Below are 115,343 nucleotides of genomic sequence, written 5' to 3'. Positions count from 1 at the left end.
GCAAGTATAACGCGTCCAAATAATCCTTACTGTTAAAAGGCTGTCACCCATGGATCTTCTTCCGATCCTGGTGGCAGCCTTCTGTATTTATACTATGCAAACTATTCAAAAACACCAAATCTTCAGAGTCCGGTTTTATTGGAAATGGATTTAAAGTACATACGCTGTACAGCAGGCATCCAGGTTACGATCTGGATAAGTTACGTTTGTGAGACCATTTTCTCACAAACGCAACACTCTTCCTGTGCTCCATTTCACGAATTGAAATTCGCTGATCATGAGAAGGTAAAACTTGATAAAAGAACGTATGTTCGGTATAATGTTTATATACACTAAATGAGCGAGGCACAATGCGATGGATGACAAATTTATTAAAGAATTGCGTAGAATTAGCCGCGACGACAGACGCCGATCCGAGTTCATGATTCAAGGCTTGAAGGAAACATTGCAGGAACGCAAAGAAGAAGGGGTATTTAAACGCTGGTTGCGACGGCGAAAGATCAGGAAGAGTATTTCTGAACGATTTAGCCCGGATTCCTCATCAAGTCACAAGCAATAGATTATAAACAAATAGGAGGCTCGATAAGCCTCCCCGGATTTACTACATATATTTAAGTATATATAGATGATTAGGGCAAAATGGCAAATGAACGCACTGGAAACCCGGATGCTTTCTCCGCTTTGGGTACAATGTTAAAGATGACAGCACCTTTGGCAGGGACCTGATCCAGATTCGTTAACAGTTCTACCTGATATGTATCCTGAGCAAGCACATAATACTCGGCCAGAAGAGCCCCATTCTTTTGATAATCTACAGCAGCGTCCGTATCAAACGTTTCGTGTCCGATTGCTTTAATGTTCCGTTCTTCAAACAGGAAAGTCAGTGCAGCAACAGACCATCCCGGTGCATGGCAGTTCCCGTCAGCATCCTTATTGTCAAAGTCTTCATGGCTCGGCCAGCGCTTGCTCCAGTCCGTCCGCAGGGCTACGAAGCTGCCTGCTTCAATCTTGCCGTGTTCTCTTTCGAATTCAATGATATGATCGACTTCCAAGGTAAAATCAGGGTTGCTCTTCACGGCAGCAGACTGATCAATCACCACCAGCGGCAGCACAAGTTCTTTGAGTCCCAGCTCATCCAGATAACGCGTATCACGTACAAAATGAATCGGGGCATCCATATGAGTGCCGTACTGACCAGGGAACTTGAAGCTCTGAGCGAAGAAGCCTTGATCATGGTTAAACAGCGTATCAAACTGCGCAGCATCAAACGCCGAGAAGTGCGGAGATGCCGGACCGAAGGTATGGGTCAAGTCTACCCACTTCTTTTCTTTTAACAGCTGAATGGCTTGAATGAGTTCATTAGTCATCCGTTTCACCTCATATGCAGAATGGAAACAATTTCCCCAATTATATCGCAATGTTACACATTGGTGAACCTTCATCATGTTGCAATAACAAAAATCCTCATCACGTTGCAATAACAAAAATCAAAGCCTGATACTGCTTCGAATACAAGTGTGTTGTCTGATATGATGGCAAACGCTTCCTCATGGTTATTCTCCGTTTCCTTACACTCACCCAAATCAATGATATCACACATAAAAAAAAGCCGTACCATGTACGACTTTGTGTTACGGCGAGTCTATGACATGCTTCTTTTTATAACATATATCAATTAATCCGGGAACTGCACGTTCCCCGGTACGATGTATGCACCGCCTGATCCATCGTTTGGCAGGGCCGGAATGGTATCATACAGAACTTGACCCCGAATATCGGTGATCTGAATGCTCAATGCCTCCTTACCCAGCCCGGTACCAAGGAAATGGTTATAATCCTGTTTTTCGAGATTAAGCCATGTGCCATCCTTCTGCTTCACTTCAAACTTCAGCACTGGATACTTATGATGGCGAACCTGAATGGCTGCCCACCACTGACTGCTACCTTCCTTGATCCGATAAGACACATTCCCTTCAATCGGAGCTTTGACTACCTTCCAGCTAATATCAATTTTACCTGCCTGGGGATCACCGATCTGGTTAAACGCATTAGGCGAAAGGTCTAATGCCCCGCTGGCTCCTTCCGGGTAAAGATCCGTTACATAGACTACGGTTTTCCCTTTGGGTCCCTGCACTTCCAGGTAAGCTCCAGCCAAAGCAGCTTTGACCCCATTATAATTGAGTTGGTATGGATTGAGTGCGGTAATCTTCATGTTCGCCGGAATCGGGTCAAGCAGCACAGCACCACCTGAGTACCCGGAGCCTGTGTACGTGGCATATCCTTGATATGTATCATTCCAGGCAGCAGATGCGGGGAGAGCAAAAAAGACGAGACCGAGCAGCAGACCTGTGGCTGACCATCTGAGGCGTTGGAATTTACTTTTCTTGCTCATGGTCATTCCTCCTTATTCCTTCGAATTCTGTTAGCAAAAGACATCTGATAGCATAATTTTACATATATTTTAAAATTTTTAAATCCCTTTCTGCAAAATCACATCGAAAGTCCCGCTTTCAAGCACAATAAAAAAAGCGCCACACTTGGAAGATATCTATCTTTCCAGTCAAGTGTGACGCCGATCTTACTTATCCTGCTTCCTTTTGTTTGGTGCGATTTCTCATTCGTTCATAACGCGCGTAGAGCTTAGGAGATTCTTTGGTCAGAATTGGCCCAAGTACAGCGAGAATAAGCACATATAATACCGCAAAGGATTGAATGGAAGCCATGAGCCCTCCAGCTTTACCGATGTTAGCCATGATGATCGAGAACTCTCCGCGGGATACCAGTGTGAAGCCGACATTTAATGATGCCTTGGTCGAGACTCCAGCCATTTTCCCTGCAATCATGCCTGCACCAAAGTTGCTCACAATGGTCAGAACAACCGCAATCAAGGTCATGCCTACTGCTCCACCAAGGGAGGATGGATCAATTGTGAGGCCAAAACTGAAGAAAAACAGGGCACCAAAAAAGTCTTTAAACGGCATAATCTGCTGCTCAATCCGGCTGACATGTCTGGATTCACCAAGCACAAGTCCAATCATTAGCGCCCCGATGGCCTCAGCTACATGTAGAGTCTCCGAGAAACCAGCCACCAGGAAAAGCAGTGTCATGATGGTCAGCAGAAATAACTCCGATGACTTGATATTCAGCGCCTTATCTATATATTTAATACTCTTCCTGCCGATAATCAGGAACAGCACAATAAACAGCAAAGCAGACAGCGATACCAGCAGCACACTTCCCAGTGAAGTCGCCCCGCTAAGCACAAGTCCAGTCAGAATGGAGATGTGAATCGCAATGAACAAGTCATCAAACATAATCATACCCATAATAATTTCAGTCTCGGGATTAGCCGTTCGTTTCAGATCTACGAGCACCTTGGCTACGATAGCGGTTGAAGAACTCGTCATAATACCGCACACAACCATCGTTTCCTGAAGGGGCAGATTCATAAACCAGCCCAGCAGCAGTCCTGATACAAAATTCAAGCCGACATAGAATATGCCACCCGTGAGAATCGCCTTCCCCGATTTTAACAACCGGGAGACCGAGAACTCCAGGCCCAAATAGAATAATAAAAATAAAATACCCAGCCTGCCCATAAATTCAATAAAAGACGAGCTTTCGATAAATCGTAAATCCACAATGCCAAACTGTGGTGCATGCGGTCCAACGGCCATACCAACCAGAATGTAAAATGGAATAACCGAAAATCGTAGTCGTGCAGATATTAATCCCGTAAGTGTAATCAGCGCAACGGCAACCCCCACTTCGAATATGAGCATATCCATACGCTACATCCGCCCATCGGTCAACCATTGTTTGAGCTGCTTGAGCTGTTCACGTTCACCTGCGACAACAATTGTTGCGCCACTCGTAAAAACGTACTCCGGCCCTGGATTAAATTGTTTTTCCTTCTCCTTGTCAACCGCAGCCAGAATAGCCACACCCGTCACCTGCCGAATATTCAGCTCCCCAATGGTCTTCCCCACACAAGCAGCATGAGGTTCGATGCGAAGCCACTCAATGAGCAGTCCTTCCAGCATGACTTCCCGTTCATTCTGGAACTGGGGTTTATACGTCATACCACCAACAATAGCCGCCACTGCTCTCGCTTCATCATCGTCAAGAGTTACAAGAGATACCATATCTCCAAGCTCTTCCGCATGCTCTCCTGACTCCATGTGGAACAGATCGCGACGCTCATCATTATGCACCACAATGACAAGATGCTCCCCGCTGCGGGTATGAAGCCAGTACTTGCGCCCAATACCTGGCAGATCCGTTTCTTTAAAATGCATGGTCTGCACCTCCCCGGGATGAGCCATGCAGAGAGTTGGCATCCGGTTCATCCAGTTGCTCAGGATGCTGCACCTGCTCCGAGTTTTGTTCCGAAGCCCATCCAATATTGGCAACACGTATCCTCATGGAACCCGAAGGGGTATAAATGGAGCGAATTTCGCCCTTCTCTCCGAGCAGCAGTTGACGCCCCACAGGAGAAAGAAATGAAATATGCCCCTCATCCGGGTCTGCTTCCTCTGGCATAACGATCATTAACGTATCTGATGTATGAAAATCAACATATTCGAGTTCAATTCGGCTGCCAATCAGCACAACAGAACCCAACCGTTCATCCGGCCCGGCAAGCAGCTGCTCCACCCGCTCTGTATATGCCATCAGTTGCTTATCCAACTGCACACGCTCAGGATTATGCACGTCAAAATAAGCGTCAAGAAATGTCCTTTTCTCTTCGCCCAGGGTCAACAGCTGACTTACCAGCTTTTCTCTGCGGTTGTCAAGTGGATTTCTACGGTTCATAGTAGATTTCACCTCCTATGCACGCCTTGTTCTCCACGTTGATTCGCTTGTTGTTACTCTTCATCATCCTGTTGTCCTCCTTCTTATAATAAAAGGGCCCCACTTGTGAGCCCTCCTTACCATCTTACCAAAATGAAATTATTAATCCAATCTATTCCGCTAACTTGGCGTTTTATTCTATAACCTGGGACTATTATCCACCTTTTCACGATATTCATTACATACTATGATAGATCCATAGAACATTTTAATTGGCTCATAAAAAACATTTTATGGATTTTCATCTCGTATTTTTATTTTCTTTCCTGTATATTTAACTACAAACTTTTATGCAATTTATACAAATAGGTATCTGCTGACTTTAACACGATAAAGGAGTGCATTGAAAAAGTGTCCACGATTACAAAAGAAACTTCAACTTCTCAAGCTACTACTGCCGCAGCGTATGTTCATTCCGTTTATGAATCGGTCATCGCAAGAAATCCGAACGAGAGCGAATTTCATCAGGCTGTCAAAGAAATCCTGGATTCACTGATCCCCGTCATTGAGGCACATCCCAAATACAGAAATCATAGTCTGTTAGAGCAGCTTGTTGAGCCAGAACGGGTAATCACGTTCCGTGTACCATGGGTAGATGACCAGGGCAAGGTACAGGTGAATCGCGGATTCCGGGTACAATTTAACAGCGCCATTGGCCCATACAAAGGCGGGCTTCGTTTCCACCCTTCGGTATACTCTGGCATTATTAAATTTTTGGGCTTTGAACAAATTTTCAAAAACGCATTGACTGGTCTGCCGATCGGTGGGGGCAAAGGCGGTTCTGACTTCGATCCCAAAGGTAAATCGGATCAGGAAGTGATGCGTTTCACGCAAAGTTTCATGACAGAGCTGTACAAATACATCGGTCCCGACGCAGACGTACCAGCAGGCGATATTGGTGTAGGCGCACGGGAAATCGGTTACATGTTCGGTCAATACAAACGTATTCGCGGAGGGCATGAAGCCGGTGTACTTACAGGCAAAGGCCTGCTCTATGGCGGAAGTCTCGCACGTAAAGAAGCAACGGGCTATGGCTGTGTATACTTCGTTAACGAAATGCTCGCCTCCAAGGGGCTCAGCTTCAAGGACAGCACCGTGGTTGTCTCCGGTTCCGGCAACGTATCCATCTATGCCATTCAGAAGGCACAGGAGCTTGGTGCTCGCGTCGTAGCATGCAGCGATTCCGGTGGTTACATTCATGATCCGCAAGGTATCAATCTGGATACAGTGAAACGCCTGAAAGAAGTGGAGCGTCTGCGGATTAGCGAATACGTCAAAGAACACCCGCACGCTACATATACTGAAGGCTTTGAAGGCATCTGGTCCATTCCTTGTGACATCGCTCTTCCATGTGCCACTCAGAACGAAATTGATGAACACGCTGCGGCCCTTTTGGTCAAAGGCGGCGTTAAAGCGATTGGTGAAGGTGCCAACATGCCTTCTACTCTGGCTGCGATTGATGTATTCCTTGGTGCTGGCGTACTGTTTGGTCCTGCCAAAGCGGCAAATGCAGGTGGCGTTGCCGTGTCTGCTCTTGAAATGTCACAGAACAGCATGCGGTTGTCCTGGACATTTGAAGAAGTTGACGCCAAGCTTCACGACATTATGAAAAACATCTACAAGAGCTGTGTCGAAGCTGCCGAAGAATACGGCTGCGAGGGCAACCTTTTGGCTGGTGCAAATATTGCAGGCTTCCTCAAGGTCGCTGATTCAATGATCGCTCAGGGTGTCGTGTAAGTTACTCTGCTGCGCATTGTTACGAAATAAATCCAAAAAAGCCTTTCCTTCGTTCCGTAGCTTCTCCAGGCTATCGTTTAAAGGGAAGGCTTTTTTATCTTAGCCAGTACTCCAATATGCAATGAACTCTGATCATTCAGTTATTTCGGGTCATGAACACATCTACTTCATCCTCATGATCTACGATAAATCCGAAACGTTCATACAAGCGCTGTGCAGGACTTCCTTGTAGCACATTCAGCGTTATACCCTTTCCCCTGACCTCTTCCTGTTCCAGCAGCAGATTAAGCACCTTCGTACCCAAGGACTTGCCCTGATACTTCGGATGAATATAGAAGTGCTCTAGCAAAAGCCCCCCTTCTACCGGTTTTAACGCCACACAGCCCATCAAGATGCCTTCCTGTTCCAAAATGTGTGTATGCTCCGGGTGGAACGTGTTGCGAAAACGCTCCCTGACCCTGATCTCGTCATATCGGCCCAAACGTGTCAAATCCTCACGCAGCACCAAAGCTCGTAAATCCGCCAGTTGCTCCGTGTCCGCTTGAACAGCCTGACGCACTTTTATTCTGTCCACCTTCTAACACCTCCATATGCAGTTCGTATTCTATCATAGTTACGCTTCGCATTGTCATTAGAAATGGGAGAAGATTAATCTCTCTTTTCAATTGAAGTGAATATCTGACAATGGTAAAGTGTTAGTGACCTTATGATATTCCTGAATATGAATTAAATTTGCTTTTATTCTGATAAGGAAGTGTGTATTTTGTCTAACGTATCATTCATTGGCAGCGAGAACCCTCATCTGCAAGCAGACTGTGAGCAGTGTTTCGGGCTCTGCTGTGTCGCCTTGCCTTATGGAAAATCTTCCGATTTTGCTTTTGACAAGGCCAGTGGCACGCCCTGTCCCAATCTGCGTGAGGATGATCGCTGCGGTATCCATACCCAGCTTCGCCAGAAAGGCTTCAAGGGCTGTACCGTCTATGATTGCTTTGGTGCGGGCCAGAAGCTGTCACAGGTGACGTATGCAGGCAGAAGCTGGCGAACCCACCCTCAATCGGCGCGGGAGATGTTTGACTGTCTGCCTGTTCTGCGTCAGATTCATGAGCTGATCAGTTATATGAGAGAGGTCTTGATGCGGCCAGATACGTCTTCGCTGCATACTGCTCTGGATGAAATCTATCCAGACGTAGCACGCTTGAGTGAGCTTGAGCCAGCAGCCTTGCTGCAGTTAGATATTACAAGTCATCGCGCAAACGTGAACGCCCTGTTGATTCAGGCGAGTGAGCGGGTACGGGGAAGCGCTCCGGCAGCTACGTCTGCTTCCAAGAAGTCCAAGACCAAAAAACACAGGGGTATGGACTTCCTAGGAGCCAATCTTCAGGGTGCCGATCTGCGAGGTGCCAGCTTCCGGGGCGCGCTTATGATCGCCGCTAACCTGCGTCATGCCGATGCTCGGAACGCGGATTGGATTGGAGCAGACCTGCGGGATACAGAGCTCGGTGGAGCCGATCTTCGCGGCGCAATCTTCCTGACACAGGCTCAGCTCAATGCAGCGAAGGGAGACACTGCTACACGGCTGCCTGAACATCTGCAGACACCCTCCCACTGGCGTTAAACAAATAGAGTGCCAAAAAGCTCGCCCTCTCGTAGAAGGGCGAGCTTTTTTTCAATAATAAGAATACTATACATGAATACTACAGCAGGTCACGGCGAAGGTCTGCAGCCGATTTTGGAGACAAATGGCCCAGTGGAATATCAAATACGGTCTTGGCCCCTTTATGTCCTTCCTGGCTCAAACGCTGTGCTGCCCGGGCATAGGCCACAAGTACACTGGCTGTGAATTCCGGGTTGCTATCCAGCTTCAGGCCGAATTCAATAATTTGTTTCTGCCCGTTGCCTGTAACTCCGCTACGAATAACAAAGCCACCGTGCGGCATGCCTGCATGCTCGGATTTCAGTTCTTCTTCACTGATGAAGGTAACGGTCGTATCGTAGTCTGAGAAATAGTTCGGCATATTCACAATCGTTGCACGAATTTCATCCTGGTTCGCACCTTCCTCCGCCACCACATAACATTGACGCAGATGTTTCTCGCGTGTGGACAGCTCTGGTGTTTCTCCTGAACGGATACGGTCAATTACTTCTTCTACGGGTACCGTGTATTGTACGCCCGCTTTTACACCCGGAACACGACGAATCGCATCCGAGTGGCCTTGGCTTACGCCTTTTCCCCAAAATGTATATTCTTTGCCTTCAGGCAGAATGGATTGGGCCAGCAGACGATTCATGGAGAACAACCCTGGGTCCCAGCCTGTGGAGATCACGCTTACATGTCCACCTTGCTCAGCTGCTGTGTTAACGACTTCGTAGAACTCAGGAATTTTCGCGTGAGTATCAAAGCTGTCTACAGTGTTGAACAATTTAGCGATAACAGGCGTCTGCTCCGGCAAATCCGTTGCAGAACCCCCGCACAGAATCATGACATCAATTTTGCCTATGTACTGCTCCGCCGCAGAGATGTGCTCAAAGCGGGCTTCTGTACCTTCAGCCACCATTTGCTCGGGATTACGACGTGTAAATATAGCAACCAGTTCCAGATCATCATTCTGGGTAATCGCTTTTTCCACACCTTTTCCCAGATTCCCGTAACCTACGATACCAACTTTAATCATGTTTAATCCTCTCCCTGTCTGAATCTTTTGTCTATAAGTCTATCTAAGGATATAACATACCATGTAACTTGTCAGGTTTCCAGATGTAAATAAAAAATACCTTGCAGCGGTGCCGCGTTAAAGCCGCCCCATGCAAGGTGTGGATAAAAAAACAATAGCCTGTATAAAGATTCTGTCTGGATTTATGTTCGAATCACACTTATAACATTTTCTTACTCTTAACGACGCGGTATCTTACGACTCCGACCATGTCAAGGTCAGTTCGATAACTCCTTGCTTACTTGCCATCGCACCGCCAATTAGAGACCAGCTATGCTTCTGATCGGGCTCAGTGCCCTGAATAATGATATTTTTTTCATCTATTATTTGTCCTGAATCTGTCAGTTTCTTGCTTGTAAAATAATCCTTATAGAGCTTGGATATCGTCTTCATGTCCTGCTCAGTGGTAAAGATCAGAATCGCGGATTTCTTTCCATCATTCTCTGTAGAAGTAGCTGTCGTAACCTTGGCATCTTCTGGTAAAGGGAAATCCTTAGGCAAGTGCTCCGGCATATCTTCCGCCGCAACGGTTTGACCTGCATCCGTTGAAGCTTCTGAAGCAGCAGGAGTAGATGCAGCTTCCGTATCCGTCGCCGTTTCATCTGTATTATCTGTGACAGCTGGCTCCGCTGTTCCAGATGTGGCCTCCGTATTCACCTTTTCGGATTCAGTTTTAGGCTGATCAGCAGAACTGCTGCAAGCACTTAATGCCACCATCATAACCAGCGCAGCGCAAGCCAATACATATGTTTTCTTTTTCACCATTAAATATCACTCCTTCTCGTTGTTTCAGGTTGTCATTTCACAAGTCAAGTGGTTACATCAGAAGCTTGCTTCTGTATGCAGCTTACACATCCCTCCTTTGTTTAGTCGAGTCCCAATGTCTGCCTTACTGCAGGTACAGCATCTACGGTATGTTGAATCCAAAGGGCTGATACGGATAACACAGTTAAGGATAACAGGCAGCTTATCGCAAGGATAGACAGGAATCGGGTGATGACTCTGATGTTTTTCATACCCCTCCTCCTTCTTCCAGCGAATTGTTTCTCTTTTGTCCGTTAACGTGTACATTAATCGTTCTACCTGTGTGGATGAATCGCTCAATATATAAATATTATGTATGCTTCAATCGTACCCAAGAAATGGCGAATTTGAAACAATCCCGAGTCCAGTTCTATCCCCAACCAAAGTCTAGTTCCCTTCCCCTACCTCTGATGACAAAAACCGTCTGTTTCCTTCACAGAAACACCAAAGGAAAACAGACGGTTATACTGGTTTGCACTACATAATTCTTGCTTACATTTACCCTTGCAGCTGCACGCCTACCGGGCAATGATCACTGCCCATCACATGGCAGTCAATATATGCGTCAGTCACCTTGGATGCGAGCTGTTGGGATACGAGAAAATAATCAATACGCCAGCCTACGTTCCGCTCTCTGACCTTTGGCATGTATGACCACCAGCTGTATACATCCGTTTGATCCGGGTGCAGGTGGCGAAAGCTATCAACATAACCTGACGCAAGCAGGTCTGTCATCTTGCCACGCTCTTCATCTGTAAACCCAGAGTTGCCCATATTGGGCTTCGGATTTTTCAAATCAATCTCCTGATGGGCCACATTCAAGTCACCACAGATGATGACTGGCTTTGTTTTCTCCAATTGCAGCACATATGATCGGAACCGGTCCTCCCACTCCAGACGATAAGGCAGCCGGGTCAGATCACGCTTGGCATTGGGCGTATATACATTAATCAGATAAAATGCATCATACTCCAGCGTAAGCATTCGTCCTTCCGGCTCGCTGTCCTCTTCCATACCATAGCGAACCGACAACGGCTTGATGCGGCTGAACACAGCTGTGCCGGAGTATCCTTTTTTGATCGCATAATTCCAGTATTGGTAGACGTCTTCGCCCAGCTCCATCTCGATCTGCCCTGCCTGCAGCTTCGTCTCCTGAAGACAGAAAATATCGGCCTCGCTCTGATGATAATAATCCATAAATCCTTTATTCACACACGCTCGCAGTCCGTTCACGTTCCAGGACACCAGCTTCATATTCTCATCTCCTCACATCTCTCCAATATAACATGAGCCCAATTCGCGGGACAAGACATCACATTATGGTGAGGGGAGATAGTCATGAGTGCCCTATATTGAGTATCAGCGCATCATTTTTACACCATGGACATTTGAAGAGAACTCTGCGGATTTTCGTGTATTTCGTGTTGACCGGATTAGCGGAATTCAACGTGAGGTCGATCAAAGCCAGAAATTGGACCTGGATGAAGAGAATATTCAGGGGTGGATCATGCGTAAGGATGAGGAAACTCCTTTGGAGCTTAAAGTGTTATTGTCACCAGATGGTGTGCGAAGATGTCAATCCGATGTATGGTTATCTTCATTCATGCAGGTTAATGAAGACGGTTCAGGAATAATTCATGCTCAGATGAGCACAAGTTACATCCCCTGGGTGGTCAGTTTTTTTCTGGGTTTAGGCACAGATGCACATGTGACACATCCCCCTCAGATCCGTGACCAGATCCGCACCACCTTGCAAGCAATCTGCTGCACAATATGCGGATTAAATCTTCAATTAAGGGAAAAGCAGCCTGCCGATTGGCAGACTGCTCTTTATTGATTTCCTTCAATTCATTTATTTCTGACTCATAACCCATAACTTATAACTTTTCATTTGAACATCGTCATCGTCGTTTATCGTTTGACGGTCTGTCCTGTCCTGCACATTCTAGTTTACTTTGACAAGACGCCATTGCTGATTCGCTCCACCGTTATCCTCCCACTGAATGGTAGACGCACCTGCCGTCATGGAGCCCTGATTGATATCTACCGTCAGGCCGCTGTTGCGATTGGCCAGCACCAGATATCCCCCGACATCAATAGGCAGCCACTGCTGGTTGTACCCTCCGTTAGCCTGCCATTGAATTAGCGCTGCTCCGCCCTGGGTTGAGCCTGAATTGACATCAAGCAGCAGCCCGCTGCCTACGTTACGAAGGCTGTAATATCCGTTACCCGCAGGCTCCAGCTTCCATTGCTGATTCACTGCTCCATTGTCATTCCACTGGATGATGGTTGCTCCACCAGCGGTTGAAGCACCATTCACATCCAGTACAAGACCGCTGTTGCGGTTGACAAGCTTATAAATCGCTCCTGCTTCATACCCAGTGCTGCCACTGTAGGATGCACCAGAGATGACATAAGTAGTTACCGATCCTGCTTTGGCTGTCGTGGTGAATGTTTTGTTCTGAACCGGGATATTCGTTAGCTGCTGCAATTTCTCCGTCACAGACGTGCGATAGACCTGCACAGACGAGCCTACACTTGAGAAACGGCTCAGATCATAGGTTACAGAGGTATCCGTTGCTTCAGAATTCGTTGTAACCAGCACGATTTTGCCGGAAGCTGCATCGTAAGCCGCCAGAGTATTGGCATCACTCATGCCGATAATTTTGTAGCCTGGGCGAATAAATTTACTGTAATTGCCCATGACATAATATTTCTGATTCACCGTGTAGCTGGTCGTTTGCGTATTGTTCAGTACGTTTTTGAAAAATCCCCAGCCATCTGCACTGTCCACCGCTTGCCAGTACACCCATGCACTTGTACCCATATTGCGCATATCCTTAAGAATCGTACGTGACATCGTCAGGCCACTTGCATCTCCATCCCCGTATTCGGATGTCCATAGATGTTTGCCGGCAGACGTTGCCGTATTTCGCAAGGCTGTACGGTTGCTGCCCCCATACGTATGTGTGTTAATCTGGCTGATCGCCGATTGCACGGAGCTGCTGTAGCTTTTAAAGGAAGCGTTCGTATCATCCAGACTATATTCTTCCGGTGCGCTCAGCTTCGTTGTCAGCCCTTTGGCATTCAGGGACGCCTGAACCTGACTCAGAATGGTGTTCTGCTCTGCCCGGTCGAAGTGCATGCCCTCCTGATCATTGCCCTGCTTCCACCAGGTTGAGACAGGTTCATTCAGCGGGGTCACCGTGTCGAACGCAATGCCCCACTGATCGCGGAAATGCTTCACCACCTCGGTCAGATAATCGGCAAAATCATCATAATAATCTGGCTTGAGGTTATTACCGCCATTCGCTGCACCTGAGACGCTGCCACTAATAGTCATCCAATATGGCGCCGAGTTAGCAAAAGCTTCAATGATGTTCACACCCTGCGCCTTGGCGGCTTGCAGCATATATCGCTGATTCCCATCCGCAGTCCAGTCGTATACGCCCGGAGAAGGCTGATAACCGGGTACAGCTTTGCGATATTCAAGAACGTTGGACGACGGGTTATCTCCGCCTCCAATGTTGTATCTCAGAATATTCAGACCAAGCCCTGTCGTTGGATTAAACATTTTTTCGACATACTCATCCCGGTTCGAATATTCACCTACCACCTTGCCCCACCAGGCCAGTGATGTGCCCCAGCCTTCAACGGTCTGATATTGTTTCGATGGGTCAGCAGCAGCAGTATATGCTCCCGCAGCCGACACTTCTGTTCCTGAACCCAAACTGCCAGCCAGCAATGTTCCACTCAGCAGCACGGCACTCATTCGTTTCAACCACTTCATACGTTCATCTCCTTATCATTTGGATATAAACCTTGAGGCAGACGCTACTGGGCAATTTCCCGGAAAGTGGCATCCTGTTTATCCAGCGTTGTAACGACAGGCTGCAATCGCAGGATGTTATCGTAATGACGCAGATACAAGTTCGGATTGGTAAAAGAGGCGTAAGAGCTCCAGCTTGCATTCGCCAAACCATTGACACGTTTGAATGTAGCATCATCCCGGAAGGCAGCACTGCCATCATTTTTCACCAGCAGGATGTTACCATTATTATTGCGCAGGAAATAACCGGGATAATTCATCGCTTCAAATGAAATGCCAGCAGTGTTAGACAGTCCAGGTACAATTCGAAACTGGGCATCCTCTGCGGGACTAACACTCGAATCAATACGGGCCTGATAATTGTAGTGACGAACAAAGCTGCCCGGTACGTTAAACGATTCCAGCTTGCGTATATCACCCGGTTGTCCGGCTTCCCTTAGCACTGTCATATGGCGAACCATGCCGGACAGACCTGCAATCTCCTGTTTGGCACTCCAGCTCTGGAAGTTATCTGCAGAATCGCTGTAGTAATATTTGTGATCTGCGTATCCGTCAAAATACATGCGCCAGGAGCCGTTATCCAGCTGTACCAGCGCCGGTCCCTCTACCCACGAGCCCCAGCCGGCCCAGTCTCCTGTGCCTTTGAACGTATACGGTCCTGTCAGGGAATTGGCTGTGGCATATTCGATGTATTTGGTGGTTTCGTTCTTGGTAAATGCATGATAGGTGGACCCTGTTTTCACGACAAAGGTGTCAATATAATTGGGAGCAATGCCTGCAAGCACCGTCGGTGCTGACCATGATGTGGATGCCAGATTGCTACTGGATGCGGTAATCACGTATGGCTTAAAGTTTTCATAGTTGCCGGGAGAGAGCGAAACGATGATGTTCACACTGCCATTTGTGTCCTTGAACCATTCTGGTGCCCATGTATGTGCGATCGGGGTTGGGGTGGACAGTGTGATGTTGCGGACAAAAGTCCAGTTCATCTTGTCTGGACTGGACGCGATGCCAATGGTATTGCCTGACCAGTTTGTAGTGTACACCACATAATATAGGCCATCGGTGTGTTTCATGATGCTGGGATCGCGAATAAGATCGGATGCAGGCGGTGTGTACGCCGGACCTTTCAGCAAGCCGTAGTGAGTCGCATTATACGATTCATAGATGTACATGTTGGACTCGCTTGTGTTCGTAAAAGCTGTCATCGTATAGACACTGGTGGTTGCTTTAACTGTATTCGGGAATACGGCAGTGAATATGAGCAATAATCCAAGCGTTAGCATAAAGGTAATTTTATAACTACCCCATCGCTGTACCTTGTGTTTCTTTTTGGCTAACATGAATTCAACTCCTTATCTGAACAATCATATTGGACTGCCTTCTGACTGAACGAAGCGTGTGTTTAAACCTACTTTCCATTCGCCAAGCAGCACCTTGCGGTATCCGCCCCTGCCCCCATTTACATGAAACATCACCCCCTTGAATGATCAACCGTTGATCCAACTTCATGTATACGCTTACAAAAATAACTCGCATCATCTCTTTTCGATTGCATGGGACGAACGGATACGTTTCTATTCCCCCTATTGAAGCGCTCTATGATTCCCCAATGAAGGCTCTATCACCTCATCAATGAAAAACAAATCCTCCGCATTCCGATGTAAAGCCCGTTTATTACAAGATTCAAGATTCGTATCAAGTTCTCCTGTGATTCAGGCTTACAATAGAATGCGGGGATTTCATTTTCACTATCTAGATTCATACTTCTACATGCTATCGGTCTTGCTATTGGTGTCGCTGCGTGTACATCTAGTTCTAGTTCTAGTTCTTGCTTCAAACGCTATTTTTTACTTTTCTTCTCCTACGGTAACCCATGGATACTTCGACATCGCATCCAGCATCAAGCGCACACGTTCAGGAGTTCTTCCTTCTTCATCAAAAATAAGCAGTTCATTCTCTTCCTTCAGCCATGCCATCGGAATTTTATAATCCTCCTGTGGGCCAATCTGCCAATATCGGCCGAGATGATGCCCGTTCACATGGATCGTGCCTTTGCTCATACCCGTAAGCCGAAGCATTAGATTGACTTTATGCTGTTCGCCCGTGACAGGCTTGGCAAAACGCCAGCGGTACCAGACCGGCTGATGATACGAATCGCTGCTGGCTGCAAAATTGGAAATTGAATTGCCAGTAATAGCGCTGTTTGATGGCTTCCCATCCAGGTTGGACCGCGTTGCTGCATCATACACTTCCCACTGCTGCGGAAGCAGGGCATCCGTGCCCGCCATTCTCCAATCCTGAAGCTCACCGTCATTCGTGTAGGTCATGAGTTCCAGTCGGTTAAGCGGTGAACGGCTATATGGCATCTCCAGCGTATTCACCTCTCCTGGCTTCACATAACCAGACAGGTCCAGGGTCTGGAAGGCAAACCAGTCCTGATAGGCAGGCATCTGGATTTCGACGCCGTTAATTCTCAAGCCTTTGCTCAGCGCACCTACAAGCACTGCCCGATCCATGCCCTCCAGCGTAAAGCTGCGACGAAGCACGGTTCCTCCGGGAGCATCATTTACCTCATCCAGATGCAGGACGCCGGTATCTGTCAACCAATCCCGTCGCAGATCCTGAACGTGTCCTCCAAGGTACAGCGGTCCTGCCACACCTTTGCTTTCACCCAGATAAGGGGAGAAGTTCAGTCTGCCCATATGCTGGACAAGCAGCTGCAATGTATTCCTGCCCTGAACTACACGAATCGGGACAGCGGCCGCACCGACCTGACGCACCAGCGCTTGCTCGGCACCGTTCACGATAATTCTCGCGGTATCCTGAATATCCGGCAGAATCAAATTTGTCGTTTCATCGGCTACACTGTCAAAATGACATTCATATAACAGGTATCCAAAGTCCTGACCATACCGGGAAAAATCCATCGGCTGCCCGCTTGCAGTGCGCTGCTTCGCCGTTAAGGTGATTCGGGAGTAGTCAGGAGAACCAGACAACACCGGAACGGAAGGAGCAGCAGGGGTTACATCAGCAAAATGCTCGGAATCGGATTCCAATATCGAATCTTCCTGTACCCCGGCCTTGTTGATGAAAAATGCTCGTGCGGTCCGTGTCTGTTCGCCCTCTTGCCAATCGCCAAGCAGCATTATCGTGCGCTCAGGATCAGCAATCATGCCTTTCACTTGACCGGATGGTGTAACATGCACATCGTCAAAGCCGATGGCATAACACAGGCTCTGGCGATCTGGCGATTCTACGCGCCATGTACGATTCATCGTTTCCTTGTCCAGAAGCATGAAACGAATAAGAGTACCGTTTGCTTCAACACGCATCACACCTGGCTCCTGAAAGTGAAACAGGTCAAAGCGGTATGCATTTCTCACCGTATCCTGTTCAACCAGCACTTGCATCGTGCTGTCCTTCAGAACAAGTCCTCCCGCGCCCAGCGCAGGTGTCGATTCTGAACCAAGCTCCAACTCGATTACCGAGCGCTGTCCCCTGTCCGCTGCGATGAATAAGGTCAACTCGCCGTTAACCATCTCATTACCTGCAATTAAAGCACCGGCAGTCAAGTAGACTTGCTCCGCAATCTGTACACGATCCAGCAACGGAACAATCTGACCCGGATGTATAGATACTGGCAGCGTACGACCTTCCTCCAGCGTAAGGTGCACAGTCTCACGTTCATCCTTGTTACTGTCTATGAACCAGATTTTCTCCTGCCCCGACTGCCTTCCGCGCACGGAAATACCACCCGGATGACGCACCTGAATCTCTTCAGTCGGAATGTCCTCGGACTCCATCAATAGTGAGCCAAATGCACGTATAAAATAAGACAGGTTCTTGGTCACTGCATATTTTGGAGTTACGCGCCCATATTCGTTCAGCGGTGCATCGTAATCATAGGAGGTGATCATGAAAATATCACTGCTGCCTAATGTTCTGCCACCATACCCGCCGAAGTTCGTGCCACCATAGAACATGTAATGACTGATGCCCGTATATCCGGCCCGCAGCACTTCCATAATTCTTCTGTCCAGCAACGGTGCTGTCTTCTGAATCGCAGAAGGTCCTCCCCAATTCTCGAACCAACCGGTCCAGAATTCCGTCACGATCTTCGGTGTATCTGGCTGCTTGGCGCGCAGGTTCGCATAATGACCGTCTGCTCCCGACCAAAAATTGGCCCCTTCAATCGTGCCCTCTGCTCCGCCAACACATGTGATGAGCGGAACGTCGATGCCACGCTCCAATATGCCGTCTCTCAGCGTTGTCATATGTGCGCTTGCCGCCTCATCCTGCATCAGATATCCGTATTCGTTCTCAACCTGCACCAGAATGACCGTACCTCCGGCAGATAGCTGACGCTTCCGAATGATCGGAATGAGCTGATCAAAATACAGCTGTACATAGTGCAAATATATTTCGTTATTCTCACGGAACTTCACACCTGGCTTGGTACCCAGCCAGTACGGAAAACCACCGAAGTCCCACTCTGCACAGATAAATGGTCCTGGACGTGCAATAACCCACATGCCCAGCTCTGCACACAGATCAAGAAAAGCACCACAGTCGTGATCTCCCTCAAAGGACCACTGCCCCTCCTCAGGCTCATGCACATTCCATGCAAAATAGGTGTCGATGCAGTTCATGCCTGCCAGCTTTGCCTTCAGGAGAACATCACGCCATTCCTCCTTCGGCATGCGGAAATAATGGATCGTTGCACTGTTCAGAAAGATACGTTCACCGTTCAGATAAAAACTACGTGCATCATATGTCAGTTCAGAATGAGCCTCATGCTCACGCCTGAACTCGTTATTTTTGGGTTCCTGAAATAAAAGGGACGTTTGCTCTGTCAACGTACTCCCCTCCTTCTCATTTTATGGATAAGAGCGATCTATAGATAATACATATTCACACTGAAAACCACGTTGTTCTAGCATAATGCTCCAATCGCTGTTACATTGTGTAGTTACTTCTTTACCGTTGGTACAACACCTTCCAGCACCACGGTAGTGATGGAGTTGTCTGCGACGGGCACTTCAATGCCATTCGCATACACCGAAATATCCTCCAGCTTCTCCATATTGTGTTCTGGTGATGTCTGATACACCTGGGCAGACGTTGTTTTGTGGTAATCCCAGCCGCTCAGGTCAAACGCCTTGCTTGCCGCAGACAGCTCATTACGAATAACCAGCACCAGCCGGTGGGCTTTTGCATCATAAGCAGCAAGCGTTCTTCCTTCATCTGTCGGGATAATGACCGCGCCTGGACGAATGTACTTGGTAAACTGAGCCATGCCATAATATTGCTTGGTCATCTCATACTGCTCATCCCCGTTAAAATTCGCATGGATGAAGCCCCAGTTATTATTTGCTCCTTCATCCTCGATAGCCTGCCAGTATACCCAGGCAGACGGCTGCATGATTTTCAGATCAAACATGATGCGCTCGGCCAGCTCCTGTACCGAGGTCATATCCTCATGGTTATGCGACTCGCTGCCGCCAGTACCGTATTCGGACATCCACAGCTTTTTTCCCAGCTTGCCTGCCAGCTCGCGCAGCTCTTCCATTTTGCTGCCGTTATACGAATGGGTATTGATCTGCTGCACTGCATCAATCGTCTCCTGATCATACAGGCTGAAGTTAAACACGGTCTCATCAATGCTGTTATCATCCGCGGCACTGATTACGGTACCATTCAGTCCTTTGCTTTGGAGAGAAGCGGCCGTTTTCTTAATAATCTCGGCCTGTTTCTCGTTGCTGAAATGGCTGCCCTCCTGCATGTTGCCCTTCTTCCACCAATCGGAGGAGGGCTCGTTCAGCGGATCGAGCGTACGGAAAGTGATCCCCCACGTATCCCGGTAATGCTTCACCACTTCGGTCAAATAATCGGCAAACGCATCATACTGGTCGTCACGCAGATTGTTGCCGCCATCCTCCGCACCAGTGACCGAGCCGCTGATGGTCATCCAGTAGGGCGGCGAGTTGGAGAACGCCTCGGTAATGTTTACCCCGCGTTTCATCGAACCCTGAAGAATGGAGCGCTGACCTGCATCCGCATCCCAATCCCACTTCCCCGGCTCAGGCTGGAAACCCGGAACGTCACCGCCTGGACGAAGCGCCTTCATCTCCGGGTTCTCTTCACCGCCGATGTTGTAACGCACAATGTTAAGCCCAAGCCCTTTGACCGGGTCAAATACCAGATCCATAACCTCATCGACCTTGGCCTGATCCTTCCAGTTGCCCAGATCATTGGCCCACCAGGCCAGCGATGTGCCCCAGCCTTCAAAATGATCATACGACTGCTCCAGCTTCAGATGCACCGGCTCTTCCTGAAATACTAATGTTTTGGGTGCTTGATTCATATAATGATTGATAACAATTCCTCCTATAGCCGCCAGCGCAAGCAAGGCTGTTCCTGCGAAAATCATGCTTTTGTTGCGCCTGCGGCGATGCTCGTTATGCGCCATGCTCTAAACACATTCCTTTCCCATGCACGATAGTTGACACCCGTTATAGCTCATAGCCTATAGCTAAAATGCTGATCCTTCCTGATACTTACTCTGCAAGGCAAAATGGCTTCATGCTGCATACCTCTTTACTTAATACCGCTGCTGCCTCCGCTAATATTGGCCTCGTATACATAACGCTGTCCAAACAGATATACCAGCACCATCGGAATGGTAAGGAACAAGGAAGCGACCATCACCAGATTCCATGGCGGCATTTGTCCTCCACCAACCGTTGTCAGCAATTGAACCCCTAACGCCAGCGGCATTTTCTCTGGATCATTGATATAGATGAGCGGTCCCATGAAGTTCCCCCAGTTATAGGAGAACGAAAAGATCGCAATCGCTGCCAGAATCGGATAGGTGAGCGGCATAATAATTTTCCAATAGATGCCTGGATGCCCCATGCCGTCAATCATCGCTGCCTCATCCAACGACTTGGGTATACTCATTACAAATTGACGAATCAGGAACACGTTAAACGCTCCGGCAAAAAAGCTTGGTACAATCAGCGGGTAAAATGTATTAATCCAATCCAGGTGACGGAAGATGATAAACTGCGGTACCATCGTCACTTCCCCCGGAATCATCATCGTGCTCAGCAGAACGACAAACAGGAAACGGCTGCCCTTGGCCTTGATACGAGCGAACCCGTAGGATACGACCGATGCGGACAAGACAGAACCGATAATCGTAAATACGGTGATAATGACTGAGTTTTTCAGATATGTGCCCAGATTGTTATGCGTAAAAATGGTATAGAAATTGGACCACTGGAATTCCTTCGGAACAAATGTAAATGCTGATTTGACGGTTGTCGCGTCACTTGCAAGCGCAATTGAGACCATGTACAGGAAAGGCGAAGCAAGCAGCACCCCGACCAAAATCAGAAAAATATAAGATATCGTCTTCTCTACAGCCGATGGATTACTCATTTGCTTTTCCCTCCTCGTAATGCACCCATAGCGCCGATGAACGGAATACAACTAATGTGAGCGCCATGATGATGATAAACAGCACCCAGGCAATGGCCGATGCGTATCCCATCTTGTAGAACTGGAAGGCGTTCTGGAACAGGTATGGCACCACCATCTGACTGGCATTGTCGGGTCCCCCGGCTGTAACGATAAATACCTGCGCGAAGGTCTGTAACGCCCCGATCATACCGGTTACGAGATTAAAGAAAATGACGGGTGTGAGCATCGGGAACGTAATATGGAAAAAGGACTGACTGCTCTTCGCTCCATCAATGGCTGCAGCCTCATACAGCTCCTGCGGAATGCCCTTCATCCCGGCAAGCAGCAGGACAACTCCGCCACCGACTCCCCACAGGGACATCAGGATCAGAGCCGGCTTCACCCAATTCGGATCCAGTAGCCAGGATGGCCCCTGAATACCAAAGAGAGCCAGAGTCTGGTTAATCAGACCTTCTGTCGGTGCAAGCAGGTGGATAAACAGCAAGGAGCTTGCAACGACCGGTACGACGGACGGCAGGTAGAACAGAATACGGAAGAACGTTATTCCCTTGAGCTTTTTGTTCAGATAATATGCGATCCAGAGCGAGATCGACATGCCCAGTGGAATGGATATCAGGGCATAGAAGAACGTATTTCCTACCGATTTCCAGAAGATCGGGTCATCTGTCAGCAACGTTTTGTAGTTGTCGATACCGATAAATTCAGGGGACTGGAACAGATCCCAGTTCGTAAAGCTCATGTAGATGGAAAACAGGATCGGCCCCAGGGTCAATCCCAGAAATCCGACCAGCCAAGGCGAGATGAAGAGATAAAACCATTTCCCGTCCTTTTTTTTCACGTTAAGCCCTCCCATGACGCAGAGAGCAGATGAAATCCGCCTTGGTGCCGAATTCCATCTGTCCTCCTGTCGATGCTATTTGTACATGATGTTCAAAAGTCGTTTACTTATAGAGTCGTTCCAGTCCGCTCTGGATTCCCGTTACTGTATCATCCAGCGATGCTTTGTTGTTGAAGTATACGCCCAGCTTGTCATTAATCAGCTTCATCATTTCATTCCACTGTGGATTGAACGGCTCCGCATAGATTTTTGATTCGCTGAAAGCAGCCATGTTAATCTTTTTGCCGCCATATTCCGCATTCAGGAATTCTTCACTGGACAAGCCTGCTTTAGTAGCTGGTGCGTCCTGTCCGGCTTTGATCATTGGCATCTGAGCTTCAGGTGTAGTCAGAGCTTCAATGATTTTGAAGGCCTCTTCTTTGTGTTTGGATGCATTCGTAATTGTAAATCCGTTAAAGAAGGCGTTGGTCTCGCCCCAGATTGGAGAGATATCCCAGTTGATGCCTTGTACCTTAGCCAGTGAACCAATGTTCCAGAAGCCTGTGGTCTCCATCGCAATTTTGCCTTGTGCAAAGAGCGGGTCGGCACCTATGTTCCCCATATCCGCAATCTCGGTTGGTGTTGGTCCGGCACCATGTGTGAACGTCAGATCATTCATGAACTGCAACGCTTTACGCACTGGCTCTGTGTTAAAGGTTGGCTTGCCGTTCTCATCAAACAAGGAGCCGCCGTTCTGGTAGATCAACTGCATCCACTGCGGCCACCAGCTGCCCGGGTAGTAACCCCACTGCACTGTTTTGCCATTCTCCTTCACAGTCAGCTTCTGAGCAGCGGCCATCAGGTCTTCCTGTGTCCATTCTTTGGTTGGATAAGCTACGCCAGCTTTATCGAACAGGTCTTTGTTATAAAAGAGAACCATCGCCCCTGCCCGGTCCGGCATTCCGTATTGCTTGCCATCGTATTTCATCAGATTGGCAATATCGTCAGAATAACGCTCAGACATATTCACGTTGTTTGCTTTAATCATGTCATCCAGCGGAATAATTTGATTTTTGGCGGCGTACGCCTGATAGTTCTCGGCAATCATCATAATGTCAGGTGCGGTGCCTCCGGCAATCATCGTTTGTACCTTCTGGTCATAATCACCTGCAACGACATTTAGCTTCACGTTGATATCCGGGTACGTCTTTTTCACAATATCCAATCGTTCCTGATAGATTTTCTTCTCATCTTCCGAGCCCCAGATGGTCATGCTCAGGTCTATTTTGCCCCCGCCCGAAGCACCCTTGCTTCCGTTACTGCAAGCAGTCAGACCCATGACAACAACCAACATTAATAACGAAATGAATTTTAAACTTCTTCTCATACGTTACGCCCCCTTAAACTAATGAATGGATGACCGTTTTGTGAAACCCATTTCATGAAATGGGTTTCATTAACCTTAAATATAAAACCCGTTCCATTTATGAAAGGGGTTTCATTGGCACCTTCATTATATTTCAGCCTTCAAGTGAATGTCAACGCTTTCTTTCACACCATACTTGCTTCACTTGGCCACAGGTCCTGTGCTCTGGCGTACAATCAGCTCAGGCTGCAGAATGATCTGTTTCTTCGGTTTGCCTTGATTAATGAGATCATGGAGTACATCCACGGCCTGCTTGCCCAGCTGATACGTATTCTGGGAGATGGTTGTCAGTTCCGGTATAACAGCTGTCGCCAGTGGCGTATCATCAAAGCCAATAATCGAGATGTCCTTCGGAATGGACAGCCCATGCTCAATCGTTGATTTGATCGCACCAATCGCTGTATTGTCGTTAACACAGATTACGGCTGTTGGCGGATTGTCCCGATCCAACAGCTTGGACATTTCACGCTTACCGTCTTCGATGGAGAAGCTTCCAAGCAGCTGACGTTCTTTCGGTATTTCGAGTCCATGCTCGCGTAATTTCTTCTGTACCGCCTTCACCTTGACCATTGTCGTGGACAATTCCTTCAAACCGCCGACGAAAGCGATTTCTCTGTGTCCAAGCTCAAGTAGATGTTCGGCAGCCATCGCCGCACCTGCGCCCTCATCTGTATACACACGGTGGAATCCACCCTTGGCAATGTTACCATTTACAAGCACAATCGGCATATGTCTGCCCATATCCATTAATTCCTGTGCCATGTTATCCGGGCATACTTGCAGGTTAATACGACCGCCGAGAAAGATAATGCCATCCACCCGTTTCTCTCGAAGCATAGACAGATATTCAGATTCCCGATTGTAATCCCCCGCCGTGTTGCACAAGAAGAACGTGTACCCGAGACCACGTGCCTCATTCTCTGCACCCCAGAACACTTCTGGGAAGAAGGGATTCGTAATATCAGGCAAAATGATCGCGATGGTGCCTGTTTCTTTCTTGATCAGACTGCGCGCCTGCGCATTGGGCTGAAACTGATGTTTTTCAATAATCGACATAATCTTCTCCCTCGTGCTTGCACGAACAGGGGCTGTGTCATTCAACACCCTGGAGACGGTCGAGACAGATACGTTTGCTTCCTTCGCGATGTCATATATGGTGATTGATGTCATAGGGGAACCTTCCTTTTTCTCTATATTCCTGCTTATCATACCAGATAAGATATGACGATGTAATGCATTTCATCCGCAAGGTTTGGGTACAAACATTCGTTGTAAATATTTTCATATTACATGTATGAACTTCCTTTATTTTACTTCTAACCCCCTGCTCAGGTCCATATATTAAAATTGTAAGCGAATTCATTGGAGAAGAGGAGTGTGAACGAAGTCATGATGCTTCAAGTGAGTCCGCAGGCAGAAGCAAGACTTGTCAAACTGCTGAGAGATCAGCCGGGTTATTTTAAATTATTTTATGATACCGATGGATGCAGCGATGACGGAATTGCGGTGCTTCTCATTTTAAATGAACGGGACAGTGATGATGTGTCTATTCAGGCAGGGAAGCTTCCATTTGTCATAAATAAGCAGCAGCAGATGTACTTCGAGTCTGGTTTAAATCTTCAATTCGTTAATAGCTTCCCGTTGTTTCATCTAAGCAGTGATTCAAGGAATTACGGAAATAACATAAAAGTCGTTGATCTGAGAGATTCGGCTGCTGTGAAATCGGAGTCTAATGAATGGTTCGTGGGATAATTGCCTTGCCATGTACAGCTCCTTAAACCTCCCATATTCGCATTTGTGAGAAGGGAGGTTTTTAGCATTTCGATACATATTTCTTACAGATCATCTATACAATCCCTTTGATATGATCTATAACAACAAACTTTCTCTCATTTGTAGCGTTATTTAACTATAAGACACCCCCTAATTATCAATATACAGAAACCTTACCCGTTGGCAGGGACATAGTGAAATTATCAGATATACATATCAAATATAAAGGTCGGTAAATCATGGTGAACTATTTAGCATGTAAAACCCCAGTCTCTATATTTTTGCTCTCACTCCTCCTTATTTCAGGATGCAGCAACAACGATACCAGAAGTAACACTCAAAGCCCATCTGTTAATTCACCCCTCTCAACCAGATTTGGCGTAGTGCAGACCCATGAGTACCTCTCCATCACCAACACCGAATACGTCAATGGGACAGATTCCAATGATGGAATGAAAATGAATGTCTATACGTACGAATTACAGTCCAAAACGCTCAACAAAATGACTGACTTGCCATATAACTCTCAATATCCCTTGACCGTAGTTTCGTTGGCTGAAGACACTACCTATTATTCAGGTGAAGGCAAAAATAAAGGGGACGAGTTATTCGCCTATGATATGAAAACACGGCAGGCGAAGCAGCTAAGCTCTAATTTATTTGCAATTAATGCCATTATCCCGGATGCTACTGAGAATACACTAATGATGGCTGCTGTGCAAAAAGGAGAACGCCCTGTAAAAGTCATGTTTCTGGATAAAGCAACACAAAAAATCTCGATATTAAATGAGCAAGATTCAGACACGACCACCTGGGACATTTCGTATGATCCCGAAACAGAGGAAGCATACGCCATCCAATACTCCGAGGAAGAACAGTACGAACAGATGGAAAAATCAAATCAGACCCAAAAACCGATGGTTCCACCCAGTCATACCATTATTGAAATTAATCCCGTAACGAAGCAAACCCGCCCAATCATTACACTTAAAGATGAACAAATTCTCACCTTATCCACAAGAGGCAATCAGATGCTTATAGCCACTGCCAAACATATTAATAAATTGCCCATCGGCTATAGTCTGGTCGATCTGAAGACAGGACAGCGCAAAGAACTACAGCTTCCAATCAAGGCCAGCAGCGAGTTGTTTCTAGATAAGGAAGGTAATGGATTTTATTTTCTCGGGGAAAAGGGGAACGGCAATACAGAGCGCGGCATTTATCATTACGATATGAGAACAAGCGAGATTGAGACTATTTTTCTGCAAAAAGAAGGTTTTATCAATAACTTCACGCTCATATCGGAGCCTGTGTCAAAATAAAGAAACCTCCCACTCAACATGCTTGAATAGGAGGTTCAATAACAATCTTTGAAAGGATTAATTTACCCTGGAAGGTTTGAGGTTTAATCCTGTGACAGTCATATTATTTCTTATATAAATCCTTACATTAACATTCCTTAAACCCTTACGTTATTCCCTATTAACTGGTTTTAAATCTTGCAGATTCCTCAGCCAACTGCTTGGTCAGCGTGTCGATCGTCTGCACCAGTTCGGCCAGATGCTCCGTCATTGCGGATTGCTCCTCCATCGTGGCGGTCACTTCTTCAATAGATGCAGATACTTCCTCGCCTGAAGCCGACAAGCTCTGTGCAGCACCGAGCACATCGTCTTTATCCCGTTCAATGGACTCAATCTCGTCCGCAATAGCCTGTACCTGGTTCATCATCTGCTGCATACTGCGAGTAACAAATTGAAAGGTTTCCTTCGTCTGCACAACACTGCTCTTATGCTGGTCCGCAATCGCTTCGATGGCCTGAACACTCTGATTATTTTGCTCGACATGTCCAATGGTCTGCATCACGATCCGGTTAATGTCTTCGGACTGAGCCGTTGTCTGCTCCGCGAGCTTGCGTATCTCGGAAGCTACAACAGCAAAGCCCCGTCCCTGCTCGCCTGCTCTTGCCGCCTCAATCGATGCATTCAGTGCAAGCAGCTTGGTCTGTTTGGCAATCTCGGCAATCGTACTCGTAATCTGTTGAATGCCGATAGAGCTCTCTGCGAGCTGAACGGTGATTTGCGAAATGTTATTCACCTCGGCTTCATTCCGATCATTGACCGCGATAAGTGCATCAATGACTTCATGATTATTTCTGAATGCATCTGTAATTTCATCAGCCTGAGCCATGACGGATTGTGACATCTCGTTCACCTTGACGATTTTGCCGCCCACGTTCATGAATTTATCCACAATGGCCTCGGTATCATTCGCCTGTGATTCCATCGCCCGTGATATCTCCAGCGTAGTTGCTGTTGTATCGTTAATCGTTGCCGACGTCTGTTGTGCAGACCGATCCAGCTCCACCGTGCTTGTTTTCAAGACATGGATCGAACTATTCATGCTGGCAATGAGCTGTCTGTTGCCTTCCGCCATCGTATTGAAGCTGTCTGCCAGTTCCCGGAATTCTCCGCTGTATTTCCCTGTCGCCTGCACGGTCAAATCTCCCCCGGCCAACTGCTTGAACAACGTTGTAATGGCAGAGACCGGTCTGGTCATCACCCGTGATAGCAGAATACCCACGATCACCGAAAAAACAATTGAAGTGAATAACACGATATACATTTTATTCGCCATACTTTTTAATGGCTTATTCACATCGACGTAGGAATCCTCAACAATGATGGTCCAATCCGACTGCGGAATTTTGGAATAAAATACAACCTTCTCATCATCGCTTAACTCCCCTTGCTGCAATGCTTCACTTGGAGCCAGATCGACAAGAGACTGATACTCCCCCGATTCGAGCGGTTTCCCTAACAAACCTTGGTCTGCCGAATGATACATCACTTTGCCCACCCGGTCCAGAACAACGACTTTGCCTTCATCATTAATCTTGACGTTCTGTAGCTGATTCACAAAAAAAGAAGTCGAAATGGTGGCAATCAGCACCCCATTGACTTGTTGGTTCTCATCATACATCGGGGAAGAAAAAACTGTACCCAGTGTACCGAGCGTCTTGGAAATAATGCCTTCGCTGATCACCTGACGTCCCTGAATCGTTTCTTTAAAATAAGCCCGGTCAGAACGATCGCCTCCCACTGCTTTCGGCTCATTCGCTGCAATAACCTTACCATTCCGATCAATCAGCATAAGCACTACCGCGCCTTCGATGCCTTCGAGGCTTTGGGCCAATATGTTGTTAGCTTCATCAACCAGTCCTTGATGTTCATTCAGAAATGCGTCAATCTCCTGAGCTTCATTCTCACTGCGAATGGAAAGCAATTGCTCGAAGTCCTTATGTTTTGTCATCAGAAATGCGGCCTGTTCCGCCATATTCAGTGAGGTAAGCAATCCTGCTCCAATTCGATCCGAATTGGCATGAATTTCATCCTTACTTTTATTCTGGGTAATGCCTTCCGCTACCTTGTAACACAGTAAAGCTGTTATGGTGAGTACCATACACACAAGAATACTGATCATTAAAGGTAATTTAACTCGAAAAGACATGTTGATCAGACGTTGCCTTGCTTTTGCAAAAAACATGAAAAAATCCACCATCCATCCTCTTTTGATATGAATCAATATAATATCCAACATTTTAATATCGGTCGTTATTACATTTTCTGAAAGTTAATGAATCGTTTTCGCAAAAAATATTTTGCCTACAAAATATTCAGGATCACCATGGTTCTTCTGCACTCTAATCCATACCCAGTGTCCCTCTACGCCAAAAAAGCTACTGCCAATTAAAATGGCAGTAGCTTTTGGAGTTGAATTGAACATCGATGCTAACCCAGCTCCGCAATTCGCTGGCTAATACGCGGGAACAGGCCGAAGGCATTCTCGTAAAACACCTTCTCATGATGCTGCTCCGGCACAAGTCTGCGAACGAATTCCGCATACAGGTCGATCGGAGCCAGCGGCCAATCGGTGCCAAACAGCATTTTCTCATAATGATCCGAATAAACCAAAGCCCGGCGGAAATGATCCATAAACAGCGGCTCGTTCATAAAGCGTTCGAAGTGAGGTCGATCCCCGACCACAAGGCCGGACAGATCAGCGTAAACATTCGGATTCTTCGCCACCACTTCGGCCGCATCCATCACCCAAGGATCACCAAGATGACAGATCATGAAGTTCACGCCGCGCTGCTGCAAGGCAAGCTCGTCCACCGTCAGCGGATGCGAATATTTAAGCAGGCCGTTCATCGAGTAGGTGTCTCCCGTATGGATGACCACAGGCAGATTGTATTTGGCCGCCAGCTCATAGACCGGGGTGTAGATTTTGTCATATACATAGTGATGATAGTAACCAGCATACAGCTTGATTCCCGCCACTTCAGGCGATCGAAGTCTGGCTTCAATCCGGTCCAGCTCGTCCTGAGCCTGTCTGCCATCCAGCCGGTTGGGATTGATGCCCACACATTCCATCAGGAACGATGGAACCTGCTCTTCCAGGTCCAGCCCCATCGGGTTAGGCGAGCTCGAATCAGGGAAGGCTCCCTTCGTCTGCTCGCTTACCCCCATGCCGATGCCTAGAATAACGTCATTGCGGTCGAATTCCGCCTTGAGACCAGCCGTACTGTAATCTACCTTGGACAAGTCAATCGCAGTTCGGTGAAAGCTGTCGATGTCAGATAGATGAATGTGGATATCAATGATGGGCATCGTGAGCCTCCTTTTCATTTGTGGTTGTTGCAAAATTCAGCTTCAACAGTTCGTGCACATCTGCTGTCTGGAGCTTGATTGGAGCCATGACAAGATAGGTTGGCTCTGTCCAGACCGTCTCACCGTCTTTGAGCGTTAGCTCATGTGTGACGTGATGTCCCGTGACCACATTGTTGGCAAACGCCCAGGCACGCTGATTCGGATAGCGATTCACCGTATGCAGCATGTTATGACGCGAAAGCGAGCCTGCTCGGAAAACGTGCTGTATCGGCAGGCCAATATCCACCTTGCCCAGCGGAAAACGGTCCTTACCCGGTTGCTCGATCCAGCCTTCTGTATACACATCGGATGGCTTGAAGAAGCGGGCTTCTGTAAGAGCATAATTTGCCCGTGTCAGGCCGCTATGATTGGTCACAGAAATCAAGGTGCACAGCACAGGCACACCAGGCAGCATCAGATAATGCTGATGAACCGTCATGCCCCGATTCGCTTCATGCTTGTCGATCTGTATCGTGATCTTCATGCCTTTCCACGCATTGCCGTATTGATCCTTCTGCTCCGACCACGATATACTTGTTTGTTCCAACTGACGGCTGAATCCATTCATTCCGGGAATATCGACAGTCATTCCACCATACCACGGGTTCCACCAGGAACGAGGCGAAGGCTCTGGATACGAGCTGTCCAGCCATTCCTCTCCCTGAAGCTTGAGCGAGTGCACAACACCACAGAAGGCTGGATCAGCCGTGATCGACAATACGCCATTGTTGACGGTATATGATGCTCCTGAGTCTGCTGATCCTTCTTCAACCACTTGCTGCACTTCGGAACTTGTCTGCGGGAACCAGAGCGCGGTTCGCTCCTGAATCCGATCCTCTCCACGATATACACTGCGTACTTTCCAGCTGCTAATGTGCTCCTGCGAGTGGGCACGTTCAGGAGAGTCGGTACGGTGCTGATCAACCCAACCTGCTGCCGTTCCATTCTCCTTGGGTGAAAATTCAAGCTTAGCCGAGCTCAGCTGTGATGCCGCGTCCAACTCCATCGTATGGGCCTTCATCTCCGCCTCGTCGCCCTGCTGCACGTACAAATCCCATGTGCCAGCAAGCGAAACCTGCTTTCGCTCGATTAATTCTGCCTGAAGCACATCCGGTGCAAAGGGATTCCCGTCATTCAACGTCATATCCAGATGACTGCACAGCACAGGGATCACCGTACTTGGCTGTTTACGGGCAAATGCACGGAAATCCGACCATTTCGCAAACGTGTTCAGCGCAAATACCGTTTCCTTCGTAGCAGCCGAAGCACCTGCCTCCAAGCGTCCAAGCTCATGCTGCAATCCCAGCGTATACTCCGGCTTCAACATCTTGAGTGAAGGGTCCCAATAGATGCCACACGCCCCATACTCTTCCTTGCAGAATAGCCAATTCTCTGTAATCTGTGCACTATCCCAGTGGTTTGGATCACCGGCATAATCATCGCCCATATCCACAAAACGCCCCTGATAAGGCAGAATAAGCCGATTACCGAAGAAGCCAAAGTTATTCATGAGGAAAAGCTCTTCCTCCCACGCCGTATCACGTGTATTCACAACCTCACAGGAAAAGGTCGCAATGCCGTTAGCGGACAGCTTTCCTATCGTTTTCAGCACCAATCCAGGGAAGCTTTCCAATTCATAGACGGCTTCCAAAACCTGATGGTTCCCTTCCCCGTAAATCTGTACTTGCTTTGCTTCTTTTCTGGACAGCTCTTCGGAATATGGTCTCCCCAGCTTCGGATACGTCCACCAGAAGGAATGGCGCGACCCCGGATATTCAATCCACATCACGTTATCATGTTTGTTCATATGGAGGGAATATGCGCCGTTCACCGCGATCCACTGACCATTCGCCTCACCACCATACCTGCCCTCAATCCCCTTCATTAGCACAGACAGTTTTCTTGTAAAAGAAATCTCCGATCCTCCCGCTGGAATAGCGGTGATCTTCACATCCTGTGCATAGATGCCATAGGTATGCAGGGTAAACGGAACGGGTACAGCACATTTACCTTTGGCTGGCACCGTGAAGCTCAGCTTACGCTCCGTCCAATCCAGAAAATCCTCTACGGGCAGCTCCAAGGTAAACTTCGTTTCGGCATCCACATTGTTTTCAACGTTCAGGATCAGCTCTGCGGGGATACCCGGATACAGTTCCTTCACCGGTAGAACCGGTGTAATCTTTGCCGGAAATTTGGGGTTAATACCAAGCCGGAACTGAGCCTGCTTACCGTTAATAAGCCAGATGCTGCTGATGGCCGGATGCGTTTTGTTCCTGTTCTGCTCCTCTGCTAGTGGATCGAGGTGGAATTCGCCCTCCACGGTGATCGTTTCGCCTGGCGGTACCGTTTGCACAGTATGCAGGGGAAAACGGATATTTTTGTCATCCTTCCCCTTGATCTCGATGTTGAGATCAGAGGTTGATTTATTTTGGATATGATAACGCACGGCATAACTCGAACCAAACACCAGATGATGCTCATCAACCTCAGTGTGAATATGATAATCCGGCGTTTCGAGAGCGGCCAGGCCGCGGCCTGTTTTTTCAAAAGAAGCCCGCAGGGAGATGTCTCCTTTTTGCCACGTATAATCGAAGAAATCAAACCCGCGCTCCTCACGCCCGTCCGGCTCGACCACCAGCTCACGGGTACTGTCGGCATACCAATCTACGGTTTTAAAATAATCCGCAAGTGTCTCCATCTGCAATACAGTCGGGATAAAGTTCATCAGATGCACGCTGTCGTCCTTTTTCTCCCAAAAGAATCCGCATTTCTTGTACATCGGCACCGCCTTCGTATTGCCGCCCCAAGTGAACAGGTCCAGACGCGGCCACCCGGCCTCCACCGTTTTCTCCACAGCCTTCAGGATCAGATTGCGGCCAACCTTGTAACCATGATAGTCGGGACGAACGTTAAGCAGCGGTACATATAGTGCGTTCTCGTCAAAACGATAATGAGCAAAGCTGCAAAAACCGACGACCTCTTCATTATGAATCGCCAGATATTCATGCAGGTTGGAGGAGTTCTCCATCTCCTGCCGAATGGCCTCCTCTGTTCTCTGCCTTGTGCCGCCTCCCCAGCTCTCGTTGCTTCGATTCCACATCTCTGCCAGACTGGCGGCGTAAGAATGGTCGTATTCAATAATATGAATCTGATCCACGATAGATTGTATGCTCATGCTCTGCTCTCCTTCTCTATATGTATAGGATGGTTTTCGGTGAAAAAACTGACCTTCATCTGATCGCTGCAGAACGAATCCAGGCCCACTGTGGCAAATCTAGCGATAGTTCTATCATACTATAATTTGGAAGCATTTTCAGAGTGTTCTATCTCAGCAGATTCATATTGGCTCAAGAACGATTTTCACATAAAAGAAACCTCATACCCTGTTCGTCCGTATCTATGTTGGGACTATGCATACCTTATGTATAGGCTAACATATCAGGGATATATAAGGAAAAATAAGCTATACCTGTGAGTTTTGACAAGCGTCATTTGCCCTTGTTACTCTGAGAGAGCTGTGTTTATTTATATCAAAAATAGATAGATTGGTGGAGAGAACGCATGACGGAGTGGATCACACAGTTTATACTTTTTTTCAAGGATTTATCATATGCAGGTCTTGTTATTGCCCTATCATTTGAATTTGTCCCCGCTGAGCTAGTGTTGCCCATGGCAGGGTATTGGGTATACCTTGGGGATATGAAGCTGTGGCTCGCTATTCTGGCGGGTACGGTTGGAGGAACGTTCGGCCCGTTGACGCTGTATGCACTCGGACGTTACGGCGGCAGACCCATGGTCGAGAAGTACGGTAAATATTTTCTGATCCTTCCCCACCATGTGGAAGCTTCTGATCAATTTTTTGAGAAATACGGCAGCGGGGTAGCCTTCTATGGACGGTTCGTGCCCGGCATTCGCACCGTTATCTCCATCCCTTGTGGTATGGCGAAGATGAACGTGTTCAAATTCAGTATTTATACGTTTCTGGCTATGCTGCCCATCACCTCCCTATATGTCTACCTCGGATATAAATTAGGGCCCCAGTGGGAGGAAGTCGGTGAAGTCGTTAAACCCTACGTCATGCCGGCAGGCGTGATCTTCCTGCTTGGATTTGGCATGTACATGCTGCTGAAACGTTGGAAAAGAAGAACCGCTTAGACAAGTGAGAGGCTTGTTGAAGTAAGGGGAGTGCATGGGTAAGTGGGGTGGATTTGGTACTCAGTTACTTATGGAGATAGATAAATTCAAAGCCCCAGCGATTGTAAGAATCGTTGGGGCTCTTTGTTTTGGAAAAAGAAGAATCCGCTATAAGCGGACTCCTTTTTTAGCCATCAAGGACTTAAAGTCTTGATTGACTTTAGTGATATGCTTTTCGTAATCAGTTGTACCTAAGTCTCGGATGTATCCCTCACGAATTTTCTTCATTTCAAGTTCTAGAGCTCGCTCAGAACTAGGTAGGGGGGGGATCATCATAACACTGTCTGAAATCTTCTTTGTTCCGCGAAAGCCTGATGAAGTTCGTGAAGCATAAAATCGCTTCTTTTTTGGAGAGAGACTTCTGAAAGTTTTTTTAAGTTGTCTTTCCATTAAATCATCTCCTTACTCATAGTATAGCTTAATTAAATGTAGTGCAGCAACACTATCCAAATACATTATTCCCCGACCGCCAAGTTTAGCATTGAACCTTTTAGCATAGTACGAATACAATTTAGACTTAGGAATAAAAGAAACAAAACCATCTTTATTATGAAAAAAACTCTGCAAACACACTTCGCCAAGAAGTATGTCAGCAACATTTAAAAATTCTCGCTGGGGATGGTTATAACGATTAAAAGGAGCGCTCTCCAAAAGATCAATAAAGAGATGATCGTCTTTAATCTGATAAGCAACCGCTCCTTGAATAATGTTATTACCAACTATGAGAAGCTTATACGGTGTAGCTGTATATTGCGGACCTATGTATAGCGACCAATCGAATGCTTGCTCCCATCCTTGATTCTTAAGCGCTTTTGCTTCATTTAATTTCATAACCTCAATCTTAGCCGGATAAAGCTCACCACTCTTGTGCTTAAGCTTCCACTGTGGCATTCAACCACCCCCTTGTTTTTACTCAATTAAATATATTATATCTAATTCTGGAATAATACTACATTATATTTTGTCAATTGATATGAAGAGCAGGAAAGATATAAGTATAATATATGGTTTGAAAACACTTGTTTAAATTGAAATATTCGTATAAACTAAAGAGGAATTAGTGGCCACTTATTCCAAATTTTAAGGTAAGTATTCTTATCTATTGCAGTAACAAGGAGAAGTTCCCTATTGGAATTCTTTTAATGATTCCTGAAGGGACAATAGAAAAATGCAGTCGTTATGGACTATAAAAAGATTAAAAATGAAATACTTAAAAAATGATGGTAATTTATAAAAGAAATGAAAGCCTACACAAATGTAGGAAATGAAAATTGTGTTCTGCTTGGTTTGAGAGTGCGTGCCTTCTTTTGGAGGTCGCGTCGCGTATGCGGAAACGTAGTGAGAGAAGACAGCACAAGCAAGGTAGACTACAGCAGTATGTATTAGGAGTTCTTATTGGCGTCACTGTCGAGGTTATCCTTTTGCTTATCCAGAAATTGCTCCAGTAGTCAAAAGGAGAGGGGATTTATTCCCTCTCTTTCTTGCTTTTCGCACAAAATTTTATAAAAGTGTAAACTTACAACAACTATAATTTTACTATTTTTAACTAAATCAATTCTCGCCTTCTTTTCAAATACACATATAACACCACTCCAGATGCCGCACAAATGACCGCACACAAGCCAATAAATCCATACCCCGCCTGAAGTCCGCGCAGCAAGCCAAGCTGCGTGGTTGCACCGTACATATTCTTTACACCTTCAATGACCCAGCCAATCACATAGTTACCAATGACACTGCCGACTCCCATGAGCGTAACCGTGAACGTAATTGCCGTATCACTGCCGTTCGGATATCTGCGGGCGATAAAGGCCATCACTGTTGGATAGATCATCGCAATACCTGCGCCCGATATCGCAAAGAAGATCGCCAGACTCTCCCCACCTGCAAGTGCCACAAACGTACATACTGCCGAGAAAGCCGAGAACAAAATCAACGAGAGTACAAATCCGATTCGATCCGTCAACGGCCCAAGCAACAAACGCCCCAGCGAGAACGTAAGGAAGAATGCCGACAATAACCCCGAAGCTTTAACCGTATCCCATGTGTAGGCTTTCTCCAGGAAGTTAACAAGCCAGCCTCCAACCGCCAGTTCAGATACCACGCCAAAAGAAAGAATAAGCACCATCAGCCACAGGGCCGGATCACGTGTTAACGTCTTGAGTGAGGTTCGATCCTCATGTGCAAGATCATCCCCCGGAAATTTACTGCGTAGCGCTGCAATGATCGGCAACAGGCAGAAAGATAACATGACCAGATACATGCCGCGCCAGTCCAGTAGATGCCCGAACACCGTAAGTGACATGACCCCTGTCGCCAGCAACGGCGCCACGGTTGAACTTAGCCCATAGAAGAAATGGGACAGGTTCATCATCGTGCCTGTATTTTTCACAAAAATCCGCGCCCCGAGAATCGCCAGCGCAATCTCCAGCATCCCGTTACCGATGTACATGAAGAAGTACGATGACGCAAAGAGCGGATACGTATGCGATACATAGATGAACACACCCGACAGAATCATCGAAGCAAACGAAATGATGCTGACCGCCTTGATGCCCCATTTGCGAACCAGTATAGCCGTGAACGAGCAGGCGATCAGATATCCCAGTGCGTTCAAGGACAACAACGTCCCGAGCTGCTTCTCATCCAGATTGAAGTCGAATTGAATGCGTGGAATGGCCGGGCCTTTAATATTTTCCGAGATGCCAAACACGATAAATCCAAGAAAGATTGTCGCCAGCTGCATGGCGTACAGCTTGTTAAACTTTCGTTTGTTGCCTTGTGTACCTGCTTGCTGATTCAAAGTTAGTTCCTCCATTGTGTCCAGAAAAATGATTAAACGTTGTACCTCCGATTGCAGTGCCATCTTCCGCCCGCTGTTATCCCTGTATTTTTTGATTTTCTTTCTAACGGTGAAAATACAGTGATAAAGGCGTTCTCCAGATTGGCTCTGCCCTCTCCGCTCTCGTGTATAAATTTTGCTTCACTTCACTTCATAATAAGTAGTTCCTACCACTGCTTCTCGACTACCTGTATACGGTAGGTCAGACTCTCGAGTGTTACGGCTATCAGCCCGGTAACATACTCGCGCCGGGTGTCGCGGCGAATCGTGAGTTCAGGCATATGCTCTTGTGGAATGTGGTGATTCAGACAGCCTTGGATCAGGCCATCCCGCATGGAGGGGTCCATCGTGTCGCCCGTCACCACAATGGCTGCCGGGTTGATGATAGCAATGATGGAGACCAGTGTCTGTACGACGAGTTCTTGCAATCCGTCTGTCGTTTGTAGCATGCGCAGCTGCTCTTCCCGTGTCACGCCAAAGGGTAAAAAGGACACCTCGCCCCCAAATTGCGTATTCCCGGTAAGCGGCCGACCATCGATAATAAAACCTGCCCCCGGAAAATGGTTTTCAGGGAATGTCACCACCGCAAAGTTCTTCTCTTCCTCAAATTGCTGTTCATTGTACAGTCCGTAGACCGTCAGATTCATATCGTTGCCAATGACGACTTCGATGTCTTCGTATTGCTCTTTGAGTCTTACCCCTAGCGGCTGATCAGCCAACTCTGGTACGTCACAGATACCGATCACACCATTGTGCGCCACCCCTGGTATCCCGATTCCAATGGACTGCACATTGTGATGCTGCTCGATCAGTTCAGCAATGAGTTTCTCCACCACCGTGACATTAATCTCTTCCAAAACAAGCGTCTGTTCGTCCGCCATTTCTCCGTTCAGGTTGGCATATGTATGTGTGATCGAGTGAATGCCGCCTTCGGTACGAATAATCAGACACAGCACACTCGCGTAGTCCGCATTAAACTGATACCGGCTCGCCGGTCTGCCCCCGCTCGACTCATCCGGGCCAAGATCAATGATCTCCCCTGTCTGGAGTAATTCATTTAGTATCGTTCCGCATGTTGCCACGCTAAGTTTGGTCAGGTTTGCGATGGAAGCCTTCGTGCCTACGCCCATTGACCGTAGTGTATTTTTTACAATTTCAACGTTAATGCGTTTGACCTGTTGGGTGTTGTGGGATGTGGGTAACATCGCTTGGTGTGTGCCTCCTTTCGTTTGTATGTGTAAGGGCGATCGCGTATTCGAGAAAGTATTGGAGGATAGTTTTTAAAAGTGTTTTAATAATTGAAGTTTAGGGGGATTGGTGTGGAAAGTCAATGCTTATTTGGAACAAGATTGAGCTAACAAAGAAAGAAGAAATAGCTTGTACGTTTCATTATATTTCACATAATTGTTACTAAATGATAAAATTTAGCTTAAGTGTCAAAGAGGTGGATTTATATGAGTTGGTTCTATTGGCCGGAATTTATCATTTTAACTATATGCCTTATCGTAGTCTTATTAGGAATCTACTATGTATTTCGTAAGGTGTCGGGGCTCTCAAAAAGAATTTCTAACTTGGAAAATAAAATGAATACAATAAAGAAAAATGATTAGTTAATAATCAATTTTGCGATGGAATTCTTCATACCTAGGTCCATTGAGATGCTTATATGGGGGAATGATTTGGGAGCGCATAAAGATTAAAAGGACAGTCAAGATCATTCCTAGAATGATCCTGTACTGTCCTTTCGTTCATTCATAAGGGGGTTATGTAGACTGGCTCATGTGATGGGCCAAGATGCTTTTCTCCAGCCTGACTTCAAATAACTTGCGGTTCAAATCCTGTTCCATTGTGTGGAGGTGATATGCCGCCTGTTTCACCGTGTCCATATGCAGCACCCCTGCCCGCTTCGCGATAATGTCCATGGCATCCAGGATGAGTTTGTTACACGTGACCAGTTGATCGACGTAATCGTCTTCTTGCTTTACGAGTTGTGCGTACTGCGAAGCTAGTTCTCCGCTGTGGGTACTTGTCATGTCACCACTCCTTTTAAGGAGAGGTTAACATAAGAAAAAGATAAATGTGGTACGGATAAGCGTAATATTATTGATCAATCATTGTGCAATTAATTTATTATTAAACATGTTATTATTCAACCCAAGTTCAAGTGCTCCTAACACATCAGTCGGAATACTTAAGAACTTTGCATTAACTGACGGCCTGCCGACTGAATTTGAATCGCCTTCGTTTACATCTGACATTTGAATTGATGAAATTTTCACCTCTCCAAACAGTTTCATGCTCTCTCTTAATAGATCAATTTGTATCTGGAATTCTTCTGAGGTCATTACTTCTTTTCCAAAATTAATAGACGAAATGAAGAGGAAGGATTCTTTTATCAAACTCTCAACATCATACTTAGTTAATTTTAAATCCAAACTGTTAATTTTATCCAAAATAATATATTCAGAAGTTTTAATAATACGCTGTTCATTAATTAATATTTCGATATTTTTTTCTAGTTTCGAATGCAGATCTACTAATTTAATAAATCTTGTTAATGATAACAAAGAATTATGGGCAACTTCACATCTCACATCATAAGCAGCTTTCCAATCAAGCAAAAAATTATCAATCCTTATCTCCTGTACAAAGAATTTTTCCCAATTACCCAAGAATCTCTCTTTTAAAAGTAATATCTTGTCGGTAAATGTATCTTTTTCTCTATGTTCAACTATCACATCAAGAGCATCTAGAATAGCTTTGCTATCTTTTTGACCAAACTGACCATTTAATAAAATAATCAAATCATCAAAATCAATATTGTATAGTTCCATATTTAATAGCTTTGAGAAACCCTCTTTTTTTCTTTCAGCGGCTTTTGACTTCAAAGTTTGAGTTGTATTATTCTCCCACCATCTTGAACCAAACTTTTTTGAGAAAAACCTTATAAGATACTCTCTCATTGTATTTTCCATATTCCTGATAATTGGATACGCTGCAACACTTATTTCATCTGATATTTCATCTACAATTAAATAACTTTTTAAACAGTTATCTTTTATTTTAAGTAAAAATTCAGTTCTATATATCTCTAATAACTCAAACTCTCCTTCAACGTATACCTCCCATACACTTTCTTTTTTTATCAATTTCGAACCTACTTTAATTAATAAACTCCCCATTTCATTACTAATAACAAACTCATTTTTAGAATCATTTGAGGGAGGATGAATAGCACTTATTTCAGAGAGTGCTTCTTGACTTCTTGTGAAAATTTTATCAAGCATTGTAGGGGTTGTAGCTTCATCTACAATAAATAAGTATGTTATAGTAAATTTCTTCTCAGTAGCATTCTTAAAATATTTTTCTATACACTTTTCTCTATCCGACATTTTGTTTTGTATTGATATCTCGATCACTTTTTCAGTCACAATTTCTACCTCACGCTAAAATTTTTTGTTTACTAATATCAATATTTTCATCACTCATTTTTATTTTGTTATGATAGGTTGCTTCCACCTTATCTTCTATACACTTTTCAGTTAATGAAACTGACAAAATTAAATCATCATCCAACTGAAATGAAACTCCTATTTGATCACCAGTAAACATAAAAGGATGGGAATAATTAATTGTCTCCAATAATATATAAATTTCATTTCCATTTTCATCATAATATTGTTGAACAATCTCAATTGGTGCTTTTGTATCCAAAGCAAAAGGAATTTCATATTCAAAATTAGAGGTTTTATCCCTATCTCCTTTGTTTAGAACGGGTATAAAATTTTTATTACTTTTAATTCCATAGTTATGAGGAACTACCGTGTTGTAATCTGATAATATTGTGGATTCACCATCTATAATTGAAGCATATATGGCTGCTCCATTAGCAACCGCAGTATATGTATCAATATCTTCAATTGGGTCAATTCCAAAAATATCTTTACATAGTGTCCTAACGGCAGGTATAACTGTCGAACCACCAACAAGTAGTACACCAAATAGTTTATTCCAATCATCAAATTGATTGTCAGTCTTTTCACTAGCATCTTTCAGAACATTATCTATGTTACTTTTTATTATTTCGAAATAGGGTTCCAAAATCATTTGAAACTCTTCTTTATCAATCTCAATTCTATGATATTTACCTTTGTGAGAGTAAAAACTAAATACTCTTCTATTATTTTTACTTAAATCTTTTTTACAAACTTCACTCTCACTTATAATTCTTGCTAGAACGTCTTGCACTTCAATTTCAACATTATTTGATAGATCAGGATAGTTCTTTGCGTGCTCCAGTAACTCTTCCAGAGCCTCCACATCAGTTGGGTATATTTTTATAGCTTTTTTTAGACTATAGATCATTAAATCTTTATCAAAATTATATCCACCTAAGTATTTGTTCCCTGAAGAAGATATAACACTTGTTTGTGGTTTGTTTTGAGCGTCTAAATGTATTGAGGATAATGAGACGTCGAAAGTCCCACCTCCTAAATCAAAAACCAAAAGATACTGAGGTGTACTTGAAAAAGACTCATCTAATTTATTTAATTCATAATTTTTATATATATAGTTAAGAATTGCAGCATTCGGTTCAGGTATTAAATGTACGTTCTCGAATCCTGCTATTTTACCAGCATCTTTAGTAGCTTGCTTAGCAGCAGTATCAAAATCTGCTGGAACTGTAATTACTACACTATTAATTTCATCCTTCAAATTAGTTTTTGAAGCATACTCTTTTAGCTCTTTTAAAATAAACGCAGATATCTCTTGGGGAGTATAAGATTTATCTAACACGTCATACTCCTTATTTAATCCCATCTTTCTTTTAACCCATCGTACAGTATTTCTAGGATCTGAATTAAAAGCATTAAGAGCACTCTCACCTACAATTGGCGGTTCCCCTTTTTTTTCAAAATATACAACTGAAGGAGACGTATGTTTTGAATCTTGATTATTAATAGGTCTTACTTCAAAAATACCCTTAGTTGGAATTTCATATCCGAAAGAAATAACAGAATTTGTTGTTCCTAAATCTATACCATAGTACATCTACTCACCAACCTTTTTATCGATAATATTTAATTCCTCTAAATTAGATTTAATGTCGAGTAAAGATTGGATTTTTGTTGCGAAATTATCACTTAACTCTGTTAACTCTGAAGAAATATCTTTGTCGTCTAAAATTATATTTATTTCATTATTATCTTTATTGCACTTTAATAAAACTTTTGTAACAAGTTCAGTTATTAGCAACCTTGCATTTACACCATCATTTAAATCAACTTGTCTTTGTATAGCAACTTTAGATAAATTTAGTTTTGACTTTAATTTATTTAAAGCAATTTGTTCAGCATGATCCTTCTCTTCAGCGAGAAGATTCTTATCATTGTGCAAATTATTTATTGTTTTATAGCTTTTATCTAACTCTAATTCTAGGATTCTCAATTTCTCTTCTATATTTTCATTATTCTTCTTTTCTGATAGCAGTTGGTTCAATTGCTGTGATATATGATTCATTTTGTACTTTATTTCATAATCAAGGTTCTGAACCATTTTTAGATTAACATCTACACTATCCTGTAATCTCTGATACTGCTCTTTACTAGAAGAGGATACCTCTTTAGGAATCTTAATAATCGCATTAATATATTCATCTTGCTTTTCATAATTAGTATTCTTAGAAATAAGAGTACTTATGTTTTTTTGTTGATCGTGGACAATTGACTTACCCATAGAGTTCGACATATTATTCTTCTCAAATGTCTTTAAATACGGAGTGAAGAAAACTATACTCTCAACATCTTCCATATAAATTACAAGGACACCGCCATTTTTATTTAATGAATCTACATCTTTGTTAGATAAATCTGTGGAAATACGCCCTATTTGTTTTGCTCCCAAATAAATATGTGACAATTTAGTACTAACATTCTTTTTGCTTAATTTAGCGTTAGGAGCAACCTTGAGTATTCTTATATCATTTGGAACGTCTATCTTAAAAGAAGTCCCTTTTTGATCGTATAATTGTTGGAGTTGTTTAATCTCTAAAAGTGATGGAATATCTGTTTTTTGACTTTCTTCAGTTGTCCATAGCATTTTATATTCATTAGTATCAAAAAGTAACAACCTATCTTTAACTTCGTCTATATATACTGTTTTTAGCATGTTAAATTACTCCTTCTAATCAATCTTTAATGAAAAGACTCCAGAAATCACTGCAATTTGCCCATAATAATCATTAGGATAGAATTCAATTAATAAATATGTATTATTAAGAATCATATAATCTATCCATTTATAAATGCTCTCCCGAAACTGTTGTTGTCTTGTTAATAATATATCCCTCCAGTATGCTTTAAATCTCATATCTTTTACAGCAACTCCAGGGGCAACTTTATACTTCCATTTACTTCCTATGATATCACTGAAATCTAACCTACATTCCCAGTAGAAAGTTAATTCTCGATCATATCCCAACTCATTTTCTTTTCTGGGAGAGAAAGTTAAATTAGATATTCTTGGATTTTTGAGAATACCCACCCATGATGTACTTTCTGAAAGCTCAGTAATTGTATCAGAAGATAACTCATTTAAAACTTTTATTCTCTCTAACACAGATTTAATTGGCGGGGCTATCATCTTAGGTAAGTAATTTTCTACTTCCACTTCATAAATATCACTTCTTAAATTTAATACTCTTCTTATTTCAACCTCAGTTACAGCAAAAATATCCCAAGCATACTCTTCTTCTATTCTCAGTAATTCTTTAGGTAACGTAGGTATAATAACCCAGCTACTATTATCTATGTTCCTGGCAATCACAGCATAACCCTTTGTAGGGTCACTGGTTGTTTCAGCTAAAGAAAGCACTAACAGTCTGGCCATTTTATGTTCCTCCAAATACCTTTCAATTGAATAATCATAGAACTCAAAGCTTACTAACTTCAATAAAGACTAAAGAACTATATTTTCAAAATTACTACTTTCGACAACAATGAATAATTTTCCTTCTTTGCTGTATTATCAATAAAAATTTTTCAATACAATTAAAATTCATTACTGCCTTGTACACGATATCAAGAAATCCTCTAGTACTATTCTTTATACTATAGAATATAATAATACACATTTGACACCCCCTCCAAAAAGGTCTATCCTAATAACGAATCATCCATTCACTATTAAGGAGTCGTTCCCGATGGTGCAGGCCAAGAAAGACGAAGTCAGGAAAGAGATTGAATACGCGGCGCTTAAGGTCTTTTTTGAGAAGGGCTATGCGGATGCCAAGATGAACGATATTGCGAATGAAATCAATATTTCAGTCGGTAACATCTATACCTATTTCAAGAACAAGAAGGAGCTTTTCTACGCCGTTGTTCCGCCGGATTTGGTGGATTATCTGAAAAAGGTACTGGTGGAGACGATTCATTTTGATAACCAGAACGCGTTTGAGGAAACGAACAGTGAGCAACGATCCGTCCTGTTGCAAGAACAAATAGATGTGCTGCGGAAGTATCGGAATCAGATCATCATTATTTTTGAAAAGAACAAAGGCACCATCTACACCAACGCCAAGAACGAGCTGGTTGAGCTTATGATTGAAACGAAGAAGGCCTATCTCAAAAATCAATACAAACACTATGAGATCGGCACCGAGGAGAACCTGATCCTGCTGAACATTTTGGCACATAACGTCATTGACATGAATCTGGATTTATTGAAACGAGACATGAGCGAGGACAGCCGCAAGCAAATCTTTGACGCGTTGTATATATACCGACTGTACGGCATGAAGAGCTTGAACGAATAAGGAATAGTGCTGGATCACTACAAAGCAAAAAACCACCTTTACCATAGATCACCACGCGTCGCACGGCGTGCAGATCAGTTCCACTCACATGATTTGCACGCAAAAAATAAGCATAGGCAAGTCGATCTATTTTTTTAACCCAAAAATGAATTATTAATTCACTTTTAGACCACAAGAATACTTTGCACAGAGAAACCAAATAGCACAGAACCGTATCACTCAACTGATTCAACATGTAACATCATGTAACACCACCCACACCCAAGGAGGAACACACCATGAACACTGCTTACGCTCTGAAAAACGTCCATCTGATCCACGGCGACACCAGTCGCAATTTGCAGCCAAACATGACGATTCTCATCAACGAACAAGGACTTATCGAGAATATCGCGCCAGATCAGGAACTGCATATCCCCAGTCACTACACAACAATTGATCTCACCGGAAAATATGTGATGCCAGGGCTGATTAACGCACATGTGCATCTGTTTGCAGACGGCAAACCGCTCACCCTCTCCGTCAGTGAAGGTGTGCTGGATTTTGCTTATCATCGGATTTTGGATACCCGATTTGGGCGACATATTTTGAAGAAACGTATGAAACGCAACGCACTTACCGCGCTCCATGCAGGTGTTACAACCATGCGCAGTGTCGGGGAATTCTTTTATACCGATGTGCAGCTGCGAGATGAGATTAACCGCGGGGAGTGGGTCGGTCCGAATCTGCTTGTTTCGGGGTTTTTCCTGAGTGTGACAGGTGGACATGGTGCCCCTTACTTGGCGCTGGTGGGTGACTCACCTTGGGAGATGCGCAAAAATACACGGATTAATGTGAAGAACGGTGTGGACTGGATCAAAATCTGTGTAACGGGCGGTGTGACGGATGCCAAAATGGTTGGCGAAGCTGGACGCTTGCAGATGACAGTGGACGAGGTCGCGGCGGTCTGTGATGAAGCGCATAAGATGGGGATGAAGGTTGCGGCTCATGTCGAGAGCACGGAAGGTGTGCGCGTTGCTCTGCAAGGGGGCGTGGATACGATTGAGCATGGGGCTGTGATGGATGACGAGATTATTCGTTTGTATAAAAATAACCCCAAGACCCTTCATGGTTACACCGCATTGATTCCTACGCTGCAAGCCGCTTATCCATCCGCTTCGCTCGATCCAAGTGTGACCAAGTTAAGTGCCACAGTCAAAGAAAATTCCAGACTCGTCTACGACTCCATGCTGAAAGGGGTGAAACAGGCCATCGACAACGGCATCACTATTGGAATCGGAAACGATGCGGCCATGTCCTACGTAACCCACTATGATATGTGGAGAGAGATGGATCATTATATGAGACAGACGAATCTAACCAATAAAGATGTCATCAGCATGGTGACTCGCACGAATGCCAAAATTCTCGGGATCGACGACTTGACGGGTACGCTGGATATCGGCAAACAGGCCGACTTGATTGTACTGGATCACAATCCGCTAGAGCAGATTGAAGCTTTATCCAACATGTCGATGGTTATGGTCAAAGGCAATCTGATCCAGAATCCATCCGTCACACGCATCAAAGAGGTAGATGAGGTTCTTAATGCTGTGTGGTGAGATAGAGTTATGACAAAGTCAGAGTAAAATGTCGAAGTTTACCTTTTAACCCTCCTCCTAATATTATTTATAGATATATTAATGACTAAAACAAATGCTTATCATTGTCTGTGTACAGTGATGAGCTTAGTCTCCACGATCAATCTTCAGTTAATTTTATGCGGAACAATATTAAAATTTAATTTAATTTTTAGAAACTCAATCTTAAAATTTAATTTAATTAATTTGAATTATATGTAAATACAGTACTTTAGAACCATATAAAATATTTATATAATTGTATATAATTACCTTTGTAACCAATACATATTTTAGGAGGTAATCATTTTGTTGTTGAAAAAGAGTTTAAAGGTTTTAAGCTTAGTTACAGTGCTATCTTTGTCTTTAGCTATTCCTGTTCTTGCATCCGATTCAGAAACTACTGTTAACAATCGGGCACCAATTGAAGAGTATAAAGATGGAAAACTTTTCATTGATGGAGTACAATTACTTACTGAGAAAGATCTGAAAGATAATTTCAGAAAAAATTTAAAGCCAGTTACTATTCCTAACTCAGGTGGCATTGGAACAATGGGAAGAAATTCTTGGACCAAAGTAGCTGAAGCTAACTTCTACACTAGCTACGACAGAGATCGCTACAACAATGTTGCAGCCGGCGCTGTTAAAAGAACGCTCTCAACAAAGTCCGAATTCACAATTTCAGTAAGTGGTGAGACAAGCTTTGGTTTTAAAGATGTCGTTGGATTTAAATTAGCAGGAGCAATTGGGCAAAAATTTGAAAAATCATTGGTCGAAACATATACAATTCCAGCCGGCTGGGTGTATGAACAAAAAAGTGCTATTAAAGTAACACAAGAGGATTATCGTTACACAGACGTCGGAATTATCTGGGATACACAATATAATGCATCAACATTCGACTATAGAGGTTTTGAAACCTGGCTCTGGTCCAACCCAATAAATTAAAACATATAATTAGGGCGGTTCAGCCGCCCTTCCTTAGATCGGAGGAATAATGCGAAAAATTTTAATTAGTTGTTCCATTTTAATTTTATTATCAGGCTGTGTCCAAGATCCTTCTCCTGCAACTCTGGAGACATCTACGAAAAAGTCTGAGGAATTACCTAACGAGTATAATGAAAAAATAGCACTACTTGAAAATACTGTTCCTAAAGAAGAAAGTTATTTTTTTCAGACTAAAGAGTTCAAAATATACTTGCCTTATGCTGTAGATTTTATTGACATTTCTAAGATAGAACTATTTTCTGACGGGAACCTTGTAGCTGAAATCCCTAATCAAGAGAGTATTCAACTTCAGGATAAACATATTCTTGTTTTACAAGCGAATAAACGTATTAATCATTTTGACTCGGTAACATTGACCGATGCACATGATAACCATATCGAAATCCCTGTAGGCGACTACTATTACGAAGGACAGTCTTCGGATGACACCATTCCAAATAATAAGGAAGCCTTCATTCGCAGTAAGCATTATAAACAAGCTAAGGGTTCTTTAATCTACACCATTGAGTTCACAAAAGTTGAAGGAGCAAACATTCAATTTTCAGTACCTGCATCCATTCAAAAAATTGCTTCAGTGGAAGAACAAAAAACAATATCAGAAACAGCAGACACCATAACTTACGAATTCCGCATTGACATTCCGAAAGAATATTTTATAGATCAGGACATTACAAATCTAAACCTCGAATTAAAAGCAGAACAAATCAATAACTCTCTGAGAAAAACGATATTTAAAGCATTTATTCCGATCAATGTCGATGAATACAGTATAAAGGCACCTTAATTGAACAGGTGCCTTTGTGCCTTAGATATTTGTTCTCCCCAAAAAACTTCAGGCTTATTTTGTATTTCCAGATCGTTTTCTGTGCCTTCCTTTATCTGTTGAAAATGACTTTTCAATACTCATGACCATACACATACTCAATTAAGCATCAGTCATTCAACCCTTTACCCTCCATGATAGGCTGCATACATTTTTCAATGCGGGATGTTTTGGTCTTGGATTGTTTTGGCTGTGAAAAGTGGTACAGGTACGCCCGCTGGCGGCCAGGGGTTAGTGCTTCAAATGCTTCCTGGAATGCAGGATTGGCATCAAATTGCTGTTGCAGTTCCTCAGGAACAGCGAATTGTTCTACTTCCTTTTTTTCCACTTTCAGACCCGCTTGTTCGACCTCGATTGCTTCACGAATATAAGCTTTCAGAATATCCTCTTGTTCGATAATCTGCTCCAGGTTGGTGAAACGAATCTGGCGACCTCCCTGCACATTATTCGTTTGCTGAATCAGGATACCATGTGGGTCTTTGAGCAGAGAGCCTTTGAGAAACATGATCGCACAATACTCCTTAAAGCCATGAATCAGCACAACGTTTTTCCCGTTCAACGTGTAGCAGGGATGCATCCATTTAAAATCTTCGGTCAGATCACAGTCCAGAATAATCTCTCTCAGCTTCACGGATTCATCCTTCCACGTTTTGATTTTGCTTAAATATGCATCTACTTTGGGATTGGCATTCTGCGTTGTCATAGGATTCTTCCTCTCAACCAATTTAGTTGTGTTTTATTCAATCAAGTCTAATTTATCTCATTTTGTGCTGACTACCTTTTATCTTATTTCACCTGTATTTATCGGTTTGTTTGTACGGTTTTTCAAGAGTATACAGCTCCACTTCAGAACCACTTATCCAACATGTATTAGCTTCTCGCCTTCAATATAAACCTAGATCGTTAACCTAGACGATTCATCCAGAAAAATAGAGAATAACAAGCGAATGTATTATTTTGTATGAAAAAAGAACCTATAAACGGTCTATAGGCCCTATATTGCGGTAGTTTGTTATTGAATTTTTAATAATATACCCGTCGTCCCACTAGTCATTCGTATATATATTTGTCTTTGTCTTTGTATTATGTCTTTAAGAAGACTTATACGTATAATGCGCATATGTCTCATCTATACATGAGTAGGTTGTAAGGTAAGTTAATCACTTTTCCAGATTCAATTTCAACCGATCCAATTGTAAAAAATGATGTCTGTAGTGCATGTCGATCAACACAAACCACTCCTTAGCGTCAAGCGCTCCAAACCTTGGATGAGATACTTTCCGGCTTGTGGACACGGGCACTTCTTCAAGAATTGACGCTACACGTCTCATGCGTTCTACCACCTGTTGCAGTCCCTCCACCAATTGCGCCTTGCTTTCAGGTGGCAGCGGCGTATATTGCGGGGAAGCGGGTACTTTCACACGAATTGGAGGAAACTGTCCTGCCTCAAACAACGTTTTGCCGAGCTCTGTTTTTTCCGCATCAGCATGTACCGTGTTCTCGTTGTTAGCAAGGCAATGCTCACTGTTAGGTAAATGCATGAACAGCGCCGATTGAATCAGGTGCATATACATTTGTCCAATCGACCATTCCTCATCATTTTCTTTGCGAAGCAAGTCCTCTATATTCAATGCATTCAGTTCTGCCACATATCTCTCGACTGACGACTCAAAAGACTGCAGCACTTCACTCGTATTTCTCATTGTTCAAACCTCTCCTCTTCATTCTGAATAGCTCCAGTATATCGAGGGGCTCCTGACAAGAGTATGTCAGTAGTGCTTCAACATATTTTTTGCAATCTCCCGAATACGGGCACGCAGAGACGCTGGCTCCAGCACCTCGATCTCTCCACCCATTCCAAGTAAATGATGCAGTATTTCTTCCGAATCGCGGACACGAAAATCAACATAAATATACTCTTCACGCTCTTGGACATCATCTATATAAAAGTAAAGCAACTCTTTAATCTTGTCAGCCACTTCAACTTTTGCACGTATAAGCACATGTTCGTCTCGATTATCCCGCGACTTATAACGGTTCAGATCAAAATCGGGGGGCAGGAGAAACGTATCCTCCAGCACAGAAAGCTCAGACATGCGGGACAAACGGAAATGACGAATGTCCTGCCGCAGATCACATCTGGCGACCAGCATCCAATGCTCCCGCACAAGACTAAGTCCATATGGCGAGACGACACGCTGCATTGAGCGTTTTCCATCCATTTCGGGCAGATTTTTCACATAAGTAAAGCTGATTTTATGCTGCTCCAGAATCGCATGACGTATGTCATGAAGATACGTTTTGACTCGGGATGCAGTGTCTGGCTCGGCAGGATGAAGCAAGCGCATCGTTTCTTGAACACGCGCTGACGCTTTACGCACATTCTCAGGTAAAATGGCTTCAATCTTGCGGTGCGCAGACCTGGCTTGCATTCCATAGGCGGTATCCCATCTCTGTTCAATAAATTGGGCCCCCATAAGCAGGGACACGGCTTCCTCTGTTGTAAAACTAACCGGGGGCAGAAAGTATCCCTCCATCAGAGAATACCCATGACCCGGAGCACCTGCAATGGGTACGCCAGCCTCGCTTAATGCTTGGATATCCCGATATATCGTGCGTACACTGGTTTCGAATTGAGAAGCCAGATCCTCCGCCCTTATCAGCCTGGTTCGTTGTAATTCAAGCGTGATTGCGAGCTGTCGCTCCGTTTTGTTCATGTATCATTCAGTCCCCCGCAGTTTCATCATCCTAGATTATTTATTCTATCATAATCATACTGGAGGTAGCCTCCCCTGGAAAATGTAAATCACAAAAGAGCCTTTCAGACCACATCTGAAAGGCTCTCCTCTACTGCATAAGTCGCACCATCTCAACCAAATCGGCCGCTGATATAATCCTGTGTACGCGGATCGGCGGGATCGGCGAACATGCTCTTGGTCGCGGAGTATTCCACAACTTCGCCGTTCAGGAAGAACACGGTCTGTTGGGAGACACGCGCTGCCTGCTGCATGTTGTGCGTAACCATTACGATGGTGTAGCGTTCCTTCAATTCATGCGTCAGCTCTTCGATCTTGAAGGTGGATACCGGGTCAAGAGAGGCTGTCGCTTCATCCATGAGCAGAATATCCGGTTCGACCGCCAAGGCACGAGCGATGCAAAGACGCTGCTGCTGTCCACCTGACAAGCTGAGTGCAGAGCGCTTCAGATGGTCCTTCACTTCATCCCAGAGAGCGGCGGAGCGCAGGCTGCGTTCCACGATCTCATCCAGCTTTTTTTTGCCATGAATTCCGTGCTGTCTTGGTCCAAATGCGATGTTGTCATAGATGGATTTCGGAAAAGGATTAGGCGACTGAAAAACCATGCCGATCTTCTTGCGCAGTGTCTCCACATGAACGTCACCACTGTAAATATCAGTCCCGCCAACAGCTACAGTTCCTTCGATGCGTGTTCCGGGTATACGGTCATTCATACGGTTCAGCGTGCGCAGCAAGGTTGATTTGCCGCAGCCGGATGGACCGATAAACGCTGTGATCGCTCGTTCCGGGATTTCTATAGACACTTCTTTCAGCGCCTGAAAGGTGCCGTAAAATAAATTCAATTTATTCGTTTCAATAATGGATTGCACTCGGTGTCCTCCTGGCAATGAATTAGAATGTACTCCCTCTTTTGACATGCCTCGGTTACGTTTTATCCCTGATTTTTACGAGCATTGAACCACAGCGGTACGCGGAATAAAATGTTGATCAGCAGCACGACAAAGATCAGCACCGCCGTAGATTTCTGGGCAATCTGCTCCGCATCCGGCACAATCGCCTCGGACTGGATATACCACAGATGCACAGCCAGCGTTCCGCCTGGCGATAACAGATTGAAATCCCACATCTCACCGGACGTGGACACACCCGCAGTCAGGATAATTACAGCACTTTCACCAAAAGCACGGCCCGCGGTCAGACAGATCCCTGTCATGATGCCGTTCAGAGCGACAGGCAGAATGACCTTACGAATCGTTTGCAGATGCGTGGCACCCAGTGCAAACGAACCATTCCGAAGCTCTGTTGGCACAGCACGAACCGATTCCTCTGTCACCCGGGTCAACACGGGCAGGTTCAGGAAGGCAAGGCTGACCGCGGCTCCGAGAATCGTCAGACCAATCTCGAAATACTCGACAAACAGTGCAATCCCGAACAAACCGAAAATAATGGATGGAACGGACGACAACCCTTCCACACAGATACGAACAATCTCGATCAGTTTATTATTTGGCGCAAATTCAGCCAGATAGATGCCTGCCGCAAGTCCGATCGGAATGGAGATCAGAAGGGACAGAAACAGCACATAGAACGAGTTGAACAGCGCTGGCCCGATACCTCCACCTTCCTCGATCTCACTCGGTACACCGTACAGGAAATCCCAGCTGAGCATCGGCAGACCTTTTTGCAGCAGCAGGAACAGAAGTCCAACAATAAATAAAATAACAATAATACCGATACCCCATACCGTGCCAGTAAACAGACGGTCCATCCAGGCAGCGGATGCTCTACGTTTGCCAAAGGAATACGTTGGAGTCAGATGCGCCTCTTTCTTCATACTCACAGGTGACGGCCCCCTCTCTTCTGCAGCATTCTCACCGCGACGATCATCAGGATCGAAATGGCAAGCAGAATAAAGCCCATCATGTACAAGCCATGATTCCAGGTCGAGTCAAACTCTACACTGGAGATTTGCATGACGATGTTACTGGTCAGTACTGCCGTTGGCGTGAACAGACTGGTCGGAAGCTGGGCCGTATTACCAATGACCATGACCACCGCCATCGTCTCCCCGATCGCACGAGTCATGCCCAGAATGACCGCATACATAATACCGCCTTTGGCCGCAGGCAGCACCACCCGGGTAATCGTCTGAAACCGATTGGTGCCGAGTGCATACGCCGCATCGCGGTATTTGTTCGGTACAGCAGAGATGGCATCATCACTAATACGGCTAATGGTCGGCAGAACCATAATCGTCAGCACGATAGATGCTGCGAGCAGACCATCTGCCAGATCCCGTCCGCTCAAGTCTCTAAGCCATGGGATTAACACCGTCAAGCCGAGAAAGCCATAAACGACAGACGGAATACCCACCAGCAGATCGAGTACGGGACGCAGCAAGGTGCGCAGCCATTTCGGTGTCATTTCGGCGAGAAAAACAGCGATGATGACCGATAGGGGAATCGCCATCAGCATCGTAAGTCCAGTGAGCGCAAACGTCCCCAGAATAAAGGTTAACGCACCGTAGTGTTCATTTTCCGGGTCCCAGTTCGTGGAGAAAAAGAACTCCTTCAGAGAGACATCCGCAAAGGTCAGGATACCTGTACGCAGCATAAGCACCAGAATACAGAACAGAACGAGACAAACAAACGCTGCGCTGGCAATACAGAGGATGCGAAACATTCGGTTAGACCACCGGAGACGTGCTTTACGGTCAAAACGTTTTCCCTTCTCGGGCGCTTTGCCAAGGCTTGAGCCAAGCTCATTCGGAGCCGAACTCTTCGCTGGTGGATTCATTTCCATCATAGCGGACTCTTCCTTTCACATAGAGAAGCCAGCTTGGCGACCATGCGCGGAAGCTGGCTGTCTCTTTCTTATGCAATGGTGTGGGGTGATTTATTTAACAGCTGCAAGCGGAATGAATTTCAGCTTTTTCAGGGAACCATTCTGGAACTTGCTGCTTTGAATGTATTCAATGAATGCTTTGGTTGCGCCTGTTGGTTGACCTTTGGTCATGTAATATCCAATGCCCCATACTTTGTACGTTTTGTTCAGCACGTTTTTCTCTGTTGGAGCCACGCCATTAATGGATACAGCTTTCATTTTGCTAGTTACATACGGCAGGTCGATATAACCGATAGCATTAGGTGTTGTTTCGATGGTTGTTTTCATGTCACCGCTGGAGCCTACTTCTTTGTAGTTGTCCCCTTTGCTCATAAAATCCTTGCCTTCGAGTGCTTTTTGCTGGAAGTTAACACGTGTGCCTGATCCGAACTTCCGGTTAACCACGACAATTTTACCATCTGTACCGCCAACTTCTTTCCAGTTGGTTACTTTGCCAGAGAAGATGTCCTGCAATTGTTTTGTTGTCAGGCTGGTTACACCCACGTTGGAGTTGACTACCGCTGCAAACACGGTTACTGCTACCGGATTAGCCACTTGTCCTTCGAATTTTTTGAAGCCAGGCACATCCTTGGATGCATCCCAGTCTACTGCACCGATGTCTGCAATGCCTTTACGTACCGATTGTGGTCCAGTCACCGAGCCGGCAGCGGATGCGGAGATCTTCACTTTTGGATTGTCCTTCTTGAATTCGCTTGCCGCCTGAAGTGTCAACGGAAGCAGTGCAGAAGAGCCGTTGATGACAATCTTGCCTTTCTCATTGCTCTTCGCAGCGTCTGCTGTCATTGCACCGCCAAGTCCGCTTACCAGGGTTACCGCCATCAACATGGCCGTGAAAGGTTTCATCCATTTTTTCATTGTTATAAACTCCTCTCGAATTTTACACATTAATGTTCATTTCATTTTTGGATTACATGCTAATGTTTCATGCTTTGCGTCAGTTGATGTCTATCGCTTACTTCGTCACAGCTTTCCAGCTTCCGCCAGCTTGCACCAGCACTCGTCCCTTCTCCACAACAGCAATCTGTGAGCCTGTAACTACGATGGAAGATACATCGGAAGATACGGTATACAGCTTGGATTGTTGTCCGGTTACAGTGTCAATGGACAGAATCACGCTGTTATTATCATCCTGCGCGGCAAGCACATATAGAGTACTGCCTGACAGAATTGCTTGCTCTACATCATGCTCGTTATATACCGTGACCGGCTTCTGGGATGCATCCACAGACATCAGGGAGGCATTGCCATCCTCGGACGGCACGCTTACGTAGTAAGCTTTCTGTCCGTCTACGGAATAGATAAATACTTTATCATCCGTAGACGTGGTCAGCTTCACCGCTTGTGGTTTTTCATTCCCGTTGTTATATGAAAATAATTGCTGTTGATTTGCTGAGAAATCAATGGATACGTTATCTTCGTCTACATTGGTTGCATCGGAGGTTACTTTACCAAGTGTTGTTACCGTGTAAACGAAGCGTTTGCCACTCACCGACACATTCAGGTTTTCCTTGTAATCTACCTTGTCTTCTACCAGTTTCTTGATGGAGCCATCGGCCAGGTTCAGATTCGCAATCACCGAACCTTTATCCCCTTGCAGGAAATAAATCGAGCTTTCATCTGCAGACCAGACCAGTTCAGGCTTGATGCTTGTATCACTCGTAATGAGCTTGGAAGCCTTCGTTTTCAGATCAATAACGTAAACGGCTCCTTCTGCATTCGTATAGGCTGCTTGATTACCGCTTGGGGATACTACCAGGTCTGAACCGCCTTCAGATGTCAGAAGCAGTTCATATTTACCTGTAGTTGTATTCACGAGATAGTCGCTTCTGCCTTGATCATCATTTTTGGACACAATCAACTGATCTGCTCCGGCAAAACGCGGGTTCTCAGCCCCTTCAATTAAAGCAATCGTGCTAACTTCAAGCTGACCGTTCTTCAAACCAATGGTTCCGCCTACGCTTGATACCAGTGGACGAAGTGCAACGTAGCTTGTTCCCCCAATGATAGTAATGGGCTGCTTCAGATTAACCTTTGTACCGTCAACATCGAGCTGCTTTGATTTGTTCTGCAAGCTGATCGTGTGACCATTCAGCTGAATCACGGTGGCCCCGTTTACCATCTCGGCCTGTGCTCCCATCGCTTTGATGACGTCACGAACAGCTACGAGTGTTTCCCCGTTTTTCACGATAGAACGTACAATGACTTGGTTACCGTTTATGGTAAATGTGGAGTTTTGGACCTGAGTTGCACTAGCCGCAGGTTTTACCGCAGGGGCAGCCGATACTGCACCAACCACAGAAGTTGTTAATGAAGTGGCTACTACGGATGCTACAAACACCTTTTTCATTGACATTGTTTTTTGTCACCCTTCTTTTCTCCATATATACTTGCCTGGTGAAGCTGTTCCCTGCTCGATAAACTTGCATATATCGTTGATATGAGAGCTTGTCCGCCTCATCCCCCCAAACATCCACGTTCATAGTAAAAATGACCTACTACCTCTGTAATTATAGGAGTCAATTGTAAACGGGAAATCTTGGAATTGTTAACGTAATGTCAATGTTTGCAACAATAACCAACGAGTTTCTGATCACCGTATCCATCTTGGTTTGATCATTCAGAACCATTCGTAATCATAGAATGATCCCTTTGCACATCCTATGCCTATAAAAAAATAGCCTCTTTTATGTACTCAAGTACACTAAAGAGGCTATCATTCACATTTGAATCTGCTCATATAAACGTCTCGATACTATAGAAGGTCCAATATGTAGCTCTTGTAGCCTAGCCTCCAGATCACGATAAATGCGCAGCACTTGATCATGCTTTCCCAAGGACAAATAAGCTTGCATGGCACATCGGTAGGCTTCCTCTTCATAAGGCGAATGTACCATAGCCCGCTCCGCCGCCTCTATTGCTTTTTTACCATTGCCCCGTGCCAGCTGCATCTCCGAGAGCTTTAACATCAGCTCCAGCACACTTCGCTCCAGTCTCTGACCAAGCTCGTGCACCCAAGGATAATCCTCCTGAGCAAGAAGCTCATCCTGATACATATACAAGGTCCGCTCCATCTGCTCAAGCGGCACATGCTCCTCCCGCTGCATGCGATGCACGACGTCCAATACATCATAGACATCTGCACGAATTCTCTTTTTGTCCATAATATAGTGCTCGTTCCTATAACTAATCATCTGCTCCATTCCAAGCTTCTTCAGGTTTTTGCGCAGCAGACTGACACAGGTGTGCATATAAATTTTCGCCTTTTCATACCGCTCGTCCGGCCACAGGTGCTCAACAATTCGATCACGATGCACGGCATGGGCATCCGGGTCCTGCAGCAGCAGATACGCGAACAGCTCCTTCTCCTTCGCTGTGCGCCACATAACAGATCCCCCATTGGTCGGCGTTACACGCAATTTTCCAAACATCTGCACGAATAAGCAGCTTCCGCCGTCAATGACGTCAGAGCCCTGTCTGTTCACAGCATTGTCGGATGAGTTCACGCAAGATTGGATCAGGCCTCGCGCCTCCTCCTCCTGCTTCTTCTGCATTTGCTCCTGCTTCTCTTGTTCTCTCTCCCTCTCTCTTAAAATGCGGTCAATCGTGCGAGATAAACGTCCCATCTCGATCGGCTTGAGCAAATAATCCAAAGCCTCATGCTCAAATGCCGCAACAGCATACTGATCATAAGCCGTAACAAAAACGATAATCGCCTCGGGATCAATCTCATGAATGTTAGCCGCAAGCTCCAGTCCACTCATGCCTGGCATCTCGATGTCTACAAACCAGATATCTGGACGAACATCATCTAGTGCCTTCAGCGCCTCAAAACCGTTCATCCAGCGGCCAACAATCTGCACCGCCCCCGTTCGTTTCAGGAACATTTCCAGCATATTAAGCGCATGTGGCTCGTCGTCTACCAAATAGGCCTGAAGCATACCCCTTCCCCCGTTCTAATTATTGATAAGGAAATTCAATCCTGATTTTGGTACCCTGACCAAGCTCGCTCTGAATGACAGGCCCCTGTCCGTTCAAGTGTTTCAAGCGTCTCTGCACATTTTGCAGACCTATGCCCTGATCAGGCTGATTTCTGTTCAGCACAAGTGTAGCCTGTTCTTGCGACATGCCTATGCCGTCATCCTCAACCACCACCTGAACCCACTCCTCCTGTCTGCGGATGGAGAGAGTTACCTTGCCACCATCAATTTTTTTGGAAACTCCATGCCGTATGGCATTTTCCACCAACGGCTCAATAAGCAGCGGCATCACCTTGCAGAGATAGAGCGAGCTGTCTACATCCAGTTCAACCTGAAGACGTGAGCCGAATCGCTCCTGTTCAATCTCAACGTAAGCCTGGATCAGCTCCATCTCCTGACGCAGCGGGATCAGTTCCTCCGTATTATCCAGATGAAACAAAATTCGCAAGTACCGGCTGAAGCTACCCAATAGCTCTCCAGCTCTAGGCCCATCCGTAAAACAGAGAGACATGATGGTCCCCAGTGCATTATATAAAAAATGTGGTTTGATCTGCGAACGCAGAAACGCCATCTCGTTATTCGCAGCCTGCTTTACAAGTTGTTTCATACCAAGCAGCATATGGATACGAACCAGAATCTCCCCTGCATCCAGAGGGCGTGTAATGAAATCATTACCGCCAGCTTGAATGCATGCCTCAATGTCTGCTGGCGTGCTGCGCGTGTTGATAAACAACACCGGAAGTTCCGCTTGACTGAAATCCATACGAATCTGTCTGCATGTCTCGTATCCGGTAACTGCAGGCAGCTTGGCATCCAGAATCACCAGGTCTGGCAGTCGACCACCAGCCAACACGGACCGTACTTTGCTATAATTGTCTGCGAAGCTTAATTGAAACCCTTCCGCAGAAAGCAATGTATTCAGCTGCTCCAGGTCTACGAGATCAGATGTTGCAATTAATACGTGAGCTGAAATCATGCTTTCCACTCTTTTCTCCTCCCCTACTGACGTTTCCTCAGAAACTGCCGCCTCTAACAGACTCAAGTTCATATCAGCAGCCTGTGGAAGCTCAATGATAATCCATCCTTCCTGTTCATTCATGATCAATTTCCCTTGCATTGCACTGACAATCTCCAAGGCGGCTGACAATCCGGCAGTGATTCGTTCTGTCTGCGCTGAATCAGTACCCTGGTTCTCAGACCCAGATCTGTGGCCAGGCACACTCTCGGCGTTCATGTGTAGTGTAATTCGAATGGAATTCCCATTCTGTTCACTGGCAAAAATCAATTCCCCGTTATGATACTGTCCCATCATGTGATAGACCAGGTTATATAACACTTGCAGCAGCCGATTCTCATCCGCTGTAACATACCTTGCATATGGTCCCATTTTGTGGACGATAACGATCTCTTTCCCCGATGCCAGAAATCCCAGCACCTCTGTCACAAGCGAAAAACACGAAACCAGATCCACCGTGCCCAGAGAGATTTTCACCCCACCATCCCTGAATCTGGAGACGTCGATGAGATCATTCACCAGATTGGACATGCGATAGGCTGTATTGCGAATTAATTGAAGCTTGGAGATAATCTCCCGTTCATTCGTTCGTTTCATAGGCGTTGTCAGAAGAGAGCGGGATAGATGGATAATACTGTGAAGTGGCGAGTTTAATTCATGTGAGGTTAACAATAAAAACTCATCCTTATCCTTATCTGCCATCTGGAGCTGCCGAGTAAGACGCTGCATAGAGGCATATGCCTTCACATATTGATAGATTAACAGCATGGCAAATGTGCCAAGAATCACAAGAGTGGTGCAGTTCAACAGCACCTGACTGACCGGATATAATGTTACGGTAACGCCCAAAATATAATTGACCAGCATCAGCCAGATGCATACGATGAGCAACTGAGCCTCGGAATGGCTCCGTTTATCGTCATTTGCTCGCCTATATTGAAAAAGAATGACGATGAAAGACATCGCATATCCACACAGATTAACGGCATACATTCCTTCTTGTATGCACGAATACACCCGAAACGGAGTTATCACAATTAAAGCGAGGTATAGCATCAGCAAACCACTGGGAACCATCCTCCATTTTTTCCACCCCATCACAGGATCAGGAGCAAGTCTCAATGTGATCAGGCTGACGATGACAGATAAACCGTACACAGATATATATTTCAGCTTGTAAACAAATTCAAAGGCAAGGTCCGGCACCAGATGTAATAGCAGACGCTCACCATTGGTCACCACAATCAAGGCATAACCAATGAAGAACAGTGCATATAGAAGTTGAATTCGATCCCGACCCAGACGTACGAATAAATAGATGAACAATAAGCTAAAAATGCCAACAATCCCGATGATCAATAGCTCCAGGCCCGATTGAACCATCGCTCTGGCCTCCATATAACGGCCTTTGCCTAGGTCAATCGAATTGTAGATCCCACCGCTGCGAAAATCAAAATTGGCAACTTGCAGCACAATTTCGATCTCTGAACGTTCAGGATGAAAGTAAACCATGTATGGCTCGTTTCGAGGTACATAGGAAGCAGCTGATTCTCCGGGAATGCCGGAGCTATTCATTAATTTTCCGTCAACATACATCGCATCCGAGAAACGAACATAACGTTTGGCGATGGCCATCAATTCGTCTGTAGGTACGCTCCGCACAAGCAAACGATAAGTGCCATAACTTTTTCCGTTCATGGGATACCCATGACTGTTGCTTCTGTCGTCCCAATTACCCGGAACCTGCATCATGACAGGCTTGATGTGCATTTGATGAATCTGTTGAGGCGTAAGCAGCTGCTCCGGGTAGAACTCCCATTCTCCATCCAGCGGGATAACGGTTCTACTGGCCCATGTCATACCTGTCAGATCCATTACTCCCTTTTTAGCTAGTGGCTTCTCCTCTGCAGACGTAATCTGCCACAGCACAACTAGTGCCAGCAAAAAAGTCATACAGCCGATCCATAACAAAAATCGATCCTTTCGAATGACCGTCATCTCTCTTTCTCCCGTAGCGTATATCTTGGAAACAGCAATCTAGCGTTATTTTCGCACTCACACCTGAAACTGTCTATGTTTAATCAACTATTCTTTTAATAGACTGAAAAGAAGGCATCCTAGGATGCCTTCCCCACTACGTTACGTAACAATAGCACTCAGTTACTTGCACCCTAAATATACCGATTATAATTACGCTTTGTTTTTAATGTTGTGATGCGGCCTGGATTGCACCGTACGCCCAGTGGTTTGCAATATCAGAAGCGTGGGTGGCATCGTTTGAACCCTTGGTTGCAATTGCAGCCGTATCAGGTAATGAACTCACACTAACGTCGTTGGTGGTTTCCTTTTCCTTTTCCTTTTTCATTACCTTTCTGTATTACTATACAACCAAGCTCTTAACATTCACTGAACAAGAGTTCCAAGAGCAGGCAAGGAACATAAAACAACTAAAAAACGATTAAACCAAATGGTAGCTCGTTTGATTTAATCGTTTATCGCTAACATATAATAAAATCCTATGAAAATACTTGTCTCACTTTTGAAATACGAGATCAAAACCCACCTTCGATTAGAAAACAATTCGTAAATACCTATATTCGCCGCAGGCACCAATACCTCCTGAGCCACCACACCGTGCTAACCCATAGTGCCGAGATTATTCAAGAACCAGAATATCGGTACAGCATTTATCAATACCTAACGCATCAGAAGCTTCAGCCATCGCCGTCATAGTTTTCAAACCCGCACGGAACTGCTCAGCAGACTCGTTCCCGATAAACAACAAAAACAAGGTAATGGAGCATCGCTGATGCCTCATTACCTTGTTAATTTGTTGAACTATAACAGACAGCAGCTTTTGCTACATTTTATGCAAAATACCTTTAACCAGTCCGATAAACGTCGTTTTCACTTTCGCTGCGACTTCAATAACCTCATCATGGCTCAGAGGCTGATCCAGAATGCCACATGCCATGTTCGTCAGACAAGAAATACCGAGCACCTTCATACCGCCGTGAATAGCTACGATCGCTTCGGGTACTGTGGACATGCCTACAGCATCTGCCCCCATCGTACGAATCATCCGAATCTCCGCAGGTGTTTCATAAGCAGGACCACTCCACCAAGCGTAAACACCTTGCTGCAAGCTTACATTTTGCTCTTCGGCAACCTCAAGAGCAATGCTACGCAATTCACGATTGTACACTTGGGACACGTCAGGGAAACGAACGCCAAGCTCAGCGTTATTCGGTCCCATTAACGGATTGTTGCCAACCAGATTAATATGATCCGTAATCAGCATCAGTTGACCTGGCTCAAAGCTGGTATTAATCGCGCCGCAAGCGTTAGTGACAATCAGTTGCTCCACGCCCAGTGCCTTCATAATACGAACAGGGAACGTTACTTCATCTAATGAAAAACCTTCATAATAATGCAGACGGCCTTTCATCGCCACTACGGTCTTCCCCATAAGTTCTCCAATGACAAGTTCATTCGCGTGACCAATGGCCTCGGATTGAGCAAAATAAGGAATTTCCGTATATGGAATAACTGTAGCATTTTCAATTTCGTCAGCAAGTGCTCCCAGTCCCGAACCCAGAATCATACCTACAACGGGCTTAGTATTGATCCGGTTTAATATGTAATCTCGTGCTTCCTGAATGTGGGCAGATTGATGCATGATAAACTTCCTCCTGAATATCTGAATTGGTGTGTGCATAAGTTATGCTTCTCAAGTGTAATGAACAATGGCCCTGATGTAAATGAAATCCCTAATTCTCATTCAATTGACATTCCAAATACAGCAGGATTACACTGTGTGCCTGCATTGCAGCGCTTCATGATATGGTTCCAGTATCGTTTTCGTTTTGATATCAGCACTCTGCTGAAAGGATCAAGAATCGGCTCCGTCTATTCGACACTAATTCAGTGTATGGCTTCCTCTGCTTCTATACCAATCCATCCCCATCATCAGCATGAACATCCACAGTGCAAACATCAGCGGCCTTTCAACCGTGCCTTCTCCAAAAATAAAATAAGCTATCACAAAATTCCCGATGAAGGTGAACACATTTTCGCGCATATTTTTCATATTCTTCAACTCCGTCTGAGCTTGACTTTATAAACATTGAAGATACATGCATTCATATTGACTTCCGCTTGCATTTCTCTTACTTAAAACACGCATCATATTCGAAATTATATCATATCATGTATATTAATGGATAACATTTCCTTATTTGAAGTATTATCCGCACAGCAAAAAAAATCGGCCCATACAGGCCGATTTTTTTGAATTAGATAATTTCGTAAACTGATACGTTACGTTCTCTTCAACTACTCCTTCACACTCCCCAGTTGCAGACCGTGTACAAAATATTTCTGCAAGAACGGATACACAACCAGAATTGGCAAAGCTGCAACAATCGTAATCGCTGCCCGAATAGAAACCGGAGTAACCAGGTTACGTGCTTGCCCCATGTCTGCTCCACTTGCAACAGACGGACTGCTGTTGGTATTCATGGACGATGAGAGCAGCTTCATCAACTCATACTGCAGTGTACTCAGATTCTGTTTGGAAGATGCGTACAGGAATGTATCAAACCAGGAGTTCCATTGGCCTACCGCAATAAACAATGCTACTGTTGCCAATACTGGCTGACAAAGTGGCAAGATGATGGACATAAACGTTCTGAAATCCCCCGCGCCATCAATCTTGGCTGATTCAATCAATCCTTCAGGCAACGTCTGGATATACGTTCGAATAACGATCATGTTAAATGCACTGATCAATCCCGGAATAATATATACCAGGAAGTTGTTGAGCAAATGCAGGTCCTTGATCAGAAAGTAGGTTGGAATCAGACCGGCACTGAAATACATCGTCATAACAACAATAATGGTAATCGGTTTACGCAAAATGTAATCTTTGCGGCTGAGCGTATATGCCAGCATGGATGTCAGAAACAGACTGAGCACCGTACCCAATACAGTTCTGGCAACGGAAATCCAGAAGGCTGCGAAGATCGTTCCACCCGCGAATACAGCTCTGTAGTTCTGAGTGGTCCATTCCCTAGGCCATAAGTAGATTCCACCACGAATCGTATCCGTACCTGCATTAAATGAAACAGCCAGTGTATTTAAAAACGGATATAAGGTCACTATTGCAATAAAGATCATCAGCAAGCCGTTAAATGTATGGAAGACAATCGGCTCAACCCGAGATTTGTTTATTCCCATCGATGTGTCCTCCTCATATTAATCGGTCTTCGCCGAAACGTTTAGATATAGAGTTCGCTGCAAATATTAGCGTGATACTAACCACCGTTTTGAATATACCTGCCGCCGTGGCCAGTGAATAGTTACCGATCTGCAGACCGTATTTCAAGACGAAAATATCAATTGTTTGAGACCAGTCAACGACGACACCATTACCTAGCAAATACTGTACTTCGAATCCGGCTTCCAGAATCCATCCCATGTTCATAATGAGCAAAATAATAACGATGGACTTGATTCCAGGCAAAGTTACATACAGCATCTTCTGATAACGATTAGCCCCGTCAATCTCTGCTGCTTCATACAGCGAAGGGTCAATCGAGGTGATCGCTGCCAGGTAGATGATCGCATTCCAGCCGACCTCTTTCCAGACGTGCGACGCGCCGACAATTCCCCAGAAATACTCTGGAACACTAAGCCACATAATCGGTTCGTTGATGAATCCAAGCTTCATCAGCACCACGTTCACAATACCGCCGTCTACCGATAATGAGCTGGCTACAATGCCCGTAACGATAATCCATGACAAGAAGTGAGGCAGATACGAAATCGTTTGAATCGTACGTTTGTACAGCTTGTTCTTGATTTCATTCAGTAAAATCGCAAAAACAATGGCTGTTACAAAGCCAAGGATCATGTTAATCAAACTCATCGCGATCGTATTGCGAAGTACGTTCAGAAACGCGTCGTCCGTAAGCAGAAATTTGAAATGCTTAAGTCCGACCCACTCCTGCTGCGAAAATTTCTTCGCTGGACTGTAATTCTGGAATGCCATCACCCAGCCCCAGATCGGATAATATGAGAAAACCAAAATATAAGCAACGATGGGCAGAGACATAAACATCAGTTGTTTTTGACTGCGCAGGCGCTTCATGAGAGGCGTCTTGGTCACTATGGTTGGAGCAGCTTTATCCTGTATAGCTCCTGGCGTGTTCGCCATCTTTCACTCCTCCTATCAACTTACAGCGGTACTCGGGGATCAATTGTTCAGAAGGCACAGGAGCAGTTGCTGCTCCCCATGCCTTCCAAAGCAATCCTTCAGTCGCTTTTATTTATTTCGCGGTCCAGTTCTGAATCCGCCATTGTAATTGCTCATTGATTCGATCTTCATACGCCTTCACGTTAATTTTCTTGTAAGCATCCACGTACTCGCTCCAGATAGAGTCGAATTCATTGGCTTTGGACATAATTGCTCTAGGCAAATATTTCAAGGATGTATCTGTCATTTGTTTGTTGGCTACCGAAGCATCGGAGCCTTCCTTCAGATCCACTTGCCAAGCTGGATAATACACTGGGTTCTCAGGTGCAGGAGAGAAGAAGTCACTCCATGTTTTGAAGCCATATGCATCCAGAAGCTCTTTATCCTCAGGCTTCAGGCTATCGTAGAATTCCTCAGGCTGGTTGGTTGCTCCAATGGCGTTGCCATCCGAGAACGTACCTTCCATTTTCGGTGCGGCTCCATAGAAGCCTTCTGCTCTGTTAGCCAGTTTCCATGCCGGATCTTCCTGTTGAATACGCTGTTCAGGTGTACGATAGAATCTGCCTTTGTCATTGACCATGTAGTCTACACCCTCTTCACCCCAAGACAACAACTTCTGATACTTTTCATCCATCAGTGCATCGAGGAATTTCAGAATAGCTACAGGGTCTTTCGCGTCTTTACTGATACCGAAACCGTTGTTCAAGTTAATCACCGGACGATCCAGGTAGTGGTCCTTGATGCTTGTGTCATATACAAGCGGGAAGCCTACATATGTTTGACCAATTTTGTTCTGTGCTACGAGTGGATCTTCACCTTGCTGGAAGTTCCAGTGCTGGTCAAACATACCGACAACACGTCCAGAAGAAATTTTAGCCAAGTATTGGTCATAGTTCTGAACGAAAGCTTCTTTGTCAAGCAATCCATCGTTATAGAGATTGTTCAGCTCTTTATAATAACGTTTGGAAATATCTTTATCCGCGAATACGCTTGCAGCACCTTTATCATCAACAACTACACCACCGTCATTCGGATGACCTGTCAAGTGCTCCGGCGGGTTGAGGAGCGGGAATGTTCTCCAGTCGGAAGCCAGTGTAGTGAAGCCAATCGTTGGCTGACCGTCCTCTGTTGTTGGATGCTTCGCTGTGTAATCACGAATCAGCTTCATATAATCATCAAGCGTTTTGGGAGTTGGATACCCGGCCTCTTTCAGTACCTGTTTCTGAACCCAGAACGCAGGGCCGGAATAGTAGTTACTGATAAATTCACCCGTGTATACACCGTAGTTTGGCAGCCAGTAAATATGACCATCACTGGAATCCTTCATCCGCTCCCAATCTTTTGCATAATGCTTTTTAAGATTTGGTGCATGCTGCTCGATCAGATCCTCCAGCGGAATAACCGCACCAGCCGCAACCAGCTTGGTATCTGCTGTGATCAGATCCGGGTAATCCCCTCCCGCAACCATAACCCCTAGTTTTTGCTGCAAGTCACCTACGAGAAATTCCATGTTCAGCTTGACACCGAGCTCTTCTTCGATCTTTTTGTAGATGCGGTTATCCGCTGCCGGTGCCTGATTTGGTGTTCCGATAAAAGCCGAAATATTTAATACTTCCTTGCCATCGGCTGTCGTCGTTTTGGCCTCTTCACCGCTACATCCTGCAAGTGCCAGAGTTAATGCCATAACGAGAGAAACGGAACCCCAAAGTTTCTTTTTCTTCAATCCCCCCATGTATTGCGCCTCCTTGGAAGTGGTTTATCTTGCTGTCTTTATTATGATTAAATGTATGCGGTTACAAAATAAACAGATTTAAGCATCTGCCCCCCTTAATTTCAGGAGGTAATGAAGCAACTCATGCCCCTGTAAAGTGCTCCTCACTGTGTGAACTTCAGACGATACTCAGCCGGTTTCAACCCTGTTCTGCGCTCAAACTGCTTCAAAAAATGCTGGTAGCTCTTGTATCCGACCTGCTCTGCAATCGCACACGAGGCTTCGTCCGATGTTTTAAGTAGCCTTATCGCTTCTTCAATCCGCAGATCATGCACCATGTCCAGAACACCTTTACCATACTTGCGCATAAAAGACTGCCCGAGATGCACCGGATGCATATAAAAGCGTTCTGCCAGCTCCTTGATTGTAAAGGTTTCTCTGAAATGCTCCTGCAAATATTCCGCCACCATCGCCTGTGTTCCGCCGAGTTGCTTTTGACGAAGGGAGCTCGCCATTGCCCGGCACTTTAAGCAAAACGACTCCAGCAGATGGGCAGACTCCTCAATATTCCGATAATCCTGATGACCAGGATAGATCGCTGTATCCTTCAGTAGCTCTTTTGATTCTCCGCCAAGCTCCTTGCACAGAGAAAGCCCCCTAAACAAAATCTGGGTGATGAAAATATGAACAAATTCAGGAGACGTCTTATTTTTCACCAATTCGCTGAAGGCTTCTCTGATCGACTGACTTACCTGCTCCGGCGAACCGTTCTCTACATGCTCCATAATGAGGTCCACTTCACGAAGAGATTCAGGGTTAAATATCAGACGTTGCTCCCGGATATCTTCAGCGAACAGCAGATCACCCTCATGTAAAAATAAAAAACGCTCCGCTTGGATGGCCATACTTCTGGACAGAGAAACGTTCTCCAACTGTTGCACAGGCAGACCAATGGCGAGCTGCACGCCGTTGGGCACCACCTCGTTTAAAGCAGACAACAGCCGCATTGCAAAAGCCCGATGACTGTCTCCTTGCAGAGTCTCAGCTTCAAGGCTACTCTCACCCCATAGGATGCCGCAGACGTCCTGCTCATGCTCCACCACATAACAGCAGTGCTCACGTGTCACGGCGTCCTGAATCGTTGTACGAATCTGACCTGAATCAGCTCGCTGAAATCTTACTTTGACATATGCCCATTGAGAGGTCTGCGCCTTCAAACCCGAGATAACATGAGCCGCTGTCTCTCTATTCTCATATTCCTGCTCGGTAACCAAGGAGAAGAGAACCTGTCTGATTTCCTGATTTTTGGCCTGTTCACGGTGTGACTCACGTTCCTGCTTCTGCTTCAGTTCATGGGCCAGCCGTTCCAGCATATCATCCGCTTCTACCGTATCGACCGGTTTTGTTAAATAATTGCTCACACCGAGCCGGAGCGCCTGCCTTGCATAATTAAAGTCACTGTAACCACTTGTTATGACAAACATCGTCGAATCATATCCCTGACGACGCGCCTCTTCAATGAGTTCAAGCCCGTTCATCGCTGGCATATGAATATCCGTAACAACCAGATCAGGCTTGCTTGTGCGTATCGCCTCAACAGCCTCTTCACCGTTGGCACATACACCGTTTATTTCAAAGCCAAATCTCCGCCAATTAATCAAAAGCTGCAGCCCTTCAATCGCAAACGGCTCATCATCTACCAGAAGCACTTTATACATCTTCGTTGCCCCCTTTTTGTACGTTACAGTCGATCTGCAGGAATATGAAATCCAGCCTCTGTTCCAATTCCTTTCTCACTGCGAATCGTAAACGTTGCAGCTCCTTCATAGAACAGTTCCAGACGTCGATAGACATTGCGAATGCCCACATGCGAACCGTCCTTCGTCTGATCCGAGCGTACATCCTGAATTAATTGGCGCAATCTGTCCTGTTCCATCCCGATACCGTTATCAATCACACCAATTGTCAGCCCGGATTCCTCAAGCTGGGCCGTAATATGAATTAACCGACCTGTCTTACGCGCCTGCAGACCATGCTTGCACGCATTCTCCACGAGTGGCTGAATGCTCATTCTCGGAATCCGCTTCCCCGCAGCCTGTGGATCAATATCCAGCGTATAATCGAACAGCTCCCCGAACCTGAATTTCTCAATCTGAAGATAAAGGGTCGTAAACTGCAGCTCCTCTTGCAAAGGAATCAAATTATCTGATCGACTAAGCAGTTGTCTCATTAGCAGTGATAAACTCTTAATAATCTCCGACACTTCTGTATATCCGTTTTTGGTACTCACAACCAATAGCGCATTCAGTGTATTAAACAGAAAATGCGGATTCATCTGGCTCTGAAGCATGGATAACTCTGTGCGTACTTGATCCAGCTCCAGATCCTTATGTCTGATCTCCAATTTGTAGACATCGTTGATAAGGGAGTGAATTTTGCTGATCATCATATTAAATGTACGAATTAATCCACCAATCTCGTCCCGGCCCTCCTGAATCTCAATCAGGTCGAAACGTTCGTTCCGTACTTTCTCCATATGCCGTGATAACTTACGGATACGATAGTGGTACGAACGCAGAATAAAATAAATGAGCACCGAGGGCACAATAACACTGATCACTGCCAGCCACAAAATGGATTTACGCGCCTCGTTCAACAGCTGATCGACATGCCGCGTATCCGCAACTCCGATCAGCTTCCAGCCATCCAGATAAGCCAGATTGCCAAGAGACTTCTCCAGTACATATTCGGTATTCACATCACCAGACCATTGATCATCCGCCGGAAAACGTGCACTGGACACAACTGGGCGGTTGTTTCCGTCCACCAGCCTCAGCTGCAAGCTGTTCGTCTCACGATTCAGAATGCTGTATATCCGGCTCACTTCCAGATCAATTTTCGAATACTTCGCGTAATTTGCGTAAGAAGTGAACGTCTTCATTTTGCCAATAACACTGATACGTTTCCCCCGACTGAACCCCGATTCTTCTTCATAATCAATAACCAGAATATCGCCGCTGGCTTGATTTAATTGCTCTATCCCTGGCAGCGTTGTTCCCTTATCCTTCATGACGATATAATGACTGCCCGTCTGGATCGTATCATTATCTGTAAAAATACGGACCTCAAGAATGTTCGCCGACATATACCGCGTCAATTTATCTCGTAGAAAAACATGATACTCATTGTAATATTCCACAGGTGACTGATAGGTACGGTCTAGTGCTTCATACAAGGAGTCATCAGCAGCGATCATGCGGCTTAATGCAACGCTCTCATCAATCATACCAACCAGCTCGCCAGTAGCCCGGTCGATGGATTTGCGCAGATTCTCCTGCTCCCTCACCTTGATATCTGCTGAAATTCGTTGATAAAAAAACAGATTGATCGCAATGATCGGAAGTAAAATGCTAAGCACATAAATCATTAAAAATTTGTATCGAAGGGGGATATCGTTGACGGTATGAACGTTCCTCCATTTTGTGCGCACATGATCACCCTTGACTGTTGTTTTTGTATAGAGAAGGCAGCTCCCCTGTAAGCGCTTTAAATTTCTCAGTAAAATACTCCGCATCGTGATAGCCCAATTCAAATGCGATATCCGAGATTTTCATATTGGTTCGCCGAAGCAGTCTGCGTGCTTCCTCAATCCGAAGCCGATGCACATATTCGCTGAAGCTGACGCCCATCTCACGCTTGAACTGCTGGCCCAGATAAGCCGCGTTCACATGAATGTGATTGGCGAGCTGCTGCAGTTTGATTTTGGACCGATAATGCTGCTTCAAATACTGAACTGCTTCAGTCACCAGTCCTCCGGTACCTGCATCGCTTTGAGTGGCGGCAGCAAAGGTTTCTGTAATACGAACAAAAAGCCGTTTCAATTCTCCTGTAATCCACCTCTCGGTTTGGTGCCATGTATGGTCTTGAAGCAACATGGAATCTGCCCCAAGTACTCGATATTTTCGCAGCAGCTCTCCGTGTATATACAGGACCATGCTCTGGGTCAGGCTGAGTCCAAGCAGTGATCCCTGGATTTCCTGCATCATCTGATCAACAGCAGTCGTAATGCCTTTTATATCTCCTGCTTCCATCAATGTAAGCAGTTGCTTCGCATGGGACGTCATGTTCTCCAGATCATTCTCTCCAATGGTGTCGTTCACTTCAGCAGGGGTGTCCAGAAGTTGTGCAGCTTCCAGTTGCTCGCTGGCAAATAGCTGCGCCGTCTCCTGTCTCTGTAACTCCAAAGGAACAATCATACTGCGCAACAATTCGTGAATCTCTTCAGGTACCAGAGGTTTAAGCACATATTCATTTACCCGATACCGTATCGCCTGCTGTGCATATCCAAACTCGGAATAACCGGTTACAATCACGATTTGGGAATCATATCTCAGCTCTTCACGCATGGTACGAATCAGGCCCAGTCCATCCAGAACCGGCATCTGAATATCCGTTACCACCAAATCCGGATTCACCATGCCGATCAATTCAAGCGCTTCCTCTCCATCCGTTGCAGTTCCACACAGCTCATATCCGCAGCCTTGCCAATCAATCATCGTTCTCCAGCCTTCCAGCATAAACGGCTCATCATCTGCTACTATGACCTTGTACATGGATTCACCTGCCATTTCCCCTTTTTTTCTCAAGTATGGCATCGTACAGTCAAAGTGACAATGCTAAAATTAGAATATATCTGCTATATTTATAAGATACTTCAAAAAGCCTTACAAGCTATCCCTTAATCAAGGGCTGCATGCAAGGCATTAAATCCGGGAAATCCAGCGGAGTGTGTAAACATCTTTAGTTTGACTTATATAATTCTAGTCTTGCCCGATAATACGCCAGAAGGAATCCTTGGGCTGAAGCTCTGTATCAAATACAAACGGCCAGTTTTTGCGGCCACGCACCGGGAAATTGTCCAGCCATGTGTAGTTGTCAGCGACTCCCCAGAACGTTACGGAAGTGATATTGGAGCGATATTCACGGAACAGACCAAAAATATCCTCGTATCGCTTCTGCTGCAGCTCTGCCATCTCTGCCGTTGGCTCGGTCAGATCGGTACGCTGATCCTCGTGACGAAACACAGACAGATCCAGTTCAGTCACATGAAGCTGTACATCCAACGAAGCATAACGCTCGATGGCCTGACGAATCTCATCCATAGAAGGACCGTGAATATTCCAGTGTCCCTGCATACCAATGCCATGAACAGGAGCGCCCTGATCCAATAAAGAACGAACCAGATTATAAATTTTCTCCCGTTTAACCGGGTCCGTCTCATTATAATCGTTGTAGAATAACAAGGCATTCGGATCTGCTTCATGAGCCATATTGAATGCCTGAACCAGATAATCCTCTCCGAGCAAACGCAGCCATTTTGTATCACGCATAATCAGATCCGTCTTGTCTTCAATCGCCTCATTTACGACATCCCAGGCATAAATCTGGTCTTTGTAACGGCCCACCACCGTATCAATATGCTGCTTCAGTCGGGACAGCATCATCTCTCTGGAAGCCGTTCCCCCGGAAGCATCTTCAAACATCCAAGCCGGCGTCTGATTGTGCCATACCAGAGTGTGCCCCCTTACACCAATACCACGAGCCACAGCAAAATCAACAATCTCATCTGCCGCCTCAAACGTATATTCATGCTCTCGTGGATGAACCTCTTCAAACTTCATCTGATTCTCCGCGGTGACGCTATTATAATGCTTTGCAATGAATTCGCCTTCAGTCTGCAGCATTCTCGTATGCACTGCCGCACCTATTTTGAACGAATTGGCATAAGATGCAGATAGGGACGGAATTTCGGTAGACATCCTGGTTCCTCCTCACAGGTTCTTTTTTTCATCATATCGAATAATGAATGCGCTTTCCATGAACAAAATAAACGTTTTGCCCCCTGAAATTCTACCAATTTCATCACAAGCAGACGAATTCAGCTATAGGTTATATCTTGTCCACCTGTAGCAGTGTGACCTGTTTCACAGTACAGGCCGGACTGACCTGCTCCTCCGAGAGAATATTCAGCTTGATCAGACTTTTTAGCTTATGACTGTCTACCTTGGACAACAGCCTCCAGATCTCCGGGTCGGGCAGCGAGGCGTACAGCTTCTGATCGTCATATTCCTTGCGGTGCTGGAGCACCGTTTTAACCCTGAAGGAGCCTACTTCCGTCTCATATATCCCCTGTTGTCCGCAGTACGCCACGATCTCATCTCTCAAAACAGATAATTGCTGTTCAATCTCCTTCTGCCGCTGCTTCAGCTCAAAATACGTCTGTACCTTCTGTTCCATCTCCATCACACTCCTCTACTACCATAGGTATGCAGAAGACGTGAATTTAGGACAGGCTTACAGCAAGTTTGCGTGCAAATACGGATTATGTTTAGCAATATTCCGAACCCGCCGCATGACCTGCGCATCTCTGGGAACACCGCCCCCTCGTGAAAGCAGCACCCAACGTAAGCAGGCCAAAGCTTCGAATGCCGGTTCCTCATCCAGCGTATTGTTAGAAACTGCTTGAAGCTCAGCCTGATAAGCATTACCGAACTCTTCTCCATTGTATATGCTGATTAAAAAAACAGACCATGCGGCATCGTATCTCGGATCTCCGTACTGTCCGTTCGTCCAGTCAATAATCGTATATTGTCCATGCATCCCAACAATGTTTCCCAAGTTATAATCACCATGAATCAACTGCTCTTGTCTGATCTGTGCACGCTTCATCAGATCATGAACAATGTGATGAATATCCTCGTGTTCGGCAGCCTGAGGAAAAAAGTAGTCCACAAAATCAGTCCGAAGTACGTATGCTTTCCCCACGTCTCGATGATCTGTAACATTGACTGGATACTGGTGAATCTCGTGTAACGTCTGAGCCATCTGACTTAATATATCCCGATCTAGCCGGGTAACCGGAACGCCATCGTAACTCGTGAGTAACACTTGATTCTGGTGTTGATCCATGCCCCATCCGTAGGGTCTGGATACTCGAATACCACTCTGCGTAAGAGCAGACAATAGCGTATACTGTCTGCCAATATCCGGGCGCGATTCCTTGTTCCATATCTTCAGCACATAGGATTGATGAGAAAACTCAACGCGCATAACATCCGCCTCCAGACCAGGCTTCAACGGAACAAGTCGATACGTCTGATTCATCACTTGCCTAATCTTTTCATCCAGCTGAACCCAATGGATGCTGGCGAGCTGTATCATTTGTACTCACAACCTTTCGTTTAATCAGGCTGGATCAGACGCTTGCCTATAACATTAGCAGATACGGGCTCTTCACCTAATTCTCTGGCCCATACCGATAACTGCCCCATATGATGAATTTCATGTGCAATGACATGACGCACAATCTCGCCCCAGGCAGCCAGCTCTACATGCCCATCGGTTCGGCGGTCGATATAAGCCCTCTTTTCCATACTCGGCTCCCAGGCCCGTACAAATAATTCAACGTCCAGATGCAGCTTACGGTCTAAATCCCGCACTGCTCCAAGAGTCTGGTAGTGTGCAAAATCCTCCGCTTCATCCGGTTTGCCTTGCAATAATTGAAGCCAGCTCCATTCCACATCAATGACATGAAAAAAAGTTTTCAGGATACTTCCCGCACCACCTGTACGTTGACGAAGCAGCTCTTCTGGCGGTAAATCGGCACACCATGTATACCACTGTTCACGCACGATCCAGTTATATCGAAAAAACGTTTCCATACAGCTTCACTCTCCCAGATTGGATTGACCTGTATTACAGCGTCTTGATTAACTCAATATTCGCAAAACTGGTTGACGTATGTTCAACATCTCCATAAATGCCGCTAATTTGGCTAAAGCCGGATTTGAACCAGAAACGTAGGGCTGGCCAGTTTTTGAGTGCTACATTAATTCTAATCTCATGGTAACCCAGTCCGGCAAGCTGCCGAGTTAGAGCAGACATCATTTCCTGTCCATGCCCTTGTTTCTGAACACCGCTCTGAATGTATAAAAATTCTAAGTACAGCACATTTTCAGCAGGGTAACCGTGATATACACTTAATAGCCCTATTTTCCGATCTTCCACAGCCGTGCGTATGCTCTGAATCCTGTAGTTCTTCAACGTTCCACCCGGAGGAAGGTTACCTTGTTCCAAGCAATTTTTCACGTAATTCGGATCATTTTCTTGTCCATCCCATTGTTGTATATAGCGACTTGTGTCGTACAAGGATTGAAGTTCAGCAATATCAGAAACCTCTACATCTGAAATAAGAAGCCGCTCTGAACTCCATCTTGAAGGAAGCTGTTCCACCATTATTCACTCCATCTATTTCCCGGTTATTCTCTTTTTGATATACAGCACTATATGTATTCCTGTATAAATAAACAGAGTATTTACAAAATACACCAACAAATTAATATGCATGCCTGAAATAAACCAGATGGATGCCTATATAAGACATGTTCATCACAGAAAGCCCAAGCAACTTATTTTTTCTCTCTCAAAAACGCTTTGATCTCTCTCAACTCTTCCAAAATTTCTCTCGTGTGCTGACTATTTTTTGAAGTATCAATGGCCGTCTTAACTACATACTGGCCTAAAATCAAAATTACAAGTACACAAATAATCATAGCAAATATCATAATTACCTCCCTCTATTTTGATCGCTATAACAAAGGAAGGCGATCTTGCCAGACCGCCCTTGTCATTAAATCATTTCTTTTTCCAGTTGATTCCCGTGAAAGGCTTTCAAAATATAATCTCGATCAGGCACGTTCAGAAGCTCATACGATTGTAGATATGATCTATTATCATAGGGCACCGCCGTAAATCTCACATCCAGCTGACCCTTCTGAATATCCACAATTCCGTATCTCGCCACTGCCACATCATTACACCCCAATGCTCCCGGATTCAGGTAGACCCTCCGCGTTGTCCTGAAATAATGCAGAATATGATAGTGTCCAAAACAAATGAGATCATACGGGGCTCCTTCATATTTTTCATCCCACTTCGCTCCGGCAGGTTGCCTCTCGATTGCATCCAGCTTCTCATCGGTCATATGATAATGAGTCAATAGCACATGCTGTCCCTCAACTTCTTGTTCGATCGCTTGGGGTAGAAGCTGAATTCGCTTGATGGAGTCCTCACTCAACCGCTCCGCAATCCACTCATGATGCTGCTGCATGCCTTTATGTCCTTCCAGCGGCCCTTTCCCCTCAACCAGATGCAGTACAGCTTGTTCATGATTTCCTGCGATAGCCGTCAGGTTTTTGCGACTGTATAACATCTCAATCACTTCATTTGAGTGTGGTCCTATGCCAATCATATCCCCCAAACAAAATAACTGCTTAATATTCCCTTGTTGATCAATATCCTTCAGTACAGCTTGAAGCGCAGGCGCATTTCCATGAATATCGGTTAAAATAGCCGCTTTCATTCCGATTCCTCCTCAGGAATATACATCGTCTGAATCTCCTGAACCCCCTGTATAAAGCCCAGATTCAGATAGACGGACTCTGCTTCATTACCTTCCATCACATACAGCCGCAAAAATGGATAATGCCCCTTGAGCCTCGTTAATGCTCTCTGTAACATGCGGGTAGCCAGCCCTCTTCCTCGATACGAAGGAATGACGCCGATACTGTACACCGCAGCCTGATTGTCCTGCAGACACAGTCGGCAGTTGGCAACCAACTGGCCCGTTTCCTGATCATATACAAGCGTAGAGGCCTGAGTCAGAATTTCATTCGTATAATTAGGGTCTTCGTCAGGTGTGAAATCTTCCAGGGATTTCTGTTTTCTTCGCGTTGCTTCAAGACTGCCGCCAAAGCTCTCCAGATCACACCGGGCAATCTGCTCTTCGTTGATGTACTTCAAACCGCCCGTTCCGTTTTCGATAATCTCGGGACTCTTTACAGACCATCTGTCGTTCCAATCGATCTCATAATGATCCGTAGGCCGCTGCATCCAGCGGCATCTGAACTCGGCGGGCCAGAATCCAGCTCTCGCAAACCAGTCCACTTGACCCGGTAGAATCTCATATGTCACGATACGTCTACTTCGATCGGACCACTGCATCAATTTATGCTTCAGCAGCTTGACGACCTCATAACCTTGCTGAAATGGCGGGATCAAGAACAAATGATACATCTTGTTCGGCTCCATTCGTACACCGCCTATTTTGCTTTCCCCCCGATAGATCCAGTACGCACTACACCTTGAGGAGTTGAACTCCTCTTCCCTGAAAAATCCAACGTATCCCATATCATAATAAATGGTGCAAAATAACCCCCACTCCGTAAAATCTGCAAGTCGAATCGAATATTCATCCGATAATTCGTATTGAAGCGTGTCCGCAATCCACTCTGTTAGACTCATATGTTATCCCCCCAGGCTGAGCATCCAAACTCCGTAATATCCTCCATCAGTTCCTCAAGATCCAGTTCAATCTATATAGCAATCTTTGGACACCATAATTCAGCCAGCTGTTCGGGCTGCCATAATTAATTGCAGCACCCCTTTCTTCTCTTGCGAGGTAAACAGAACCATCTGCAATCCTTGGTTGATCTGTACTTGAACCTGTGCTGTATCCAGAGCTTTTAAAGCTTCCAATGCGTAACCCACATTCAATGACACTTTACATTCCACTCCGAGAAATTGATCTATATCCAGCGTCTCCAACGCTTGATTCACTTGACTTGAGGCGCTAAATTGCACCTGCTCCGCTCGAACCCACATTTTAATCAGATTCGTTTTCTCCTGAGCTGCAATAATCGCTACTCGTTCCAACGCCGATATAAGTACAGACTTCTGGATAATAAACCGAGCTGCATATGGCCCTTCTACATCTATATCAACGTTCGGATAAGTACCTGTAATCGAATGGGTTAGAAGTGTAAAATCATTGCAATTGAACTCGATTTTGGATTTGCACAATCTAACGTGAACAGACTCATCACCAAGAAGTTTTTCAAGCTCGTTCAAGGCCCTGCCAGGAACGATTGCCGTTTCGCTGGCAACAGACATTTCAGACATTAGAGCCTGCTCCACCTTCCCCATCCGATACCGGTCACAGCCAATCATAATTAACGTGTTATTCTGAATCTCCATCTTCACTCCGGTAAGTATGGGCATCTGTTCTTTTTTCTGGATTGCAAACAACGTTTGACGAATCGCAGCTTTCAGGTGTTCTCCGGGGATGGTAAACAACGTCTGTTCCTCCATGCGCTCTGGAAGTGGATATTCATCGGCCGACAGCAGCTGGAGCACAAAGGTGGATCTGGCAGAGGGGGTAGTGACCGATAAGCGATCAGTCTTTTCCTCGTTGGATAAAACAATCTCGCTCTCTTGCATCTTTCGCACGATGTCGGCCAGAAGTTTGGCCTGCACCACAATTCTGCCTGTTTGCTGAATCTGAACATGTTCCGTATGCATCTCCGTCACAAAAAAAGAGTTGCCCTCTCCACCAATCATGCTGATTCGGTCTGTGCCAGCCTTGATATACACACATTCAAGCACACGAACAGCCTCATTGGATGACACAAAACGGACCGTTCTTGTTAACTGCTCCAGCAAACGAACACGGTTTATAACGACTCTCATCGGGACAGCTCCTTGCTTTGGAAATTGAGCAGTGAAATCATGACATATAGAAAACCCTGCACCACAAACAGCAGTGTTACAAATTCGAGCAGAATACCGTCTTCTGCCTTGAAATCGTTCAGCAAATCCATAACAATCTGCCCAGGTCTGGACACGATATCCCATGAATTCCAGCGATTAAACCTACCGATATATACGCCCAGGCTGCTTAGAAGCAAGATCCCCCCGACAATGATCCAGCAGACTAACCTATGTATAAACTTATGAAGTACCTGTTGAATTTGCATAATGGAGCACGTCGACAGCAGTAAACCTGTGATTGCTACCCCAAAGGTAAGACTCAAACTGTACCAAAAGTCCATGCTGTACCAAAATGGATTTCCTGGTTGAACCGTAAAATACCGGAATGTATGAAGCATTTCCGTAAACAGATAGGCCGCATTGGGCAAAAAGAACAGCCATACAAGACCGAATACGCCTTTCAAAGCTACACCGATTAAACGATGTCTGGCGGACATTCGCCCGGAGACATATGCCATTAGCGATGATATCAGGAGTGGAACCCACGCCAGAAACATGTCCCAGCTGAGAAAAGCATACATGCCGGAACCCGACTTCGCTCGCAGATATGCGGCGATGGAAAGACAGCATAACGTCATAAGCAGCAGCGTAAACGTCACCGCAATGAATTTTTTATTAAAGAGTTGATCGTGTTTATCTCTCATCTTGTTGGACGTATCTCCTAAAGTTATAGATATTTTTTAAATGCTTTACTGGACTCTCCATCATACCCCAGCTTCGTGTAGAAGTGATGAGCCCCATGCCTGGAGGCACCGCTGGCAAGAAGCATCTTCGAGGCGTTCAACTGTACACATACCTGTTCAAGGTGCTTCATCAATTCTGAACCATATCCCCTGCTCCGCACCTTGTCAGAAATAACAACCCTCTCCACCACACCAAACGGTCGATTTGCTGCGAGAGCATCCAAGCAAATATGCAAATGTGCGGTACCGACTATCTGATCCTGCACTTCGTATACAAACAGATAGCTGTGTTCGTGGCATCTGATCTCTTCAATGCGTTCAGCAAGCACTTCCGTGCCCACATGATCGGGCAATAGTTCTCTGTACAAGCCTTCAATAACTGCCGCATCCCTGGCTTCCGCTTCTCTGATCATGACCCGCTGCCCCCTATTCTCTCATCTGGTAACTCAAAATAATGTCACCGTTATCCTCTCGTTCACCCGTTTCCTGAAAACCACAACGCTTGTACAGCGTATTAGCTGCGAAATTGTGAGGTACATGAGATACTCTGATCTGTATACAGTCGCTTCGTTCTTGCAACATGTGAATAATCTCCTGAATAGCGCTTCTGCCATAACCCTGCCCCTGATATTGCCGATCAATCATAAAACGAAGAATCCAGTAGTACCCATCCGTATACATCTCGTTATCAAACAAAGCAAACCCGACCATGTCATCTCCCGCATAAATCCCGTAAGGTTTTGAAGTGACTTCCTTGGTCGCATGAATTAATGAATCCGCGTTACTGGCTACCAGTGCCAGCTGATCTTCCCGTGGTTGAAGACGGATGCACTGCTCCTCATTTTCCTCTGTTATCCGTTGTAATGTTACTCGTTTCTCCATGTGATAATTCATACTCAACACTCCTTCAGTTGTCACTACCTAGATTCTTTTGATCAGTATGACTTCCAGCGGCTGAGTGTCCAGCAGGAGTGCGCCTGCATCAACATAGCCCATTTTCCGATAAAAATGCTGTGCCTGCTCATCCGACTGTGTGGAGGTCATGACGATATCAAAACCCTTTTGTTTCATTTCATTTTCCCAATGCTGCACAACCAGCCGCCCTAATCCGTGACCACGATACGGCTCTTCCAACCAGATCATATTCATAAAGGGCATGTTATCCCAAAAATAGCCATATCTCATCCACCCGATCCTTGCTTCGCCTTCCCAGAGGATGTAGATTTCCTTCTCCTTTATCTTGGGTTCGACCATCCCCTGATGAATATGCCGATCCTTTTCAACGATGTAGGTGTAGTCTGTCTGTAAGGCATATTCAATGTTCATGTGCATAGCTCTCCTTTATGTTGGAATCTCATCTATCATAACCCAAAATGTGGTATCTGCGTATAATTTCTTCCTCTACCTCTGATGACCACGCTTATCCCATGGCATGCAAAAAAGCCGCGGTATCCGCAGCTCACTCTTTGGGCTGTATCCAATTTATCATTCAAGCTTTAGTATGGTAAGTTTCAGGTAGGTTGTTCTTTTTTCACGCTCACCCTCTGGCCTTGATACCACACAGACTCTCTCTCAGCCCGCCGTGCAACCGCTTCTGCCGCACAACTCGCACGCACCAGCACAAAGCTCGCCGGATCACCAGCCTTCGGCCAGACCCTCTCCCCTGCTGCATTCAGCGGTGTCACTCCGCCTGTAATCACGGCCAGCGACTGTGACAAAGAGAACTCGTCACTGTATCCATACAACTCAGCGAACCGACCAGCCTTCTCCAGCATATCGCCGCTGCCAAACGGTGACCAGTGATCCGTCAGACTGTCCGTTGCCAGCTTCACGTTAACACCTGCTTGCCGCAGCATCGGCAGCGGCATCATCGTCTTGCCAATCGGAACGGTTGAAGCCACACTCATGCCCAGTGATGCCATTCGACCCGCCATTTCTTCGGCCTCCTGCGGTGGTGCACTGGCAAACCAGAACGCATGACTGACCGTAACCTGACCATGAAGTCCTGCTTCTTCCGTCAATCTGACAAGCTCAAGCAAGGTCTGCTTGCCAGCTTCTCCACTATCATGCAGATGCATATCCATACCCGCCCGATGCTTCACTGCGAGCTCAATCATCGTATGCAACGATCTCTCCATGTTCTCATCTACAGTATAAGGATCGAGTCCACCAACATGAGTTGCACCTTCAGTCATGGCTTGTCCCATAAGCTTCACCGAGTTTGAGTGGTACAGCCCATGCTGCGGAAATGCAACGATCTCCGAAGATAACCTGCCTGCATATCGATCAAGTGCCTGTCTCGTAACTTCTAACCGCCGCAGCCCGCTGACCGGTTCAATGTTGCAATGTGCACGAACATGCGTGGAGCCATACGATTGAATCAAAGCAAGAATGCTTTCTGCCTGACGTCTGCCCTCGGGCAGCAGTTTGGGCAGCAGCACCTTCTCCTCCTCCATGCGGTCAAAGATGCTGGAGATCCCTCTTACTGCTCTCCACGGGCCATCAAAATAGGTTTTATCCAGATGAATATGCGCTTCCTCAAACGAAGGCAACAGAAGCAGCCCTTTGCCATCTATTCGCGGCAGATCATCCGTCAGTTGCTCACTACCGTCTACAACGGCTGCGATCACTCCGTTTTCAATCCGCAGATGTGCAAGTCCTGTTTGTGTACCTATTACCTCTGCCCCATCACGGATGTACCCTTGTTCCAGAACGACGCTTGTCAGCCAATATGTCTTTTGCATAGATCGTTCACCTCTTTATATATACTAAAATTCAAACCTCGCATGTCCTCCGTCGGCTACACCTTGAATCTGTTCGATATCCAGCAGCCTGCGCTTCATCTCCAGACCACCGCGAAAGCCCGTCAGCTTGCGATTGGCACCAATGATGCGATGACATGGCAGCAACAAGGGAATAGGGTTCGCCCCGTTCGCCGCACCTACAGCCCGCACAGCCGAAGGCCGGTCAATCGCGGCAGCAATATCTCCATACGTACGTGTCTCGCCATACGGCACATGCCCAATTGCCTTCCATACCTGTCGCTGGAATTCGGTGCCCATCAGGTCAAGCGGAATATCCTCCGTGAAGGCTGTCCTTTCTCCTGCAAAATAGGATGACAGCCAGTCCATCATGCCGGTCTGTTGTAACGCTTGCTCATTCGCTTCCAGCTCAGCTCCCGGTGCAATTTTGCTGATCCACCCCTGCCAGTCCTCCAGCGTTTCATTCGGCATAACGATCCGGCACAGTCCCTTTTCGGTGGCAAGCAGACTCCATGAGCGACCGTCGAGCTGCATCGTGGTATACATCATCTTTTGCCTCATCACATATTCACCTTCTCTTCTCCCTTGTATTAGTATTAAGTCAGGGGGTTGTCTGTTTCCGTGTATTGGTCTGTTTGTTTACCTTGCGTTTCATGCTTCGTATCACTTGCTTGTCCTCTGGCGTTACACGGTACGATTCCGTAATCTTCTGCAGTGCCTTGTTGTACGTAAAATCATCGAGCGTATTGTGCCGCAAAAACAGCATCGTTGCTTCAGGCTGCTTCACATAAGCAATCGAGATTGCCCAGGCTACTGCCATTTTCACATAATAGGCCTCATGTTTAATCTGATCAAGTAGCGGTAACACCTGATAAATATAAGGCTCCTCCAGATAAAAGTTCAGCAGCATAACTACACCAAAGCGGATTTCATATTCCTGATCGGATTTCAAATAAGGCTGTATAAAGTTCCACATCGCTTCTTGATGCACTTTCGTATATTTCAACCCGGCACAGAAGCTGTCGCACACCGACCAATTGTCGATCTTGGGCACAAAAGCCGAAATACGTGTCAGCAGCTCATCCAGCTCTGCCTGCACATGACCAATGACCATGCCTTGCAGCATCACTTCTTCAAAATATTCATCTTCTGCCGTATCCAGATACGCCCGCCAGTCTCCTGCAGCAATTTGTTTGGCTATTTTGCGAACTGCGGGTAATCGCACACCCATTACATTGGATATATTCGGGATAAGGGATGCCGCAAATTTCTGGTATTCCGGCTCAGCCAGACTGTGCAATTGTGTTCGGATATCTTTTTCCAAATGACTGACGACCTCCACATCGGTTTATTGTAAAAGCTGTAGCACAAGTATATCCTGAGCGCTTCCGTTTGTAAGCCTATCTCGAATGTTTGAGCAAGATTTCAATATACCTCCATCCCCTTTGGAGATGTACCATTGTTTAGGAACAGATCGTTTCCGTTTAAAAATATGAAGCTTACCATTCAGGAAAGGAGTGTCGATATGAACGGTTCTCAAAACAATAACGAGCTTTCCCTTGAGGAAATCACCGCGCAGCTTACGCAGCATGTGCAGTCCCGGAATCTGCCGGAATTCTATAAAATTGTGAAGGAACTGCGTCCCTATGATCTTTCACTCATCTATAAAAAGTTCCCGGAAGACGACAAAAATCGCTTTCTTCTTCTATTCAAGCCGGATACGCTGGCTGATCTTGCCGAAAACCTGAAGCTGCACGAGCAAGTCGAGCTTTTTGAACAGCTCGGACCGGAACGAACGCTGGAGGTCATGCAGCAGATGGATAAAGGCGACCTCATTCGCTTCATGCATGATCTGCCCCCGAGACGCAGGGAAGAATTGTTAGCCAGCATGAATCTGGATCATTCGGCGATTATCCGCTCCGTGCTCAGCTATCCACCGGAAACGGCTGGACGGATGATGACGGACCGTTATCGTACCCTGTTCACCCACGATACAGCGAAGGAAGCACTCAGACAGTCCCAAGGCACCTTACATCTCTCTGCCTCAAGCTACCTCTATGTCACTGACAATGAAGGCAAGCTGGCTGGTGTCGTCAGTTATCGCTCTCTTGCTCTGGCCGATGACAACAGCAAGGTTGAGGAATTGATGACCAGACGGGTCATCCACGCCACTGTAGATATGGACCAGGAGGAAGCGGCTCAACTGCTTCAACGCTACGAATTCATGGCTCTCCCGGTTGTAGATGAGAACAACCGACTGTGCGGAATCATCCAGATGGATGACGTCATTGACATCATCATGGATGAAGCAAGTGAAGACCTCGCCAAAATGGGCGGCGGCAGCAAGGATATTGACTTTGACACCAAACCGCTTGTTGCGGTCAGACGCAGGTTGCCCTGGCTTATTTTGCTGCTATTGATCGGCCTGATCTCGGGAAGCATTGTGGACTTTTTTGAGGATACATTGAATCAGGTTGTTGCGCTTGCATTCTTCATGCCCATGATTGCCGGAATGACGGGAAATACGGGAACGCAGTCGCTCGCTGTTGTGGTACGCGGGCTGATCGGACGCAAGCTGGACAGAGCAACGGTGCTTGCTCTGATTATACGTGAGGTTAAAGTCGGCATGATGATCGGTCTGGTCTGCGGCTTGCTGATTACGGTAATCGCATATATCTGGCAAGGCGACTGGCTGCTCGGTATGATTATCGGTGTGTCCCTGTTCTTTACGTTGATCATCGGCACACTGACAGGCACATGCATTCCGCTCCTGCTCAGCCGCTTCAAGGTCGATCCTGCTGTCGCTTCCGGCCCGTTGATTACAACGTTGAACGATATTCTGTCGCTATTTATCTACTTTGGCATCGCCACCCGTTTCATAGGTGCGCTGATGTAGAAAATACGCTCCAATCGTAGAGAAGGACACGTGGACATTTTAGATTGCTATAAAAAAACAAAGACAAAAAGGCTTGGCACACGCCAAGCCTTTTCGCTAACTTCATATTGCCTTCCATATCAGCAGAGCTCGTTTATTCATCAGCTCATTTTTTCCGGGCGCTACATTTAAGCCGCTCTTTTATTTTTGTTATAGATATCAAAGGCTACCGCCAAGAGCAGCACCAAGCCCTTGATTCCCTGCTGCCAGTCGATGCCTAGACCGATCAACGACATCCCGTTGTTCAGCACACCCATAACCAGACCACCGATGATCGCACCAAATACCGTTCCGATTCCACCCGAAGCCGACGCTCCACCGATGAAGCAGGCCGCAATAGCATCCAGCTCAAAGTTCGTACCCGCTCTTGGCGTAGCCGCATTGAGACGTGCGGCGAAGATCAGGCCGGATACAGCTGCCAATGTACCCATGTTCACGAATACCCAGAAGGTAACTTTTTTCGTTTTCACCCCGGACAGTCCTGCCGCCTTCTCATTGCCACCGAGTGCATACACATGTCGTCCCATCACAGTACGATTCATCACAAAGGAGTACACCACAATCAGTACAAACAAGAGCACGAGAATATTCGGAATTCCCGCATAACTTGCGAGTACAAACGTAAACAGGTTCGTGACCGCAGCGACCACAATCAGCTTGAGCAGGAACAGCCCTTGAGATACAACCTCGAAGCCATATTTGCGCTGGGATGCACGTTCCCGCAGTTCATTAATGATGTACCAGATCGTAAGTACAATCCCCACGATGATGGACACCAGACCCAGACCCGAGAATTGAACATCCGGCAGGAAACCGGAGCTGATTTTCTGGAATCCGCCAGGAAAAGGAGAGATGGACTGCCCTTCAAGCACAATCATGGTCAAACCACGGAACAGCAGCATACCTGCCAGCGTCACTATAAAGGCAGGAATCCGTACATACGCGATCCAGAAGCCCTGCCATGCACCAATCAGTGCACCCACCAGCAGGGAAGCAATAACCGCAAGCCAGGCAGGAAGCTGCCAATCCACCATCATAATGGCGGCTACAGCTCCGACAAAGGCCGCAATCGAACCGACGGACAAGTCAATATGTCCTGTAATGATTACTAGCACCATACCAATGGCGAGGACCAAAATGTAACTATTTTGCAAAATCAGGTTTGTAATATTGATCGGCTTGAGCAACAGCCCGTTTGTCAGCACCTCGAACAAAAGCATTATGACAACAAGGGCAATGATCATGCCATATTGACGTATATTATTTTTGAACAGTTTAGTTACCGTTTCCATGCTTACCGCCTCCAGACTTGGTCATATATCTCATCAGTGTTTCCTGTGACGCCTGCTCCCGGCTGACTTCACCCGTGATCTTCCCGGCATTCATTACATAGATCCGGTCGCACAGGCCCAGAACCTCCGGCAGCTCGGATGAAATTACCAGCACACCCTTGCCTTCGGCAGCAAGCTTATGGATAATCGTATAAATTTCGAACTTGGCCCCTACGTCGATTCCGCGTGTGGGCTCATCCAGAATCAGAATATCAGGCCCAGCAAAGATCCATTTGCTCAGTACTACCTTCTGCTGGTTGCCCCCGCTCAGATTTCCGGTTTTCTGCAGGATGTTCGGCGCTTTAATGTTCATGCTTTTTTTCATCTCTTCCGCAACCAGCACTTCCTCTTGCTCGTTTACAACCGCATTGCGAGTCAGCTTGCCTAGTCCGGTGAGTGAAATGTTACGTTTGATATCATCCATCAGAATAAGTCCGTATTCCTTGCGATCCTCCGTCACATAAGCAAAGCCATTCTGAATCGCCTCTGTCACACTGTTGTTCTGAATCGGCTTGCCATCCTTGATCAGCTGTCCCGAGATGTTACGTCCGTACGATTTGCCGAAAATGCTCATTGCCAGCTCCGTACGTCCAGCCCCCATCAATCCAGCAATGCCTACAATCTCTCCACGTCGGATGTTCAGATTGATCTGATCCAGCACCTTGCGCTCGGCCTGATGCTCGTGATACACCGTCCAATCCTTCACTTCCAGCACCACATCACCAATCGTTGCATGACGTTCAGGATAACGACTCGTCAGGTCCCGTCCAACCATTCCACTGATGATGCGATCCTCGGTGACGTTATCCTTCTTCATATCGAGCGTTTCAATCGTCTTGCCATCCCGCAAAATGGTCACCGCATCCGATACCTTCGACACCTCATTCAGCTTATGAGAGATCAGGATACAGGCAATGCCCTGCTTTTTGAACTCCAGCATCAGCTGCAGCAGATTTTCGCTGTCATCCTCATTCAGCGCAGCCGTTGGCTCATCCAGAATGAGCAGACGTACTTTTTTGGAGAGCGCTTTCGCAATTTCGACCAATTGCTGCTTGCCTACCCCGATGCTGGACACAAGGGTGTTCGGATTTTCGTTCAAGCCCACCTTGCCCAGCAGCTCACGTGTCCCGACAAAGGTTTCCTTCCAATTCACGATGCCTTTGCTGGCACGTTCGTTGCCCAGAAATATATTTTCTGCAATCGAGAGATACGGGATCAGCGCCAGCTCCTGATGGATAATGACAATGCCCAGATCCTCGCTCTGCTTGATATCCTTGAATTCACACGTTTTACCGCGGAACAAAATATCTCCTTCATAGCTTCCATGGGGATATACCCCGCTCAGCACCTTCATCAGCGTAGACTTGCCTGCGCCATTCTCACCGCATATCGAATGAATCTCGCCTTCCCGCACCTTCAGGTTGACGTTTTCCAGCGCTTTGACACCGGGAAATGTTTTGGTGATGTTCTTCATTTCAAGAATGATGTCCGTCATGGCATGTGCTCCTTTCCTGGATTATGCGTTTTACGGCAAACCTATCTCCTGTTTCGTGTAATACTTGCTGCCCACAATATCTTTTTCCACATTGGTTCGATCCACAGAGATGGGGTCCAAAAGATATGCCGGAACTACCATTAATCCGTTGTTATACGATTTCGTATCATTCACTTCTGCCTGTTTTCCCTGCAAGATGCTATTGGCCATCTCCACCGTTTTCTCTGCGAGCTTGCGTGTATCCTTAAACACGGTTTGTGTCTGTTCCCCCGCCACAATGGATTTGATCGAGGCAAGCTCCGCATCCTGACCAGTAATAACTGGAAGCGGTTTGTTCGGCTTGCCGTAGCCGATGCCTTTCAGAGATGAGATGATCCCGATACTGATGCCATCATAGGGGGATAACACCGCATCCAGATGATCACCTGAATAGTAGGCACTCAGCAGATTATCCATCCGTGCCTGAGCGAGCGCCCCGTCCCATCGTAGTGTAGCGATCTGCGCCATCGTCATCTGTTTGCTGCGCACGACCAGCTTCCCTGAATCTATATAAGGCTTGAGCACAGACATTGCACCATCGAAGAAAAAGTAGGCGTTATTGTCATCCGGTGATCCGCCGAACAGCTCAATGTTAAATGGCCCCTTACCTTCTTTAAGCCCCAGCTTCTGTTCAATGTAGGAGGCTTGCAGCACGCCCACTTTAAAGTTGTCAAACGTAGCGTAATACGTCAGATACGGCGTATTGCGAATGAGCCGGTCATACGAGATGACCTGAATGCCTTCATCATGGGCCTTCTTGATCACGTCTGTCAGCGTGTTGCCGTCCACCGATGCAATCACCATCACATCGACACCTTTGGTAATCATGTTCTCAATTTGAGAAATTTGATTTTCAACGACGTCTTCCGCGTACTGCAGATCGGTTTTATATCCTTGCTCCTGGAACAGGCGAACCATGTTCTCCCCGTCTCCCACCCAGCGTTCCGATGATTTGGTAGGCATGGATATGCCGACATATCCCTTCTCCTTGCTGCCTACCTCACTCTCCGCCAGATTACAGGCCGAGAGCATCAAGGCCATGACCAGAAGCCAGATGAGTATTGCTCCTTTTTTCATATAAAGTTCCCCTTTCTTCACGTCTTTGTGTTCCGAATACCTCTTGAGATAACGCTTACAAGACCACAAGCATCGTTCAGTCCTCATGCCTTTCTGTATCCCATCGTAGCATTTCATATGCGCGTGGTCTTTGCAGGTTTTGAACCTTTTTTATAAAAATTTAACTTTTGATGGAAGCAGCCAGAGCAAACATAACAAAAACCCACCGCAGGCGATTAAGCTCCAGCGGTGGGTGTACTTCGAGTTGCCAACCCTATAGTAATCAAGGACGATCTATCCGTTCAGTGCGTGACAAAACAACTATGCTACATCGGACCTGTGGATGAATTGTCCGTTCCTCCATGTTTACGATATTGGGCAGGAGAGATGCCCATCGTTTTTTTGAACGCTGTGCTGAAATAGTGCTGTGTATCATACCCCACTCGTTCAGCAATCGTATGGATCGGGAGCGCTGTGGAATCCAGCAGCTGTGCTGCCTTACGAATGCGGGCCTGGGTAACCAGTGTAACAAAGGAGTCATTCAGCTCCTTTTTCAGCACACGGCTGAGATACACTGCCGACACCTGCAGGCGGGATGCGAGCGATTCCAGCGTCAGCTCTCGCTCTGCATACTGCTCCTGAATTAACTGGCGGGCCCGGCGAACGAGTGGAGAGAGCTTCACTTCTTCATATACCTGTTCACGGCAATGCCGGTACGTATCAGGCACCGCCTCCAGCGTACCGATGTGCGGTTCGACATGGGCATGTACCGAAATATTCAGGCAGATACTGATCTGCTGCTCCAGCAGAGACGAAATCTCCTCAGGGGCCTCCTGCCACAGACAGATGCCGATGAGACTCCCCCCCTCGCGGAAGAGCACATGCGGACGATCTCCGAGTAATTCCGCAATAATATTTTCCGCGGCAAACAGAAACAGCTGACGATCATTCTCTCTCAATATCGTCTGACGTGCTTCAGCAGCAGGCCAGCGAACAACCCCAACCTGCACAGGAGATCCAGACGGCAGATGTAGAAATGCAAGCTGCTCGGTCACGTTTTTCTCGCCAAGCTCTCCCTCCATCCATTCCTGACAGAATCGCTGGCGCAACAGCGGAATATTCCGTTCAATCTGCTGCGCTGCCTGTCTGACATACGCTGTCCGCTGATGCTCTTCATCCAATCGCTGACGCAGCCGCTCAAGTGCAGACTTCAGCTGTTCTGCCTGGACAGGCTTCAGAATATAATCCTCCACTCCGAGACGGACCGCTTCCTGAGCATAGGCAAACTCATCATGTCCCGATATGATCAGATATCGAACTCCCGGGCACTGCTCCTGCAAAGCACGAATCAGTCCGATGCCATTCAGGAACGGCATATTCATATCAACCAGCACCACATGTACATTTAGTTCAACGGCTCGTTCAAGCGCTTCTTCCCCGTCCTCCGCTTCTCCGACAACCTGCATGCCAAGCGCAGCCCAATCCATGGCCTCCCTTATGCCTTCCCGAATAATAGGCTCATCGTCTGCAATCAGCACACGATATAACGTGTCCGCAGCGTTTACGGGTGTCATTGTATAATCCACGGGTTGCTTCACTCCTTCTCCTGTCGATTTTGCGTATCCTCTGGCTCGGCCGGGGGAAGCACGGTTGCAGGCAGCTCCCGCATAAGGGGATGAACAATCGTCACACGGGTCCCCACACCAGGGCTGCTGTGCAGCAAGATCCCATAATCACTGCCAAATGAAAGCCTTAAACGTGCCTGCACATTCAGCATGCCGTAACTTTTCCCCGTCCTTTCCGGCAAAGTCGATTCCAGACTCTCCATGGGCATATCCAGCAACCGCAGCATTTCATCCAGCCGTTCACTGCTCATGCCTGCACCATTGTCCTGAATCGTCAGATGCAGCCTGCCATGCTCTACTTTCCCCTCAATTCCGATATGGCCCGGACCGCGTCTACCCTTGATGCCATGGTATATCGCGTTTTCAACCAGAGGCTGGAGCAGCAGCTTTAACACATACAGGTTCTGCAGCTCTTCCGGGATATGTAACGTATATTGAAGGCGGTCACGATATCTTGTTTGTTGAATCTGCAAATAACTGCGGATATGCTCCAGTTCGGAGTGCAGCGGAATATAATCCTGGCCCTTGCTCAGCCCGATGCGGAACAGGCGAGACAGCGCCCCAACCATATCGGACACATCCTCTGCCCCTTCCTTGCGAGCCATCCAGTGAATCGTATCCAGCGTATTATATAGAAAATGAGGCTTGATATGCTCCTGCAAACTACGCATCTCCGCATCCCGTTTCTGCCGTTCCCGCAGCTCATTCAGCGAGATCAGCTGACGAATCTGGTTCAGCATTCGGTTAAAGCTATTGCCCAGCATACCGATCTCATCCGTACGGTTACTCCAGCGGCCTGCACTAAGATTTCCCGTCTCCGCTCTGCGCATGTAAGACATCAGCCGGAAAATTGGCTGGGCAATTGAACGTGAGAACCACAAGGATGCGCTCAAGCCAAACAAACACACCACAAAGACAAAGCTGACCACGTAAAACTGAATCTGTCTCACTTCGGATATCGAGTCTTTGGTCGGAAATACACCAACCGTTCTCCAGCCCGTAAAAGTAGACGACTGGTACATAAATAACAGTGTCTCGCCATTCACCACTTGGGTAAACGTTCCGCTCTCACCTGTGGCAAACCAGCTTGCCGGAATATGATCAATTAACGGATGTTCCGGCTTGTACACGCTCTTTCCAGCAGCATCTGCAACCATGACATACCCGGATTTCCCCAGAGTCACATTACGGGCCGCCTGTGACACAGACCTGAGCTTGAGATCAATCAGCACAGCGCCCTTCACCCGTCCCGTCGTCTCATCCGTGATCGAGCGGGCCACGGATACAATCTCATCATCCTTGTACCGTACATGAGTCGTTATATTACGCTCCCGCGGCTGACCAAGCACCGTAAAAATACCCGGTTGCGACGCAGCCCGTCGATACCATTCCTCCCGGGTCAGATTGACTGCGGTTCGCGGATACATCTCATTGCTGACGTAATCCCCTCTCGCATTCACCAGCACAATGCCGGCAATTTCAGGATATAACGTGGTGAATCCCTGCAAAGTCTGCTTCATGCCATACAGACGATTCTGCTCAGACACTGTATCGCCTTTACCGATGGATGGTTCACTGCTTCCAGGTCCGCCCCGGTCTCCGGCAAGCTTCTCATCCATAAAAGCATTCACATCGGGTTCAAACGCGATGAGATAGGTCATATTTTGCAAATTCTCCATCTTGGTGTTCAGCGCTTCATTGACCTTGCCAATCAGCTGCATCGTGTGACCCTCAACCTGTCGCTCCACGACCCGCTCTACCGTCCAGTTGACAAGCAGCCCCAAACCAACGGATGGCACGATCGCAAAAAGCAAAAACAGCAGCATCAGCTGGTACCGCAAAGGCATATTGCGCAGACGCAGGCGGCGGGCATACTGTCCGGGTAGCAAGCGCCATGTTCTACGATTCCCGAGGTTCTTCTCTACTTCATGATCGTTATTTGGCATAATAATCATCCACATTCGAACGTGTCACAACAGAAATCCCCGTATCCACCATGACTGGCAGCGGCGCGTTTTCCCCGGAAGGTGAAGGCGCAGGCACGGTCAGATGATGATGCAGATGGAACAGGTATTGAAGCGACCAATAGCCCATATTCCAGGTTCCTTGAGCAATCGTGGCCGATATGGTCCCGTTTTGGATCAGATCCAGCGTTGCCTTATTGGTGTCAAAAGAAATAATGTGCAGCTTCTGTCCATTCCCTGCATTTTGTACGGCTTCGCCAGCCCCGGCTCCTCCCGTTGCCTCGGTTACGAATATTCCCGAAAGCTTCGGATGTGCCTTCATCATGCGCAGCGTTTCGTCCCGCGATTTCAGCGTATCTCCATGCCCATCTGCGACTTCAACAACGCGCATCAAGGGATACCGCTGCTGAATCGTTTCGCGGAAGCCTTTTGTCCGTTCCTCATGATTCTGCTGTCCCGGCAGTGTTAATACGGCTACTTCTCCTTCACGGCCCAATAGCTCGGCCATTTTATCTGCTGCCGTTACGCCTGCCTTGTAATTGTCTGTTCCGAGAAAAGAATACGCCTGACTATCCGGTGCATCCGCATCGAACAGAATAACAGGAATATCGGCCTCCACCGCCTTGTTAATGGCCGGAATTAACGATTTTGGATCAATCGCTGATATGGCAATGCCCGCGGGTTTCCGTGCAATCGCCTGCTCGATGACCGTGGTCTGCTCCTTCGCATCATACCGTGTAGCTCCGCGATATTCGACGGTCACTCCAAGCGCATCCGCAGCATCCTCGAAACCTTTCAGCGGACTCTTCCAATATTCCAGCCCGGACTGGAACGTAATCATCATGTATGTCTCGCCCAGATCACCACGAAGTCCGCGGTTCTCCCAAGAGCTGTTCGCCTGACTGGTATATTCAAATCTCAATACATACAGGGCAAACGCCGCAATCAGCACAATGTAGATCAGCAGCATTTTTTTCATGTCATTCACTTCCTCAAGTGGTCTATGTCTGTACCCCTCACTTCGTTATAGATTGTAAACGCAATCATTCAAAAAGGGAACCTCCCTGTCATAAGTCTCTCCGTTAACGTGTAAATGAGCCGTTCAACGGATATAGATAGCAATTTAACAGGAAACATAACTATGACCGCAGCTCCATGACGGAAGCCCCTGTGATAAAACAGGCATTGATTATGTCATGCTCTACCTGAAACCTGAACTCGTTGAAGAGATTATGGGGAAGAAAGAACTGCGCTTCTCCACTCCCATCGTCTATGATCCAAAGCTTGCACGGAGCATTCTAATGCTGAACGATGCCGTGCAGCGCAGACAGGACGAAGCCGAGTGCAGCAGCCGGCTCTATGATCTGGTACAGCTGCTCGCCGAGGAAGAACAACCCTCTACATTGCGTAAACCTCAGGACGGTCTCGTTCGCAAAGCTGTTGAACATAGGAATAGATATTAACCACAACACCTACAGAGATACACACAGACGCACCCTATCCAAGTCCCCTTACAGAACGACGTATGTACGTCCATAAGGGGATTGCTTTAGCAGCCATACATGCTGGAGCAAATTATACTTACCTTCTCTTTCTTCTCCACAGCCATCCACCTGCGAGTCCAAGCAATACAACCGTGCCTCCAGCATAAAAAACAATCATCCAAGGGCTTTGAGATCCGCTGCTGAACCTGAAATCACCGGAGCTGACAGGCGTTCCCTTCCCTAATATTTCTGCCGCCTCTTCAGCATGCTCCAGCCGGGTGTTGAAGCTGCACAAGCTGCTGCGCAGCTTGCCATCCTTTTCATCCTTATAAGCAAAGATCAAGTACATCTGATCCTTCTCCAATGTTGTTCCACATGCAGCCTCGCCCATATCACTGATCAGGATTGTCATCTGTTTTGCGTCCACACCCTTCCATGCTGTATCCACATCCAGTGTGTAGGCCTTGTATTGTTGACTGCTAAATATGGAGCCACCGCCAATGTCTACCACTTTACCCGCAAACACCGCACTGTGCGTCTTCAGTCGCTGCTTGGCAGTGGAATTCACACAGCTGCACGCATATGCTCTCTCCCCGGTCCAAACGAATAAACTCGCTGCACACAACATCAGAATAAGAACAACAGCGACCACGTTCCTCATCCTCGATCTCCCCCTCTTGTACGCTGCCTTTATCTTTAAGAACACCTCCATTTTCGTTTTTGTTTGTTTTATTGTAGAATGTTAACACTATGCTCAGGAACATAAGTATATACATGATCTCCTGCATAGCTATTAAGATAAGAATCATATATCACGGAGGATACGAACCATTGAAGAACAATTGGACGTCAAAAATTTCATTCTCGCTGCTGGCTGCAGCGTTATGCCTATTCGCTTTTATCGGCATTGCACTTTCGATCAGCGACAATCAGATACATCGCTTTGATGATGTGCTGATCAGCTGGATTCAGGGTATGGAGTCGCCGGGTATGACCCGATTTATGCAATTCTTCACCTGGATTGGCAGTGAGCTGCAGGTCATTGTCATCACAATTGTTGTGATGCTGGTGCTCTATCTCTACCTGGGACACAGACGTGAGCTGCTGTTTCTTGCCAGCGTGCTTGTTGGATCTACCGTGTTAAATGCGCTGCTCAAGCTTGTATTTCAGCGGGCACGCCCAACCATCAACCGCATTATTGAAGTTAGCGGATACAGCTTCCCCAGCGGACATTCTATGGCCTCATTCAGCTTATACGGAGGGCTGGCTTTTCTCATCTGGAAGCATATCCCCAGCTTTATCGGACGGGTGTTCATGATTGTTGCCAGTGCTGTCTTTATTCTGACAATCGGCATGAGCCGCATCTATCTTGGTGTACATTATCCCAGTGATGTCGTAGGTGGCTATTTCATTAGCGGGTGCTGGTTATTCACCTGCATCTGGTTCTACAGACGTTATCTGCAGCGGCTGTCCCGCTTAGAAGCCAGCAGTCCCGTCTAAAACACAGCAAAGCACCCGCACGTTCCTGAGTACAGGAATGAGCAGGTGCTTTGTAATGAAAGCAGATTTTTCTTATGTCACCCTCCGGCTTTATAATTCCTCACCATTCGATGCAATTACATTTTTGTACCAGTAAAAGCTTTTCTTCGGTGTGCGGCTGAGATCCCCGTTGCCATCATTATCTTTGTTGACATGAATGAAGCCATAACGCTTCTTCATCTCTCCCGTTGATGCGCTCACAAGGTCGATGCAGCCCCACATTGTATAGGCAATAAGCTCTACGCCATCCGCAACCGCTTCTTTCATCTGCTCGATGTGACCTCTCAGATAATCAATCCGATAGTCATCCTGAATGGAGCCGTCTTCTTCTACGACATCAACAGCACCGAGGCCATTCTCAACGACCATGAGCGGAATCTGATAACGATCATAGAGGTGGTTGAGCGTGTAACGAAGTCCCTTCGGATCAATCTGCCATCCCCAGTCAGAAGCTTCGAGATATGGATTTTTGATACCGCCCAGCAGGTTGCCCTCTGCTCTATCCAGCGTTTTATCCGCACTTTCCACGATGGACATGTAATAACTGAAGGAATAGAAGTCTACACAGCCTTCGCGCAGCGTCTGCGCATCTTCCGGCTGCATCTGAATTTCGATGCCCTCTTCCGCAAAGAAGCGTTTGGCGAACCCTGGATACGCCCCCCGAACCTGTACGTCCCCACAGATCATGTTGGACAGCTGATCCTTTTTCTGAGCAAGCAAAATGTCGTCAGGGTTACATGTGTTTGGATACGTTGTCATGAACGCAACCATACAGCCGATTTTGAAATCCGGGTTGATCTCATGTCCCAGCTTCACTGCTTTGGCACTTGCCAAGAATTGGTGGTGCAACGCCTGAAAACGGGTCTGAGGTTCATCTACGCCGTCCGTCAGCGTTTGCTTGCCATCAAACAACAATCCACCCGCCATATAAGCTCCCATAGGCATCGTCAAACAGTTGATTTCGTTAAAAGTCAGCCAGTACTTCACCTGATCCTTATACCGATTGAACAAGGTTGTGCAATAACGGATATAAAATTCGATCACTTCACGAGATGCCCACCCATTGTACTTTTTCGTCAGTCCAAATGGAGTCTCGTAGTGGGAGATCGTCACCAAAGGCTCGATGTTATACTTTTTCAACTCGGCAAAGACGTTATCATAGAATTTCAAGCCCTCTTCATTCGGCTCCAGGTCATCACCGTTCGGATAAATGCGAGACCAGTTGATCGACATGCGGAACATTTTGAAGCCCATCTCGGCCATCATGGCAATGTCTTCTTTATAGTGTCCATAAAAATCCACCGCTTCATGGCTCGGATAATACGTGCCCTCTTCAAGCACAGGTGTAATCCGGCGTGGAGTCGTGTGGGTTCCGCCTGTCATCATATCCGATGTGCTCGGACCTTTACCGTCCCTGTCCCATCCACCTTCAAACTGATTGGCAGCCGTTGCGCCGCCCCAAAAGAATCCGTCCTTCATGTTCATGCTATGTTCCTCCTTTAAGGTTCACTTCTGCCAGAGCTAGTCTTTTCTTTGCTTCACTGTGAAATATAACGTTATACCCCAAGTCTAGCACCCATACCCTGACAAGGGATGTCATGATATAATTTTGTTATGGAACATAATCGATTATTTCAAATGCTGCTGCTGTTGCTGGAAAAAAAGAAAACGACCGCGCCCGAGCTGGCTCGTCTGTTCGAAATATCTGTTCGTACCGTATATCGGGACATAGACCGCCTGAGTGCGGCAGGGATTCCCGTCTATACGACTACAGGCAAACATGGCGGCATTCATCTGATGGACCACTATGTCATGGACAAGTCACTGCTGAGTGAGGATGAGCAAAATGAAATTTTGCTGGGCTTGTACAGTGTCAGTGCTATTCCTCATCTAAAGAGCGCCCGGATGTTAGGACGTTTGACGACCCTTTTTGATCATAAGCTGGACTGGATTGAATTCGAGTATTCCCCTTGGGGCAATATTCCCGAGCAGGAGATGGAGCTGTTTAATCATGTGAAACAGGCGATATTCGCCAGCCAGCTTCTTTCATTCCATTATGTCGACTCCAACGGGGAGGCGAGCGAAGAGACTGCTTTGCCGATCAAGCTTATTTTTAAGAACAATACATGGTACTTCAAAGGTTTGAAAAGGAATCAGCATAAGCAAGACACCTTCATAACCTACAAAATCAAACGTATAACAGAGCTGCGCTTCGTACCCGGTGGATATGAGCGTATGCTGACAGCTCCGATGAAAGAAGAGAACATAAATGCAGGAAGGATAGCCGGTGAGAACAAATCTGCGGAGGAACGGTCCGAACTGATTCAATTGGAGCTGTTGTTTGAGAAATCTATAGCCTACCGCGTCTATGATCTGCTCGACCCTGCTCTCATTCAGCAAGAGTCCGACGGAAAGCTGCGCATCTCACTTCAGATTGATGAGGGTGAGCGACTGTACTCGTTCCTGCTCTCCTTTGGCTCAAAAGTAACTGTGCTTCAGCCTTCGGCAGTACGGCAGGAGCTGCGTCGCAGACATCAGGATGCTGTGTCCCATATGCTCTTGCTGGAAGATGATGGGCACAAAGCCAGGCAAGATGATATAATATAACATGTATGTATACTATAACGTTAATAAAGCAGTACGCTATTCGCTATGGAATGTTCAGATGCTGAGGTGCTAAGGTATTTGAGGTACATGGGTAGAGGTTAATTGAAGTGGGGAGGCACAAGGATGAATCAGCAAATCAGGCGTAATAATGTGGAACGCTTTAAAGGCTTTGGCACACTCTATGATCAAAACAGGCCCGCTGCTCCCCGTAAAGTGGTTGATGTACTTACGAATTATCTGGGAAGCAGACCTCGCCTCGTAGCTGATGTCGGTTGCGGCACAGGCTTATCCACCTGGATCTGGTTACACGATGCCGAGCGTATTATCGGTGTGGAGCCTAGTGATGATATGCGCAGCGTGGGCATTGCCAAATGGCAAGCGGCAGGCGAGCCGACTCAGCTTCGCTTCGCCGCAGGCATGTCTCATGACCTTGGTCTCCCGGATGACAGCGTGGATATCCTGACCTGCTCCCAATCGTTTCACTGGATGGAGCCGGAATCCACCCTGCGCGAGTTCGCTCGAGTGCTCCGTCCTGGTGGTATTTTTGCCGCCTACGATTGTGACTGGCCGCCATCGCTCGATTGGCAGCTTGAAGCAGCTTACGAGCAGTTGGTAAGCACCGCAGATGAGCTTGCCTCCCGTCTGGCGAGCACTGAGCAGCAAGCACATAAATGGAGCAAGGAGGAGCATCTGCAGCAGATTCGGCAGTCAGGTCTGTTCCGCTATAGCCGCGAGATCGTATTCCATCATTACGAGCCGTTTACCGCCGACCGTTACGCCAACCTGGCGCTCAGCCAAGGTGGTCTGCAAACCGCGCTGAAGCTCGGCGCAACGGAATTGAACGAGCTTGCGGATGACTTCAGACGCCAGGCTGAGCTTGTTTTTGCCGGAACCTCCAAAGAAGTGTTATTCTCTTATCGCATGCGGATGGGTATTGTTTAAAATGAATGGGATTAAGCACATGGAAAGTCATCTGAGTTAAGAGCATGGTGATCAGAAAGGTTGTGAACGCTATGAGTGAACTACAAGCACTGAAGGAGAATCGACTTTTTATCAAAAGCTGGCTCGATGCATATTTCGATTCCCCCCACCGGCATATACTGATGTCCCTTCCAGCCAAAATGGAAGAGGATGACAAGGGCGTGCCTGTGGCTATGCAGGATGGCGAGATTGACGAAGAGGGCTGGGTGCTTTGGAAAATGATGGACTCAGCGGTCACGGAGGAGCAGATTGATGAATTGGCTGATGCTTTGATCAGCCCTCTATCTTATAAGTATGGTACGACTTTCTCTGTGCCGCCGCTGTACGCCGCCTATCTGAGCACCCGATACGTACTTAACGTATATCTTCGTTTCGATGAATGTACAATTGAATTGCCCAACCTGCCTTCCGACTCCCCACTGGAGGAGATTCGTGAGCTCTGGTCCTCATGGCCATCCCTGATTGAGGCAGGATATATTCCGTTTGCTTCCTATGAGGATGGAGCCGGACCCGTGTGCTGGGATGCGAATAAGCCAGATCAAGCGAAGGACTATGCTGTCGTATGGTTTGATCACGAAGCATTATTTGATGAACAGCAGCATAGCCGGGAGAAGCTTGAGCCGCATGCACAGCCTCTTTTCTCCTCATTTCGGGAAATGCTGATGCAGCAGGGGACGAAAAGGTGGTAAAAAGATACACTTCAATAGGTTTCAAGACACGCCCTGATGACTTCCATTTATATGATCCCCATATTTTGTGACCACAGATGCAGGTTCAGGGCGAGAACAGCTGATTCAACTGCTGCTCCTGCACTTGAAGTGCAAGGGCCACCTTGGAAGGGTCCTGTCTGGAATAAAATACGTTAATAAGGTTTCCCTGCTGGACCTGTGAAAGCGCAGCGGGAACAATTTCTTTTTGCGTGGTCACCTCAAAGCTTTCCCCATTCGGCTTCGTGACACTTAATGTAAGCTGTAGCTTGATGTTGCCATTGTTTCCGTTACCGAGTGGAGTAACATCGACTATTTTAGCCAGCCCTTTCTCTCCTGTTCGTGCAATATCCAACATTTCGGGCGCGATGCCCTGCTGCATCATCTTTTCATTCAACAGTTCCTGCATATGCTCTTGCGACACCGTTCCATGCTGATCCAGCCCTACCTTGCGCTCATCCCTCTCAGACACGACAAGCGGAATGACACTTCCCGGCTGAAACTGGGACAACGAGGTTAATGGAATAACACTTCTCAGCTCTGCATCATACGTTTCCTGTCCCTGAAGAGACACCTTCAACATGATTTGCACTTCAGGCTGTTCATTAATGTAGACACCCGTCTGCTGTAAACTTTGAATCACGCCAAGCGCTGGCTTTCCTGATTTGATCTTGCGTTGCCCCAGACTTGTACCTAATACAGATGTCACCACCATCAGACCAATACCGCCAAAAATCATCGGTTTAAACCACCACGCCTGCATAGCGCTAAATGGATCATGCCAAAGCCACTGTGCCACCACGGGAGAAATGCCCGCCCCAAACACCAGGAGCAAACCTAACATTCCGAAAAACCGACTCATATCCCTCACCTCGTATATCTATTTACAGTTGTTAGCTGCAACAATCATGTTCACTTCCATGAAATCCATTACGAACTTGCTAAGACATCATTTGTCTTCCCTCTCCACCCCAGGCTACCTAAACAGACAGAAGTCCCATATAGATCAGTTCAGAGGGATTTGCCGGATGCTGCCCCAAACCAACACGATCACCCGAACGTGGAATCTGCAGCTTGGACACCAATGTTTCCATCGTACGCTGATAGGTAAGACCGTTCTTTTCAGTCACCTCAAGCACAAGCACCACAATCGGATCAAAATTAATTAGTTTCCCCGTATCCGATACACTGAGCACGGTCCCGGTCGCCATCAGGGGAAGCGAACCACTTGCAGCCAGTTGTGCCTGCTTAGCCGAGTCCAAACCTTGATTGATGGCATCCCGATGTTCTTTAGGTACAAAACCTTTCATCATCAAACCCGTAAGTCCGCTATTGATCGTACGTTCCGCTCTGGCAAGAGCATCTTCCTGTTTGTTTTTACGTGTAAACCATCCCAGCATATCGAACACCTCATTTGTTTTTTATTGGATATACTTAATTATAAACACAACACAAAGCCACTGAATACACCTCTGGACACATACAAAAAAACAGAGGAAATACGTCTGTTCCAGACACCACTTCATCCATTTATTTGTCCATATGCCCGGCTTCCCCAATAAAAAAGCACGTTTTTCTAACTTAATGAGCATTAAGCCTTTTGTTTTTGTAACTTTGCCTGTGGTTCCAGCTATGCCGATCCGTCAAATGTCTACTTTTAAACGTTATCTTCTCCGCACACCTTACCTTTAGTTGCCTTAAAGCTCCTCCCCTTCCGCTAAGCCAAGCTCATTTTCTAACGATCACAGATAACCTTATTTGGGGCAATATTAGGCTTGCTGGAATTGTAACGATCTCCAGGAACCTTATTTCGCCAAAAACGCAAGAAAAATGCCAAGTTTCACATCAATCTCGTTACATTAGGTTTCCTGTGATCGTTAGAATATAGAAGCGTGTCATTTCACCCACATAGCGTCTCCGGTGATCGTTAGAAAAATCACACTCCCACAGAGGCGATGAATCTCCTTTTTAGCGCCTTTAAAGTTATCTTGATTTACTTGATTTACTTGATTTACTTGCCTTGCTTGTTTTACCTGCTTTGCTTGGGTGCCTTGCGTACTTACTTTTCACCTATCCTGCTGCCCCATGCTCACCTTCTATTCTGTTGGTTGGTTGTCCGCTTGCTCCTTACCTTGGCTGGTTTGATTACTTTACCTGCTCTACAAACTCTGCTTATCTGACAACTCCCCCTCGACCTTACCTTACCTTACCTTACCTTACCTTACCTTACCTACCTGACCCTACCCGAGTCTGCCTGACCACCCAGCTTCAGCTCGACCGCCGTAGCAAATACACCAGTTTACGATAATACGCTGCCGCTTCCTTGTACCGACGCTGATCCTCACTCACTACAGCCAGTCCCTCATATAATGTCTCTAAACGCATGGACTGCTGGATACTCTCAAAATAAGGCAGACATGCCTGCGCATGCGTCAAAAATAAGTCCTGTTCACCATGCGCCAGAGCAAGCTGACTTTGATAGAAAACAGCACTCATCTGCTGATCCTCCGTAACAGCACAGCTTAACAGCTGATGCACCCCTTGAGCCAGCATGCCCCAGCTTTTTCGGGCCGTGGCAACCTCGCAGCGGTACACCCAGAGCAGCGGCTTCATCGCCTGCTGTGTCTCCTCCGTTTCTGCACCAAGCAGGCTCTCGAACCGCTTGATCTCCTCCTCTGCCTGGTCAAGCTCCCCTGACATCGTTAACATCACAATCCGGTTATTCGCTATCGCGGTCATCAGCTCCCCCGAATTTCCCGCATATACCAAATTCGCCTCGGCCATGGATAAAGCTGACAACGCCTCCTGCACAAGTCCCATCGTAAAGCAGTACCCGCTGTAAGCTACATACAGACCAGACAATCGGTGAAACAAGCGATGGTCGTAGACATACTTCATCGTCTGCTCAAACGTGCTTTTCGCCGCCTCGTATTGCCGAGTCTGAATGTACGCCTCCATCTGGATATTCTGGATGGATAGCCATAGCTCACTGCCCGGCTCCGTCAGGCTGCTTAGCCTTGTCACATGAGTTAGCACATCTACAAAAGCCAGCTTGGACCGGTAATATTGGATTTTATAGAAAAGCAGCGCTTTGCTGAGCGGCCTTGGAAGCTGAACATCATCCGGGCGGCCAAGCCTCTCCAGATAAAAATTGAGATACGATGTATGAATATATTCATGCGCGGCGGCATCATTTAACTGCTGGTAATATACTGCCTTCATGAGAGCGGTTGTCAGCTCTACCGTAAGCGAATCATGCCGATCCTTCAGCGCATGCACGGATTCCTCCGGGATTATTGTGGCTGGCACGCACATCTGTGCAAAAATCTGCTCCGCCCGCGCCATCGTCTGCTCATCCTGTGCATTGGCACGCAGCAAATACGAGGCACTCACCCCCAGACGACTGGCGATGCTTTCAGCCAAATCCTCAGGCAGCGGATAACGCTCTGCCAGAATGTTTGCAAAATGAGCTTGCGTAATCAGACCTTCTACAAGGTCTTTGCGTGAGATTTGTTTTCGTTTGCTCAAAAACTCGATCCGTTCCTTCAGCATACCAAGTCTATCCTTTCCTAATCACGTTGTAACATTTCAAGCCTATCATCCCAAAATCACATCTCAATTGCCAGACTTCCAGTAAAAATGATCAAAACGGTTTCCGTTTCGAACACAATTGTTTTACAATAGGGAAGATGCATACGGGCATTAGAGCATTCATTCAGAGTATGGAACGTTTGGAGCATGATGAGTATCGAACATGTGGAGTATGAAGACCCAAAGCAACACAATGAATCTATTCCGCTTGGAACATGCATGAAACAGGCATGAAACATGAATTGAACACGAAAGGGTGCCACAATAATGATTATTAAACCAAGAACGCGTGGTTTTATCTGCACAACCTCCCATCCTGTCGGCTGTGCGGCACAAGTACAGGAACAGATTGATTATGTAAAATCCCGGCCTGCCATTCAGGGCCCGCGCAACGTGCTTGTCATTGGCGCGTCTACAGGTTACGGGCTGGCTTCACGTATCGTCTCCGCTTTTGGAGCAGGAGCCAATACAATCGGTATATATCGCCCGTCCAGCTCAACGGACAAACGTACAGCTTCTGCCGGATGGTATAACTCTGCAGCGTTTGAGAAGGCTGCTGATGCAGCAGGCCTGAAATCCTACAGCATCACAGGTGATGCTTTTGCCAATGAAACCCGCGACAAGGCCGTCGAGCTGATCCGCAGCGAATTCGGTCAGGTGGATCTGGTTGTCTACAGTGTCGCTTCCGCGCGCCGTACCGATCCCAATACAGGCGAAGTGTTCAACTCGGTGCTGAAGCCGATCGGACAATCCTATACGAACAAAACCGTTAACTTCCATACAGGGGAGATCAGTTCGGTTACGCTTGAGCCTGCTACAGAAGAAGAGATTCGTCAGACCGTCAACGTGATGGGCGGCGAGGACTGGGAGCTGTGGATGGATGCGCTGCAGCAAGGCGGCGTACTTGCAGACAATGCTACAACCCTCGCCTTCTCCTACATCGGCCCTGAATTGACACATGCGATCTATCGTGAAGGCTCCATCGGTCAGGCGAAGGATCATCTCGAAGCAACGGCACGCAAAATGCATGAGCGTCTGAGCGCAACAGGTGGACGTGCTTACGTTACCGTAGCCAAAGCACTTGTCACCCAATCCAGCTCTGCGATTCCGGTTGTGCCACTGTATATTTCCGCTTTGTACAAAGTAATGAAGGAAAAAGGATTGCATGAAGGCTGCATCGAGCAATTGCAGCGTCTGTTTGCGGATCGTCTGTATGCTGGCGGTGAAGTGCCGACCGATGAGCAAGGACGCATTCGTATTGATGATTGGGAGATGAAAGCAGACGTGCAGGAGGAAGTTGCGAAGATCTGGAACGAGCTGACAACAGAAAATATCTATGATCTGTCCGATCTGGAAGGCTACCGCCGCGAGTTTTTCCAACTGTTCGGTTTTGAAACGGATGGCGTTGATTATGAAGCCGATGTTGATCCGAACGTGGAAGTCCCTCATCTTGTTCAGTCATAGAATTGGATTTTGTTGTGCATGAAGGGAGGAGCTGAGCGCTTCTCCTTTTCTTATTTTCTCCCGCTCTAAGACAAAATAAAAAGAAGCACCACCATCCCGGATGATCTGCTTCTTGTGTTTGACCTTTTGCAATTTTTCCTGCTTTGTTGGTGTCAGACGCACATGCTGGGATAACGCCCCGTAATCTCCATTAATTCTCCGACTTTGCTCGGGACACCACTGGCCTGATCGTGCTGCTTTGCGTAACGCTTTTTGTGTCTGTGTACGTGCCATACCATTACACACTCCTTCAATTGATATACGTTCAATATATCATGTGCAGCGATACAAGTGAAGGTGCAGCCAGCCCGAACCCATACATACGTTGTTTGTGAAAAGAAACCCTCCACCCCGCGCTCAAGACCGCGCCCGTCTGACATCAAGTACGCTTGCGCCGAGACTGCCACGTTTCGATTGGCTCGTGGTCATCCTCTTCGATCAATTCCAGCGCCTCATCCTGCCTGCGCGATTTGAAGAGACTGATCAGCTCTATCAAATCCTCGCGGTCCAGCAGCTTCACTCCGTTCACCGCCGCCAGTATTCGGCAAGAATCCGTATAACGGGCGGAGGTCAGTACAATCGAACGTTCGGCCTCATAATAACGCATCGACGTGTAAATTTCCTGCACCGCACCCAGACCAACCGGATGATTTGCCCCGTATCGCTTCGCCTGTACCACATTTCTTCTGCCCAGCCTGTCCACAAAAACAAGATCCGCACCAAAATCCCGACTGCCGGTCGTTTTGTGAACCTCATCGTAGCCCAACTGCTCTAACAGATTGTAGAGGTATAATTCAAATTCCGAGCCGTCTTGCATTAGATCAATATCCCTGATCGTAATTTTCTGAGGATTGGCCTCGCTTCGAATCCGCTGCCCGCGGTAGATGATTCGCCTTACAATCCAGGTCAGCAGCAATAACAGGACGATGCCTGCCATAACCAATAAAGTCAGGTTGTCACTCCAATTCATATCTGTTCTCCTTGTCCGTCTTGCTCCATACCTTGCGTATAACTCATGTTACAGCACTAAATATATCAAACTTCGAAATATATCGAAAGAAGATGAATTCCCTGTAACTGTTTCACTTCTGCAAACATCAGATATGCACATCCAGAGTCTAAAATGGTTACAACGCATCTGGTTGAATTATACTAGAATTTAATGGTAGAATTCTTCAATCGGTTCTATTTTGACCGAATACGAAAGGTGGTTTCTCACTTGTATCCAACGAACAAACAGAAGACGACAACATGGGCTGTTCTACTGCTAAGCAGCATGCTCTTCTTGAACATGAACACAGCAGCACACGCAGCAGCCGCCACAGAATCCCTTCCTAAGCCTGCCTGGACCTCTTCTTCCCTGATGTTGACAGAGGCTAATACAGAAAAAGACGTGATGATCCAAAATATTTATACTGTACCTTCCAAAAATCTGGTGTATGTTCACTCGTCCCAGCCCGTCATCAAAACGAGTAGCAAAACTACACTGGATTGGAAGCTTGATTCCCTGCAGGCAATTGATGCTAAAACAGGGCAGGTAAAATGGAGCACCATTTTCCATGAGAAAAGCGGACCTTACACTACATACTCCAATTCCTGGTATACAAATAATGGTACAGCATATGTATACATGGAGTATTCGGATAAAAGTAAAAAGCTATATTCCTTTAACACTTCGGGCAAGACCAATTGGGTTAAAAATATAAATGCATCAGCAACTGTCTCACTTATGAACAACGATAATGTGCTCGTGGCTTCAAGTCAGGGCGCACAAGCCAATGGCTCTGTGCGCTCCACACTATCGCTTTATGACAAAAAAGGAAAGCTGCTAAGCGAGAAAACGATCGCAGGCACGGTGCTTGAGGCAGGTCACGACCGAATCGTCGTAGATGCAAGCAAACAGGTGAAGTCTGGCAGCTTATGGCAGCCTGCTGCGAACCCTAAAATTGAAATTTACGATACCTCGTTCACACGTCTGTCCTTCTATCAATTCCCGGCAAATGCCAGTACACAAGGCGATGGCGGCGGAGAATCGCTGGCCATTCTGGATGATGGCTCGATCATCATGCGTGCCAATTTTGAAGGTACAGGCAATCGACTGATGGGATTTGGCCCGGATGGCAAGCTTGCATGGGGTCGTGCTATTGCTGGCAATGCCTTCATTCAGACGTCCGGGAACAGCTATACTGTACTCACTGGACCGAAGCTGGAGCTGTACACGATGAACGGCAAAGTGACCGAACGTTTATTCCAGGATGCGAAGCCTGTGCTTATGAATGTGGACCGTACACAGGACGGACAATATCAGCTGAATTTTGCCAAAACAGGGTATATCCTTGATCCGCAGACCTTGGAGGATGTACATGTGTACACCGTCAGCACGGCCGTTCCGTCACTGGATCGTGTCTCGGCCTACGCAAACGATGTCATCTATTCCATGAAAGATGATGCGCTGTCCAAGTATGCACTCAAGCCCTCAACAGCCAAGTAAAAACCAATGAAACCCGAACACCCGTAAGTAAATAAAAAGCCGGATAAGCTCCTTGAAGGGCTGCTCCGGCTTCTTTTATTTCCAATTTTCGTTAATAAACTCGTCTCTGCCGGACATCGCCCGATCTTCTTTGTAATGCTTCTCGTTTTTCTTGTGATAGTCCTGATGGTAATCCTCAGCGGGGTAAAAGGGTACCGCATCACGAATTTCCGTCACAATCGGCTGATGGAAGCGCCCGCTGGCAGCCACATCCTGCTTGGATTGCTCGGCCAGCTGCCGCTGACGTTCATTGTGTACAAAGATAGCCGTGCGATACTGCGATCCCCGATCCTGAAATTGCCCTCCGTCGTCCGTCGGATCAATCTGCGGCCAGTACAGCTCCAGCAAACGCTCGTATGGAAACACCTCCGGATCAAACGTAATCTCAACCACTTCCACATGTCCGGTTTCCCCGGTCTTCACCTGCTCATATGTCGGATTTTCTACATGACCACCTGCGTATCCTGAAATAATACCGTGAATGCCCGGCTGCTCCTCAAACGGTGTGACCATACACCAGAAGCACCCACCGGCAAACGTTGCCTTTTCCAATTGCTTCATCTCCTCATGTATAAAAACATTAATTCTCGTCTTCAAAAGCCAATAGATTATGTTATTTTCAAAAACTATATTTTTGAAGCACAAGCCAGATTACGTCTGCACTCTTCCATTGTAAAACAACAAGAGGCTGATGGAAAGCCACCGCAACGGCTCTTCATCAACCTCATCCTCCAGCTTCACTTGGAAGCACTTATATGTGTATGCTCCGTACTACTTAACGCTCACCATAGCTGTACAACTTAGAGACATTCGGGCAGTTGCCATTTTACCCGCGACTGCGTCCCATCGAACGGAAAATCATGCTGACGATGGCTACAAGCACAATCGCACCAATAAGTGCGGGTACAATGTAGAATCCACCCATCTGCGGACCCATGTCTCCCAGGATCACTCCGCCTAACCATCCACCGATAAATCCGGCTACGATATTACCGATAATACCGCCTGGGATGTCACGACCAACGATCAGACCTGCGAGCCAACCAATGATACCACCGATAATTAATGACCATAACCAACCCATATCATTCACCTCTAATTTTAAGTTTTTGTTGCGTCTGACTACTATTAACCGCTCCGAAGGCATTTAAACAATTGGCATAGAAATTGTTACATATTACCTATTGTCCAAAGTACCTTCCTCCTCTGCTAACAGGCGTTCCGTGAGGGCATGACAACAGGTCGCGTCAGGTTCCGGCATCTCATCAGCACATTGGCTGCGATATGTACCTCCCGAAAGTCATTGTATGTTATTAGAGACGAGGTTAGTATGCCCAGAACAGGTGAATTTATATTTATGACAGGCACATTGGTAAGGCAATTCCATCTTCTTCCTTCATATCATCCGTGGTTTCGCTCAATAGTACATATATAATCAATAAAATCCAGCTCGACCCTTACCTGGCTGGGCAAGCCAGTTGTGTTTGTGGCTTTTGTCCAGTTCTCCACGCATGGACTGAATTACCTGAACTATATCCGTTCGTCCATTTTGATGCCACTCCAGGGCTACACTGACATACAGCTCGCCAAGTTGTGCAAGCGAGAACGTGTCTGTGAGCCGTGCCGCCTCTATCGTTCCCTCCTCACCCGCAAACACACTGAACCCTCGCTGACGCAAATATTGCAGACGCAAGGCCTCATCTGGCAGCGGAATTTCATAAGCCCGGTCAAAACGACCGGCACGGTTCATCAGACCCGGATCAATTTTTTCAGGATAGTTGGTTGTGCCAATCAGGAAAATCCCTTCCTTGGACGTCGCGCCATCCAGAGTATTTAGAAAAAAGGAACGTACTTCATCGGGCATGGAATCAATGTCCTCAATAATCAGCACCATCGGTGCAAGCCGTTTGGCAGCGTCGAACACTTCACGTACCGACTCGCTGTTTGTGTATTCGGTAATCTGCCAGTATGCAGCCGGCCCTGGAATGCTGCCCGCGATTGATTTTACGAGCGTGGTCTTCCCGTTGCCGGGGTGTCCATAAAGCAGAATCCCGCGTTTATAAGGAATATCATAATCGCGATAGAAGGAACGATCCGCTTCAAAGAACTGGTCCAGTGAGCGGAATATATCCTGTTTGATCTGTGCAGAGAGGACTACGTCCTCCCTGCTTACCGAACGTGTAATGGACTCCACATGACGGTCACTCCCGTTGCGGGCATCCGTATATACGGTGACCTTTTTCATATTTTGCTGCCGTTCACGCTCTCTCACACTCCCGAGAAACTGCTTCATCTCTTCATCGCCGACAGCAAACACAAAGTCCTCACTGTAAATCCCGTTCTCCCGGAAGAAAGGAACACGCACCAAAGCCACACCCCACTTAGGATAAGCAAACACGTTGTTACGGATGGAGTAATGCACACCATATGTAGGCACATCCCCATCGTCATCATAATGCAGGGTTTGAAGCTCAAGATCCTCAAAGATACGAGCGACCAGTTCCACCTCTGCACTGCCGTTCTGTAAATCCTCTCGTAACAGCTCCCAATATTCGTTATTCGGATCAGAGCTTGAATATAGCTTATATTCCACGCCGTACCGCTTCAGCAGAGCTTCGCCGATACCACGAATCAGTCTGGAATAAACGGCATATCCCTCAACCCGAATCCGGTTATCGTGCTGCTCGTCATAGGTGTAGATGGCCTTCATTGTCTCTGGCTGCTTCATCTGTAATTCATTTCGATTCATTATTTCGCTCCTTTTACCGCGGCAAGCGGTTTACATTTGGCTACCACTTGAGCTAACCCGGCACCAGTAACACTATCTATAATTTCATCGACATTTTTATACGCCTGGGGTGATTCATCAATAATGGATTCCAGAGATTTCTGGTTAACTACAATCTCATCGGCTGTGCCTACACCGAGTGCCTCCGCAAAATCCTCAACAGTTACCAGACGTTTGGTCGCTGTACGCGACCTTGCACGGCCCGCACCATGACATATCGAATAATAATTATCTGCTCCTCCAGGCTGCCCCACCATAATATAAGAGGCCGTGCCCATAGACCCCGGAATCAGCGCAGGATGGCCTGTAGCCATGTAGGGCTTGGGATTATCCTGATGACCCGCAGGCAGAGCACGCGTTGCCCCTTTTCGATGTACAAACACGGAGCCTCGCTCTGTATGGGATTCCTCCCAAGCATAATTATGCATCAGGTCGTACAGGGTACGAAACTCACATTTGGACCCGAATACATCACGGAAGGCTTCTCGAATGGAGTAAGCAATCAGATGACGGTTAACTACAGCGTAATTCAACGCAGAATACATCATATTGACATAGTGTCGTCCTTCCGCATGCTCCAGCGGAGCAAACACCAATCTTGGATCGGTAGTGCCGAGTCCCAACCGCTGCATCACTTTGGCAATGGCTGCTGAGCTTGTCTGGCTCACATGCCCTCCCCAAGCGCGGGAACCCGAGTGAATCATGACAACAATCTGTCCATCGACCAGTCCCCATGCCTCAGCCACTTCACGATTTTCCTCAGCAATCTCAATTGCCTGAATCTCGGCAAAGTGATTCCCGCCCCCCAATGTGCCAAGCTGACGATGAGACCGATGCCAGGTCATATCCGGGACAAGGTTTAACACATTTTCATCGTAAGTGAACTTGCTGCTTTCCACATGTGTAAGCGAAGTGGATTTTTTGGGAGAGTAACTGTCGGGGATATATTTTTTTGGCAGTCCGTGCAGTCCTTTGCGTACGATGTTCTCCAGCCTGATGTCCGAGTAATGACCACGCTGGTTTGCCTCCATGGGCAGCACCTTTTCAATGGCTTTGACCAGTTGGCGACGAAGCTTGACCTCTTTCAAATCGTCCTTGTGCAGATTCGTCAGATGCACGCGCATACCACAACCAATGTCACTACCCACGATGGAAGGCGATACATATCCACCTTCTGTCTCCCATACAGCCGTTGTGCCAATACATGTGCCTACACCAACGTGTACATCCGGGGTATACCCCATATAAGAAATACCAGGAATTTGCAGGTTATTGTTGGCCATCTCGAATACTTTATAATCCAGAGAAGAGAAAAGCTGCTGTGCAGCATATACAGTGAGTTCTCCCGCCGGCAGATGAACGTGATGGCGATAGCCTTCTGCTGTCTCGCTCAAGCTTGCAAATGGATTGATTTCATTATTCATAAATAAATGTTATTCCTTCCTGTACGTTCAGCAAATTCGGTTTTGCTGCTTGTTATTTTGGATGTAAATATAAAAAAAAGCCATAGACTCGTCGTCCATGGCTTCTACTGCATGACAATAACGGATAACAGGAAAAATCGGTTTTGCCTGTCATCCATCGCTTGATATCGCGAAGAACACATATTGCCCATAGAATGCATGTCTTATCATTCCATAATCAATATGCCCGTTCTTTATGTCGACCGTATGAGACCAAAAAGACGATGAGCCGGATATGCAGTTGTGTTCAAGTTACGGTGTGCTGAATTCAAATCATAACCAAGCATCATGTCTCTCGGCCTCCCTTCATTATTGTTATGTATTATATTACGGGCACATCTTTTGGATTGTCAACCCTTAGCTTGAAAAATATTGAAGGTCACTTCACACTCATTTGCACTTGTAGCAAAAGAGGAGGTCGTCCAAAGACGCCTCCCCCGTAACCATTTTTTTTGAATAGAGCCTTACAATTCAGTCTGTTTCTCCAGTTCTTTAACCGGGTTTTCATTCTCCTTAGCCGGAACCTTGGATGATAAGAACCAGCCACACACAGCTATAGCAATTAATACAATATAAAAACCGAATTTCCAAATTTTATTTTCCGGGAAATGCTCATCCAGAACACCCAATGCAGGGTGCGCCAGTGTAATTACGGATAACTTGACCCCTACCCACCCAACGATTACAAAAGCTGCAACCTCCAGACCCGGACGGGAATGAAGCAGTTTAACGAAGAATGAAGCGGCAAAACGCATAATCACAAGTCCAATAAAGCCGCCCAGGAAAATGACGATAAATTGTCCGCCATCCAATCCGCCGATTGGCGGCAAGCCACTTGGCGGCAAAGCCACTGCCAACGCTACCGCAGCGAGAATAGAATCCACTGCAAAGGCAATATCCGCTACCTCAACCTTAAACACAGTCATCCAGAAGCCAGATTGCTTCTTAGGCTTTTTAGGTGTATCATCAGCAGCTTCATCCGTTTTATTGCGGCTTCCCATCACCTTCTTAACGATATGATTAATGGAGATGTACAAGAGATACAGTGCTCCAATGGCTTGAACCTGCCATACATCGACCAGGAATGAGATGAGGAACAAAGAACCGAGACGGAAAATAAATGCACCCATCAATCCATAAAACAACGCTTTTTTACGCTTTTCCTCTGGTAAATGTTTGACCATAATTGCAAGTACCAGAGCATTATCTGCTGCAAGCAATCCCTCAAGGACTACTAAGACCAGGAGCACCCACCCGTATTCCAATAATAATGCTGCATCCAACATTAACTCCTCCTTAATATCCTTATAATGTACAACAAAAAGGACCTTTACCATTACTGGTAAGGTCCTTTTATAACCACAAAAAGAAACCTTTACCGAGCATAGATACTTGGTAAAGGTCTCGCTAACAACGAAATGCTGCCAATAAAGCCGGGGATACAATCCCGAATTGACGACTTTATTGTAAAAGCTACTCCCCTTTAACAGGAATATGTAGTTTTAGTACAACTGATGAATAACATGTAAACATCATATTTCATAACACAAAATAAAGTCAAGCTTTATTTGCGGATTCACGATACATTTTTCGAAAAACCAAAAAATCGTAAATCATATTGCCGAGCGGTACAAATGAAATGAAAAACAACGCGATGGGGCGGCGCAAACGCCATTTCTGAACCGTATATAAAGATACCATAAACAAAAGGTACATCAGGAACAGAAAGCCGTACACATTGCCAAACCACGTAACAGCTTGAGGCATGACCCCTGCATCCCGGAGAGGAAAGGCAACAAATAACAATAAGAGATAAGATATTCCCTGTAACCATAACAGCAGCCGGAAACGACCCAGCATTGAACCTAACATTTTTAAGCCTCCTGCTTCTATATGCGGTAACACATATGATAATCCTGTACAGTATATCACAAAAGCACGTTCAAGCTGCAGCACAGGTTGACAGCAGAATATTCCATGTATGATTCGTTGACCAATGCTTCGATCGGAGCCGCTGTACAGGAGCCAAACCGCAGATTCACACATACAATACATAACAAAGGTTGTTACCCAGGTCGGACAAGGAGGAGCTTACCATGCACATCGTCATGATTGCACCAGAGAAATTGCCTCTGCCCGGCAATGGTTCAGTCGAAATCTGTATTTTAAGCATCGCACGCGAGCTTGCCCGCCGTCATCAGATAACCATTATAAGCCGTTCTATGAAAGGTTCTCCTTCAATAGAGCACATGGACCAAATCACAATCCGACGTGTATCCGCTACGAGTGTTAACGATTATACAACCTCCGTTATTCGCTTGCTATCCACACTGGAGATGGATGTTATTCAAGTAGACAACCGACCCCTCAGTATGGCAGCGATCAAAAAGACATTTCCCCAGATCCCCGTTGTGCTTTATCTGCACTCGCTTACCTTTGTACAGCCTGGTCCCCGGAAAATGGCTGCACTTCGGAAAGCCAGCTGCATAGCTGTGAACAGTCAATCCTTAAAACACAAGCTCTGCCAGCGTTTCCCGGCTGTAAAGCCGCGTCTGCATGTTGTTCCACTAGGTACCGATATTGAACGATTTAGGCCTGCCATCAATAGAGAAGAACAGCTTCGTATACGCGCAAGCGTTGGATTAACCGATGATTTCACCGTGCTGTACGCTGGCAGAGTAATTCCCGGCAAAGGGGTGGATGTTCTCATCCGCGCTGTTGCTCTCTTACAGAAACATTTGACTGTCCAGCTGGTCATTGCAGGCAAGGGCCCCCTGCAATTCATCCGATACTTGCGTAAATTGGCACGTAAATATAATGTACGGGTGATCTTACTCGGTCAGATGAAGCACGAGCAGATTGATCAGCTCTATCGCAGCGTAGACTGCCTCGTATGTCCTTCACAAAAACATGAAGCCTTTGGCCTCGTTAATGTAGAGGCTATGGCTTCAGGGATTCCTGTAGTTGCTTCCGATAATGGGGGAATCCGTGAGATCATTCAGACGGGAAAGAACGGATATCTAATATCCAGCTACAGACAGCCACAGTCATTTGCATCCTCTCTGTATCAACTGGCAAGTAGCCCAGCTCTTGCACAAGCGCTTGGAAAATGCGGACGTGAAACCGCCGCTGCCCAGTTCAGTTGGGCAAGGACAGCCATGCATCTGGAGGCTGTCTACACAAGGCTCATCCGTCGATGAGCCTTGTGTATTTTCAACGATAATCAGGCTTTCTCACGAAACTGCCAATCCGCGATCATCGAATCCATCTGTGACACAGATACATGAGTAATTTCAATCAGTTCAATAATGACCATGTCCTTCATCATAAATCTCACCTTGGCACAGGTTTGCTGAGAGAAGGCATCATAGAATCCTGCCCCGGTCCAGCAGCCATGAGGGGTTTGGCCGGGGTGATTGATAATATATCCTACTTCTCCGATTGGAGGAATAACCACTTTGATTGCCCGGTGATCCGAGCGATTATCGGGGTCCTTAACAAGATACAGCGTATCTCCCACATGAAATGCT

General features: G+C 46.3%; 107 protein-coding genes (2 of these 107 cut by a window edge). 20 read left to right on the top strand and 87 right to left on the bottom strand.

Annotated elements, in window-relative coordinates:
• Positions 1 to 23 carry the 3' portion of an ABC transporter substrate-binding protein gene (locus DFQ00_RS10360; RefSeq protein WP_110896402.1) on the top strand. The gene continues 1,798 nt to the left of window position 1, outside the view, so only the last 23 of its 1,821 coding nucleotides appear in the window; its start codon lies off the left edge, out of view; it ends in the stop codon at positions 21 to 23.
• A gap of 606 nt (positions 24 to 629) precedes the next feature.
• Here the strand turns inward: DFQ00_RS10360 and DFQ00_RS10350 are convergent.
• The 5 genes from DFQ00_RS10350 to DFQ00_RS10330 all read right to left on the bottom strand — a co-directional run bounded on the left by DFQ00_RS10350 (position 630) and on the right by DFQ00_RS10330 (position 4,815).
• Positions 630 to 1,367, bottom strand: coding sequence for a cyclase family protein (locus DFQ00_RS10350; RefSeq protein ID WP_110896400.1), 738 nt, complete (start codon positions 1,365 to 1,367; stop codon positions 630 to 632).
• Between the two features lie 308 nt (positions 1,368 to 1,675).
• Positions 1,676 to 2,392, bottom strand: coding sequence for an expansin EXLX1 family cellulose-binding protein (locus DFQ00_RS10345; RefSeq protein ID WP_110896399.1), 717 nt, complete (start codon positions 2,390 to 2,392; stop codon positions 1,676 to 1,678).
• A gap of 190 nt (positions 2,393 to 2,582) precedes the next feature.
• The gene (locus DFQ00_RS10340; RefSeq protein ID WP_110896398.1) at positions 2,583 to 3,788 is read right to left on the bottom strand and encodes a cation:proton antiporter; all 1,206 of its coding nucleotides are present in this window, start codon (positions 3,786 to 3,788) and stop codon (positions 2,583 to 2,585) included.
• A gap of 3 nt (positions 3,789 to 3,791) precedes the next feature.
• Positions 3,792 to 4,298: a cation:proton antiporter regulatory subunit gene (locus tag DFQ00_RS10335; RefSeq protein WP_110896397.1), complete on the bottom strand. Its 507-nt coding sequence runs from the start codon at positions 4,296 to 4,298 to the stop codon at positions 3,792 to 3,794.
• Entirely contained in the window at positions 4,288 to 4,815 is a 528-nt protein-coding gene (locus DFQ00_RS10330) for a GreA/GreB family elongation factor (RefSeq protein WP_110896396.1), read from the bottom strand. The genes DFQ00_RS10335 and DFQ00_RS10330 overlap by 11 nt, the downstream gene beginning before the upstream one ends.
• A gap of 390 nt (positions 4,816 to 5,205) precedes the next feature.
• Between DFQ00_RS10330 and gdhA the strand changes: the two genes are divergently transcribed.
• Positions 5,206 to 6,591, top strand: a complete 1,386-nt coding sequence (gdhA, locus tag DFQ00_RS10325) for an NADP-specific glutamate dehydrogenase (protein ID WP_174812146.1) — start codon at positions 5,206 to 5,208, stop codon at positions 6,589 to 6,591.
• Between the two features lie 136 nt (positions 6,592 to 6,727).
• Here the strand turns inward: gdhA and DFQ00_RS10320 are convergent, their stop codons facing one another.
• Positions 6,728 to 7,165: a GNAT family N-acetyltransferase gene (locus DFQ00_RS10320; RefSeq protein ID WP_110896395.1), complete on the bottom strand. Its 438-nt coding sequence runs from the start codon at positions 7,163 to 7,165 to the stop codon at positions 6,728 to 6,730.
• 189 nt (positions 7,166 to 7,354) lie between these two features.
• Between DFQ00_RS10320 and DFQ00_RS10315 the strand changes: the two genes are divergently transcribed.
• Entirely contained in the window at positions 7,355 to 8,206 is an 852-nt protein-coding gene (locus DFQ00_RS10315; protein ID WP_110896394.1) for a pentapeptide repeat-containing protein, read from the top strand.
• A 79-nt stretch (positions 8,207 to 8,285) separates the two neighbouring features.
• On the opposite strand, the gene DFQ00_RS10310 is transcribed toward DFQ00_RS10315, so the two are convergent.
• The 4 genes from DFQ00_RS10310 to DFQ00_RS10300 form a co-directional block, all read right to left on the bottom strand.
• Complete coding sequence (locus tag DFQ00_RS10310) at positions 8,286 to 9,263, bottom strand: diaminopimelate dehydrogenase (RefSeq protein ID WP_110896393.1); 978 nt, start codon at positions 9,261 to 9,263, stop codon at positions 8,286 to 8,288.
• Between the two features lie 234 nt (positions 9,264 to 9,497).
• A complete protein-coding gene (locus tag DFQ00_RS10305; RefSeq protein WP_110896392.1) occupies positions 9,498 to 10,067 on the bottom strand; it encodes a hypothetical protein in 570 nt (189 codons plus the stop codon).
• Positions 10,068 to 10,168: 101 nt separating this feature from the next.
• Complete coding sequence (locus tag DFQ00_RS29125; protein ID WP_167433657.1) at positions 10,169 to 10,318, bottom strand: hypothetical protein; 150 nt, start codon at positions 10,316 to 10,318, stop codon at positions 10,169 to 10,171.
• Positions 10,319 to 10,604: 286 nt separating this feature from the next.
• Positions 10,605 to 11,360 carry an exodeoxyribonuclease III gene (locus DFQ00_RS10300; protein ID WP_110896391.1) on the bottom strand — a complete coding sequence of 252 codons (756 nt, stop codon included), beginning with the start codon at positions 11,358 to 11,360 and terminating at the stop codon, positions 10,605 to 10,607.
• Positions 11,361 to 11,448: 88 nt separating this feature from the next.
• On the opposite strand from DFQ00_RS10300, the gene DFQ00_RS10295 reads away from it, so the two are divergent.
• Positions 11,449 to 11,943 carry a WYL domain-containing protein gene (locus tag DFQ00_RS10295; RefSeq protein WP_110896390.1) on the top strand — a complete coding sequence of 165 codons (495 nt, stop codon included), beginning with the start codon at positions 11,449 to 11,451 and terminating at the stop codon, positions 11,941 to 11,943.
• Positions 11,944 to 12,051: 108 nt separating this feature from the next.
• Here the strand turns inward: DFQ00_RS10295 and DFQ00_RS10290 are convergent, their stop codons facing one another.
• The 8 genes from DFQ00_RS10290 to DFQ00_RS10255 form a co-directional block, all read right to left on the bottom strand.
• Positions 12,052 to 13,896, bottom strand: a complete 1,845-nt coding sequence (locus DFQ00_RS10290; protein ID WP_110896389.1) for an RICIN domain-containing protein — start codon at positions 13,894 to 13,896, stop codon at positions 12,052 to 12,054.
• A gap of 44 nt (positions 13,897 to 13,940) precedes the next feature.
• Positions 13,941 to 15,278 carry a glycoside hydrolase family 43 protein gene (locus tag DFQ00_RS10285; RefSeq protein WP_110896388.1) on the bottom strand — a complete coding sequence of 446 codons (1,338 nt, stop codon included), beginning with the start codon at positions 15,276 to 15,278 and terminating at the stop codon, positions 13,941 to 13,943.
• Positions 15,279 to 15,785: 507 nt separating this feature from the next.
• Complete coding sequence (locus DFQ00_RS10280; RefSeq protein WP_110896387.1) at positions 15,786 to 18,794, bottom strand: beta-galactosidase; 3,009 nt, start codon at positions 18,792 to 18,794, stop codon at positions 15,786 to 15,788.
• A 113-nt stretch (positions 18,795 to 18,907) separates the two neighbouring features.
• Positions 18,908 to 20,407: a glycoside hydrolase family 30 protein gene (locus DFQ00_RS10275; protein WP_110896386.1), complete on the bottom strand. Its 1,500-nt coding sequence runs from the start codon at positions 20,405 to 20,407 to the stop codon at positions 18,908 to 18,910.
• 128 nt (positions 20,408 to 20,535) lie between these two features.
• The gene (locus DFQ00_RS10270) at positions 20,536 to 21,381 is read right to left on the bottom strand and encodes a carbohydrate ABC transporter permease (RefSeq protein ID WP_110896385.1); all 846 of its coding nucleotides are present in this window, start codon (positions 21,379 to 21,381) and stop codon (positions 20,536 to 20,538) included.
• Positions 21,374 to 22,261: a carbohydrate ABC transporter permease gene (locus DFQ00_RS10265; protein ID WP_110896384.1), complete on the bottom strand. Its 888-nt coding sequence runs from the start codon at positions 22,259 to 22,261 to the stop codon at positions 21,374 to 21,376. Before DFQ00_RS10265 ends, DFQ00_RS10270 begins: the two co-directional genes overlap by 8 nt.
• Before the next feature lie 103 nt (positions 22,262 to 22,364).
• Entirely contained in the window at positions 22,365 to 23,627 is a 1,263-nt protein-coding gene (locus DFQ00_RS10260) for an ABC transporter substrate-binding protein (RefSeq protein ID WP_110896383.1), read from the bottom strand.
• Between the two features lie 180 nt (positions 23,628 to 23,807).
• Positions 23,808 to 24,836, bottom strand: coding sequence for a LacI family DNA-binding transcriptional regulator (locus DFQ00_RS10255; RefSeq protein ID WP_110896382.1), 1,029 nt, complete (start codon positions 24,834 to 24,836; stop codon positions 23,808 to 23,810).
• A gap of 207 nt (positions 24,837 to 25,043) precedes the next feature.
• Here DFQ00_RS10255 and DFQ00_RS10250 point away from each other — a divergent pair, with 207 nt between their 5' ends.
• Positions 25,044 to 25,418, top strand: coding sequence for an iron-sulfur cluster biosynthesis family protein (locus tag DFQ00_RS10250; RefSeq protein ID WP_244213767.1), 375 nt, complete (start codon positions 25,044 to 25,046; stop codon positions 25,416 to 25,418).
• A 473-nt stretch (positions 25,419 to 25,891) separates the two neighbouring features.
• Positions 25,892 to 26,761 (top strand): hypothetical protein, encoded by an 870-nt coding sequence (locus tag DFQ00_RS10245; RefSeq protein WP_174812147.1) that lies wholly within the window; start codon positions 25,892 to 25,894, stop codon positions 26,759 to 26,761.
• A 160-nt stretch (positions 26,762 to 26,921) separates the two neighbouring features.
• On the opposite strand, the gene DFQ00_RS10240 is transcribed toward DFQ00_RS10245, so the two are convergent.
• The 4 genes from DFQ00_RS10240 to DFQ00_RS10230 form a co-directional block, all read right to left on the bottom strand.
• A complete protein-coding gene (locus DFQ00_RS10240) occupies positions 26,922 to 28,982 on the bottom strand; it encodes a methyl-accepting chemotaxis protein (RefSeq protein WP_167433656.1) in 2,061 nt (686 codons plus the stop codon).
• A gap of 87 nt (positions 28,983 to 29,069) precedes the next feature.
• Complete coding sequence (locus DFQ00_RS29495) at positions 29,070 to 29,222, bottom strand: hypothetical protein (RefSeq protein ID WP_208643772.1); 153 nt, start codon at positions 29,220 to 29,222, stop codon at positions 29,070 to 29,072.
• Between the two features lie 5 nt (positions 29,223 to 29,227).
• Positions 29,228 to 30,106 (bottom strand): amidohydrolase family protein, encoded by an 879-nt coding sequence (locus tag DFQ00_RS10235; RefSeq protein ID WP_110896378.1) that lies wholly within the window; start codon positions 30,104 to 30,106, stop codon positions 29,228 to 29,230.
• The gene (locus DFQ00_RS10230; RefSeq protein WP_110896377.1) at positions 30,093 to 33,320 is read right to left on the bottom strand and encodes a GNAT family N-acetyltransferase; all 3,228 of its coding nucleotides are present in this window, start codon (positions 33,318 to 33,320) and stop codon (positions 30,093 to 30,095) included. Before DFQ00_RS10230 ends, DFQ00_RS10235 begins: the two co-directional genes overlap by 14 nt.
• A gap of 386 nt (positions 33,321 to 33,706) precedes the next feature.
• On the opposite strand from DFQ00_RS10230, the gene DFQ00_RS10225 reads away from it, so the two are divergent.
• Positions 33,707 to 34,300: a DedA family protein gene (locus DFQ00_RS10225; protein ID WP_110896376.1), complete on the top strand. Its 594-nt coding sequence runs from the start codon at positions 33,707 to 33,709 to the stop codon at positions 34,298 to 34,300.
• A gap of 147 nt (positions 34,301 to 34,447) precedes the next feature.
• Here DFQ00_RS10225 and DFQ00_RS10220 read toward each other — a convergent pair whose 3' ends face one another.
• The 9 genes from DFQ00_RS10220 to DFQ00_RS10180 form a co-directional block, all read right to left on the bottom strand.
• Positions 34,448 to 34,729: a hypothetical protein gene (locus tag DFQ00_RS10220; RefSeq protein WP_110896375.1), complete on the bottom strand. Its 282-nt coding sequence runs from the start codon at positions 34,727 to 34,729 to the stop codon at positions 34,448 to 34,450.
• A 12-nt stretch (positions 34,730 to 34,741) separates the two neighbouring features.
• Entirely contained in the window at positions 34,742 to 35,230 is a 489-nt protein-coding gene (locus DFQ00_RS10215) for a hypothetical protein (RefSeq protein ID WP_110896374.1), read from the bottom strand.
• Between the two features lie 655 nt (positions 35,231 to 35,885).
• Positions 35,886 to 37,085 carry an MFS transporter gene (locus tag DFQ00_RS10210; RefSeq protein ID WP_110896556.1) on the bottom strand — a complete coding sequence of 400 codons (1,200 nt, stop codon included), beginning with the start codon at positions 37,083 to 37,085 and terminating at the stop codon, positions 35,886 to 35,888.
• Positions 37,086 to 37,348: 263 nt separating this feature from the next.
• On the bottom strand, positions 37,349 to 38,386 hold the full coding sequence (locus tag DFQ00_RS10205; protein WP_110896373.1) for an ROK family protein: 1,038 nt from the start codon (positions 38,384 to 38,386) through the stop codon (positions 37,349 to 37,351).
• 558 nt (positions 38,387 to 38,944) lie between these two features.
• Complete coding sequence (locus DFQ00_RS10200; RefSeq protein ID WP_110896372.1) at positions 38,945 to 39,214, bottom strand: hypothetical protein; 270 nt, start codon at positions 39,212 to 39,214, stop codon at positions 38,945 to 38,947.
• A 78-nt stretch (positions 39,215 to 39,292) separates the two neighbouring features.
• Entirely contained in the window at positions 39,293 to 40,612 is a 1,320-nt protein-coding gene (locus DFQ00_RS10195) for a hypothetical protein (RefSeq protein WP_110896371.1), read from the bottom strand.
• 10 nt (positions 40,613 to 40,622) lie between these two features.
• Positions 40,623 to 42,233 (bottom strand): Hsp70 family protein, encoded by a 1,611-nt coding sequence (locus DFQ00_RS10190; protein ID WP_110896370.1) that lies wholly within the window; start codon positions 42,231 to 42,233, stop codon positions 40,623 to 40,625.
• A complete protein-coding gene (locus DFQ00_RS10185; RefSeq protein ID WP_110896369.1) occupies positions 42,234 to 43,349 on the bottom strand; it encodes a hypothetical protein in 1,116 nt (371 codons plus the stop codon).
• A 15-nt stretch (positions 43,350 to 43,364) separates the two neighbouring features.
• Positions 43,365 to 44,069 carry a hypothetical protein gene (locus DFQ00_RS10180; RefSeq protein ID WP_110896368.1) on the bottom strand — a complete coding sequence of 235 codons (705 nt, stop codon included), beginning with the start codon at positions 44,067 to 44,069 and terminating at the stop codon, positions 43,365 to 43,367.
• A gap of 313 nt (positions 44,070 to 44,382) precedes the next feature.
• Between DFQ00_RS10180 and DFQ00_RS10175 the strand changes: the two genes are divergently transcribed.
• From DFQ00_RS10175 to DFQ00_RS10160, 4 genes are all read left to right on the top strand, one after another.
• On the top strand, positions 44,383 to 44,994 hold the full coding sequence (locus DFQ00_RS10175) for a TetR/AcrR family transcriptional regulator (RefSeq protein ID WP_110896367.1): 612 nt from the start codon (positions 44,383 to 44,385) through the stop codon (positions 44,992 to 44,994).
• A 278-nt stretch (positions 44,995 to 45,272) separates the two neighbouring features.
• A complete protein-coding gene (locus DFQ00_RS10170; RefSeq protein ID WP_110896366.1) occupies positions 45,273 to 46,595 on the top strand; it encodes an amidohydrolase family protein in 1,323 nt (440 codons plus the stop codon).
• 327 nt (positions 46,596 to 46,922) lie between these two features.
• Entirely contained in the window at positions 46,923 to 47,561 is a 639-nt protein-coding gene (locus DFQ00_RS10165) for a hypothetical protein (protein ID WP_110896365.1), read from the top strand.
• A 49-nt stretch (positions 47,562 to 47,610) separates the two neighbouring features.
• A complete protein-coding gene (locus tag DFQ00_RS10160) occupies positions 47,611 to 48,405 on the top strand; it encodes a hypothetical protein (protein WP_110896364.1) in 795 nt (264 codons plus the stop codon).
• A gap of 148 nt (positions 48,406 to 48,553) precedes the next feature.
• Here the strand turns inward: DFQ00_RS10160 and DFQ00_RS10155 are convergent, their stop codons facing one another.
• The 36 genes from DFQ00_RS10155 to DFQ00_RS10000 all read right to left on the bottom strand — a co-directional run bounded on the left by DFQ00_RS10155 (position 48,554) and on the right by DFQ00_RS10000 (position 83,499).
• Positions 48,554 to 49,147 carry a YdeI/OmpD-associated family protein gene (locus DFQ00_RS10155; protein ID WP_110896363.1) on the bottom strand — a complete coding sequence of 198 codons (594 nt, stop codon included), beginning with the start codon at positions 49,145 to 49,147 and terminating at the stop codon, positions 48,554 to 48,556.
• Between the two features lie 457 nt (positions 49,148 to 49,604).
• Positions 49,605 to 50,147 (bottom strand): DinB family protein, encoded by a 543-nt coding sequence (locus DFQ00_RS10150; RefSeq protein WP_110896362.1) that lies wholly within the window; start codon positions 50,145 to 50,147, stop codon positions 49,605 to 49,607.
• Positions 50,148 to 50,213: 66 nt separating this feature from the next.
• Positions 50,214 to 51,161, bottom strand: coding sequence for a helix-turn-helix transcriptional regulator (locus tag DFQ00_RS10145; RefSeq protein WP_110896361.1), 948 nt, complete (start codon positions 51,159 to 51,161; stop codon positions 50,214 to 50,216).
• Between the two features lie 152 nt (positions 51,162 to 51,313).
• Positions 51,314 to 52,069 (bottom strand): phosphate ABC transporter ATP-binding protein PstB, encoded by a 756-nt coding sequence (gene pstB, locus DFQ00_RS10140; protein ID WP_110896360.1) that lies wholly within the window; start codon positions 52,067 to 52,069, stop codon positions 51,314 to 51,316.
• 62 nt (positions 52,070 to 52,131) lie between these two features.
• Entirely contained in the window at positions 52,132 to 53,034 is a 903-nt protein-coding gene (gene pstA / locus DFQ00_RS10135; protein WP_167433671.1) for a phosphate ABC transporter permease PstA, read from the bottom strand.
• A gap of 2 nt (positions 53,035 to 53,036) precedes the next feature.
• The gene (pstC, locus tag DFQ00_RS10130; RefSeq protein ID WP_110896358.1) at positions 53,037 to 54,005 is read right to left on the bottom strand and encodes a phosphate ABC transporter permease subunit PstC; all 969 of its coding nucleotides are present in this window, start codon (positions 54,003 to 54,005) and stop codon (positions 53,037 to 53,039) included.
• A gap of 90 nt (positions 54,006 to 54,095) precedes the next feature.
• Positions 54,096 to 54,959 carry a phosphate ABC transporter substrate-binding protein gene (locus DFQ00_RS10125; protein WP_110896357.1) on the bottom strand — a complete coding sequence of 288 codons (864 nt, stop codon included), beginning with the start codon at positions 54,957 to 54,959 and terminating at the stop codon, positions 54,096 to 54,098.
• Positions 54,960 to 55,056: 97 nt separating this feature from the next.
• Positions 55,057 to 56,457 (bottom strand): stalk domain-containing protein, encoded by a 1,401-nt coding sequence (locus DFQ00_RS10120; protein WP_110896356.1) that lies wholly within the window; start codon positions 56,455 to 56,457, stop codon positions 55,057 to 55,059.
• Between the two features lie 364 nt (positions 56,458 to 56,821).
• Positions 56,822 to 58,042: a response regulator gene (locus DFQ00_RS10115; RefSeq protein WP_110896355.1), complete on the bottom strand. Its 1,221-nt coding sequence runs from the start codon at positions 58,040 to 58,042 to the stop codon at positions 56,822 to 56,824.
• Positions 58,043 to 58,061: 19 nt separating this feature from the next.
• Complete coding sequence (locus tag DFQ00_RS10110) at positions 58,062 to 61,094, bottom strand: histidine kinase (protein ID WP_110896354.1); 3,033 nt, start codon at positions 61,092 to 61,094, stop codon at positions 58,062 to 58,064.
• Between the two features lie 205 nt (positions 61,095 to 61,299).
• Positions 61,300 to 61,461 carry a hypothetical protein gene (locus DFQ00_RS29490; RefSeq protein WP_174812148.1) on the bottom strand — a complete coding sequence of 54 codons (162 nt, stop codon included), beginning with the start codon at positions 61,459 to 61,461 and terminating at the stop codon, positions 61,300 to 61,302.
• A 291-nt stretch (positions 61,462 to 61,752) separates the two neighbouring features.
• A complete protein-coding gene (locus tag DFQ00_RS30125) occupies positions 61,753 to 61,887 on the bottom strand; it encodes a hypothetical protein (protein ID WP_279630398.1) in 135 nt (44 codons plus the stop codon).
• A 69-nt stretch (positions 61,888 to 61,956) separates the two neighbouring features.
• Positions 61,957 to 62,775, bottom strand: coding sequence for a purine-nucleoside phosphorylase (locus DFQ00_RS10105; protein ID WP_110896353.1), 819 nt, complete (start codon positions 62,773 to 62,775; stop codon positions 61,957 to 61,959).
• Positions 62,776 to 63,015: 240 nt separating this feature from the next.
• The gene (locus tag DFQ00_RS29120) at positions 63,016 to 63,186 is read right to left on the bottom strand and encodes a hypothetical protein (RefSeq protein WP_167433654.1); all 171 of its coding nucleotides are present in this window, start codon (positions 63,184 to 63,186) and stop codon (positions 63,016 to 63,018) included.
• 245 nt (positions 63,187 to 63,431) lie between these two features.
• On the bottom strand, positions 63,432 to 64,334 hold the full coding sequence (locus DFQ00_RS10100) for a carbohydrate ABC transporter permease (protein WP_110896352.1): 903 nt from the start codon (positions 64,332 to 64,334) through the stop codon (positions 63,432 to 63,434).
• Between the two features lie 13 nt (positions 64,335 to 64,347).
• Positions 64,348 to 65,313, bottom strand: a complete 966-nt coding sequence (locus tag DFQ00_RS10095) for an ABC transporter permease (RefSeq protein ID WP_110896351.1) — start codon at positions 65,311 to 65,313, stop codon at positions 64,348 to 64,350.
• A gap of 112 nt (positions 65,314 to 65,425) precedes the next feature.
• On the bottom strand, positions 65,426 to 67,084 hold the full coding sequence (locus DFQ00_RS10090) for an ABC transporter substrate-binding protein (protein WP_110896350.1): 1,659 nt from the start codon (positions 67,082 to 67,084) through the stop codon (positions 65,426 to 65,428).
• Between the two features lie 143 nt (positions 67,085 to 67,227).
• On the bottom strand, positions 67,228 to 68,781 hold the full coding sequence (locus DFQ00_RS10085) for a response regulator transcription factor (protein WP_110896349.1): 1,554 nt from the start codon (positions 68,779 to 68,781) through the stop codon (positions 67,228 to 67,230).
• Between the two features lie 23 nt (positions 68,782 to 68,804).
• The gene (locus DFQ00_RS10080; RefSeq protein WP_244213766.1) at positions 68,805 to 70,490 is read right to left on the bottom strand and encodes a sensor histidine kinase; all 1,686 of its coding nucleotides are present in this window, start codon (positions 70,488 to 70,490) and stop codon (positions 68,805 to 68,807) included.
• 67 nt (positions 70,491 to 70,557) lie between these two features.
• Entirely contained in the window at positions 70,558 to 71,676 is a 1,119-nt protein-coding gene (locus DFQ00_RS10075; protein ID WP_110896555.1) for a response regulator transcription factor, read from the bottom strand.
• Positions 71,677 to 71,883: 207 nt separating this feature from the next.
• Positions 71,884 to 72,882 carry an endo-1,4-beta-xylanase gene (locus DFQ00_RS10070; RefSeq protein ID WP_110896347.1) on the bottom strand — a complete coding sequence of 333 codons (999 nt, stop codon included), beginning with the start codon at positions 72,880 to 72,882 and terminating at the stop codon, positions 71,884 to 71,886.
• A gap of 130 nt (positions 72,883 to 73,012) precedes the next feature.
• Positions 73,013 to 73,366, bottom strand: a complete 354-nt coding sequence (locus tag DFQ00_RS10065) for a hypothetical protein (RefSeq protein ID WP_110896346.1) — start codon at positions 73,364 to 73,366, stop codon at positions 73,013 to 73,015.
• Between the two features lie 51 nt (positions 73,367 to 73,417).
• Positions 73,418 to 74,284, bottom strand: coding sequence for an aminoglycoside phosphotransferase family protein (locus DFQ00_RS10060; RefSeq protein ID WP_110896345.1), 867 nt, complete (start codon positions 74,282 to 74,284; stop codon positions 73,418 to 73,420).
• 20 nt (positions 74,285 to 74,304) lie between these two features.
• Positions 74,305 to 74,784: a DinB family protein gene (locus DFQ00_RS10055; protein WP_110896344.1), complete on the bottom strand. Its 480-nt coding sequence runs from the start codon at positions 74,782 to 74,784 to the stop codon at positions 74,305 to 74,307.
• A 34-nt stretch (positions 74,785 to 74,818) separates the two neighbouring features.
• Complete coding sequence (locus tag DFQ00_RS10050) at positions 74,819 to 75,358, bottom strand: GNAT family N-acetyltransferase (protein ID WP_244213765.1); 540 nt, start codon at positions 75,356 to 75,358, stop codon at positions 74,819 to 74,821.
• Positions 75,359 to 75,531: 173 nt separating this feature from the next.
• Positions 75,532 to 75,687, bottom strand: a complete 156-nt coding sequence (locus DFQ00_RS29115) for a hypothetical protein (RefSeq protein ID WP_167433647.1) — start codon at positions 75,685 to 75,687, stop codon at positions 75,532 to 75,534.
• Between the two features lie 65 nt (positions 75,688 to 75,752).
• On the bottom strand, positions 75,753 to 76,484 hold the full coding sequence (locus DFQ00_RS10045) for a metallophosphoesterase family protein (RefSeq protein WP_110896343.1): 732 nt from the start codon (positions 76,482 to 76,484) through the stop codon (positions 75,753 to 75,755).
• The gene (locus tag DFQ00_RS10040; RefSeq protein ID WP_110896342.1) at positions 76,481 to 77,425 is read right to left on the bottom strand and encodes a GNAT family N-acetyltransferase; all 945 of its coding nucleotides are present in this window, start codon (positions 77,423 to 77,425) and stop codon (positions 76,481 to 76,483) included. The genes DFQ00_RS10045 and DFQ00_RS10040 overlap by 4 nt, the downstream gene beginning before the upstream one ends.
• A gap of 99 nt (positions 77,426 to 77,524) precedes the next feature.
• Positions 77,525 to 78,649 (bottom strand): DNA polymerase III subunit beta, encoded by a 1,125-nt coding sequence (dnaN, locus tag DFQ00_RS10035; RefSeq protein ID WP_167433653.1) that lies wholly within the window; start codon positions 78,647 to 78,649, stop codon positions 77,525 to 77,527.
• The gene (locus tag DFQ00_RS10030; RefSeq protein ID WP_110896340.1) at positions 78,646 to 79,374 is read right to left on the bottom strand and encodes a DUF1361 domain-containing protein; all 729 of its coding nucleotides are present in this window, start codon (positions 79,372 to 79,374) and stop codon (positions 78,646 to 78,648) included. The genes dnaN and DFQ00_RS10030 overlap by 4 nt, the downstream gene beginning before the upstream one ends.
• A gap of 23 nt (positions 79,375 to 79,397) precedes the next feature.
• Positions 79,398 to 79,826 (bottom strand): GNAT family N-acetyltransferase, encoded by a 429-nt coding sequence (locus tag DFQ00_RS10025; RefSeq protein ID WP_110896339.1) that lies wholly within the window; start codon positions 79,824 to 79,826, stop codon positions 79,398 to 79,400.
• 13 nt (positions 79,827 to 79,839) lie between these two features.
• Positions 79,840 to 80,307 (bottom strand): GNAT family N-acetyltransferase, encoded by a 468-nt coding sequence (locus DFQ00_RS10020; RefSeq protein WP_110896338.1) that lies wholly within the window; start codon positions 80,305 to 80,307, stop codon positions 79,840 to 79,842.
• A 27-nt stretch (positions 80,308 to 80,334) separates the two neighbouring features.
• Positions 80,335 to 80,739, bottom strand: coding sequence for a GNAT family N-acetyltransferase (locus DFQ00_RS10015; protein WP_110896337.1), 405 nt, complete (start codon positions 80,737 to 80,739; stop codon positions 80,335 to 80,337).
• 185 nt (positions 80,740 to 80,924) lie between these two features.
• On the bottom strand, positions 80,925 to 82,157 hold the full coding sequence (locus tag DFQ00_RS10010) for an amidohydrolase (RefSeq protein WP_110896336.1): 1,233 nt from the start codon (positions 82,155 to 82,157) through the stop codon (positions 80,925 to 80,927).
• Between the two features lie 24 nt (positions 82,158 to 82,181).
• Positions 82,182 to 82,736, bottom strand: a complete 555-nt coding sequence (locus DFQ00_RS10005) for a methylated-DNA--[protein]-cysteine S-methyltransferase (protein WP_110896335.1) — start codon at positions 82,734 to 82,736, stop codon at positions 82,182 to 82,184.
• A gap of 40 nt (positions 82,737 to 82,776) precedes the next feature.
• Positions 82,777 to 83,499 (bottom strand): DNA alkylation repair protein, encoded by a 723-nt coding sequence (locus tag DFQ00_RS10000; protein WP_110896334.1) that lies wholly within the window; start codon positions 83,497 to 83,499, stop codon positions 82,777 to 82,779.
• Between the two features lie 201 nt (positions 83,500 to 83,700).
• Here DFQ00_RS10000 and mgtE point away from each other — a divergent pair, with 201 nt between their 5' ends.
• Positions 83,701 to 85,071 carry a magnesium transporter gene (gene mgtE, locus DFQ00_RS09995; protein WP_110896333.1) on the top strand — a complete coding sequence of 457 codons (1,371 nt, stop codon included), beginning with the start codon at positions 83,701 to 83,703 and terminating at the stop codon, positions 85,069 to 85,071.
• Positions 85,072 to 85,238: 167 nt separating this feature from the next.
• On the opposite strand, the gene mmsB is transcribed toward mgtE, so the two are convergent.
• From mmsB to DFQ00_RS09965, 6 genes are all read right to left on the bottom strand, one after another.
• The gene (mmsB, locus tag DFQ00_RS09990) at positions 85,239 to 86,402 is read right to left on the bottom strand and encodes a multiple monosaccharide ABC transporter permease (protein WP_110896332.1); all 1,164 of its coding nucleotides are present in this window, start codon (positions 86,400 to 86,402) and stop codon (positions 85,239 to 85,241) included.
• The gene (gene mmsA, locus DFQ00_RS09985; protein ID WP_110896331.1) at positions 86,386 to 87,936 is read right to left on the bottom strand and encodes a multiple monosaccharide ABC transporter ATP-binding protein; all 1,551 of its coding nucleotides are present in this window, start codon (positions 87,934 to 87,936) and stop codon (positions 86,386 to 86,388) included. Before mmsA ends, mmsB begins: the two co-directional genes overlap by 17 nt.
• Before the next feature lie 30 nt (positions 87,937 to 87,966).
• Positions 87,967 to 89,052 (bottom strand): multiple monosaccharide ABC transporter substrate-binding protein, encoded by a 1,086-nt coding sequence (chvE, locus tag DFQ00_RS09980; RefSeq protein WP_110896330.1) that lies wholly within the window; start codon positions 89,050 to 89,052, stop codon positions 87,967 to 87,969.
• Between the two features lie 305 nt (positions 89,053 to 89,357).
• Positions 89,358 to 90,605 carry a response regulator gene (locus DFQ00_RS09975; RefSeq protein ID WP_110896553.1) on the bottom strand — a complete coding sequence of 416 codons (1,248 nt, stop codon included), beginning with the start codon at positions 90,603 to 90,605 and terminating at the stop codon, positions 89,358 to 89,360.
• A 20-nt stretch (positions 90,606 to 90,625) separates the two neighbouring features.
• Positions 90,626 to 92,503, bottom strand: a complete 1,878-nt coding sequence (locus DFQ00_RS09970; RefSeq protein ID WP_244213788.1) for a cache domain-containing sensor histidine kinase — start codon at positions 92,501 to 92,503, stop codon at positions 90,626 to 90,628.
• Positions 92,504 to 92,591: 88 nt separating this feature from the next.
• Positions 92,592 to 93,599 carry a substrate-binding domain-containing protein gene (locus tag DFQ00_RS09965; protein WP_110896328.1) on the bottom strand — a complete coding sequence of 336 codons (1,008 nt, stop codon included), beginning with the start codon at positions 93,597 to 93,599 and terminating at the stop codon, positions 92,592 to 92,594.
• A 217-nt stretch (positions 93,600 to 93,816) separates the two neighbouring features.
• On the opposite strand from DFQ00_RS09965, the gene DFQ00_RS09960 reads away from it, so the two are divergent.
• The gene (locus DFQ00_RS09960; protein WP_244213764.1) at positions 93,817 to 94,083 is read left to right on the top strand and encodes a hypothetical protein; all 267 of its coding nucleotides are present in this window, start codon (positions 93,817 to 93,819) and stop codon (positions 94,081 to 94,083) included.
• 118 nt (positions 94,084 to 94,201) lie between these two features.
• On the opposite strand, the gene DFQ00_RS09955 is transcribed toward DFQ00_RS09960, so the two are convergent.
• Complete coding sequence (locus tag DFQ00_RS09955; RefSeq protein ID WP_167433652.1) at positions 94,202 to 94,765, bottom strand: hypothetical protein; 564 nt, start codon at positions 94,763 to 94,765, stop codon at positions 94,202 to 94,204.
• Between the two features lie 170 nt (positions 94,766 to 94,935).
• On the opposite strand from DFQ00_RS09955, the gene DFQ00_RS09950 reads away from it, so the two are divergent.
• Positions 94,936 to 95,604 carry a phosphatase PAP2 family protein gene (locus DFQ00_RS09950; protein WP_425271018.1) on the top strand — a complete coding sequence of 223 codons (669 nt, stop codon included), beginning with the start codon at positions 94,936 to 94,938 and terminating at the stop codon, positions 95,602 to 95,604.
• A 90-nt stretch (positions 95,605 to 95,694) separates the two neighbouring features.
• On the opposite strand, the gene DFQ00_RS09945 is transcribed toward DFQ00_RS09950, so the two are convergent.
• The gene (locus tag DFQ00_RS09945; protein WP_110896324.1) at positions 95,695 to 97,128 is read right to left on the bottom strand and encodes a glycoside hydrolase family 1 protein; all 1,434 of its coding nucleotides are present in this window, start codon (positions 97,126 to 97,128) and stop codon (positions 95,695 to 95,697) included.
• A gap of 129 nt (positions 97,129 to 97,257) precedes the next feature.
• Between DFQ00_RS09945 and DFQ00_RS09940 the strand changes: the two genes are divergently transcribed.
• The 3 genes from DFQ00_RS09940 (at position 97,258) to DFQ00_RS09930 (ending at position 99,920) form a co-directional block, all read left to right on the top strand.
• The gene (locus DFQ00_RS09940) at positions 97,258 to 98,250 is read left to right on the top strand and encodes a helix-turn-helix transcriptional regulator (RefSeq protein WP_244213763.1); all 993 of its coding nucleotides are present in this window, start codon (positions 97,258 to 97,260) and stop codon (positions 98,248 to 98,250) included.
• A 123-nt stretch (positions 98,251 to 98,373) separates the two neighbouring features.
• On the top strand, positions 98,374 to 99,192 hold the full coding sequence (locus DFQ00_RS09935) for a class I SAM-dependent methyltransferase (RefSeq protein WP_110896323.1): 819 nt from the start codon (positions 98,374 to 98,376) through the stop codon (positions 99,190 to 99,192).
• Positions 99,193 to 99,263: 71 nt separating this feature from the next.
• Positions 99,264 to 99,920 (top strand): hypothetical protein, encoded by a 657-nt coding sequence (locus tag DFQ00_RS09930; RefSeq protein WP_146236144.1) that lies wholly within the window; start codon positions 99,264 to 99,266, stop codon positions 99,918 to 99,920.
• Positions 99,921 to 100,005: 85 nt separating this feature from the next.
• Here DFQ00_RS09930 and DFQ00_RS09925 read toward each other — a convergent pair whose 3' ends face one another.
• The 3 genes from DFQ00_RS09925 to DFQ00_RS09915 all read right to left on the bottom strand — a co-directional run bounded on the left by DFQ00_RS09925 (position 100,006) and on the right by DFQ00_RS09915 (position 103,490).
• Positions 100,006 to 100,782 (bottom strand): hypothetical protein, encoded by a 777-nt coding sequence (locus DFQ00_RS09925; protein ID WP_244213762.1) that lies wholly within the window; start codon positions 100,780 to 100,782, stop codon positions 100,006 to 100,008.
• Positions 100,783 to 100,918: 136 nt separating this feature from the next.
• Positions 100,919 to 101,338 (bottom strand): hypothetical protein, encoded by a 420-nt coding sequence (locus DFQ00_RS09920; RefSeq protein WP_110896320.1) that lies wholly within the window; start codon positions 101,336 to 101,338, stop codon positions 100,919 to 100,921.
• 868 nt (positions 101,339 to 102,206) lie between these two features.
• Entirely contained in the window at positions 102,207 to 103,490 is a 1,284-nt protein-coding gene (locus DFQ00_RS09915; protein ID WP_110896319.1) for an XRE family transcriptional regulator, read from the bottom strand.
• A 306-nt stretch (positions 103,491 to 103,796) separates the two neighbouring features.
• Between DFQ00_RS09915 and fabV the strand changes: the two genes are divergently transcribed.
• Entirely contained in the window at positions 103,797 to 104,993 is a 1,197-nt protein-coding gene (fabV, locus tag DFQ00_RS09910) for an enoyl-ACP reductase FabV (RefSeq protein ID WP_110896318.1), read from the top strand.
• On the opposite strand, the gene DFQ00_RS09905 is transcribed toward fabV, so the two are convergent.
• Together DFQ00_RS09905 and DFQ00_RS09900 are read right to left on the bottom strand one after the other, a co-directional pair.
• On the bottom strand, positions 104,988 to 105,266 hold the full coding sequence (locus tag DFQ00_RS09905; RefSeq protein ID WP_244213761.1) for a hypothetical protein: 279 nt from the start codon (positions 105,264 to 105,266) through the stop codon (positions 104,988 to 104,990). The two genes, fabV and DFQ00_RS09905, sit on opposite strands and share 6 nt — an antisense overlap.
• 145 nt (positions 105,267 to 105,411) lie before the next feature.
• Positions 105,412 to 106,002, bottom strand: coding sequence for a restriction endonuclease (locus tag DFQ00_RS09900; protein WP_110896317.1), 591 nt, complete (start codon positions 106,000 to 106,002; stop codon positions 105,412 to 105,414).
• A 249-nt stretch (positions 106,003 to 106,251) separates the two neighbouring features.
• Here DFQ00_RS09900 and DFQ00_RS09895 point away from each other — a divergent pair, with 249 nt between their 5' ends.
• Positions 106,252 to 107,523, top strand: a complete 1,272-nt coding sequence (locus tag DFQ00_RS09895; protein ID WP_110896316.1) for a hypothetical protein — start codon at positions 106,252 to 106,254, stop codon at positions 107,521 to 107,523.
• Between the two features lie 75 nt (positions 107,524 to 107,598).
• Here DFQ00_RS09895 and msrA read toward each other — a convergent pair whose 3' ends face one another.
• The 6 genes from msrA to DFQ00_RS29110 all read right to left on the bottom strand — a co-directional run bounded on the left by msrA (position 107,599) and on the right by DFQ00_RS29110 (position 113,685).
• Positions 107,599 to 108,114: a peptide-methionine (S)-S-oxide reductase MsrA gene (msrA, locus tag DFQ00_RS09890; protein ID WP_110896315.1), complete on the bottom strand. Its 516-nt coding sequence runs from the start codon at positions 108,112 to 108,114 to the stop codon at positions 107,599 to 107,601.
• A gap of 274 nt (positions 108,115 to 108,388) precedes the next feature.
• Positions 108,389 to 108,646, bottom strand: coding sequence for a GlsB/YeaQ/YmgE family stress response membrane protein (locus DFQ00_RS09885; RefSeq protein ID WP_110896314.1), 258 nt, complete (start codon positions 108,644 to 108,646; stop codon positions 108,389 to 108,391).
• A 351-nt stretch (positions 108,647 to 108,997) separates the two neighbouring features.
• Positions 108,998 to 110,311, bottom strand: coding sequence for an AAA family ATPase (locus DFQ00_RS09880; RefSeq protein WP_425271017.1), 1,314 nt, complete (start codon positions 110,309 to 110,311; stop codon positions 108,998 to 109,000).
• Positions 110,311 to 111,774 carry an RtcB family protein gene (locus DFQ00_RS09875; protein WP_174812150.1) on the bottom strand — a complete coding sequence of 488 codons (1,464 nt, stop codon included), beginning with the start codon at positions 111,772 to 111,774 and terminating at the stop codon, positions 110,311 to 110,313. The genes DFQ00_RS09880 and DFQ00_RS09875 overlap by 1 nt, the downstream gene beginning before the upstream one ends.
• A 503-nt stretch (positions 111,775 to 112,277) precedes the next feature.
• The gene (locus tag DFQ00_RS09870; protein ID WP_110896549.1) at positions 112,278 to 113,096 is read right to left on the bottom strand and encodes a TerC family protein; all 819 of its coding nucleotides are present in this window, start codon (positions 113,094 to 113,096) and stop codon (positions 112,278 to 112,280) included.
• 274 nt (positions 113,097 to 113,370) lie between these two features.
• Positions 113,371 to 113,685 (bottom strand): DUF3817 domain-containing protein, encoded by a 315-nt coding sequence (locus tag DFQ00_RS29110; RefSeq protein WP_167433651.1) that lies wholly within the window; start codon positions 113,683 to 113,685, stop codon positions 113,371 to 113,373.
• Positions 113,686 to 113,909: 224 nt separating this feature from the next.
• Here DFQ00_RS29110 and DFQ00_RS09860 point away from each other — a divergent pair, with 224 nt between their 5' ends.
• The gene (locus DFQ00_RS09860) at positions 113,910 to 115,013 is read left to right on the top strand and encodes a glycosyltransferase family 4 protein (protein ID WP_110896312.1); all 1,104 of its coding nucleotides are present in this window, start codon (positions 113,910 to 113,912) and stop codon (positions 115,011 to 115,013) included.
• Between the two features lie 23 nt (positions 115,014 to 115,036).
• Here DFQ00_RS09860 and DFQ00_RS09855 read toward each other — a convergent pair whose 3' ends face one another.
• Positions 115,037 to 115,343, bottom strand: partial view of an HIRAN domain-containing protein gene (locus tag DFQ00_RS09855; RefSeq protein ID WP_110896311.1) — the 3' portion only. The gene runs 56 nt beyond the window's last position; only the last 307 of its 363 coding nucleotides appear in the window; its start codon lies beyond the right edge, outside the window; it ends in the stop codon at positions 115,037 to 115,039.

Source organism: Paenibacillus barcinonensis, assembly GCF_003217495.1.
GTDB classification, from domain to species: Bacteria; Bacillota; Bacilli; order Paenibacillales; family Paenibacillaceae; genus Paenibacillus; species Paenibacillus barcinonensis.
The sequence above is the reverse complement of the archived record's forward strand: the minus strand, read 5'-3'. Positions and strand labels throughout refer to the sequence as shown.

What these genes read in the sequence shown, in the direction of transcription:
- DFQ00_RS10080 (WP_244213766.1), bottom strand. Translation starts at nt 70,490, where the DNA reads ATGATTTATGTGCTTAGCATTTTACTTCCGATCATTGCGATCAATCTG.
- DFQ00_RS10040 (WP_110896342.1), bottom strand. Translation starts at nt 77,425, where the DNA reads ATGAGTCTAACAGAGTGGATTGCGGACACGCTTCAATACGAATTATCG.
- DFQ00_RS10310 (WP_110896393.1), bottom strand. Translation starts at nt 9,263, where the DNA reads ATGATTAAAGTTGGTATCGTAGGTTACGGGAATCTGGGAAAAGGTGTG.
- DFQ00_RS10160 (WP_110896364.1), top strand. Translation starts at nt 47,611, where the DNA reads ATGCGAAAAATTTTAATTAGTTGTTCCATTTTAATTTTATTATCAGGC.
- DFQ00_RS10145 (WP_110896361.1), bottom strand. Translation starts at nt 51,161, where the DNA reads ATGAACAAAACGGAGCGACAGCTCGCAATCACGCTTGAATTACAACGA.
- dnaN (WP_167433653.1), bottom strand. Translation starts at nt 78,649, where the DNA reads ATGAGAGTCGTTATAAACCGTGTTCGTTTGCTGGAGCAGTTAACAAGA.
- mmsB (WP_110896332.1), bottom strand. Translation starts at nt 86,402, where the DNA reads ATGGAAACGGTAACTAAACTGTTCAAAAATAATATACGTCAATATGGC.
- DFQ00_RS09940 (WP_244213763.1), top strand. Translation starts at nt 97,258, where the DNA reads ATGGAACATAATCGATTATTTCAAATGCTGCTGCTGTTGCTGGAAAAA.
- chvE (WP_110896330.1), bottom strand. Translation starts at nt 89,052, where the DNA reads ATGAAAAAAGGAGCAATACTCATCTGGCTTCTGGTCATGGCCTTGATG.
- DFQ00_RS10105 (WP_110896353.1), bottom strand. Translation starts at nt 62,775, where the DNA reads ATGCATCAATCTGCCCACATTCAGGAAGCACGAGATTACATATTAAAC.
- DFQ00_RS10150 (WP_110896362.1), bottom strand. Translation starts at nt 50,147, where the DNA reads ATGAGAAATACGAGTGAAGTGCTGCAGTCTTTTGAGTCGTCAGTCGAG.
- DFQ00_RS29490 (WP_174812148.1), bottom strand. Translation starts at nt 61,461, where the DNA reads ATGAAAAAGGAAAAGGAAAAGGAAACCACCAACGACGTTAGTGTGAGT.
- DFQ00_RS09880 (WP_425271017.1), bottom strand. Translation starts at nt 110,311, where the DNA reads ATGAATCGAAATGAATTACAGATGAAGCAGCCAGAGACAATGAAGGCC.
- DFQ00_RS10290 (WP_110896389.1), bottom strand. Translation starts at nt 13,896, where the DNA reads ATGAAGTGGTTGAAACGAATGAGTGCCGTGCTGCTGAGTGGAACATTG.
- DFQ00_RS10335 (WP_110896397.1), bottom strand. Translation starts at nt 4,298, where the DNA reads ATGCATTTTAAAGAAACGGATCTGCCAGGTATTGGGCGCAAGTACTGG.
- DFQ00_RS10025 (WP_110896339.1), bottom strand. Translation starts at nt 79,826, where the DNA reads ATGATCAGAGAAGCGGAAGCCAGGGATGCGGCAGTTATTGAAGGCTTG.
- DFQ00_RS10085 (WP_110896349.1), bottom strand. Translation starts at nt 68,781, where the DNA reads ATGTATAAAGTGCTTCTGGTAGATGATGAGCCGTTTGCGATTGAAGGG.
- DFQ00_RS09945 (WP_110896324.1), bottom strand. Translation starts at nt 97,128, where the DNA reads ATGAACATGAAGGACGGATTCTTTTGGGGCGGCGCAACGGCTGCCAAT.
- DFQ00_RS09920 (WP_110896320.1), bottom strand. Translation starts at nt 101,338, where the DNA reads ATGCTGGGATGGTTTACACGTAAAAACAAACAGGAAGATGCTCTTGCC.
- DFQ00_RS09930 (WP_146236144.1), top strand. Translation starts at nt 99,264, where the DNA reads ATGAGTGAACTACAAGCACTGAAGGAGAATCGACTTTTTATCAAAAGC.
- DFQ00_RS09935 (WP_110896323.1), top strand. Translation starts at nt 98,374, where the DNA reads ATGAATCAGCAAATCAGGCGTAATAATGTGGAACGCTTTAAAGGCTTT.
- DFQ00_RS10200 (WP_110896372.1), bottom strand. Translation starts at nt 39,214, where the DNA reads ATGACAAGTACCCACAGCGGAGAACTAGCTTCGCAGTACGCACAACTC.
- DFQ00_RS10075 (WP_110896555.1), bottom strand. Translation starts at nt 71,676, where the DNA reads ATGTACAAGGTCATAGTAGCAGATGATGAGCCGTTTATGCTGGAAGGC.
- DFQ00_RS10060 (WP_110896345.1), bottom strand. Translation starts at nt 74,284, where the DNA reads ATGATACAGCTCGCCAGCATCCATTGGGTTCAGCTGGATGAAAAGATT.
- DFQ00_RS10005 (WP_110896335.1), bottom strand. Translation starts at nt 82,736, where the DNA reads ATGAGGCAAAAGATGATGTATACCACGATGCAGCTCGACGGTCGCTCA.
- pstA (WP_167433671.1), bottom strand. Translation starts at nt 53,034, where the DNA reads ATGAAGAAAGAGGCGCATCTGACTCCAACGTATTCCTTTGGCAAACGT.
- DFQ00_RS10340 (WP_110896398.1), bottom strand. Translation starts at nt 3,788, where the DNA reads ATGGATATGCTCATATTCGAAGTGGGGGTTGCCGTTGCGCTGATTACA.
- DFQ00_RS10300 (WP_110896391.1), bottom strand. Translation starts at nt 11,360, where the DNA reads ATGAAGCTGGTGTCCTGGAACGTGAACGGACTGCGAGCGTGTGTGAAT.
- DFQ00_RS10155 (WP_110896363.1), bottom strand. Translation starts at nt 49,147, where the DNA reads ATGACAACGCAGAATGCCAATCCCAAAGTAGATGCATATTTAAGCAAA.
- DFQ00_RS29120 (WP_167433654.1), bottom strand. Translation starts at nt 63,186, where the DNA reads ATGAAAAATATGCGCGAAAATGTGTTCACCTTCATCGGGAATTTTGTG.
- DFQ00_RS10275 (WP_110896386.1), bottom strand. Translation starts at nt 20,407, where the DNA reads ATGGCGCATAACGAGCATCGCCGCAGGCGCAACAAAAGCATGATTTTC.
- DFQ00_RS10235 (WP_110896378.1), bottom strand. Translation starts at nt 30,106, where the DNA reads ATGCCCATCATTGATATCCACATTCATCTATCTGACATCGACAGCTTT.
- DFQ00_RS09885 (WP_110896314.1), bottom strand. Translation starts at nt 108,646, where the DNA reads ATGGGTTGGTTATGGTCATTAATTATCGGTGGTATCATTGGTTGGCTC.
- DFQ00_RS10010 (WP_110896336.1), bottom strand. Translation starts at nt 82,157, where the DNA reads ATGCAAAAGACATATTGGCTGACAAGCGTCGTTCTGGAACAAGGGTAC.
- DFQ00_RS09905 (WP_244213761.1), bottom strand. Translation starts at nt 105,266, where the DNA reads ATGGCACGTACACAGACACAAAAAGCGTTACGCAAAGCAGCACGATCA.
- DFQ00_RS09925 (WP_244213762.1), bottom strand. Translation starts at nt 100,782, where the DNA reads ATGTTAGGTTTGCTCCTGGTGTTTGGGGCGGGCATTTCTCCCGTGGTG.
- DFQ00_RS09975 (WP_110896553.1), bottom strand. Translation starts at nt 90,605, where the DNA reads ATGACACCCGTAAACGCTGCGGACACGTTATATCGTGTGCTGATTGCA.
- DFQ00_RS09860 (WP_110896312.1), top strand. Translation starts at nt 113,910, where the DNA reads ATGCACATCGTCATGATTGCACCAGAGAAATTGCCTCTGCCCGGCAAT.
- mmsA (WP_110896331.1), bottom strand. Translation starts at nt 87,936, where the DNA reads ATGACGGACATCATTCTTGAAATGAAGAACATCACCAAAACATTTCCC.
- DFQ00_RS10285 (WP_110896388.1), bottom strand. Translation starts at nt 15,278, where the DNA reads ATGTTAGCCAAAAAGAAACACAAGGTACAGCGATGGGGTAGTTATAAA.
- DFQ00_RS10120 (WP_110896356.1), bottom strand. Translation starts at nt 56,457, where the DNA reads ATGTCAATGAAAAAGGTGTTTGTAGCATCCGTAGTAGCCACTTCATTA.
- DFQ00_RS10255 (WP_110896382.1), bottom strand. Translation starts at nt 24,836, where the DNA reads ATGACATCAATCACCATATATGACATCGCGAAGGAAGCAAACGTATCT.
- DFQ00_RS10015 (WP_110896337.1), bottom strand. Translation starts at nt 80,739, where the DNA reads ATGAACATTGAATATGCCTTACAGACAGACTACACCTACATCGTTGAA.
- DFQ00_RS10215 (WP_110896374.1), bottom strand. Translation starts at nt 35,230, where the DNA reads ATGCCACAGTGGAAGCTTAAGCACAAGAGTGGTGAGCTTTATCCGGCT.
- DFQ00_RS10245 (WP_174812147.1), top strand. Translation starts at nt 25,892, where the DNA reads ATGAAAATGAATGTCTATACGTACGAATTACAGTCCAAAACGCTCAAC.
- DFQ00_RS10095 (WP_110896351.1), bottom strand. Translation starts at nt 65,313, where the DNA reads ATGGCGAACACGCCAGGAGCTATACAGGATAAAGCTGCTCCAACCATA.
- DFQ00_RS10330 (WP_110896396.1), bottom strand. Translation starts at nt 4,815, where the DNA reads ATGAACCGTAGAAATCCACTTGACAACCGCAGAGAAAAGCTGGTAAGT.
- DFQ00_RS09960 (WP_244213764.1), top strand. Translation starts at nt 93,817, where the DNA reads ATGCTCTACCTGAAACCTGAACTCGTTGAAGAGATTATGGGGAAGAAA.
- DFQ00_RS10205 (WP_110896373.1), bottom strand. Translation starts at nt 38,386, where the DNA reads ATGTTACCCACATCCCACAACACCCAACAGGTCAAACGCATTAACGTT.
- DFQ00_RS10110 (WP_110896354.1), bottom strand. Translation starts at nt 61,094, where the DNA reads ATGACGGTCATTCGAAAGGATCGATTTTTGTTATGGATCGGCTGTATG.
- DFQ00_RS10170 (WP_110896366.1), top strand. Translation starts at nt 45,273, where the DNA reads ATGAACACTGCTTACGCTCTGAAAAACGTCCATCTGATCCACGGCGAC.
- DFQ00_RS10305 (WP_110896392.1), bottom strand. Translation starts at nt 10,067, where the DNA reads ATGGTGAAAAAGAAAACATATGTATTGGCTTGCGCTGCGCTGGTTATG.
- DFQ00_RS10345 (WP_110896399.1), bottom strand. Translation starts at nt 2,392, where the DNA reads ATGAGCAAGAAAAGTAAATTCCAACGCCTCAGATGGTCAGCCACAGGT.
- DFQ00_RS10270 (WP_110896385.1), bottom strand. Translation starts at nt 21,381, where the DNA reads ATGAGTAATCCATCGGCTGTAGAGAAGACGATATCTTATATTTTTCTG.
- DFQ00_RS09900 (WP_110896317.1), bottom strand. Translation starts at nt 106,002, where the DNA reads ATGAATTGGAGTGACAACCTGACTTTATTGGTTATGGCAGGCATCGTC.
- DFQ00_RS10220 (WP_110896375.1), bottom strand. Translation starts at nt 34,729, where the DNA reads ATGGAAAGACAACTTAAAAAAACTTTCAGAAGTCTCTCTCCAAAAAAG.
- pstC (WP_110896358.1), bottom strand. Translation starts at nt 54,005, where the DNA reads ATGATGGAAATGAATCCACCAGCGAAGAGTTCGGCTCCGAATGAGCTT.
- DFQ00_RS10175 (WP_110896367.1), top strand. Translation starts at nt 44,383, where the DNA reads ATGGTGCAGGCCAAGAAAGACGAAGTCAGGAAAGAGATTGAATACGCG.
- DFQ00_RS29110 (WP_167433651.1), bottom strand. Translation starts at nt 113,685, where the DNA reads ATGTTAGGTTCAATGCTGGGTCGTTTCCGGCTGCTGTTATGGTTACAG.
- DFQ00_RS10350 (WP_110896400.1), bottom strand. Translation starts at nt 1,367, where the DNA reads ATGACTAATGAACTCATTCAAGCCATTCAGCTGTTAAAAGAAAAGAAG.
- DFQ00_RS10125 (WP_110896357.1), bottom strand. Translation starts at nt 54,959, where the DNA reads ATGAAAAAATGGATGAAACCTTTCACGGCCATGTTGATGGCGGTAACC.
- DFQ00_RS10260 (WP_110896383.1), bottom strand. Translation starts at nt 23,627, where the DNA reads ATGAGAAGAAGTTTAAAATTCATTTCGTTATTAATGTTGGTTGTTGTC.
- DFQ00_RS29495 (WP_208643772.1), bottom strand. Translation starts at nt 29,222, where the DNA reads ATGTTCAATTCAACTCCAAAAGCTACTGCCATTTTAATTGGCAGTAGC.
- DFQ00_RS09915 (WP_110896319.1), bottom strand. Translation starts at nt 103,490, where the DNA reads ATGCTGAAGGAACGGATCGAGTTTTTGAGCAAACGAAAACAAATCTCA.
- DFQ00_RS29125 (WP_167433657.1), bottom strand. Translation starts at nt 10,318, where the DNA reads ATGAAAAACATCAGAGTCATCACCCGATTCCTGTCTATCCTTGCGATA.
- DFQ00_RS10230 (WP_110896377.1), bottom strand. Translation starts at nt 33,320, where the DNA reads ATGAGCATACAATCTATCGTGGATCAGATTCATATTATTGAATACGAC.
- DFQ00_RS10055 (WP_110896344.1), bottom strand. Translation starts at nt 74,784, where the DNA reads ATGGAAACGTTTTTTCGATATAACTGGATCGTGCGTGAACAGTGGTAT.
- DFQ00_RS10065 (WP_110896346.1), bottom strand. Translation starts at nt 73,366, where the DNA reads ATGGAGATGGAACAGAAGGTACAGACGTATTTTGAGCTGAAGCAGCGG.
- DFQ00_RS10070 (WP_110896347.1), bottom strand. Translation starts at nt 72,882, where the DNA reads ATGTCTACCGAAATTCCGTCCCTATCTGCATCTTATGCCAATTCGTTC.
- DFQ00_RS10225 (WP_110896376.1), top strand. Translation starts at nt 33,707, where the DNA reads ATGACGGAGTGGATCACACAGTTTATACTTTTTTTCAAGGATTTATCA.
- DFQ00_RS10030 (WP_110896340.1), bottom strand. Translation starts at nt 79,374, where the DNA reads ATGAGAGATAAACACGATCAACTCTTTAATAAAAAATTCATTGCGGTG.
- DFQ00_RS10100 (WP_110896352.1), bottom strand. Translation starts at nt 64,334, where the DNA reads ATGGGAATAAACAAATCTCGGGTTGAGCCGATTGTCTTCCATACATTT.
- DFQ00_RS10240 (WP_167433656.1), bottom strand. Translation starts at nt 28,982, where the DNA reads ATGTTTTTTGCAAAAGCAAGGCAACGTCTGATCAACATGTCTTTTCGA.
- DFQ00_RS10115 (WP_110896355.1), bottom strand. Translation starts at nt 58,042, where the DNA reads ATGCTTCAGGCCTATTTGGTAGACGACGAGCCACATGCGCTTAATATG.
- DFQ00_RS10180 (WP_110896368.1), bottom strand. Translation starts at nt 44,069, where the DNA reads ATGGCCAGACTGTTAGTGCTTTCTTTAGCTGAAACAACCAGTGACCCT.
- DFQ00_RS09875 (WP_174812150.1), bottom strand. Translation starts at nt 111,774, where the DNA reads ATGAATAATGAAATCAATCCATTTGCAAGCTTGAGCGAGACAGCAGAA.
- DFQ00_RS09970 (WP_244213788.1), bottom strand. Translation starts at nt 92,503, where the DNA reads ATGCCTTTGCGGTACCAGCTGATGCTGCTGTTTTTGCTTTTTGCGATC.
- fabV (WP_110896318.1), top strand. Translation starts at nt 103,797, where the DNA reads ATGATTATTAAACCAAGAACGCGTGGTTTTATCTGCACAACCTCCCAT.
- DFQ00_RS10020 (WP_110896338.1), bottom strand. Translation starts at nt 80,307, where the DNA reads ATGAATTATCACATGGAGAAACGAGTAACATTACAACGGATAACAGAG.
- DFQ00_RS10185 (WP_110896369.1), bottom strand. Translation starts at nt 43,349, where the DNA reads ATGCTAAAAACAGTATATATAGACGAAGTTAAAGATAGGTTGTTACTT.
- DFQ00_RS10050 (WP_244213765.1), bottom strand. Translation starts at nt 75,358, where the DNA reads ATGGTGGAACAGCTTCCTTCAAGATGGAGTTCAGAGCGGCTTCTTATT.
- DFQ00_RS10190 (WP_110896370.1), bottom strand. Translation starts at nt 42,233, where the DNA reads ATGTACTATGGTATAGATTTAGGAACAACAAATTCTGTTATTTCTTTC.
- mgtE (WP_110896333.1), top strand. Translation starts at nt 83,701, where the DNA reads ATGAACGGTTCTCAAAACAATAACGAGCTTTCCCTTGAGGAAATCACC.
- DFQ00_RS10210 (WP_110896556.1), bottom strand. Translation starts at nt 37,085, where the DNA reads ATGCAGCTGGCGACAATCTTTCTTGGATTTATCGTGTTTGGCATCTCG.
- DFQ00_RS10090 (WP_110896350.1), bottom strand. Translation starts at nt 67,084, where the DNA reads ATGGGGGGATTGAAGAAAAAGAAACTTTGGGGTTCCGTTTCTCTCGTT.
- DFQ00_RS10045 (WP_110896343.1), bottom strand. Translation starts at nt 76,484, where the DNA reads ATGAAAGCGGCTATTTTAACCGATATTCATGGAAATGCGCCTGCGCTT.
- DFQ00_RS29115 (WP_167433647.1), bottom strand. Translation starts at nt 75,687, where the DNA reads ATGATATTTGCTATGATTATTTGTGTACTTGTAATTTTGATTTTAGGC.
- DFQ00_RS09965 (WP_110896328.1), bottom strand. Translation starts at nt 93,599, where the DNA reads ATGAAAAAAATGCTGCTGATCTACATTGTGCTGATTGCGGCGTTTGCC.
- DFQ00_RS09955 (WP_167433652.1), bottom strand. Translation starts at nt 94,765, where the DNA reads ATGAGGAACGTGGTCGCTGTTGTTCTTATTCTGATGTTGTGTGCAGCG.